Origin of the sequence: Paenibacillus xylanexedens, from assembly GCF_007676705.1 — a bacterium.
Lineage (GTDB): Bacteria > Bacillota > Bacilli > Paenibacillales > Paenibacillaceae > Paenibacillus > Paenibacillus xylanexedens_C.
This window is the reverse complement of the sequence record NZ_VEBF01000003.1, coordinates 634385-749727: the sequence shown is the minus strand read 5'-3', so window position 1 is coordinate 749727 and position 115343 is coordinate 634385. Positions and strand designations below refer to the sequence as shown.

General features: G+C 44.9%; 103 protein-coding genes and 1 tRNA gene (2 of these 104 running past the window's edge). 86 read left to right on the top strand and 18 right to left on the bottom strand.

What is annotated here, in order from left to right:
* The 8 genes from mnmE to FS628_RS21170 form a co-directional block, all read left to right on the top strand.
* Positions 1–577, top strand: partial view of a tRNA uridine-5-carboxymethylaminomethyl(34) synthesis GTPase MnmE gene (gene mnmE / locus FS628_RS21205; RefSeq protein WP_124118699.1) — the end only. It extends 800 nt beyond the left edge of the window; only the last 577 of its 1377 coding nucleotides appear in the window; its start codon lies beyond the left edge, outside the window; its stop codon occupies positions 575–577.
* Positions 578–803: 226 nt separating this feature from the next.
* Positions 804–2693, top strand: coding sequence for a tRNA uridine-5-carboxymethylaminomethyl(34) synthesis enzyme MnmG (mnmG, locus tag FS628_RS21200; RefSeq protein ID WP_145324983.1), 1890 nt, complete (start codon positions 804–806; stop codon positions 2691–2693).
* On the top strand, positions 2693–3415 hold the full coding sequence (gene rsmG, locus FS628_RS21195; RefSeq protein WP_145324982.1) for a 16S rRNA (guanine(527)-N(7))-methyltransferase RsmG: 723 nt from the start codon (positions 2693–2695) through the stop codon (positions 3413–3415). The genes mnmG and rsmG overlap by 1 nt, the downstream gene beginning before the upstream one ends.
* Positions 3416–3942: 527 nt before the next feature.
* Positions 3943–4761: a nucleoid occlusion protein gene (gene noc / locus FS628_RS21190; protein ID WP_062836524.1), complete on the top strand. Its 819-nt coding sequence runs from the start codon at positions 3943–3945 to the stop codon at positions 4759–4761.
* Between the two features lie 186 nt (positions 4762–4947).
* A complete protein-coding gene (locus FS628_RS21185) occupies positions 4948–5709 on the top strand; it encodes a ParA family protein (protein ID WP_024629525.1) in 762 nt (253 codons plus the stop codon).
* Complete coding sequence (locus FS628_RS21180) at positions 5702–6547, top strand: ParB/RepB/Spo0J family partition protein (RefSeq protein ID WP_145324981.1); 846 nt, start codon at positions 5702–5704, stop codon at positions 6545–6547. The genes FS628_RS21185 and FS628_RS21180 overlap by 8 nt, the downstream gene beginning before the upstream one ends.
* A 161-nt stretch (positions 6548–6708) precedes the next feature.
* Complete coding sequence (locus tag FS628_RS21175) at positions 6709–7866, top strand: aminotransferase class V-fold PLP-dependent enzyme (RefSeq protein WP_145324980.1); 1158 nt, start codon at positions 6709–6711, stop codon at positions 7864–7866.
* A gap of 133 nt (positions 7867–7999) precedes the next feature.
* Positions 8000–8500, top strand: coding sequence for a DUF4446 family protein (locus tag FS628_RS21170; RefSeq protein WP_145324979.1), 501 nt, complete (start codon positions 8000–8002; stop codon positions 8498–8500).
* Here the strand turns inward: FS628_RS21170 and yyaC are convergent.
* On the bottom strand, positions 8475–9080 hold the full coding sequence (gene yyaC, locus FS628_RS21165; RefSeq protein WP_145324978.1) for a spore protease YyaC: 606 nt from the start codon (positions 9078–9080) through the stop codon (positions 8475–8477). The genes FS628_RS21170 and yyaC overlap by 26 nt on opposite strands.
* Before the next feature lie 117 nt (positions 9081–9197).
* On the opposite strand from yyaC, the gene FS628_RS21160 reads away from it, so the two are divergent.
* The 4 genes from FS628_RS21160 (at position 9198) to FS628_RS21145 (ending at position 10807) form a co-directional block, all read left to right on the top strand.
* Positions 9198–9461, top strand: a complete 264-nt coding sequence (locus tag FS628_RS21160) for a DUF3343 domain-containing protein (protein WP_017691427.1) — start codon at positions 9198–9200, stop codon at positions 9459–9461.
* A gap of 14 nt (positions 9462–9475) precedes the next feature.
* Entirely contained in the window at positions 9476–10414 is a 939-nt protein-coding gene (locus FS628_RS21155; RefSeq protein WP_145324977.1) for a mechanosensitive ion channel family protein, read from the top strand.
* Complete coding sequence (locus FS628_RS21150; RefSeq protein WP_036611950.1) at positions 10404–10613, top strand: DUF951 domain-containing protein; 210 nt, start codon at positions 10404–10406, stop codon at positions 10611–10613. The genes FS628_RS21155 and FS628_RS21150 overlap by 11 nt, the downstream gene beginning before the upstream one ends.
* Before the next feature lie 103 nt (positions 10614–10716).
* A tRNA-Ser gene (locus FS628_RS21145) sits at positions 10717–10807 on the top strand.
* 379 nt (positions 10808–11186) lie between these two features.
* On the opposite strand, the gene FS628_RS21140 is transcribed toward FS628_RS21145, so the two are convergent.
* A complete protein-coding gene (locus FS628_RS21140; RefSeq protein WP_145324976.1) occupies positions 11187–11381 on the bottom strand; it encodes a YjzC family protein in 195 nt (64 codons plus the stop codon).
* Between the two features lie 202 nt (positions 11382–11583).
* On the opposite strand from FS628_RS21140, the gene rpsF reads away from it, so the two are divergent.
* The 28 genes from rpsF (at position 11584) to FS628_RS21000 (ending at position 44444) form a co-directional block, all read left to right on the top strand.
* On the top strand, positions 11584–11877 hold the full coding sequence (gene rpsF / locus FS628_RS21135) for a 30S ribosomal protein S6 (protein ID WP_036611944.1): 294 nt from the start codon (positions 11584–11586) through the stop codon (positions 11875–11877).
* Positions 11878–11925: 48 nt separating this feature from the next.
* Entirely contained in the window at positions 11926–12411 is a 486-nt protein-coding gene (gene ssb / locus FS628_RS21130; RefSeq protein ID WP_017691432.1) for a single-stranded DNA-binding protein, read from the top strand.
* 56 nt (positions 12412–12467) lie between these two features.
* Positions 12468–12740: a 30S ribosomal protein S18 gene (rpsR, locus tag FS628_RS21125; protein WP_017691433.1), complete on the top strand. Its 273-nt coding sequence runs from the start codon at positions 12468–12470 to the stop codon at positions 12738–12740.
* A 216-nt stretch (positions 12741–12956) separates the two neighbouring features.
* A complete protein-coding gene (locus FS628_RS21120) occupies positions 12957–13550 on the top strand; it encodes a M15 family metallopeptidase (RefSeq protein WP_145324975.1) in 594 nt (197 codons plus the stop codon).
* 730 nt (positions 13551–14280) lie between these two features.
* Entirely contained in the window at positions 14281–15279 is a 999-nt protein-coding gene (locus FS628_RS21115; RefSeq protein ID WP_145324974.1) for an ABC transporter ATP-binding protein, read from the top strand.
* 4 nt (positions 15280–15283) lie between these two features.
* A complete protein-coding gene (locus FS628_RS21110; RefSeq protein ID WP_145324973.1) occupies positions 15284–16216 on the top strand; it encodes an ABC transporter ATP-binding protein in 933 nt (310 codons plus the stop codon).
* 7 nt (positions 16217–16223) lie between these two features.
* Complete coding sequence (gene opp4B / locus FS628_RS21105) at positions 16224–17186, top strand: oligopeptide ABC transporter permease (RefSeq protein ID WP_145324972.1); 963 nt, start codon at positions 16224–16226, stop codon at positions 17184–17186.
* A 29-nt stretch (positions 17187–17215) separates the two neighbouring features.
* The gene (locus FS628_RS21100; protein WP_145324971.1) at positions 17216–18121 is read left to right on the top strand and encodes an ABC transporter permease; all 906 of its coding nucleotides are present in this window, start codon (positions 17216–17218) and stop codon (positions 18119–18121) included.
* 19 nt (positions 18122–18140) lie between these two features.
* A complete protein-coding gene (locus FS628_RS21095) occupies positions 18141–19967 on the top strand; it encodes an oligopeptide ABC transporter substrate-binding protein (protein WP_145324970.1) in 1827 nt (608 codons plus the stop codon).
* Between the two features lie 303 nt (positions 19968–20270).
* Positions 20271–21161 carry a D-alanyl-D-alanine carboxypeptidase family protein gene (locus FS628_RS21090; RefSeq protein ID WP_145324969.1) on the top strand — a complete coding sequence of 297 codons (891 nt, stop codon included), beginning with the start codon at positions 20271–20273 and terminating at the stop codon, positions 21159–21161.
* A 121-nt stretch (positions 21162–21282) separates the two neighbouring features.
* A complete protein-coding gene (locus tag FS628_RS21085; protein WP_145324968.1) occupies positions 21283–23700 on the top strand; it encodes a S9 family peptidase in 2418 nt (805 codons plus the stop codon).
* A gap of 230 nt (positions 23701–23930) precedes the next feature.
* Complete coding sequence (locus FS628_RS21080; protein ID WP_145324967.1) at positions 23931–25517, top strand: MFS transporter; 1587 nt, start codon at positions 23931–23933, stop codon at positions 25515–25517.
* Positions 25518–25760: 243 nt separating this feature from the next.
* Complete coding sequence (locus FS628_RS21075) at positions 25761–26795, top strand: LCP family protein (protein WP_145324966.1); 1035 nt, start codon at positions 25761–25763, stop codon at positions 26793–26795.
* Positions 26796–26969: 174 nt separating this feature from the next.
* The gene (locus tag FS628_RS21070) at positions 26970–27395 is read left to right on the top strand and encodes a CBS domain-containing protein (RefSeq protein ID WP_062836539.1); all 426 of its coding nucleotides are present in this window, start codon (positions 26970–26972) and stop codon (positions 27393–27395) included.
* Between the two features lie 264 nt (positions 27396–27659).
* A complete protein-coding gene (locus tag FS628_RS21065; protein ID WP_017691445.1) occupies positions 27660–27962 on the top strand; it encodes a MazG-like family protein in 303 nt (100 codons plus the stop codon).
* A gap of 5 nt (positions 27963–27967) precedes the next feature.
* Positions 27968–28879, top strand: a complete 912-nt coding sequence (locus FS628_RS21060; protein ID WP_145324965.1) for a DUF2232 domain-containing protein — start codon at positions 27968–27970, stop codon at positions 28877–28879.
* Positions 28880–28890: 11 nt separating this feature from the next.
* A complete protein-coding gene (locus tag FS628_RS21055) occupies positions 28891–30882 on the top strand; it encodes a DHH family phosphoesterase (protein ID WP_145324964.1) in 1992 nt (663 codons plus the stop codon).
* Positions 30879–31322: a 50S ribosomal protein L9 gene (gene rplI, locus FS628_RS21050; protein ID WP_062836541.1), complete on the top strand. Its 444-nt coding sequence runs from the start codon at positions 30879–30881 to the stop codon at positions 31320–31322. The genes FS628_RS21055 and rplI overlap by 4 nt, the downstream gene beginning before the upstream one ends.
* Position 31323: 1 nt before the next feature.
* On the top strand, positions 31324–32685 hold the full coding sequence (gene dnaB, locus FS628_RS21045; RefSeq protein WP_036611922.1) for a replicative DNA helicase: 1362 nt from the start codon (positions 31324–31326) through the stop codon (positions 32683–32685).
* 445 nt (positions 32686–33130) lie between these two features.
* A complete protein-coding gene (locus FS628_RS21040) occupies positions 33131–34417 on the top strand; it encodes an adenylosuccinate synthase (protein ID WP_145324963.1) in 1287 nt (428 codons plus the stop codon).
* Between the two features lie 225 nt (positions 34418–34642).
* Entirely contained in the window at positions 34643–35404 is a 762-nt protein-coding gene (locus tag FS628_RS21035) for a hypothetical protein (RefSeq protein WP_145324962.1), read from the top strand.
* 293 nt (positions 35405–35697) lie between these two features.
* The gene (locus FS628_RS21030; protein ID WP_145324961.1) at positions 35698–36507 is read left to right on the top strand and encodes a class I SAM-dependent methyltransferase; all 810 of its coding nucleotides are present in this window, start codon (positions 35698–35700) and stop codon (positions 36505–36507) included.
* A gap of 486 nt (positions 36508–36993) precedes the next feature.
* The gene (locus FS628_RS21025) at positions 36994–38526 is read left to right on the top strand and encodes a peptidoglycan DD-metalloendopeptidase family protein (RefSeq protein ID WP_145324960.1); all 1533 of its coding nucleotides are present in this window, start codon (positions 36994–36996) and stop codon (positions 38524–38526) included.
* A gap of 250 nt (positions 38527–38776) precedes the next feature.
* Positions 38777–39499, top strand: a complete 723-nt coding sequence (yycF, locus tag FS628_RS21020; protein ID WP_074092884.1) for a response regulator YycF — start codon at positions 38777–38779, stop codon at positions 39497–39499.
* On the top strand, positions 39499–41349 hold the full coding sequence (gene walK / locus FS628_RS21015; RefSeq protein ID WP_145324959.1) for a cell wall metabolism sensor histidine kinase WalK: 1851 nt from the start codon (positions 39499–39501) through the stop codon (positions 41347–41349). The genes yycF and walK overlap by 1 nt, the downstream gene beginning before the upstream one ends.
* Positions 41333–42613, top strand: a complete 1281-nt coding sequence (locus tag FS628_RS21010) for a YycH family regulatory protein (RefSeq protein ID WP_145324958.1) — start codon at positions 41333–41335, stop codon at positions 42611–42613. Before walK ends, FS628_RS21010 begins: the two co-directional genes overlap by 17 nt.
* A gap of 274 nt (positions 42614–42887) precedes the next feature.
* The gene (gene yycI / locus FS628_RS21005; RefSeq protein ID WP_145150815.1) at positions 42888–43631 is read left to right on the top strand and encodes a two-component system regulatory protein YycI; all 744 of its coding nucleotides are present in this window, start codon (positions 42888–42890) and stop codon (positions 43629–43631) included.
* A gap of 6 nt (positions 43632–43637) precedes the next feature.
* Complete coding sequence (locus tag FS628_RS21000; protein ID WP_145324957.1) at positions 43638–44444, top strand: MBL fold metallo-hydrolase; 807 nt, start codon at positions 43638–43640, stop codon at positions 44442–44444.
* On the opposite strand, the gene FS628_RS20995 is transcribed toward FS628_RS21000, so the two are convergent.
* Positions 44413–44625, bottom strand: coding sequence for a hypothetical protein (locus tag FS628_RS20995; protein WP_036611899.1), 213 nt, complete (start codon positions 44623–44625; stop codon positions 44413–44415). The two genes, FS628_RS21000 and FS628_RS20995, sit on opposite strands and share 32 nt — an antisense overlap.
* A 718-nt stretch (positions 44626–45343) precedes the next feature.
* Here FS628_RS20995 and FS628_RS20990 point away from each other — a divergent pair.
* From FS628_RS20990 to FS628_RS20970, 5 genes are all read left to right on the top strand, one after another.
* Positions 45344–46621, top strand: a complete 1278-nt coding sequence (locus tag FS628_RS20990; protein WP_145324956.1) for a S1C family serine protease — start codon at positions 45344–45346, stop codon at positions 46619–46621.
* A 391-nt stretch (positions 46622–47012) separates the two neighbouring features.
* On the top strand, positions 47013–47540 hold the full coding sequence (locus FS628_RS32750; RefSeq protein ID WP_260871129.1) for a hypothetical protein: 528 nt from the start codon (positions 47013–47015) through the stop codon (positions 47538–47540).
* Positions 47541–47777: 237 nt separating this feature from the next.
* Entirely contained in the window at positions 47778–47945 is a 168-nt protein-coding gene (locus tag FS628_RS20980; RefSeq protein ID WP_017691462.1) for a CxxH/CxxC protein, read from the top strand.
* Between the two features lie 531 nt (positions 47946–48476).
* Positions 48477–48956 (top strand): 23S rRNA (pseudouridine(1915)-N(3))-methyltransferase RlmH, encoded by a 480-nt coding sequence (rlmH, locus tag FS628_RS20975; RefSeq protein ID WP_145324955.1) that lies wholly within the window; start codon positions 48477–48479, stop codon positions 48954–48956.
* Positions 48957–49434: 478 nt separating this feature from the next.
* On the top strand, positions 49435–50238 hold the full coding sequence (locus FS628_RS20970) for a hypothetical protein (protein ID WP_145324954.1): 804 nt from the start codon (positions 49435–49437) through the stop codon (positions 50236–50238).
* 686 nt (positions 50239–50924) lie between these two features.
* Here FS628_RS20970 and FS628_RS20965 read toward each other — a convergent pair.
* Entirely contained in the window at positions 50925–51377 is a 453-nt protein-coding gene (locus tag FS628_RS20965; protein ID WP_145324953.1) for a HEAT repeat domain-containing protein, read from the bottom strand.
* 154 nt (positions 51378–51531) lie between these two features.
* On the bottom strand, positions 51532–52524 hold the full coding sequence (locus tag FS628_RS20960) for a YndJ family transporter (RefSeq protein WP_145324952.1): 993 nt from the start codon (positions 52522–52524) through the stop codon (positions 51532–51534).
* Positions 52525–52915: 391 nt separating this feature from the next.
* Between FS628_RS20960 and FS628_RS20955 the strand changes: the two genes are divergently transcribed.
* Positions 52916–53584, top strand: a complete 669-nt coding sequence (locus FS628_RS20955; protein ID WP_145324951.1) for a DNA alkylation repair protein — start codon at positions 52916–52918, stop codon at positions 53582–53584.
* Positions 53585–53678: 94 nt separating this feature from the next.
* On the opposite strand, the gene FS628_RS33055 is transcribed toward FS628_RS20955, so the two are convergent.
* Both FS628_RS33055 and FS628_RS20945 read right to left on the bottom strand, forming a co-directional pair.
* The gene (locus FS628_RS33055; RefSeq protein ID WP_313958623.1) at positions 53679–55625 is read right to left on the bottom strand and encodes a sensor histidine kinase; all 1947 of its coding nucleotides are present in this window, start codon (positions 55623–55625) and stop codon (positions 53679–53681) included.
* Positions 55618–56331 (bottom strand): response regulator transcription factor, encoded by a 714-nt coding sequence (locus FS628_RS20945; RefSeq protein WP_145324950.1) that lies wholly within the window; start codon positions 56329–56331, stop codon positions 55618–55620. Before FS628_RS20945 ends, FS628_RS33055 begins: the two co-directional genes overlap by 8 nt.
* Before the next feature lie 203 nt (positions 56332–56534).
* Between FS628_RS20945 and FS628_RS20940 the strand changes: the two genes are divergently transcribed.
* Positions 56535–57899, top strand: a complete 1365-nt coding sequence (locus FS628_RS20940; RefSeq protein WP_145324949.1) for an ABC transporter substrate-binding protein — start codon at positions 56535–56537, stop codon at positions 57897–57899.
* A 177-nt stretch (positions 57900–58076) separates the two neighbouring features.
* Here FS628_RS20940 and FS628_RS20935 read toward each other — a convergent pair whose 3' ends face one another.
* Entirely contained in the window at positions 58077–58700 is a 624-nt protein-coding gene (locus tag FS628_RS20935; protein WP_145324948.1) for a hypothetical protein, read from the bottom strand.
* A 515-nt stretch (positions 58701–59215) separates the two neighbouring features.
* On the opposite strand from FS628_RS20935, the gene FS628_RS20930 reads away from it, so the two are divergent.
* The 10 genes from FS628_RS20930 to FS628_RS20885 all read left to right on the top strand — a co-directional run bounded on the left by FS628_RS20930 (position 59216) and on the right by FS628_RS20885 (position 71848).
* A complete protein-coding gene (locus tag FS628_RS20930) occupies positions 59216–61339 on the top strand; it encodes a 5'-nucleotidase C-terminal domain-containing protein (protein WP_145324947.1) in 2124 nt (707 codons plus the stop codon).
* A 336-nt stretch (positions 61340–61675) separates the two neighbouring features.
* Complete coding sequence (locus tag FS628_RS20925) at positions 61676–62023, top strand: hypothetical protein (protein ID WP_260871128.1); 348 nt, start codon at positions 61676–61678, stop codon at positions 62021–62023.
* Between the two features lie 12 nt (positions 62024–62035).
* Positions 62036–62314 (top strand): hypothetical protein, encoded by a 279-nt coding sequence (locus FS628_RS20920; protein WP_145324946.1) that lies wholly within the window; start codon positions 62036–62038, stop codon positions 62312–62314.
* Between the two features lie 28 nt (positions 62315–62342).
* Positions 62343–62903, top strand: a complete 561-nt coding sequence (locus FS628_RS20915) for a DUF4303 domain-containing protein (RefSeq protein ID WP_145324945.1) — start codon at positions 62343–62345, stop codon at positions 62901–62903.
* Between the two features lie 288 nt (positions 62904–63191).
* The gene (locus FS628_RS20910; protein WP_145324944.1) at positions 63192–63665 is read left to right on the top strand and encodes a DinB family protein; all 474 of its coding nucleotides are present in this window, start codon (positions 63192–63194) and stop codon (positions 63663–63665) included.
* Positions 63666–63837: 172 nt separating this feature from the next.
* Positions 63838–64932, top strand: a complete 1095-nt coding sequence (locus tag FS628_RS20905; protein ID WP_145324943.1) for a bifunctional glycosyltransferase family 2/GtrA family protein — start codon at positions 63838–63840, stop codon at positions 64930–64932.
* On the top strand, positions 64932–67223 hold the full coding sequence (locus tag FS628_RS20900; RefSeq protein WP_186327904.1) for a glycosyltransferase family 2 protein: 2292 nt from the start codon (positions 64932–64934) through the stop codon (positions 67221–67223). Before FS628_RS20905 ends, FS628_RS20900 begins: the two co-directional genes overlap by 1 nt.
* A gap of 11 nt (positions 67224–67234) precedes the next feature.
* On the top strand, positions 67235–69088 hold the full coding sequence (locus FS628_RS20895; protein WP_145324941.1) for a hypothetical protein: 1854 nt from the start codon (positions 67235–67237) through the stop codon (positions 69086–69088).
* Between the two features lie 161 nt (positions 69089–69249).
* Positions 69250–70389 carry a 5-methyltetrahydropteroyltriglutamate--homocysteine S-methyltransferase gene (locus tag FS628_RS20890; protein ID WP_145324940.1) on the top strand — a complete coding sequence of 380 codons (1140 nt, stop codon included), beginning with the start codon at positions 69250–69252 and terminating at the stop codon, positions 70387–70389.
* Between the two features lie 244 nt (positions 70390–70633).
* Entirely contained in the window at positions 70634–71848 is a 1215-nt protein-coding gene (locus tag FS628_RS20885) for a sensor histidine kinase (RefSeq protein WP_145324939.1), read from the top strand.
* Positions 71849–71911: 63 nt separating this feature from the next.
* Here FS628_RS20885 and FS628_RS20880 read toward each other — a convergent pair whose 3' ends face one another.
* From FS628_RS20880 to FS628_RS20865, 4 genes are read right to left on the bottom strand one after another with little or no spacing between them, the layout of a single operon-like run.
* A complete protein-coding gene (locus FS628_RS20880; protein WP_145324938.1) occupies positions 71912–72712 on the bottom strand; it encodes an ABC transporter ATP-binding protein in 801 nt (266 codons plus the stop codon).
* A complete protein-coding gene (locus FS628_RS20875; RefSeq protein ID WP_145324937.1) occupies positions 72712–73743 on the bottom strand; it encodes a FecCD family ABC transporter permease in 1032 nt (343 codons plus the stop codon). The genes FS628_RS20880 and FS628_RS20875 overlap by 1 nt, the downstream gene beginning before the upstream one ends.
* Entirely contained in the window at positions 73740–74780 is a 1041-nt protein-coding gene (locus FS628_RS20870; RefSeq protein ID WP_145324936.1) for a FecCD family ABC transporter permease, read from the bottom strand. The genes FS628_RS20875 and FS628_RS20870 overlap by 4 nt, the downstream gene beginning before the upstream one ends.
* On the bottom strand, positions 74773–75855 hold the full coding sequence (locus FS628_RS20865; RefSeq protein WP_145324935.1) for an iron-siderophore ABC transporter substrate-binding protein: 1083 nt from the start codon (positions 75853–75855) through the stop codon (positions 74773–74775). The genes FS628_RS20870 and FS628_RS20865 overlap by 8 nt, the downstream gene beginning before the upstream one ends.
* Positions 75856–76215: 360 nt before the next feature.
* Here FS628_RS20865 and FS628_RS20860 point away from each other — a divergent pair, with 360 nt between their 5' ends.
* Positions 76216–76977 (top strand): leucine-rich repeat domain-containing protein, encoded by a 762-nt coding sequence (locus tag FS628_RS20860; RefSeq protein WP_145324934.1) that lies wholly within the window; start codon positions 76216–76218, stop codon positions 76975–76977.
* A 155-nt stretch (positions 76978–77132) separates the two neighbouring features.
* Here FS628_RS20860 and FS628_RS20855 read toward each other — a convergent pair whose 3' ends face one another.
* A complete protein-coding gene (locus FS628_RS20855) occupies positions 77133–78224 on the bottom strand; it encodes a GntR family transcriptional regulator (RefSeq protein ID WP_145325027.1) in 1092 nt (363 codons plus the stop codon).
* 433 nt (positions 78225–78657) lie between these two features.
* On the opposite strand from FS628_RS20855, the gene FS628_RS20850 reads away from it, so the two are divergent.
* From FS628_RS20850 to FS628_RS20830, 5 genes are all read left to right on the top strand, one after another.
* Positions 78658–80274: a xylulokinase gene (locus FS628_RS20850; protein WP_145324933.1), complete on the top strand. Its 1617-nt coding sequence runs from the start codon at positions 78658–78660 to the stop codon at positions 80272–80274.
* A gap of 1 nt (position 80275) precedes the next feature.
* On the top strand, positions 80276–80971 hold the full coding sequence (locus FS628_RS20845; RefSeq protein ID WP_036611813.1) for an L-ribulose-5-phosphate 4-epimerase: 696 nt from the start codon (positions 80276–80278) through the stop codon (positions 80969–80971).
* Between the two features lie 272 nt (positions 80972–81243).
* A complete protein-coding gene (araA, locus tag FS628_RS20840) occupies positions 81244–82668 on the top strand; it encodes an L-arabinose isomerase (RefSeq protein WP_145324932.1) in 1425 nt (474 codons plus the stop codon).
* A gap of 157 nt (positions 82669–82825) precedes the next feature.
* The gene (locus FS628_RS20835) at positions 82826–83596 is read left to right on the top strand and encodes an AAC(3) family N-acetyltransferase (RefSeq protein ID WP_145324931.1); all 771 of its coding nucleotides are present in this window, start codon (positions 82826–82828) and stop codon (positions 83594–83596) included.
* Positions 83597–83885: 289 nt separating this feature from the next.
* Entirely contained in the window at positions 83886–85580 is a 1695-nt protein-coding gene (locus tag FS628_RS20830; protein ID WP_145324930.1) for a histidine kinase N-terminal 7TM domain-containing diguanylate cyclase, read from the top strand.
* Positions 85581–85630: 50 nt separating this feature from the next.
* On the opposite strand, the gene FS628_RS20825 is transcribed toward FS628_RS20830, so the two are convergent.
* The 3 genes from FS628_RS20825 to FS628_RS32040 form a co-directional block, all read right to left on the bottom strand.
* A complete protein-coding gene (locus FS628_RS20825; RefSeq protein ID WP_145324929.1) occupies positions 85631–86299 on the bottom strand; it encodes a DUF1871 family protein in 669 nt (222 codons plus the stop codon).
* Between the two features lie 159 nt (positions 86300–86458).
* Positions 86459–86890, bottom strand: coding sequence for an SMI1/KNR4 family protein (locus FS628_RS20820; protein ID WP_145324928.1), 432 nt, complete (start codon positions 86888–86890; stop codon positions 86459–86461).
* Between the two features lie 285 nt (positions 86891–87175).
* The gene (locus tag FS628_RS32040; protein WP_222125267.1) at positions 87176–87430 is read right to left on the bottom strand and encodes a hypothetical protein; all 255 of its coding nucleotides are present in this window, start codon (positions 87428–87430) and stop codon (positions 87176–87178) included.
* 262 nt (positions 87431–87692) lie between these two features.
* Between FS628_RS32040 and FS628_RS20815 the strand changes: the two genes are divergently transcribed.
* On the top strand, positions 87693–88238 hold the full coding sequence (locus FS628_RS20815; RefSeq protein WP_145324927.1) for a hypothetical protein: 546 nt from the start codon (positions 87693–87695) through the stop codon (positions 88236–88238).
* Between the two features lie 306 nt (positions 88239–88544).
* Here FS628_RS20815 and FS628_RS20810 read toward each other — a convergent pair whose 3' ends face one another.
* Positions 88545–88760, bottom strand: coding sequence for a hypothetical protein (locus FS628_RS20810; protein ID WP_145324926.1), 216 nt, complete (start codon positions 88758–88760; stop codon positions 88545–88547).
* A gap of 370 nt (positions 88761–89130) precedes the next feature.
* Here FS628_RS20810 and FS628_RS20805 point away from each other — a divergent pair, with 370 nt between their 5' ends.
* From FS628_RS20805 to FS628_RS20710, 20 genes are all read left to right on the top strand, one after another.
* A complete protein-coding gene (locus FS628_RS20805; RefSeq protein ID WP_145324925.1) occupies positions 89131–89472 on the top strand; it encodes a DUF3221 domain-containing protein in 342 nt (113 codons plus the stop codon).
* Positions 89473–89877: 405 nt separating this feature from the next.
* On the top strand, positions 89878–91260 hold the full coding sequence (locus tag FS628_RS20800) for a WXG100 family type VII secretion target (RefSeq protein ID WP_145324924.1): 1383 nt from the start codon (positions 89878–89880) through the stop codon (positions 91258–91260).
* 16 nt (positions 91261–91276) lie between these two features.
* Complete coding sequence (locus FS628_RS20795) at positions 91277–91765, top strand: hypothetical protein (protein ID WP_186327903.1); 489 nt, start codon at positions 91277–91279, stop codon at positions 91763–91765.
* A 22-nt stretch (positions 91766–91787) separates the two neighbouring features.
* A complete protein-coding gene (locus FS628_RS20790; RefSeq protein WP_145324922.1) occupies positions 91788–92255 on the top strand; it encodes a hypothetical protein in 468 nt (155 codons plus the stop codon).
* Between the two features lie 476 nt (positions 92256–92731).
* On the top strand, positions 92732–93136 hold the full coding sequence (locus FS628_RS20785; RefSeq protein WP_145324921.1) for a hypothetical protein: 405 nt from the start codon (positions 92732–92734) through the stop codon (positions 93134–93136).
* Positions 93137–93254: 118 nt separating this feature from the next.
* Positions 93255–93749, top strand: coding sequence for a hypothetical protein (locus tag FS628_RS20780; RefSeq protein ID WP_145324920.1), 495 nt, complete (start codon positions 93255–93257; stop codon positions 93747–93749).
* Between the two features lie 33 nt (positions 93750–93782).
* Positions 93783–94175: a hypothetical protein gene (locus FS628_RS20775; protein ID WP_313958622.1), complete on the top strand. Its 393-nt coding sequence runs from the start codon at positions 93783–93785 to the stop codon at positions 94173–94175.
* A 61-nt stretch (positions 94176–94236) separates the two neighbouring features.
* Positions 94237–94638 carry an Imm7 family immunity protein gene (locus FS628_RS20770; protein WP_145324918.1) on the top strand — a complete coding sequence of 134 codons (402 nt, stop codon included), beginning with the start codon at positions 94237–94239 and terminating at the stop codon, positions 94636–94638.
* A complete protein-coding gene (locus FS628_RS20765; protein WP_145324917.1) occupies positions 94635–95231 on the top strand; it encodes a pentapeptide repeat-containing protein in 597 nt (198 codons plus the stop codon). Before FS628_RS20770 ends, FS628_RS20765 begins: the two co-directional genes overlap by 4 nt.
* A gap of 487 nt (positions 95232–95718) precedes the next feature.
* The gene (locus FS628_RS20760; RefSeq protein ID WP_145324916.1) at positions 95719–96207 is read left to right on the top strand and encodes a hypothetical protein; all 489 of its coding nucleotides are present in this window, start codon (positions 95719–95721) and stop codon (positions 96205–96207) included.
* 63 nt (positions 96208–96270) lie between these two features.
* Positions 96271–96597: a hypothetical protein gene (locus tag FS628_RS20755; RefSeq protein WP_145324915.1), complete on the top strand. Its 327-nt coding sequence runs from the start codon at positions 96271–96273 to the stop codon at positions 96595–96597.
* Between the two features lie 173 nt (positions 96598–96770).
* Positions 96771–97070 carry a hypothetical protein gene (locus tag FS628_RS20750; RefSeq protein WP_145324914.1) on the top strand — a complete coding sequence of 100 codons (300 nt, stop codon included), beginning with the start codon at positions 96771–96773 and terminating at the stop codon, positions 97068–97070.
* Positions 97071–97134: 64 nt separating this feature from the next.
* Positions 97135–97545 carry a hypothetical protein gene (locus tag FS628_RS20745; protein WP_145324913.1) on the top strand — a complete coding sequence of 137 codons (411 nt, stop codon included), beginning with the start codon at positions 97135–97137 and terminating at the stop codon, positions 97543–97545.
* A gap of 21 nt (positions 97546–97566) precedes the next feature.
* Positions 97567–98169, top strand: a complete 603-nt coding sequence (locus FS628_RS20740) for an SUKH-4 family immunity protein (protein WP_313958625.1) — start codon at positions 97567–97569, stop codon at positions 98167–98169.
* A gap of 236 nt (positions 98170–98405) precedes the next feature.
* Positions 98406–99956: a nickel ABC transporter substrate-binding protein gene (gene nikA / locus FS628_RS20735; protein ID WP_145324911.1), complete on the top strand. Its 1551-nt coding sequence runs from the start codon at positions 98406–98408 to the stop codon at positions 99954–99956.
* The gene (nikB, locus tag FS628_RS20730) at positions 99956–100903 is read left to right on the top strand and encodes a nickel ABC transporter permease (protein ID WP_062836581.1); all 948 of its coding nucleotides are present in this window, start codon (positions 99956–99958) and stop codon (positions 100901–100903) included. Before nikA ends, nikB begins: the two co-directional genes overlap by 1 nt.
* Positions 100900–101754 carry a nickel transporter permease gene (gene nikC / locus FS628_RS20725; RefSeq protein ID WP_186327902.1) on the top strand — a complete coding sequence of 285 codons (855 nt, stop codon included), beginning with the start codon at positions 100900–100902 and terminating at the stop codon, positions 101752–101754. Before nikB ends, nikC begins: the two co-directional genes overlap by 4 nt.
* A complete protein-coding gene (locus tag FS628_RS20720) occupies positions 101751–102551 on the top strand; it encodes an ABC transporter ATP-binding protein (RefSeq protein ID WP_145324910.1) in 801 nt (266 codons plus the stop codon). Before nikC ends, FS628_RS20720 begins: the two co-directional genes overlap by 4 nt.
* Positions 102548–103510, top strand: a complete 963-nt coding sequence (locus FS628_RS20715) for an ABC transporter ATP-binding protein (protein ID WP_145324909.1) — start codon at positions 102548–102550, stop codon at positions 103508–103510. Before FS628_RS20720 ends, FS628_RS20715 begins: the two co-directional genes overlap by 4 nt.
* A gap of 367 nt (positions 103511–103877) precedes the next feature.
* Positions 103878–105383 (top strand): malate:quinone oxidoreductase, encoded by a 1506-nt coding sequence (locus tag FS628_RS20710; RefSeq protein ID WP_076217108.1) that lies wholly within the window; start codon positions 103878–103880, stop codon positions 105381–105383.
* A 216-nt stretch (positions 105384–105599) separates the two neighbouring features.
* Here FS628_RS20710 and FS628_RS20705 read toward each other — a convergent pair whose 3' ends face one another.
* Entirely contained in the window at positions 105600–108689 is a 3090-nt protein-coding gene (locus FS628_RS20705) for a hybrid sensor histidine kinase/response regulator (protein WP_186327909.1), read from the bottom strand.
* A 178-nt stretch (positions 108690–108867) separates the two neighbouring features.
* On the opposite strand from FS628_RS20705, the gene FS628_RS20700 reads away from it, so the two are divergent.
* Both FS628_RS20700 and FS628_RS20695 read left to right on the top strand, forming a co-directional pair.
* On the top strand, positions 108868–110004 hold the full coding sequence (locus FS628_RS20700; protein WP_145324907.1) for a response regulator: 1137 nt from the start codon (positions 108868–108870) through the stop codon (positions 110002–110004).
* Positions 110005–110220: 216 nt separating this feature from the next.
* Positions 110221–115343, top strand: the 5' portion of a protein-coding gene (locus tag FS628_RS20695; RefSeq protein ID WP_145324906.1) for an S-layer homology domain-containing protein. It continues 232 nt past the right edge of the window; only the first 5123 of its 5355 coding nucleotides appear in the window; the start codon lies at positions 110221–110223; its stop codon lies off the right edge, out of view.

Sequence of the window (115343 nt, the reverse complement as noted above, 5' to 3'; positions counted from 1 at the left end):
TATCCCGCTGAAGTTGCTGGATACGGCAGGAATCCGGGAAACGATGGACGTTGTAGAGAAGATCGGGGTAGAACGCTCTCGTTCTGCGGTAAGTGAAGCCGATCTGATCCTGATGGTTGTGAATGCTGCGGAGCCACTTCATCCCGATGAGATTGAATTATTGGAACAAATCCGCGGTAGACAATCGATAATCATTATGAATAAAATGGACTTAACGCCACAGGTAGAACGTGACGTGCTGCTTCGTTACATTCCGGAAGAACGGCTTGTACCGATGTCAGTGAAAGATGATCTGGGTGTGGATCGACTGGAAGATGCCATCTCTACGCTATTCTTCAGTGGTAAACTGGAGTCCGCCGATCTGACCTATGTCAGTAATGTGCGTCATATTGCTTTGCTCAAGAAAGCGAAGCAGTCCCTGGTGGATGCCTATGAAGCGGCAGAGCAGTTCATTCCGATCGATATGATCCAGATTGATGTTCGTTTGGCGTGGGAGCATTTGGGTGAGATTGTTGGAGATACAGCACATGATGCATTAATTGATCAGATTTTCTCCCAGTTCTGTCTAGGAAAGTAAAAATAATATACTGCGGATTGACTTGAATCGTAGTGTATGATGGAGAGGTACAATTTCTGCCCGTTGTCAAAGGATGGAATGATGTTGTTGCCATTACGTGTTGGTTTCATATAGATAGGAATGCAAGTTCCGATGAACGGTTAGAAGTATTTCGTTTCATTATTGTAGTACATGATCCGACTGTGTGGCTTACACCAAATGCAGCGGAATAAGGAGGTAAACAGGTATGGCTTTTGATGGCGGCAGTTATGATGTAATCGTCGTTGGTGCAGGACATGCTGGTGTGGAATCCGCGCTGGCCGCAGCCCGTATGGGGTCCAAAACACTAATGATTACGATCAATCTGGATATGGTGGCCTTTATGCCTTGTAACCCATCGATTGGGGGACCGGCCAAAGGACATGTTGTGCGTGAGATTGATGCACTTGGTGGAGAAATGGGACGGAATATCGATAAAACCTTTATTCAGATGCGAATGCTCAACACGGGTAAAGGGCCTGCTGTTCATGCGCTTCGTGCTCAAGCAGATAAATTCTCCTACCAGCATAAAATGAAGGAAACGATGGAGAATGAACGTAATCTGACGATGCGTCAGGGTATGGTTGATCGACTGATCGTTGAAGACGGAAAATGCGTAGGCGTTGTGACTCAGACCGGAACTGAGTATCGGGCCAAAGCGGTCGTTCTGACCACAGGCACATACTTGCGCGGTAAAGTGATTATGGGTGAGTTGATGTATGAGAGTGGACCGAACAATCAACAACCATCTCTTAAATTGTCAGAGCACCTGCGTGAACTGGGCTTCGAACTGGTCCGTTTCAAAACAGGTACACCACCACGTGTACACAAGGATACGATTGATTTTAGCAAAACCGAAATTCAGCCTGGCGATGATGAGCCGAAGTTCTTTTCCTATGAAACAGAATCTTCTGATAATGAGCAGCTGCCTTGCTGGTTGACGTATACATCTGTGGAAACACATCAGATTATTAATGATAATTTGCATCGTGCACCGATGTTTTCAGGTGTAATCGAAGGGACTGGGCCTCGTTATTGCCCATCCATTGAAGATAAAATTGTCCGGTTTAGCGACAAACCGAAACATCAGATCTTCCTGGAGCCGGAAGGCAAAAACACATCCGAGTATTATGTGCAGGGACTATCTACGAGTCTGCCAGAAGACGTTCAGCTCGCGGTTCTGCGCTCCATTCCGGGTATGGAAAAAGTGGAAATGATGCGTAACGGTTATGCGATTGAATACGATGCGATGGTGCCTACACAATTGTGGCCATCACTTGAAACTAAACGTCTGCCAGGCCTGTTCACAGCGGGACAGATTAATGGTACTTCGGGTTATGAAGAAGCGGCCGGACAGGGTGTTATGGCCGGCATTAATGCTGCACGTAAAGTACAAGACAAAGAGCCGATTGTGCTTGATCGTTCGCAAGGTTATATTGGCGTGCTGATTGATGATCTGGTGACAAAGGGTACGAATGAACCGTATCGTCTGTTGACTTCACGTGCCGAGTATCGTCTGTTGCTTCGTCATGATAATGCTGATATGCGTTTGACGGAAATCGGACATGATATTGGACTGATCCCTGAAGATCGTTATGCCAAATTCCTGGATAAAAAGGCGAAAGTCGAGCAGGAAGTTGCACGTCTGAAAGTCGCCAAAGCTCGTCCGGTTGAAGTGAACGCGAAGCTGGAAGAATACGGGTCTACACCTATTCAGGATGGAAGTACGTTGCTTACCTTGCTGCGTCGCCCAGAGCTGGGATATGACCTGATTGAGCAACTCTCACCATCTGAGGTAGAACTGACAGCAGATATGAAGGAACAAGTTGAAATTCAAATCAAATATGCGGGTTATATTGAGAAACAATTGATCCACGTGGAACGTTTGCAAAAGATGGAGAAAAAGAAAATACCGGATACCATCATATATGATGAGATTCATGGTCTGGCTATGGAAGCCAAACAGAAGCTCACTAAGATTCGTCCAATCTCGATTGGGCAGGCGTCTCGTATTGCTGGAGTTACTCCTGCAGACATCTCCATTCTGCTGGTCTACCTGGAGCATTACAACCGTGTAACCGCAGCAAGGGGACAATAATGGACGATATTCAACAGCAACTGCAGCGGCGCTTAAAGAAACATGGATTAGAGCTGGGAGAACTTCAGCTGGAGCAGTTTGAACTATATTTTCAGGAGCTGGTAGCCTGGAATGAAAAGATGAATTTGACCGGTATTACGGATCGGGAGCAAGTATATACAAAGCATTTCTATGATTCGGTATCACTGGCGTTTTATACAGATATGACAAAGGTGAATAAGCTTGCTGATATTGGTTCAGGAGCAGGATTTCCTGGGTTACCCCTGAAAATCTGTTTCCCGCACATCAAGTTGACGATCATTGATTCGTTGAATAAACGTATTGGTTTTCTACAGCATGTAGTAGATATCCTTGGTCTGACTGATGTGGAGTTGGTACACGGCCGTGCTGAAGAGATTGGACGCAAAGAAGGGTATCGTGACAGTTACGATCTCGTTACGGCGCGTGCAGTAGCCAAGCTGGCTGTGCTTAACGAATTTTGTCTTCCCTTTGTTCGCAAAGGTGGAATGTTCGCTGCGATGAAGGGCGGAGACCCACGTGAGGAAATGAAGGAAGCGGAGTTCAGCTTCAATCAGTTGAAAGGACGGGTAAAAGCCGTTCATCCTTTCCAGCTGCCGGTTGAAGAATCAGAGCGTCATATCATCCTGATTCAGAAATTCGATAAGACACCTTATAAGTATCCGCGCAAACCAGGAACTCCAATGAAAACTCCGCTGGTATAGTGCGTGATGGTTATGAAGTCAGTCAAAACTAAAAACTAAACAAAATAGAATTTTAGACATGGATAAAGAGGATGTTTCACGTGAAACATCCTCTTTTTTGTGTCTGCTGAAATGAAGAAATGGATCAACATTACAGATACTCCATATCACATATCTAATTAAATCTTGAGTAATGATGAATTTAACGTACGGTAGCTCTTGAACACTTTCAGAAATTGAATGTGTACAAGTCGTTATATTTCTAATATTCACACAGAAAAAGCAGGAAAATTAGAGGAGTTTAAAGAATAGGTAAGCATAGGATTATGATAGAAAAGATGATAGAATAGAAGTATCCGATCCTGGGTTACAGCGATCATAGATTATATGTATAGATAGATGGATATGCGTTCAATGTTGCATGACAGGAAGCGTTATGAAAGGCAAAACTTATTCCAAGAACGATGCATGTGAAGGGTCGCTTATGGAATAAGAAGCACCTGCAAAGACTGTGGGAGCTATTACGAAACTAGGTGGTAATCTGCGGAATGAAAGAACAATTTTCGAAGTTGTTTGGTTTGGCGGAGCGCAATAACGGAGATGAGATCAAACAGATTCCGGTTAATGAAATTGTGAGCAGCCCATATCAACCCCGTACTATTTTTGATGATGATAAAATTGATGAGTTGTTGCAGACGATCAAAACACATGGCGTAATTCAGCCTATTGTCGTTCGCGTGCGAAATGGATCATATGAGATTATTGCCGGGGAACGTCGCTGGCGTGCAGTTCGAAAACTGGGTTTGGATACGATTCCGGCTATTGTACGTGAATTCAACGATTCTCAGGCCGCATCCATTGCACTGATTGAGAACTTGCAGCGTGAAGGATTGACTTCAATTGAAGAAGCCGTTGCTTATCAGAAGCTGATCGACTTGCATCAACTGACACAGGAGAGTCTTGCACAACGACTCGGCAAAAGCCAGTCAACCATCGCCAACAAAATTCGGTTGTTACAGCTCCCGGAAGGCATTAAGGCCGCATTGATGGAACGCAAAATTTCTGAACGGCATGCAAGAGCATTACTTTCTCTCGATACGGAAGAACTGCAGATGAAGTTGCTCGGTGAGATTATCGAAAAAGAATTGAATGTGAAACAGACTGAGGCGCGTGTTGCCTTCTACAAGGAATCTTCCAAGATCAAAAAGTCAAAACGGGTTTCCTTTACCAAGGACGTAAGACTGGCACTTAATACGATTCGCCAATCCATTGATATGGTAACTGGCTCTGGTCTGGATATCAAAACAAAAGAAGCAGACCATGAGGATCATTACGAGATCGTTATCCATATTCCAAAACGCAAATAATTGAAGCTTATGGCGGCAATGGGCCGCTTTTTATGTCTATAAAGCAAGATGGGTCTGAAATGTTTAGAGAACGGTATATGGATGGAACGGTAGTTGTTGTTTGTGTGGACGATAGCCACCTGCTTTTTGTTAACAATATCTCACAACCTACAAGAAAAGACTCCTATTTTATTTGAGGTGAAGTAATTGTCTAAGATTATGGCCGTAGCAAATCAAAAGGGCGGTGTGGGGAAAACGACGACATCTGTTAACTTGGGTGCAGGACTGGCTTCACTCGGGAAAAGAGTATTGCTTGTCGATATTGACCCTCAGGGGAATACAACTAGCGGAGTCGGAATCAATAAAGCAGATGTGGCTAATTGTATATATGATGTCATTATTAATGAGGTTCCTCCTCAAGAAGCGATTGTGGAGACTCAGATTGAAGGCCTTCATATCATACCTGCAACGATTCAGCTTGCCGGAGCCGAGATCGAATTGGTGTCCACGATATCACGGGAAGTTCGCCTGAAAAAATCACTCGCCATGGTGAAAAAAAACTATGATTACATACTGATCGATTGTCCACCATCCCTTGGTATGTTAACGATCAATTCGTTGACTGCTTCCGATTCGGTGATCATTCCGATTCAGTGTGAGTATTATGCACTTGAAGGATTAAGCCAATTGCTTAATACAGTTCGTCTGGTACAGAAGCATCTGAATACTTCCTTGCAGATTGAAGGAGTATTGCTGACGATGTTTGATGCACGGACCAATCTGGGGATCCAGGTTATTGAAGAAGTGAAAAAGTATTTTCAACAAAAAGTATATCAAACGATTATTCCGCGTAACGTACGGCTTAGCGAAGCACCATCTCATGGTCAATCCATTATCACGTATGACCCTCGGTCAAGAGGGGCGGAAGTGTATTTAGAGCTCGCAAAGGAAGTGATTTCTTATGAGTAAGCGGCTTGGAAAAGGTCTTGATGCCCTCATTCCTTCGCTTTCAATTAATGACGATGATAAAGTCGTAGAAATCCCGATTAGTCAACTGCGGGCTAACCCCTATCAACCACGTAAGGTATTTGATGAAGGCGCAATACATGAACTGGCTGAGTCTATCCGTCAGCATGGTGTCATACAACCTATTATTGTTCGTCCTGTATTACGAGGTTATGAGATTATTGCCGGAGAACGAAGGTTCAGAGCATCGCAATATTGTGGTAATGCCACCGTACCCGCTGTAGTTCGCAACTTCAGTGATCAGCAGGTAATGGAGATTGCGTTGATCGAGAATCTGCAACGGGAGAATCTGAATGCCATGGAAGTTGCAGTTGCTTATCAGGGGTTAATGGACCAATTCGCGTTGACTCAGGAAGAGTTGTCTGTAAAAGTAGGTAAATCACGTTCTCACATTGCTAACTTCTTGCGTCTGTTATCATTGCCCGAAGAAGTAAAAGACCATGTTTCACGTGGAACATTATCTATGGGACATGCACGCGCGATCGTGGGTGTTAAAGATGAGGTTGTGGTGAAGCAACTTGCCAAACAAACCATTGATCAGCAATGGAGTGTGCGTGAGTTGGAGGAAGCCGTTCAACAACTGGACCGATCCAAAACAGGTGAGGCTAAAGCCAAATCGAAGTTGAAAAAGAAAGATCCATTCATTGATACGGTGGAAGAATCGCTGCGTGAACGTTTCAAAACAACAGTGAAAATCAAGCACAATAAAGATAAAGGTAAAATTGAGCTCAACTACTACAGTCAACAGGATCTGGAACGGCTATTGGAATTGTTGCAATAATAGTCGGATCGATGATTCATTAACAACATGCGGGGCTTACTCATGTCATGACATATCGCCTCTGTACCATGGAGAAACGATATGTCATTCTTTGTTTACAGGGTGATCTATGCAATACGTACAGGTGAATAACTAACTTATGGGACAGAGGTGGTTGTGAGGTGGAGGGAATTATCTATCTGGATCATGCAGCAACATCTTGGCCCAAACCACCTGCTGTCGGTGAAGCAATGTTGAGTGCATTGGAGATTGCAGGGGCCAATCCCGGCAGAGGAAGTCACCGAATGGCTGTTCAGGCAAGTCGTGTACTCTTCGAGGCCAGAAAATCGATATCTGATATGTTTGGCATCAAGAATGCCAATGATGTTGCATTTGGATCAAATACGACAGAAGCTCTGAATCTGGCTATTCAAGGTTTGCTTAACGAAGGCGATCATGTCATTGCTACCATGGTTGAACATAATTCAGTCAGACGACCACTAGAGTATATGCGCAGATCGCGAAATGTAGAGATTGATTATGCACCTGTAAACAATGCAGGAGCCATCGATTTGGTGCAAATGGAACGTATGTTTCGTTCAAATACCAAGTTGGTGGTCTGTACACATAGTTCCAATCTGCTTGGCAGTATTCTTCCTATTGGGGAAATATCGCTCCTATGTCGTAAATATCAGGCGATATTACTAGTAGATGCAGCTCAGAGTGCTGGGGTTATGCCTGTGAATGTGCAACAATTGGGCATCGATATGCTGGCTTTTCCGGGACACAAGGGACTGCTTGGTCCTCAGGGAACAGGTGGCCTGTACATTGCGCCTGAGCTGGATGTGCAGCCTTTGCTTCATGGGGGAACAGGAAGCCAGTCAGAAGCACTGGAGCAGCCAAAGGTACGTCCTGATCGGTATGAGGCGGGAACACCCAATACTGTCGGGATCGCAGGGCTGAATGCGGGTGTGAAACATGTACTTGAGATGACACCGGCGTTCATCTACCAACACGAGTGGGAACTGACCCAACATATGATGGATGGGCTATCTTCCGTTAAAGGCATTCGAATGCTAGGTCCGGAGATAGGACAGCCCCGTACCGGGTTAGTATCTTTTACTGTGGAAGGGTATGATTCGGCACAACTTGCTTTCCGATTAGACCGGAATTATGGGATTGCAGTTCGCTCCGGTTTTCATTGTACACCGCTTGCTCACGAATCAGCTGGCACAACCGCTACCGGAGCGGTAAGAGCTAGTGTGGGATACAACTCGACAAGAGAACATGTCGATGTGTTCGTTAAGGCAGTATTGGAACTGACAGGGAGAATAGATTAGAGTTGTCATGACGTATTCATTTGACGCAGCACTGCATGATTAAGCTTATGAATATCGGGTTGATTTATAATGAATGGTAGTATTACAGACAGACGTAATCTGATCAAAAATATAGAGGGGTAGTTGCACTTACATGGCTGAATTAAACGAGCTGATTCTGGAACAGCTGTTATGGATTATTGGTGGAATGGCATTACTTACAGTGATCTTGCTGATTGTAAGTATTGCTCAAGGGGCAAAGTTACGAAAGTTTAAACGTAAATATGAAGCCATGATGGCTGGCAGTGGAGTGGAGGACCTTGAATCATTGCTGATTAATCTGAAAATTCAGATGGACAGCATTGAGGATGAACACAAACTGCAAACGAATCAGCTGCAAATTGTCATGCAAAAGCTGACCCGCATTCAAGGTAAAGTTGGCGTGAAAAGATACAATGCTTATGGAGAGCGTGGCAGTGATCTGAGTTTCTCGATGGCCATGATTAACGATAGCCAGGATGGGATGATCCTTACGGGGATATATAACCGTGACGGTTCTTATGTATATGCAAAACCTCTTAAAGGGGGAGAGTCCACGTACACTCTGTCCCCAGAGGAAAAGGAAGCTATTACTCTGGCACAGCAAGCAGAGTAGAACGTGTATGCCATTCCCGAATGGCCGAATACAGACTGCTGGATATAATCTCGGACATGCGCATGACGAGACTAAGCCGTGTGTTCTGTAAGACAAAGTATTCCATAAAGCCGCCGACGTTAACGATACCTGTTAGATGGATATCGCCGACCGGCGGTAATTCTTTATTTACCCCCGCACCGGGCTTGAGTGGGCCATTCACGACTTGAATGCATCCTACACTGGATGACTGACCAAGACAGGCATCAATCCCAATCACATAAGGGTTATGGTGTGTTTTCTGTATGTTGTGGAGTGTGTCCTGAAGGTTCATTGCATGAACTGGTTCATCTAAGGTACCGTACAAATGAAATAAAGGGCTGTCCCACTTGGAAAGTGCTGATCCGACCAGAGGACCAAGACAGTCGCCTGTTGAGCGATCTGTGCCGATGCAGACGATCACTACATTTTGCAGAGAATGGGCTTTATAGAGATGGAACATTAAACGATGGGTAATGGCAGAGTGAATGCCTGGATCGGTATGGGGGATTTTCAAACTGGTCAAGTCTTGTGATGAAAAGGAACGCGAAGTAGGATTCATAGGATCTATCCTTTCCCTTGGAATAGTAGTAACAGTATATGGAAAGGTAGAGCGTTTTATACTTCATGAGGACAAGCTTTTTCTCAAGGGTTGGACGTATGGTGAAAGGAGCGGGACATGGACGAATGGATTAACGATTGGATGCTGATTGCGTTTGATTCAACCCAGCAGGCACTACGTGCTGAAATGCTGCTGGAGTTTGCCGAGATAGAGATCGACTTGTTCCCTACGCCAAAAGAAATTACAGCAGGTTGTGCGCTATGTATCCAGTTTCCAAAAGAGGATCTGGAGCGGGTGCAGAAGATCATTCGTAACGAGTTCGTAGAGATCCGTGGCCTCTATTTCAAAACAGAAGACAGCTATGATAACATACCGATGTAGAGGAGAGATGAAGGATGTTGCCATTTCAGTTGGCTCAAGGGAATGGGACCGGTGCTACTGGTGCTGTGAATGAAGCCCTTCGTTGGACAGATAAAGTCTGGAACAAAATTGCAGATCCTGATATGTGGCTTAATATTATGTTTAGCTCAATCCGGATTATCATTATTTTCATTATCACCCGTATTGTTATTAAGGTCGTATATCGAATTATAGATCGTTCCATGGAACGCAAGCAGGAAGGTAAGATTCGCGTAAATCCGCGCAGATTCGTAACCGTAGGGGAACTGTTGAAAAATGCGACCTCCATAACATGTAATTTTATTATGATTCTGCTACTGTTATCAGAGATCAATATCCAAGTTGGACCGCTGCTGGCCAGTGCCGGTGTGCTCGGACTTGCCATTGGGTTCGGTGCACAGGGTCTGGTTAAGGATGTTATTACGGGTTTCTTCATTATATTAGAGGATCAATTCGCGGTGGGGGATGTTATTCAGACGGGGACCTACAAGGGAACGGTTGAAGTGATCGGGCTCAGAACAACCAAACTGGTCAGCTGGCAAGGTGAGGTGCATATTATCCCGAACGGGGCGATTGCAAGTGTAACGAACTACTCCATGTCCAATTCGCTAGCTGTAGTGGATATTCCGATGAAGGCGGATATGAGTCTGGATGAGTCTGTACACCTGGTGAAACAATCTTTGGTTGGGATCGAGGAACGTGATTTGAATATTGTGAAGGTCCCGGATGTACTCGGTATTCAGTCGATGTCTACATCAGAGTATGTGGTACGAATTGTGGCTGAATGTATGCCTAATTCTCGTGCTTCGGTGGAACGTCAGATTCAGGGCGATGTTAAAAAAACACTGGAGTATCATGAGATGAGCAATCAGGCAGCATTGGAACAGGCAGTAGCTCTGGAGAAAGATGAGGGGGATGGCACTGGTGGAGCGTAAAAGTTTCCAGCTTGGGGATATCGTGCAGATGAAGAAGCAACATCCCTGTGGCAGTAATGAAATGGAGATCATTCGAATGGGAATGGACATTCGAATCAAGTGTGTTGGATGTAAACACAGTGTGTTGATTCCAAGAGCGAAATTTGAAAAAAACATGAAAAAGGTATTGCGCTCAGCCGAAGATTCCACAGAATCCTGACGTTGCAATATTTCAGGATGTAATGCTCGTAATAACGTTTACATGTAGGCCCCGTATGGGTGTTGCGTTCTGTAAATGATCATGCTATAATCAATATTGCTGCGGAAAGGTACCCAAGAGGCCCAAGGGGGCTGACTCGAAATCAGTTAGGCGTGTCACAGCGTGCGTGGGTTCGAATCCCACCCTTTCCGCCACTTCAATTACAATTTACTCAATTCATGTTGAGTTTAATAAAAGATCGTTAAGAAGACCTTCCATTAGGAAGGTCTTTTTGTTTAACCTTGTATAAAAACAAAGAGCCCCGAAGGGCTCTCTGTCCGGCGGTGCATTTGTTTGTTAGGAAACAATCGGTCGTAACAATCAGAAACTTGGTATACTGCACGTAGCAATACGCGTGCTTCAGACGAAGGGCCTTACAACACACAACCACTTGCTTCTTAAATTACGTGATGAATCTCCAACAGCGAATGATCGGCTTCGTTGTCCAACGGAACCACACCTCTCTCGTGCACCGCCTGATTGTATTATGTGCTTTATTCCGGTTTATATACATGGAGCTGAAAAAAATGTTGATTAGTGGACACGGGCCTTGGTCAGTTTCTTCCACTTGCGATTATGATTGCTTGTTTCCGGGAAAGCTTCGCCCTTTTGTAGCGTTACTCGTTTTGGATTGTTAATCTCCGTGTGAAAACTGTTTTCGCCAATCTCGGTATACTCACCATCATTGGGGGCTTTGTCCCCTGGTTCGAACTCGGTTTGTTCACCCATGATAAAACCTCCTCTACAGATTATGTTTCAGTGTTGCTTCTCTAGTGTGCACCAGAGCTCGGGTGATCATGTGCCAATATGTACAGGGAACGTTTGCTTGCACTTTGGCTCGGTTTTTGTTATATTAATATAGTTCGAGTTTGTGCTCGTTCCTTGCTCTCAACCTAGATTGAGGGCCAGAGTCCATAAGGAGGTGAAAATTATGCGCAAATATGAAGTGATGTACATTATTCGTCCTGACATTGAGCAAGAAGTTGTTCAAGCTACAGTCGATAAATTCCAAGGCATCATCTCCAACGGCGGTGGTGAAGTTACAGCTCACGACGTTATGGGTAAACGCCGTCTTGCGTATGAGATCAAGAAATTCCGTGATGGTTTTTATGTTCTGGTACATTTCACTGCTGAACCAGCAGTTGTAACTGAACTTGAGCGTCTCATGAAGATTTCTGACGAAGTTATTCGTTATCTCATTACCAACGACGTTAAGTCTGCTTAAGACTACTCGTGATCAACGCACCAATACGCTCTGAAGGAGGGGATTACATTGTTGAACCGTGTCATTCTGATCGGCCGGTTAACCCGGGATCCTGAGTTGCGTTACACTCCAGCAGGAGTAGCAGTTACGCAATTTACTTTGGCAGTGGACAGACCGTTTACAAGCCAAGGGGGAGAAAAGGAAGCCGATTTCATTCCGGTCGTAACCTGGAGACAGCTTGCCGAGACCTGTGCGAACTACTTGCGCAAAGGACGCCTGGCTGCAGTCGAAGGACGCATTCAAGTACGGAACTACGAGAATAACGAAGGAAAACGTGTATACGTGACCGAAGTCATTGCCGATAATGTCCGTTTCTTGGAGTCAGCTAACCGTGATAATAGCGGTGGCGGCGGTGGGCAACCAATGCGTGAAGAGCCTTCTTATGGAGGCGGCGGACGCGCGAACAATAACAATAATTCGCGTAGCAACAATCAGGATCCTTTTTCCGATGACGGAAAACCGATTGATATATCGGATGATGATTTGCCATTTTAACATGAGCTGATACTCTTAGGAGATATGGGTTACATGATAGGAAAGGACTGAAAAGCATGGGCTTCAAGCAAAGAGAAGGCGGAGACAACGATAAAAGACCGGCACGTCGTGGCGGCCGTAATAAACGTCGTAAAGTGTGCTTCTTCACAGCTAACAAAATTACTCACATCGATTATAAAGATACGGACTTGCTTCGTAAATTTATCAGCGAACGTGGAAAAATTTTGCCACGCCGTGTAACAGGTACTAGCGCTAAATATCAACGCATGCTGACGATTGCAATCAAACGCTCCCGTCAAATCGCATTATTGCCATACACAACTGAGTAGTTTTTACTCAGCTTGCATACGAAGCAGTCGGCTTATAGCCGACTGCTTTTTTGTATGTATGAATAGAATTAACATGTCCACTCTAATATATGAAAGAATTCAATACTGTGGTGATGGAAGCATTTAAGGCTCAAATGAATTATAATAGAGTCTAATCGACTGAAAGATCCAGGCAGCAGGAATGGTTGTCATTCAGAATAAACATCAGGAGTGGACATGAATACTTCAAAACGTAAAGGCAAACAGAAAAAAAATAGAAGTTTGAAAACCTGGATCGTAGCTACACTAATACTTTCCATTATATATGTATGGTTACAGCAAAAAGGTGATATCGATAACATGTGGCCAGGGACACCGATCCAAGACGCTGCACCAATTACGGGTCTTCACCCTGTAGTGGCTGAGAATGAGGAATTATTGATACGCAAGACAGCCAGACGTGGAATAGAGATCGTTATAACCCACGGTTACCGAAGTTCCGATGAGCAAGATGCATTGTTTAACCAAGGACGCTCAAGTGCAGGCAATATTGTTACTAATGCACGTGGCGGTGAGTCATATCATAACTATGGATTAGCGATTGATTTTGCACTAAGGACGCCTGAAGGTGATGTGGTATGGGATATGGAACGGGATGATAACAAGAATGGCCAGGCTGACTGGATGGAAGTAGTGGAACTCGCGAAAGAGTTAGGTTTTACGTGGGGCGGTGACTGGGCTAACTTCCCAGATTATCCTCACTTACAGATGGATTTTGGTCTCAGTATCAATGAGTTAAAACGTGGTAAAAGACCTCCAGAAACGAAGTGAAGAGGTATTATATATACACTAATATGAATAAATATTAGAAAAGCTCTGCATTTTGCAGGGCTTTTTTCTTTCTTTTGTAAAATAAATGATAAAAGATTACAATTTGGTCTTTACATAAGCAAATAAATGAAACTATACTATAATAACTAGATTTTCTACTTTGGTGGCACTAATTATATCCAATGTAAGATTAAGGACTCCACATGAAAAGCGTTGAGCTATTGTTCTAGAATAGTTAACACTAAAACATATAACATTCACCTCACATTGATTTAGAGATTTCTACTACTCATTTCAACATATACTTATACATATGATGTAATTATTATGTTAGGTATACGTTGGAAGGATCAATTGATTATATATACCTCCCAGCTAAAAGTAGGATAAGATCTCTCAAACCCCTTGCCAAATGCCTTTATAACATTACTAACATCCAAATCTGTAGTATAGAAAACATTTATACCAAAAATCTCAAAATAAGCATTGACGTTAGCTAAAATTACACGTATGATTACATTAATTATTTTCCATTATAATTCCGCTAGGAATTATCAACATTAATTGACCAATGGTCTAAATAGACGTCTCTTAAACGTGATTCTCCTAAAGATTTGGTATTTTGTATAAGCTATTGTTCGTTATCTTCAAGAACTTGGAAATATGCAGAAGATGCATTCTTCTACACACGAACACAATCTACGGAAATTATGGGGTTAGGGTGATTGATTTGAATACAGAGCTATTGGAAGTCAGAAATCTAACAACATCATTCAGAATTGAAGATGACTATTACGCAGCAGTGGATCACGTTAACCTAACGGTGAAGAAAAATGAAGTGTTGGCCATTGTAGGCGAATCCGGGTCAGGTAAAAGTGCTTTTGCATTCTCTCTTATGGGTTTGCATAACAAAGCAAAAATTGAAGGCCAGATTCTCTATAAAGGCCAGGACATTGCCAACATCTCCCCAAACAAGTTGAATAAGCTACGCGGTAAAGAAATGGGCATGATTTTTCAGGACCCATTGTCCGCACTAAATCCTCTAATGATTATTGGTGAACAGATTGAAGAGATCCTCACACTTCATCAGTCCAAGCTTTCTTCCAGAGAGAAGAGAGAAAAGGTTATTCACTTATTGAATCAGGTAGGGATTCCACGTCCCGAACAAATATACAAGCAGTATCCCCACGAATTATCTGGTGGTATGAGACAGAGAATTGTCATCGCCATCGCGATTGCCAACAAACCGGAACTACTTATAGCCGATGAACCCACGACGGCGCTTGACGTTACGATTCAACTACAGATTCTGGAACTGATCCGTGATCTGAAGAATGAGATTAACGCAGGCATTATTCTGATTACACATGATCTGGGTGTTGTGGCTGAGATGGCAGATCGTGTGGCAGTTATGTATGCAGGTGAAATTGTTGAAATCGCAGATATCTTCACGTTGATGAATGATGCGAAGCATCCGTATACACGTTCACTGTTGAACTCTATCCCTACCCTATCTGAAGAAAGATCCAAATTGCATGTTATCCAAGGCATCGTGCCTTCACTCAAAAATCTTCCTCGCAAAGGGTGCCGATTCAAGGCCCGAATTCCATGGATTAGTGATTCGGCTCATGAAGAGAACCCACAGATGCATGAAATTGCACCAGGTCACTATGTACGTTGTACCTGTTACCAGCACTTTCATTTCCCTGACCAAGCTGAGGAGGAATAACATAATGGCATTACTCGAAGTAGAAGGACTCAAGATACACTTTCCGATTCGCGGTGGATTGCTCAAACGGGAAATTGGCAGTGTAAAGGCTGTTGATGATGTTAGCTTTTCCATTGAACAAGGACAGACCTATGGTTTGGTTGGTGAATCCGGTTCGGGCAAGACGACAACAGGCAGAGCCATTATTGGGCTAAATCATGTCACTGACGGAAAGATCCTGTTTAACGGTCAGAATCTGGCTACAGAGCGACGGAAGAACAGGCAGCTTCAGCGGGATGTACAAATGATCTTTCAAGATCCGTATTCATCACTGAATCCCAAGAAGCGGGTTATTGATATCATCGCTGAGCCATTTCGAAACTACGAGCGTCTGACGGCTACCGAGGAGAAAAGACAAGTAAGAGAATTACTTGAAAAGGTGGGCCTTAGTCCAGAATCAATCTACAAGTATCCGCATGAATTCTCAGGGGGACAACGTCAGCGGATTGGCATTGCACGGGCTATTGCACTAAAGCCGAAGCTAATTATCGCTGATGAACCTGTATCTGCACTGGATGTATCCGTACAGGCCCAGGTACTCAACTTCATGCAGGAAATTCAAAAAGAACTGAATCTGACATATCTGTTCATCAGTCACGATCTGGGCATCATCCGCCATATGTGTGATGAGATTGGAATTATGTATAAAGGTCGATATGTGGAACAGGGCACAACGAATGATATTTTTGAGAATCCGCAACACATCTATACCAAACGTCTTATTGCAGCCATTCCGGATATGGACCCAACCAAACGAGAGGAAATGGTAGCCTTCCGTCAACAGGTCAAATCCGAGTATGAACATTCATACCGAAATTTCTTTGATGAGGAAGGGCTTGCATACTCGCTCCAATCCATTTCCGATACTCACCGAGTAGCTCTACCTCAGAAAGGTTGAAGGCCATATGTGGAAAACGATAGTACGCAGAATTATCATAATGATCCCTCAGATCTTTTTACTTAGTCTTTTGGTCTTTCTGATGGCCAAGGCCATGCCGGGGGATGCTCTAACCGGACTGCTTGATCCAAGCGTTGATCCCAAAGCATTGGAAGCCCAGCGAGAGAGACTGGGATTGAATAATCCTTGGTACGTGCAATATTGGGACTGGATCAAAAATGCCATACAAGGTAATTTTGGACAATCCTTCCGTTTCAAAATGCCAGTTACTGACCTGATTGGTCAGCGTGTAGCAAACACATTCTGGCTTGCACTTGCGACACTTGTACTGACGTACCTGATCGCGATCCCACTGGGGATCATCAGTGGTCGTTACAACGATACCTGGTCTGACCGGTTGATCACAGGCTACACTTACCTGGGCTTTGCTGCACCATTGTTCATCTTCGCATTGGTGATGGTATGGATCTTCGGTTTTCACTTTGGTTGGTTCCCGACAGGCGGAAGTGTTGCACCTGGACTTACACCGGGCACCTTCAGCTACGTAATGAGTAAGTTCTATCATCTGTTATTACCGGCACTATCCATGGCATTGATTACAACGGTATCTACCGTTCAATATTTGCGTAGTGAAATCATTGATATCAAACATAAGGAATTCGTTATTACAGCGAGAGCTAAGGGTGCCTCGGAATCCCGGATCTATAACAGACATATCTTAAGAAACTCGCTACTACCTATCGCCGCATTCTTCGGATATGAGATTACAGGACTTATCGGAGGTACGGTATTTATCGAAAGCATATTCAGTTATCCAGGTATGGGGCAGTTGTTCCTGAGTTCCATCTCATTGCGTGATTTCAGCGTTGTGACTGCACTCGTATTGTTATATGGCGTAGCTTCCATACTCGGGGCATTGCTGTCTGACATAATTCTAGGAATTGTAGATCCACGTATACGGATCAAGTAAGAACTTGAAGATTTCGGGGTGAAAACAAGATGAGCAAGGCCAACGAGGTAGTTGTAACTTCACAAAAAGTTGATAAAAGCCCCTCCAGCTTGAGTATTGTATGGCGGGAGCTTGTCAGAGATAAGGTGGCACTAATCTCGCTCATTTTCTTGGGCTTGGTCATGTTACTGGTATATGGCACGTCGCTCATTCTGAATCAGGATGATATCGTACGCGTGGATCTGTTTGCCTTATATGAACCGCCTTCTGCGCAATATTGGCTTGGAACGGACTATGGAGGCCGAGATGTATTCGGCCAACTGGTCATCGGTACACGTAACTCGCTGACCATTGGGATTATCGTTACGTTAATGACTGGCTTCATAGGTATCTTAATTGGCCTTTTATCCGGTTATTTCGGTGGAATGATTGACAACCTCTTCATGCGTGTTGTTGATTTCTTCATGATCCTTCCGATGTTGATGATTGTTATCGCGTTTGTTACAGCAGTACCGAAATACAATATCATCTCGTTCTCTCTAATCATGACGGCATTTCTCTGGATGGGTATTGCCAGGTTGATTCGCTCCAAAGCATTACAGGAACGGGAACTGGACTATGTAAAAGCTTCAAAAACATTGGGCTCTTCTCATTTGAAGATTATGCTCTCACAGGTTCTTCCGAATCTGAGCTCCATCATCATCGTAACGATGACATTGAATCTCGCTGCCAACATTGGCCTCGAATCAGGGTTATCTTTCCTGGGATTTGGTTTTCCCGAAAGCACACCTAGTCTTGGAACACTCGTAAGCTATGCTCAAAATCCGCAAACCCTGGAATCTAGATGGTGGATATGGCTACCCGCATCGGTACTGATCCTGGTACTGATGTTGAGTATAAATAATGTCGGACAAGCCCTCAAGCGTGCGACTGATGCAAGACAAAGAAGAGGTTAAGAAAAGGGAGGAAAGGTTCATGAAAAAGGGATTATTTTCACGGGGACTATTTTTCACGATGATGCTGGTCTTTGTATTGGTGCTCGCAGCATGCTCGGAGAAAGAAGCAGCTACTCCAGCTCCAGCTACAAACACAGAAGAGGGAAAAACAGAGGAAAAACCTGCTAATGAAGAGGGCGTTTACTCCATTGAAGACTTCAACAATGTCAAAACGAATGAAGGAACTGCGATCGAGGGCGGATCGATTACATTCGGACTTGTATCGGATACTGCTTTTGAAGGTACACTGAACTACAATTTCTATTCCGGTAACCCGGATGTTCAGGTTCTTCAATGGTTTGATGAAGGCTTGCTAACTTGGGATAAAGACTATGTGTACACTAACGATGGTGCAGCAACATATGAGACATCTGAAGATGGCAAAACGTTCACACTGACCATTCGTGACAATGTGAACTGGCATGATGGCAAGCCGGTAACGGCTGAAGATCTGCAATTTGCTTATGAAGTAATCGGTAACAAAGCGTATGATGGTCCACGTTACGACTCCAACTTCACTAGTGTCGTAGGTATGGACGAGTATCATGCTGGAAAAGCAAAAACAATCTCTGGTATTAAAGTGCTGAGCGACAAACAAATCAGCATTACGTATAAAGAATCTACTCCGTCCCTTCTGACAGGTGGCGTATGGACGTATCCACTGGCTAAACATATCTTCGGAGATATGGATGTAGCCAAAATGTCTTCTTCCAAAGAAGTACGTGAAAAACCAATTGGTTTTGGTCCATTTAAAGTAGATGTTATCACTCCAGGTGAGTCTGTAACTTTTGTTAAAAACGATGACTACTGGCGTGGAGCTCCAAAACTGGATAGTGTAACTCTGAAAGTTATCAACCCGACAACGGTTGTTCAAGAACTGAAATCTGGCGGGGTAGATCTCGTAGATGCATTCCCGACAGATCAATACAAAGACAATGCTAACCTGTCCAACGTAGAATTCCTGGGCACAATCGATCGTGCTTATACGTACATCGGTTTCAAACTGGGTACGTGGGATGAAGAGAACGGAAAAGTTGTAAGTAATGCCGAAGCAAAAATGGGCGACAAAAACTTGCGTAAAGCAATGTGGATGGCTGTAGATAATGACCAAGTAGGTAAACGTTTCTATAATGGCCTGCGTTGGAATGCAACAACCCTGATTCCACCATCTCACCCAGAATTTCATGATTCCAGTAATCCTGGTGTAAAGTATGATCCAGAAGCAGCGAAAGCATTGCTTGAAGAAGCTGGTTACAAACTGGATGGTGAATTCCGTACCAATCCGGATGGAACACCACTGGAAATTAACTTTGTGTCTATGACTGGTGGCGACACTGCTGAACCATTGGCACGTTACTACGTTCAATCATGGGCAGCTATTGGTTTGAAAGTAAACCTTGAAATGGTTGAGTTCAACAGCTTCTATGACCGTGTAGGTAACACAGGTAAAGATGATCCGAACATTGATGTGTATCAAGCAGCATGGGGCGTTGGTATTGACGTAGATCCATCTGGTCTGTATGGCCGCGATGCACTCTACAACTTCTCCAGATTCTCCAGCGAAGAGAATGACAAATTGCTGGCACAAGGTATCTCTGCTGAGGCATTTGATGTAGACAAGCGTAAAGAAATCTACAATCAATGGCAGCAGTACATGGTAGATGAAGTTCCTGTATTCCCTACACTGTATCGTGCAGTGGTGGCACCGGTTAACAAACGTGTAATGAACTATGCGATTGGTGATGGAACAGGCGTTTACCTGAGCGACCTGCAAGTTAATGCAGACAAAGCAGTTGTAGCTGAGTAATCCTTCTAAGTTGGCATCTATCTCTAAGTGTCCAAATTGGAAGAAAAGGTTACCTGAAACAGCTTAACACCGATTAAGGATTGGGGTCCTTTAAGATGTCGGTTGCTAGATTATAGCAAAGAATTCTCTTGGGAGAATGAACAAACGTGTCTTTAAAAACATGGATTCTGTACACTCTGGCATAGGTGTATGGGGTCCATGTTTTTTTTGTAACCAAAAAATAAAAAAAATTTAACTTTTTTCAAAAAAGTGCAGACAAAATGCCTCTTCACTTCGTCTATATAGGTAAGAGGTGATCATCTTATGAAAAAATGGTGGAAACGTGCAGGTATGCTGCTGGCTCTACTGCTCATTATATATTTGGGTGTGAAACCGGACATGCTGGTAGGCAAACCGGGAATTAAAGCTGAATCTGCTGTATTAATGGATATGAACTCCGAACAGGTCTTAATGGATTTTAATGGCTCCCGAGAGATTGCTCCAGCAGGCGTCAGTAAGTTGATGACAGAACTACTTGTGATGGAAGCCGTGATTAATGGAGATATAAGGTGGGACGATCTTGTTAATGTGAGTCTATATGCCAGTTCCGTGGGTGGCAGTCAATTGACCTTGAAGCAAGGGGAGCAATTCACCGTTCAGGAGTTGTTCCAGGTCGTAGCTGTCTATTCAGCAAACGATGCAGCGGTTGCTCTTGCAGAACATATTAGTGGTACAGAGCAGAATTTTGTTCATCAGATGAATCGGAAGGCAACTCAGATCGGACTGTCTGAAGATACACAATTCACGAATTCAACGGGCCTCAGTGAAAAGCTGCTCGGTCCTAACCGTCCGACGGAAATACAAGGGCAGACCTTGATGACGGCTATTGATGCATGCAAGCTTGCGCGATATCTGTTGAATAACCATCCCGAGATCTTAAGAATCTCCAGTCAGATGCAAGTATCAATGCATCAAAAAGGAATGTACATGAGCAACACGAACTGGATGTTGTCCTCCATTGGTGGGCCGTATGCTTACGATGGGAATGACGGATTGAAGACCGGGTATGATGAAGATTCCGGATATCATTTTGTTGGGACAGCTGAACGTGATGGAAAAAGGCTGATTTCAGTTGTATTTGGAACGGAAACTCGTGAAGGTCGTTTTATCGAGACACGGAAGCTGTTCAATTATGGATTTTCCGGTTCAAAATAACGGGTGAACATGAATATCATCTAAGAGACTCTTCTCGCTGTTAACTTGTGGTTAATCATGGTAAAATGACTTACGTATAATTCCATATTATTCTGTAATTCACATTAAAGGAGGAAATTCTTTGAACGCAATTAGCAAAAAGGTATATGCACTTACCCTTACCATGGCTATGTCTATTGCTCTGATTCAACCAGCCGTGCAGGCTGCAGAAGCCGTGAAACCTACAGCTGCTGTCTCGGAAGCCATAGCTTCCAAGGCAACACAGACATTACAGCAACTGGGATACATAGATGAAATCACAGAATTAACGACTCCAATCACTCGTGCAGAGGCAGCGATCATTCTTCAACGTGTACTTCAATTGGATACGCCTACGTCACTTACAGGTTTTGCAGACGTTTTGCCCGAGAATGAAGCTGCGCCTGCGATCTACGCCCTGAAGCAAGGTGGGCTCATTCAAGGGAAGGCCAAAGGCTATGCTCCGGATGCTCCGCTTACACGTGCACAGATGGCATCGTTGTTCACGCGTGCATTCGAACTGAAGGATAATGGAATCCAGGTAGTATACAGTGATGCCGATCAGATTCCAGCTGTTCATGCAAATGACGCTGCACGGGTTAAACAGCATTTTATTATCGAAGGTAGCGCATTTAATGCCAAACAATCGGTGACTCATGGTGAATTCGCGGATGCGCTGTATCTCGCACTCGGGCTGGATGTGAAGTCAGAGGGCCTTACACCGCTGGAGGACTTCTTCAAACAGCCTGCACAGGCAGGGTTCCAGATGTCACCGGATGGTAAACACCTCGCTTACCTGGAGCCGTGGAATAACCGCATGAATATCGTAGTTACCGCAAACGGTCAGGATAAACCTGTACGCATTACGAACGAAACAGAACGCAATATCGCAGGATTTGCGTGGGCAACCAATGACAAGTTGCTCTATGTACAAGATAAGGCAGGGGATGAAAATTACCATATATATGTCACGGATATCGATGGTAAGAACAGCAAGGATCTGACGCCGTACCCTAACACAAGAGCCATTCTGGTAGACCCGCTTGAGAATATTCCGGATGAGATTCTGGTAGGCATGAATAAGCGTGATCCGAGAATCTTTGATGTGTACCGTATTAACATTAAGACGGGAGAGGCTGTGCTTGCGGCAGAGAATCCTGGCAATATTACGGGCTGGCTAACAGACCATGAGGGGAAAATTCGTGTGGCTGTGTCCAGTGATGGTAATGTGTCTTCGTTACTGTATCGGGAGTCAGAGGATCAGAAGTTCGAGCCACTGCTGACGACAAAACTCGGGGAAACTTTTGCTCCAGTGATGTTCACGTATGACAACAAAAGTATCTATGCGGTTTCCAACTTGGAGCGGGACAAAACGGCCATTGTAGAATACAGTCCAAGCAGCAAGAAGGTAACCAAAACAATCTATGAAAATAAAGATGTAGATGTCAGCAGCTTCATCCCTTCCAAAGATAAGGGGACCATTCTTGCTGCTGTATATGAGACAGATAAAGTGAATTATGAATTCTTTGATCAAGAGTTCAAAACGTTAATGCAGGATATCAAAGCGAAAGTGCCAGGTAAGGAAGTTAGTATCAGCAGCATAAGCGAGGAAGGCCAGGTACTGTTTGTAGCCTATAACGACAAATCGATGGGCACGTATTATTTCTATGATTCCAAAGCAGGCAAATTTGATAAACTGGCTGATGCCGCACCTTGGATTGATGAGAGCAAAATGTCGGACATGAAGCCCATTACGTATGAGTCACGCGATGGTCTAACTCTTCATGGTTATCTGACACTTCCTCAAGGAGCGGAAGCTTTCAATTTGCCGCTGGTTGTTGTTCCACATGGTGGCCCTTGGGCTCGTGATTCATGGGGCTTCAATCCTGAGGTTCAATTCCTTGCAAGCCGTGGCTATGCCGTACTACAGGTGAATTTCCGCGGTTCCACAGGATACGGCAAAGAATTCCTGGATGCAGGTAATAAAGAGTGGGGCAAAGCCATGCAGAATGACCTCACAGACGGCGTGAACTGGCTGGTTGAAGAGGGAACGGTTGATCCGAAGCGCGTAGCGATCTATGGTGGATCCTACGGCGGATATGCTGCTCTAGCGGGACTGGCATTCACACCGGATGTCTATGCTGCAGGAATTAGCTATGTGGGTCCTTCCAATATTTTCACCCTTTTGGACTCACTGCCACCTTACTGGGAGTCGGAGCGCAGCATGTTCTATGAACGTGTAGGAGATCCCGAGAAAGATAAAGAACTGTTAACGGCGATTTCACCACTATTCCATATCGATCAGATGAAGGCTCCATTATTCGTGGTTCAGGGCGCTAATGATCCACGTGTCAAACAAGCCGAGTCTGATCAGATCGTTGAAGCATTACGCAAACGTGGAGTCGATGTACCGTATATGTTAAAGACCAATGAAGGTCATGGCTTCGCAAACGTCGAGAATCAGCTTGATCTGTACCGTGCGATTGAGAAATTCCTGAATCGTCATCTGATGCAGCCATAGTACGTTAGACATGAGGGCTGTCCCGCAGGTTTTCCCGAACCTGCGGGCAGCTTTATTTTGTCGAATCAGAGGTAAAATGAACCAGATAATCATATTATTAAATTGACATATGGATTTCTTTTGTTTTAAAATGACCAGTGAGTCATTATTATTCAATTCGGTTTAATATATATGTACCAAAACCAACTGTACGATACTGAATTTAAGATCTGATCGGGAGGTAACATGTGATGCAAAAACAAATGAAATGGCCGTTGATCCTGTTTGCCATAGGGGTATTCATGGCGGCACTGGATAACGGGATCATCACCTCTTCACTGACCACCTTAAATGCATCGTTTGGTGTGTCGCCAACATGGGGGGCGTGGACAATTACGCTCTACACGCTTGGGCTTGCGGTGAGTGTTCCTATTGCAGGCAAGCTATCGGACCGTTATGGTCGTAAGAAACTGTTTTTAATAGAAGTGGCGTTGTTCGGGATCGGGTCGCTGCTGGTCGCGCTAAGCACATCGTTTACCTTCTTCCTGATTGCTCGTGTCATTCAAGCTTTGGGCGGTGGTGGGATATTTATCATTGCCAGCTCATACGTACTAAGCAAGTTCCCGGCAGAGCGTCAAGGTACCGCCTTGGGTCTGCTCGGAGGTATGAATGGTGTTGCCGCCATTTTGGGGCCCAATGTCGGTGCTTTCATATTGGACATTACGGGCAACTGGCATTGGTTATTTCTGATTAACGTGCCTATCGCCATTCTGCTTTTCATTGCAGGTATTCGATTTATTCATGAAGAGCAGGAACTGAACCGTGCAGCAGTGGACTGGAGCGGTATCGCTGTCCTAACCTTAGGTGTACTCAGTTTAATGTATAGCTTCAGCAACCTGGACGGTGTGAACATGCTTCAAAGTCTGGGGTCACCGATGTTCTATGGCTTCTTCTTGGCAGGTGTGATCATTCTGGTACTCTTTTACTTCATGGAAAAAAGGCTGGAGGGATCTGAACGTGAACCTGTTGTATCGACGCAACTTTTGGGTATCGCGTCCTTTCGCTGGACGTTGCTGATTGCCTTTTTCTCCGGAGCTATCCTTGCCTCGGTGATCTTTATTCCAGGTTTTGTTGAGCAATATCTCGGCGTATCTAATACAGCCTCCGGGTACTGGTTTACTCCGCTCGCACTGGCATCCGGAATCGGGGCCGGTGGTGGCGGCTACCTCGTTGACCGCAAAGGACCGATCTGGACGTTATCCGTTGCAGGCCTGTTATCTGCGATTGGATTCCTACTGTTCCCGCTATGGGTGGAGCATATCTGGCAATTTGTTATTGCGAGTACGCTCGTAGGTATCGGCTTCGGCATGATGCTCGGTGCGCCAGTGAATGTACTTGTCACGGAGCAAGCGGGAGAGAACAACAAAGGTATCGCGGTGGCGACCAGTTCGTTATTCCGCCAAATGGCTATGGCTATTGCGCCTACCATTTTTGCCGGATTCCTGGCACGTTCTTTTACTAATCTGGGATCCAACATTCAGACAGGGTTCGCTGATAAAGGAATTCAGGTGCCGCCGGAGATGCTGGAGCAATATGCCTCGGGCGGATCATCCGGGAGTGATGTATCCAGTCTGACAGAGGGCCTGTCCCAAATCCCTGATGAAGGTATCCGTGATGTATTGCTCCAGGCAGTGCATCACACGACAGGTCAGGGTTACAATGGACTTTTCTGGTCTGCGGTCGTATTCAGTGCGCTTACGCTGGTAGCTGCGCTGATAACGGGACGTCTACGAAAAAAAGAGAAGATCCGTCATGTGGAAAGTGTATCCACAAACTGATTCGATAGCGTGTGGAATGAAGAGAACAGTGTACCTTTTGTAACTAAAAAAGGAGTCACTGTTCTTTTCACTTTAACCGGATTGTAACTTTTCATCTTCCCGCAATGATTACAATAGAACGAGCGTAAGCGGTGTCTTGATTCCAGAGAGAGAAAACTTCAGAGAACACCGAGTCACAAGGCATCCCAGACGTTTAATTGGTATTATGGATTATCATTTTGATAGTGAAGAAGGAATCAATGGATGAAGAGCAGAACTAAAGATAAGAAGAAGAAAAGAAGAAAAGGCCTATATATAACGCTCGTTTCGCTTGTTGTTTTGTTGATCGGGGGTTATTTGTTCCGTCAACAGCTGGCTGTAGCGGCATTTGATCTGTTCCTCGCCAGTTCGGTAGAAGATCAGCTATCCCGCTCTTACGTACCGCAGGAAGGCAACAATACGCCTGATCCGACGGTATATCGCAAAGAACCTTTCTCTGTATTGCTGATGGGTTCGGACAAACGCGCCTATGAGAAGACGCGTGGACGTTCGGATACAGTGATCTACGCTGTAGTTCGTCCCAAGGAATCCCGTGTCCTTCTGGTATCCATTCCACGTGACACGTATGTGCAGATTGTGGGAAGGGATGCGAACAAAGACGGCGAAGATGATTATGATAAGCTGGCGCATGCCTATGCTTTCGGCGGGGAGAATATGTCCATCAATACCGTGGAGAAATTTCTTGATGCTGACGTAGGTTACTATGCAACGATCAACTTCGACGGAATCCAAAAAGTGGTTGATGCGCTTGGTGGTGTAAAACTGCCAATTGATGAGGACATTGTGAACAAGAACCCTAATCATGTGCAATTCACGATTGAAGGCGGTAAGCCGATCTATACTGGGCAGGAAGCACTGTATTATGTAAGATACCGTGAGGATAGCGATTTTAATCGTACTAAGCGGCAGCAGATTTTCCTGAACGCGATGGCGAATGAGATGCTGAATTTGAATCAAATCGCCAAAATTCCAGAATTGATTCAGATCATGGGAGACAGCTTCCAGACGGATATGCGAGCTTCTTTCATTATTGATCTGGCTAAACAGGTGCTTACTCAGGAGAAACCGCAGATTTCAAGCTTCACCATTCTGAGTGAGGGGATGAAAAAAGACGGTATCTATTATGGTCAGGCTGACGAGAAAGATGTCCAATATGCCAAAGAGCTGATTAACAACTGGATGGATCAATCGACCCCAGCCGGTGAAGTAATGATCCCTGACCGGCAAATGATTGAATAACCAATTCCATACCAATGGTTTGTTGTAGACCATAATCAGCAGTACGTTTATTTGCGGGCTGCTGTTTTTTTCTTTGTTGAGGTTGTTTTGGAACATCCTGCGTTCTGATCCGTATAATATAAGTTGAGCGAGATAAGTTGAACGAAGAAATTCACAAGGAGGATACGTAAGGGTATGAACATTGCATTTTTTTTGCTGCCCAAACAAGAGGTTACGTGCGTGACGTCGGATTCTACGCTGCGGCAAACGTTGGAACGGATGGAGTATCATCGGTTTACGGCGGTGCCCATTTTGAATAAGGAAGGCAAATATATTGGTACGGTTACCGAAGGCGACTTACTGTGGTATATGAAGAATGCCGAGGGAAAGATTTCATTTGAAAACGCTTCAAAGTTCTTGCTCAAAGACGTTCCGCTTCGCCTGGATATTAAGCCCGTATCCATTGACGCCAATATGGAAGACCTGATTAACTTGGCCAAAGTTCAAAACTTTGTTCCTGTGGTCGATGATATGGAGCGTTTCATTGGTATTGTCAGACGTAGTCAGATTATTGAGTACTGTGAGGGTATTGTGGCCAAAGAATCGATTAAAGCCAAGTAACCATAACGAATTCAAACAATTATTGTGACAGCAGGGATAATCACAGCCGTCCGGTATCATGTTAAACTTAAGAAGTCCTTAACCAAGTGCGTATTCGAAGGTTTTATACAAATATATATGTGGATTGGATGTACGGAGGACTCCGCATAAGTACCTGACATCAGTTTCGGAGAACTTCTCCGCTTTTTGGGGTAATTTTGCGGGCCCTCTTTTTATGCTATAATCGAGAATAAAGCTTTTTCGGGGGAGTGTGACTTTCGCCAAATGCCTAAAGAACTGGATGTAGCCAAACGCGCTAAAGTGATTGAATGGCTTAAAACCGAAGTACTTGATCAGGTATCCCGATTATTCAAGGCGTTATGGGAAGGCAGTACAACTCGAATCGGGGATAGTCTTGCCAGTTTAATCATGAGTAGTTACATATTGGGCCGCAGGCTCGGTATTCCTTTCAAGGATCTGGATGCACTGCTTGTGGAGAAGTTGAAAAAGCATAAACAGGAAGGTCACCAGCTTGAAGACTGGTACCAGGATATTTCCGCGCTAGAAGATCATATGCGTAAGAGGTGAATTTGTTGAAATTTAGCTTTAAATCAGCTGTTTGGAGTGCAGTCTATCTGCTCCTGCTACTTTCGCTGTTAACTCCTTTATCGGTACTTGCCATATTTTTTATGATGATTCCGGGAGTTATTTTGTATGCTTCATTATCTTTAAAATCATTTATGTGGCATCTCGTGCCCGTGGCCGTTATTTTGGTCATATTCCATCCTATTTATCTGTTACTATTGCTCATCTTTACCCTGCCTGCGATCGTTATGGGACACGCGTATAAAAAACGGAAATCAGCCCTGTTCACGCTTATGGCGGGAAGTGGCGCGATGCTGGCAGAATACTTATTGTTGCTCTTGGTCGGCAGTGTCATTTTCCAATTCGACCTGTCCAGCTATATTGAAGATGTGGTCAGACTGACTATTGAACCGTTAACGAATACATCCAACCAGATGATCAACGGGTTCGCATGGACGCCTGAGATGACAGCCGATGTTGCCAAACAAACGCAGCTTATGATTCCTTTTGCACTGGTTGTGACATCGATGGTAATGGCATTCATCACACATGTCATTGCCCGTCCGATTCTGAATGTTATGGGCATAGCTGTATCGAAGCTTCCACCAGCGAGAGAGTGGCGTATGCCGCGTGCACTGATCTGGTATTATTTCCTCGCACTGTTGATTGAGGTCATCTCCAGACAGAGTGATGGAACATACTGGACCATGATTGCCATGAATCTATCGCCTTTAATTAATCTGGGCTTCATGATTCAAGCGATCGGTTTCTTCTTCTTTCTCTCACATACAAAGAAATGGAATCCGGTTATACCGTATTTCCTGGCGGTTGCGGTCTTCTTCATTGGTCCGCTTCGAATTATCGGAATTATCGATCTGGCGTTCCCGCTTCGTGAGGCAATATCGAAATCAAAACGATAGGGTGATGAGTCATGCCTAAATTTCTGAAGAAACGCTGGCACGGCTACTATACCGTATGGGCGTTCATACTGCTGCTGTTGCTCGTTATGTTCGTTACCATCTATAACTGGACGCTTGGTTTGATTAGTCTGATACTGGCCTCGGCGCTGGGAATCGTCATGATTAAGGCGGAGCTCGCGTTCCGCCGTGAGCTCAATGACTACATTAATGGCCTGTCCATTCGGATTAAACGGATGGAGGGGGAAGCGGTCAGCATGCTTCCATTCGGAATTGTGCTGTACAGCGAAGATCGTACGGTAGAGTGGCATAACCGCTTTGTCGCGGAGATGTTCCAGGAGAAGACTTTGGTAGGCAATCCGCTACCTAATTTGTTTCCCAAACTTCCTCAACCTAAAGAGAAGAAGGATGGGACCAAGGAACATTCATCCAAGGAGTTTCATGACGAATTCCAGCTGGATGATCGGCATTATGGAGTTATTCATAACCCGCAGGAGCGGTATGTATATGTATACGAGATTACGGAGCTAGCCATTCTTCGTGATAAATATGAAAATGAACGCCTTGCATTGGGTATTCTCGTTCTGGATAATCTGGACGAGGCTGCCCAGGGCATGGACGACCAGCAGCGTACAGCGCTGATTGCCCGTGTGACCAGCGAGATTACGTCATGGGCCAAGCAGTACGAAGTGTACCTGCGCCGGCTGTCTTCTGATCGTTATCTGTTGATGCTGAATCATAAGTCTTTGCAGGAACTGGAGCAGAGCCGATTTGTCATTTTGGATGAAGTTCGGGAGATGACTGCTGACCTCAAAGTGCCGATGACACTCAGTGTAGGACTGGCGTTTGGTTCGGATAGCATCAGCGAGATGGGAGAACTGGCGCAGTCCAGTCTGGACATGGCACTTGGACGTGGTGGCGACCAGGCCGCCGTGAAATCGGGGCAAAGGCTGTCTTTCTATGGCGGCAAGTCCAATGCAGTGGAGAAACGGACGCGGGTAAGAGCACGTGTTATTGCGCACGCGCTGCGTGATCTGATGCAGGAGAGCGACCGGGTGCTCATCATGGGGCACAAAATCCCGGACATGGACGCAATCGGTGCATCCATCGGGGTATGGAAAGCGGCGAGTCTGTACAATGTGGAAGCAAGAATTGTACTGGATGGAGTTAATCCATCGATTGAACGCATGATGGAGCAAGTGAACAAGGACGAGAAGTTGTCCAAGGCATTTGTATCACCGGAACAAGCAACTCAGATGATGACAGAGCACACACTGCTGGTTGTGGTGGATACACATAAGGCCTCCATGACAATGGAGCCGAAACTGGTGCAGTCTGCAACCCGTGTTGTAGTTGTAGATCACCATCGTCGGGGTGAGGAGTTCATCAATGATGCTGTGTTGATCTATCTGGAGCCTTACGCGTCCTCAGCTGCGGAACTGGTAACAGAGCTCTTGCAATACATTCATGACAAGGTACAATTCACTCCACTCGAAGCTACGGCTCTACTAGCCGGAATTACGATGGATACAAAGCACTTTGCATTGCACACCGGGTCCAGAACGTTCGAAGCGGCAGGCTTCCTGCGTCGTAGCGGTGCGGATACCATTATGGTCCAGCGGTTGATGAAAGAGGATCTGTCAGAATATATTGCTAAGGCAGAAATCATAAAGCATGCTAAAATGGTATATGGAAACATTGCGCTGGCGGTCACGGACCCTGGCAGCAAGATTTCACAGATGATGATCGCCCAGGTGGCGGACACATTGCTGAACATGACTGACGTGGTCGCTTCATTTGTTATAAGCGAGCGTCCGGATGGACTGATTGGCATCAGTGCGAGATCGCTGGGGCGCATGAATGTTCAGGTTGTCATGGAACAACTGGGCGGTGGCGGACATTTGACGAATGCTGCCGTGCAGCTTGAAGGAACGCTTGGAGAGGCAGAAAAACGGCTGACGAACGTACTGGCTGAAATCGAAAAGGAAGAGGGGCTGTTCGAATGAAAGTCATTTTTATAAAAGATATGAAGGGTCAAGGCAAGAAAGGGCAAGTGAAAGAAGTATCTGAGGGGTACGCACAGAACTTCCTACTGCCACGGGGGATCGCACGTCCAGCAACGGATGGCAACATGAAGACACTGGACAACCAGAAGGCTGCTGAAGAAAGAATCAAACAGGAAGAGAAAGCAGAAGCGGAAGCACTCGCGAAGAAGCTGGAAGCAGAAGTGACTGAACTGAAAGCCAAGTCCGGCGAAGGTGGTCGTCTGTTCGGTGCAATTACCAGCAAACAAATCGCAGAAGCGTTGTCTAAAAAGGGTCTGAAAGTAGACAAACGCAAAATTGAGCTGGACGAGCCTATTCGTACACTCGGCGTAACACAAGTAACTGTCAAGGTTCACCCTGAAGTGAAGGCAACCTTGAAGGTACAGGTAACGGAAGAGTAAGATGGGCGGCGAAATGTTATTCGACCGGATTCCCCCGCAGAACCTGGAAGCCGAACAGGCTGTGCTGGGTGCAATCCTGTTGCAGGGTGAGGCCCTGATTACAGCGATGGAACGGGTGCAAACCGAGGATTTTTATGATAAGCCCCATCAATTAATTTTTGAAGCGATGATCCAGCTTGGTGAGGGAAATCAACCGATTGACCTCGTCACACTGACTTCACTTCTGAAGGATAAAGGCGAGCTGGAGGACATCGGCGGCGTTAGTTATCTGGCGAAGCTGGCCCATGGTGTACCTACAGCCGCGAACGTAGACTATTACGCTCAGATTATCGAAGAGAAGTCGATGCTGCGTCGCCTGATTCGTACGGCTACACAGATCGTGAGCGAAGGATATACAGGCGGCGAAGATGTTGCAGCTATGCTCGGAGAAGCTGAGCGTCGTATTCTGGAGATTTCCAACCGTCGTTCCAGTAGTGGTTTTATAGCCATTCAGGACGTACTGATGGAAGTATTCGATCGAGTGGAAACCCTGCATCAGAATAAGGGAACAACGACAGGAATTCCGTCCGGGTTCATCGATCTGGACAAAATGACTGCCGGATTCCAGCGCAGTGACTTGATTATTGTAGCAGCCCGTCCTTCCGTAGGTAAGACGGCCTTCGCCCTGAATATTGCTCAGAACGTGGCCATTCGGGCACAGGAGACGGTAGCCATCTTCAGTCTGGAGATGTCAGCTGCCCAGCTGGTGCAACGTATGATCTGTGCGGAAGCCAACCTGGATGCGAGTGTTATGCGTATGGGTGACTTCAAAGGTGACGAAGACTGGCAGAAGCTGACGATGGGTATTGCAGCGTTGTCGGAAGCCAACATCTTTATAGACGATACCCCAGGCATTACTGTAGCAGATATTCGTGCCAAATGCCGTCGTCTCAAGAAAGAGAAAGGCCTTGGCATGATCCTGATCGACTATCTTCAATTGATTAGTGGACGTGGTAAAGCAGGTGAGAACCGTCAACAAGAGGTATCCGAGATTTCACGTACACTGAAACAGATTGGCCGGGAACTGGAAGTTCCGGTTATTGCCTTGTCCCAGCTGAGCCGGGGTGTAGAGCAACGTCAGGATAAACGTCCGATGATGAGTGACTTGCGGGAATCGGGTTCGATCGAGCAAGATGCCGACATCGTAGCGTTCCTGTACCGGGATGACTACTACAACCAGGAGACCGAGAAGAAAAATATTATCGAGATTATTATCGCCAAACAGCGTAATGGTCCGGTAGGTACGGTGGAACTGGTCTTCCTGAAAAACTTTAATAAATTCGTCAATTACGAGAGGGCACACAATGACGCCTTCGCGATGTAACGGACAGGCGCTAACTGCTTCGATCAAGAAGCAAATCCGTCTGTCCCGAACATCAACCATTAGCATAACTGGACTCAAACCTGTGTTATAAATACCAGATATAGATTCGCGTTTGAAAAGGGTATCCTTGAACCGGTGATAGCAGTCAAGCAAGCTTGGACTGAGGTCTCCGGTTTTTTGTGTCGAAATAATGGGTTAATTCCGAACATTATGGTTGTACTATATCTAATTGTTCGCCATTTGATTTGACTTTGAAAAAGGGTACTGGTACACTAATACTGCTGCGTTAAAGCAGCGCAAACCTTCCCTTGAATGTAACGGAAGGAGATTTTTACTGTCCGTTAGCACGCTTCTCAGTCGGTTTATTGCGTAACATGCCTGCCGGGATAGAGGACGGACAGACCAATACAAAGGTGCGCAAGGCACCCACGGAGGAATGTTAACTATGTCAACGGTAGTTGTAGTGGGAACGCAATGGGGAGACGAAGGTAAAGGTAAAATCACGGATTATTTGGCGGAGAGCGCTGATGTGGTGGCTCGTTATCAAGGTGGTAACAATGCGGGTCATACGATTCTGATTGATAATAAAAAATATAAACTGACGATGATTCCATCAGGGATTTTCTACACGGATAAAGCGTGTGTTATTGGTAACGGAATGGTTATCAACCCGAAGGCACTCATCGAAGAAATTAACTATATTCATGACAATGATTTTACAACGAAGAACCTGTCCATCAGTGAGCGCGCACATATCATCTTGCCATATCACATGGTACTGGATGCACTCGAAGAAGAGAGCAAAGGCCCGAACAAAATCGGTACGACTGGTAAGGGTATTGGCCCATGTTATATGGACAAATCAGCTCGTATTGGTATTCGGATGGTTGACCTGCTGGATGCTGAAGAGTTTGAACTGAAATTGCGTCATCTGGTAAAAGAAAAGAACCGCATCATCGAGCAAGTCTACGGCGGTCAGCCTGTTGATGTGGAAGAGATTCTGACAGATTATCTTGGATATGCAGAAATTCTGCGTCCGTATGTACGTGATACATCCGTTGTTCTGAACGAATATATTGATGAGGACAAAAAAGTATTGTTTGAAGGTGCACAAGGCGTTATGTTGGACCTTGACCAAGGAACTTATCCATTTGTTACATCATCCAATCCGTCCGCAGGTGGCGTATGTATCGGTTCTGGCGTAGGCCCAGCTCGGATCCAGCAAGTGATTGGTGTAGCGAAAGCCTACACAACGCGTGTAGGAGATGGCCCATTCCCAACGGAATTGCATGATGCAATCGGTGACCAAATCCGCGAGACAGGACATGAGTACGGTACGGTAACTGGACGTCCACGTCGTGTGGGTTGGTTCGATAGTGTTGTCGTTCGTCACGCGCGTCGTGTCAGCGGAATTACAGGGCTGTCCCTGAACTCTCTGGACGTAATGACAGGTCTGGAAACCGTAAAAATCTGCACGGGATACAAATTCCGTGGCGAGATCATTACACACTACCCGGCAAGTCTCAAAATGCTGGCTGAATGTGAAGCGGTATACGAAGAGCTGCCAGGCTGGAGCGAAGATATCACTGGAGCGAAGAAACTTGAAGACCTGCCAGTGAACACACAGAATTATGTAAAACGTGTATCCGAACTGACAGGCATTCCAATTGCCATCTTCTCTGTTGGTCGTAACCGTGAGCAAACGAATCAAGTTCTTCCAATCTACGAATAATTCAACACTTAGAGTGATCATATTTCTTGGATTATAAAATAGGATAGACTGCCCACTCAGGCAGGTAAAGCCTTCAGTTGTTGCTTTTATAGCAATGACTGGAGGTTTTTTTGTATGTTTTTCGGATATAATCCCGAGATTTCCGTCAATACTGGTTAACAGTAGAGTCACAGACCCCGACATGCGCATGCTAGACGGGTGGGATAATCGGAGGGAGAGAACGGAATGAAGTTGCTTGTGTGGTTTGTCAAAATCATGCTAACGGTGTTGCTGGTCAGTTCACTGACACTGCTCACGACTGGATTAATTGTACAGTCATATGCGAAATCGCTACTCGCGAGTTTTAACATTCAGTGGGAAGGTCAACCTATGGGATTAACGGCTATGTTTCAGGGAGCCTTAGGTGGGAAAACCAACGAGGGGAATAAGCCGGGAAATGGAACGATAGATCAACCAGCAGGAACAGAAGAAGAACGTGTTCCGGAAGATGCCGTCTCGGTCATGGGTAACGGTTCGGAGAGCGGTGAATCTGGCGTAGATGCAGGCAACAGTGCATCCCAGGGGAGCGGCTCAGGCGAGGGTGAAGGAGAAGGCTCAGGTACAGATTCGGCTGGAGGATCTAACTCAGACACAAGTGCAGGCACAGGGACGGATACAGGCACAGGGAGCGGTTCAGGAACAGCAGAGGGTAGTGGCTCAGCTGCAGGAAACGGAACCGCAAGCGGTGGCGCTTCTTCAGGCAATGATGCCATTGTAGTATCACCAGATGACATCACAGGTGCGAAGGATAAGCTGCCCGTAGAGGAGAAAGAGAAGATCTTCAGTTTGCTCATGAATAAACTGCCGCAGAAAGAAATGCAGCAGATCTCTGGTGCGATGGAAGGTGGCTTAACGGAACAGGAACTTCGTGAGATTGAACAGGTGATCTCGAAGTATCTGACCAGTGAAGAGTACGACAACCTGATGGAAGTACTGCAGACAGAGTAAGATAAATAGGTAAAGCAGGCGTGCTCATAGACGGGTATCGCCTGATTCATATTGTAATGGACTTGTCGATGGCGATTGAATATAATTTATTTATATAAATACTGGAAATTGTATAGCCTATTCAGGAGGGAACATTGTATGAAGTATAAAGGTAAAGAACACGACATATAAAAACGGTTTTGCAATATTGCAGAAACCTCGAGTCCAATTCGTGGACCTCCGTTCATAGGGTGCATTCAAGAGATACGATGTATCTGGGTTTATGAATACACTAATTGGAGGTTTTATTGAACATGAACTTATATCATTCGAAGTCAGAATCGTCAGTAAAAAAGATTACCGAGGCAGCAAAAGAGAGATTCGAGCAAGGTCTGCAAGAGGCCGATCAGCCATTTAGCGGTTGGGATTTTAGCTATGTAACCGGGAGTGACCGACTCCAGAGCGGAATGTTGCCTTGGTCCTATGGAACGATGGCGCGCCGATTGTTGAATCAGACAGATCGAATGCTCGACATGGGAACTGGTGGAGGAGAAATGCTGTCCAGACTACTTCCGCTTCCTCCGTACACATGTGCGACTGAAGGATATCTCCCGAATATACCGATTGCAGAGGAACGTTTGCAGCCGCTCGGTGTGAAGGTATTTCCTGTGACGGATGATTCGCAACTGCCTTTCGAAGATGGGGAGTTCGATCTGATTCTTAATCGGCACGAATCGTATGATGAAAAGGAAGTTAGGCGGATTCTATCTGTAGGAGGACTGTTTCTAACCCAACAGGTAGGCTGGTCAGATTGCCGGGAGATCAATGATCGACTTGGCATACCTATGCCAGTGGACTACGCTGGATGGGAACTGGAACGTGCTTTTCTTCAGCTGGAACAGTGTGGATTCCGTATTATAGAGCAACGCGAAGCAGCCCCTACACAGCGGTTCTATGATATAGGCGCACTGGTATATTATCTGAAGACCATCCCGTGGCAAGTTCCTGATTTCAAGGTAGACCAGTTCCGAGAGCCATTGATGGATATTCATATCGAGATGGAGCAAAATGGATTCTGGGAAGTACAGCAAAAGCGATTTGTAATTCTTGCAGTTAAAGAGTAGAGACTTGAAAGTTAATTTCTTTTGAGGCATGAGATGAAATCGAGTTTAAGATAAACCACGAATAGATAGTTTACGTAATCCCTTATCAGAGTTGATCTGGTAGGGGATTTTATTTGTATTTTTATGAAAAATAAAGCATATTTCACTGGGTCTTAGAACCTAGTCTTAAATTGCGAATAAAAGCACATAGTACAGCCGATGTTGAGGCATAATGGGTGATGGACCAGTCGGGCCATCTTATGGATAATTCAGGGAAACCAAGCGGGGCGTGGCTTTGTGGTGTGACGTGTACAGTTGAAATGAGTGTAAAACCTGTGTTAAAGTATACGGGTGTGATAAAAGGTTAAAATTTTGACACTTTTACGAGCGCAGCTAAAGTCCTTATTTTGCGGACACCCAATACAATTATCAACGAGCATGGGACAGACACGATGGGTGATGTCTTGACAGAAATGCGAACTGAGAAGTGCTGAAAAGGAGAGAATCATGAAAGGTTTCAGAGGCATACGCCAACCGGGCAAAGACCGGGTACACGAACAATCCGGGGAACACCGGACGGCCGAAGACAAAAACAACATGAGCATGTCCACCTTCAGTGTGAATAAGAAGCGCGTTCTGGCCTCGCGCAAATGGATCATTACAGCAGCATGCGGTGTGTTCATCGCAGCATCGATCGGATTCGCAGGCAAACAATATGTTACTGCAAACACCGTGCCGTACTATAAAGTAATGGTCAAAGGTAGCGAGATTGGTACCATTGCAGATGAAGCACAACTACAACAACTGTTTACAGACAAAACTGAGGAATATCAACATAAATATCCGGATGCAGAGATGGTGCTGAACACGGATGGTATCACGACCGAAACGGTAAAAGCATACAAGCCTGAAGTGAACAGCGATGAAACGCTGGATAAACTGGGCGACATGCTGACTGCTTACGCCAAAGGTGTGGAGCTTAAGGTAGACGGTGAAGTCATTGGCATTGTGAAGGATCAGGCAACAGCGGATGCAATCCTAGAACAAGTGCAAAGCAAATACATATCGGCATCGGCTGTGCGAAGTTCGCTGAAGACGAAGTCGGTATCGGCTAATTCCTCGAAGAAAGACGAGGGACCGAGCACAACCCTGAAGTCAGTAGGTATCAAGGAAGATGTAGCGACGGATGTGGTGAAGGCTGATCCAAACAAAATATGGGATGTGTCCGAGGCGGTTAAAGCATTAACCGTTGGTAAAGACGCGCCTGTAACTTATGTGGTTCGTGAAGGAGATACGATCTCTTCGATCGCTACCAAGTATGAAATTACACAAAGCGAGATTCTCAAAAATAATCCGGGCATCAAGGAAACGTCACTGCAAATCGGAGACGAACTGACCCTGACCGTGCCTAAGCCAGCTGTTACCGTTAAATCGGTTGAACAAGTGGTTGAACAGATTGAGATTAAACCGCAAGTAGAGGTTCGAAAAAGTGCTGAACTGAAAGCAGGAACAACCAAAGTCGTGCGTCCTGGACAAAGTGGATTGAAAAGCATGCAATACCGTATCACAAAAGAAAATGGTGAAGTTGTTCAGGAGGAATGGCTTGGCCAGGAAGTGATCAAAGCCGCCGTAACTGAAGTCGTTCTAAGTGGAACAAAAGTCGTTGGTGAAGGCACGGGTGAATTTGCTTGGCCTGTATCGAATGCAACGATGAGTAGCAGCTTCGGACAGCGTTGGGGTCGTCAGCACAAAGGGGTCGATCTGGTAGGTAACCGGGATGTGAAGTCAGCCGATGAAGGCGTGGTTACTTTTGCAGGGCAGAAGAGTGGTTATGGCAATGTCATCATTATTAACCATCGTAATGGATACGAAACATTGTATGGTCATCTGGATAGTATCGGTGTGAAGGTTGGACAAGTGGTTGAAAAAGGGGAGAGCATCGGCGTTATGGGTAACACAGGTCGCTCGACCGGGACACATCTGCACTTCGAGATCCTGAAGAACGGCACAGCCGAGAATCCGATGACGTATTTGAACTAATATAGGGTAAAGTGAGAGCAAGGTTGGCTATGATGCCGGCCTTGTTTTTTGCTGCTGTAAAATATTTTCAGATGAAAGACCTTCCAAGCCCCGGATCGGGATGTGACGGTGCTTCAGGTATGTTAAACTAGAGAGTATAAACAACAAACTAGAAGAACCAATTAACGAGGCTTACTAAGAGCTAAACATACAAAGAGAGATATAGACACGCTAACGCCGATTAAGCGGGATATAGGGGTGAATTCAGCCGATGCAGGGGAAGATTTTGGTGGTGGACGATGAGCAGCCCATCGCGGACATTCTGAAATTTAATTTGGAAAAAGAGGGGTACGAGGTCATCTGTGCATTTGATGGCATTCGTGCAGTTGAATTGGCGTTATCCGAGAAACCGGATCTGATGCTGCTGGATCTGATGCTCCCGGGCAAGGATGGTATGGATGTCTGTCGTGAGGTGCGAGCTCATCTGGAGATGCCGATCATCATGCTTACCGCCAAAGATGGCGAGATCGACAAGGTGCTCGGGCTGGAACTGGGTGCGGATGATTACGTAACGAAGCCATTCAGTACGCGTGAGCTGCTGGCACGGGTGAAGGCACAGATGCGCAGACGGCAAAAGCTTGCGATTACGGCAGAAGCGCCGGAAGACGAGGAGAAGCAGGTCATGCGACTGTTTGATCTGGCTTTTGATATGGACATGTATACGGCTTACAAAGGCGGAGAACCCCTCGATCTGACCCACCGTGAATATGAACTTCTCTATTATATGGCGAAGCATTCCGGCAAGGTTATGACACGGGAACATCTACTGCAAGCGGTATGGGGATATGAATATTTCGGCGATGTACGTACCGTGGATGTCACGATCCGTCGTCTGCGTGAGAAGATTGAGGAGAATCCAAGCAAACCGGAAACGATTCTGACACGCCGCGGGCTCGGTTATCTCGTGCGCAGTGCCAAAAGCGTGGGGATATAATGGGCCGATTCGCGCGATTCTCGTTCTTCCGAACGATTCAGGCGAAATTGATAATTATCTATGTACTGCTGATTCTGATTGCGATGCAATTGATCGGCGTTTATTTTGTGAGCGCGATGAAGAACTCGCTGACGAGCAACTTTACGGAAGACTTGCAGGCGCGTGCGGAGATGCTGTCGGTTCTCGTGGGGGAGACGATGGCGGGTGGAGAAGCAGAGGCTGGCGAGGACAAAACGGAAAATCTGCGTGTGCTGGTGAATAATCTGTTCAACATTAACGGTGCGGAGATTCAGGTGCTGGATGCCAGCGGCAAGGTACTCACGACCTCGCTAAGTTCACATTCGGACTATGTGGGTCGCAAAAACACCCAGACCGTAGTCAGCCGTGCGCTGCAAGGCATTCGGGACAATGAGGAATATATCGTGGACGAGGATAATGTTCGCAAAAAGGTCGTCGCCAAGCCGGTGCTGTCCGGCGGCAAAATCATTGGCGCGGTCTACATCGCCGCATCCATGAACGAGCTATATTCCACGATGGAGGGAATCAACAAAATCTTTATTTCCGGCATTCTGATTGCCTTGGTGTTAACGGCGGTGCTTGGCGTGATCCTGTCCCATACGATTACGCAGCCGATTAAAGAAGTGACTCGGAGAGCGACAGCGGTCGCAGAAGGTAACTTTGATCAGCAGACACCTGTATATGGCACGGATGAGATTGGTCAGCTCAGTCGGGCTTTTAACTATATGACCAGCCGGCTTCGGGATGCACTTTCACTGAATGAAGAGGAGAAGGAGAAGTTGACCTCCATTCTGACGAATATGAGTGATGGTGTGGTGGCTACGGATGAGTACGGTAAAGTCATTCTCGTAAACCGTCGTGCCAGCAGCATTCTGGGTATGCATCCCGCGGATATTGAAGGAAGACATTTTGCCATATTACTCGGCATTGATCCAGAGGATGCGGAAGCCCTCGCCAGTGGTTTCACAGGTTCAACTTTGCTGCAGATTGCACCTGCAGGACAAGAAGAGCCTGTGGTCATTCGGATGACGTTCACACCGGTTCATCGACGTGAACGGGGGATCACGGGAACGATTGCCGTACTTCAGGATGTCACCGAGCAGGAAGAGCTTGAAGCATCCCGGCGTGAATTCGTGGCCAATGTATCCCATGAACTGCGTACACCACTGACTACGATCAAGAGTTACGCGGAAGCGCTGGATGACGGTGCACTGGAAGACCCGCAGCTTGCCGGTCGTTTCGTTGGTGTTATTCAGAACGAGACGGAGCGAATGATACGACTGGTTACGGATCTGCTACACTTGTCGCGGCTTGATTCCAAAGAGGCCATGCTACGTAAACAGCCAACTGACATTCTGGAAATGCTGGAGGAAGTGGCGGATCGATTCTCGTTCCAGATGCATCAGAAGGATATTCAGCCTGTGTTATCTGTGGAGAATGATATTCCGGCTGTTCCACTGGATCGGGACCAGATTGATCAGGTGCTGGATAATGTCGTGTCCAATGCGCTGAAATATACATTGGAAGGTGGCACCATTACGATTGCGGCTAGACGGAGTGATGAACACACACTTGCCATCTCGGTATCGGATACCGGAATGGGTATCCCACAGCGTGATCTGGATCGCATTTTTGAGCGGTTTTATCGGGTGGACAAGGCTCGTTCCCGCAGTATGGGAGGCACAGGGCTGGGACTGTCCATTGCCCGGGAAATTGTGAAGGCACATGATGGAAGCATCTCTCTGGAGTCTGAGGTAGACGTGGGCACGACAGTGACGTTCACGCTGCCGATGCGCGAGAAAGGGGGTGAGCACCGTGAAGGAACGGATTAAATCCTTGGTGCTTGCTGCCCTTGTTGTAGCTAGTCTGGTTCAGAGTTATTTTCTGATCTACCGTTTGCCCGGAGGCGGGGATTCCATTGTGACGTCAGAGACGAACTATGTGAAGACGGAAAATATGGGTCAGGAACGCAATATTGAAGAATTGATCTTCCCCGATCAGATGATTATTCATCTGGGCGAGGATAAACATACGGTGTTTTACCCTGGCAATACGTTCTATCAGTTGATCTATTCAAGGTTACAGGGGCGAGCGTTCGATGATTTTCAGCGCCGTAGTGTGCAATCGGTGAATTGGGATCAGATTCGCAAGGAGAATCCTGGTTTTGAGCTATCGTTCAAAGAAGGTATCCCCGTAGCATTGTTACAGCGGGTGATGAGACTGGGAACAGATTCCTTGTTCCAAGGGGAGACCATTAACCGAATCTCGATCTATACAGCTAAAAATGAGACGAAGGCCCATGCGCTGTTCTTCAGCGCCAAGGGAGATGTGGTATACGAAGCAACTCAGGCGGACTTGACGGTACAGGACGTGCAGCAGCATGTCGACTTCGGTACGAACTGGACGCCATATACACTGATGGACGGCGGGTATTATATCCCGGCGGAAGCTCTAGAGACGATTGAAGCAGATGTGCCGACAGGTCAGTTCACGGTTGAGCAGATGCAACGCAGTCTGTTCTTCGATCCAAGCATGACCCGGAACATACGGGAAAAAGACGGGTCGGAGATCTACACGGACAGTAAACGTAGTCTGCAGGTAAAACAGGAACAACGCTGGATCAGCTATACCGACCCAGCCGCACCGCCTGCGGGACAGATTGATCCCGCGAAGGATGCACTGTCTGCGGTTGATTTTGTGAACCAGCATGGCGGCTGGAAAGGCAGGTCGCGCATGATGCTGGAGACCGCTGACAGCAAGACACAGCTTGAATTCCAGCAGTACTACGGCAGCTATCCAATTATGGATTCCATGCAGTTCCGCTTCGGAACGATCAGCATGGAGATGCAGCAGGAGACGGTATCCAGCTACGAACGATCGCTGGAATACCTGAACGAAGGCGCAGAGACGAAGAAATCAGTCAAATTGCCAGGCGGGGAGAAGCTCCAGGCTCTGATCAAAAAGGTAGCAGGTGAGAATCGTCAGGTGGTGGACGTGTACCCGGCATATCGCCCTTCTACGATTGAGGACGGGCTGAAGCTGATTCCGGTCTGGGTGATCCGCTTTGGCAATGGTGAGGAGACTACCGTATCTTGATGGGTTATAGTCATTGAACCAAAGAGTAGCTGTACTTTATCACTACGCGTGCAGAATAACCTTCCGATCGCTGTTACCCCCAGATTTCTTGAACTCCCTTTAATAAGGGGGGAAATCTGTTGGTAAAGGCGAACGCTCCGCTTCTTCAGGTTATTTCTGCCCTCTCCGTTGTCGTATAGCTTTAAGTTCAAAGGCTAGTAAACGGCTAGTTCCGGTGGAAGGGTAGGCAATTTGAGAAAGTATTTCAGCCAGTTAACTGAAGGAGGTGGATGTTTTGGATTGGGGACGGGCGAAAAATGTGTTGATCTATGCCTTTCTGCTGCTCAATCTGGTGCTGGGATACCAGATCTGGATGGATGCGCGGGAGACAGCCGGAGCCAATCTGGACTTCACCTCACTGGCAGATAACACACAGCAGGCGATGGAAGAGAAGGGCATTCAGGTACTGGCTCCGATTCCGAATGAAACGCCGAAGCTGCCAAAGTTGTCTTATGAGTTCATTGAAGAGGACAAGGCTGGCGTTGATATGGAGTTGGAACAGCCTGTAGATAGCAAGTTGATCTTCTCGCAGAGCGAGCTGGAAGATGCGTTGCAGGGTGAGATTCCACAGATCGGGACATACCGGCTGGATCAGCTGATGGCCGAGGATGGAGCTTTTGTGCTTCACCCACTGGTGGATGGCAAATGGCCGCTCTTCAATGTGAGTCTGGAGCTATTCTACAGCGACCAGAAAATAACGGGTTACCGTCAAACTCCAGTGCGGATTACGACCGCAGAGGAGAGCGATCAGCAGGTACTTCCGGCGTCGAAGGCGCTGGGAACGCTGATCGAGAACTTTTTGCCAAATGATGCGATTGTCAAAGATATTCAGCTGGGCTATTACGGCCAGTTGTTCAATTCAGATATACAGGTAGCGATGCCGGCATGGCGGTTCGTGCTGGAAAGTGGCGAAGTGTTGTACGTGCAGGGCATCAGTGGGGATGTATTCAGTCCCAAGACAGACAAACCAGGGGAGTAATGCGTTATGGGGATATATTTTACCGTGTTATCCAGCGGTTCGACAGGCAATGCCACAGTCATACAGCATGGGGGCACTTCTCTCATGATTGACGCCGGCCTTAGTGCGAAGCGATTGGATGCACTGTTTCAGGAAAGGGAGATTTCTGGGGCAGAACTGGACGGAATTCTGGTTACACATGAACATTCTGATCACATTAAAGGACTAGGCGCGATGTCTCGGAAATATAATTTACCAATCTATGCGAATCTCAATACGTGGGCGGCACTGGAGAAGTCGGTTGGAGCGATTCCAGAGGAAAACCGGAGAGTATTTGAGACAGGTGAGAAGCATGATTTTGGGTCACTGCGCGTGGAATCCTTTGGGATCTCACATGATGCAGCTGAGCCGGTAGGTTATACGTTCGATGACGGCAGTGAGAAGCTGTCTGTTGCAACCGATCTTGGATACATGAGCGACAAGGTGCGCGATGCAATCGCAGATTCTGACGTACTGGTGCTGGAGGCGAATCATGATGTCGAATTGCTGCGTATGGGGCGTTATCCATGGAACACCAAGCGCCGGATTTTGAGCGACATCGGGCATTTGTCGAACGAAGCAGCAGGCGCAGCGCTTAGTGAACTGATGAACGGACGCATCAAGCGCACGTATCTGGCACATCTTAGCCGAGATCATAATATGATGGACTTGGCGAAAATGTCGGTGCGCGACGCGATGGAAAGCCGTGGATGCTTTTATCGGGATCATGAGTTCAAACTTTGTGATACGTATTACGACCGTCCTACGCCATGGGATAGGGTGGGTGAGCCATAAAGCTGTCGAGTTCGGCGGCTTTGCGCTCGACTTCCTCGCGGGTCAGAATGCCTTTATCGATAAGCAGTTCAATGATGGTACTGAGGGCAAGGGTATTACGATAGTGTTCTTCCTTGAGATCGGCCAGCTTGGCCGCCATATGAACTTCATCCATGGCTGTGAGTGTACGCGTGCGATCCATGTATACATCCTCCTCTATGAAGCTTCGAATTGTCTTTTACTATTATTGTAGTCAGGCTGGGTGGAAAACATTCCTCTTTTTGCCGCTATAATTTGCGTGATAAGGCGTGTATGCTGAACCTGTGACCATGCAGGGGTGAAAAAGTTCTTCAAAATGGCCAAAACGGCGCTTAGCGAACCTGATTTTGTGGTGATAGATACTATGGACCTTTATTGTTAAGCGCGTTATAGCGGAAATTTGCGTTAATTTTCATAATTATGCAACTTTTTGAGATTTGTCGTGTTTAGTATATGAGGAACATTGTGATTTTGGCTGTTTTGCGTGTGAAATGGCATGTCATAGAATGCGAGAGCATGATTGATAGAGTTACTGACAGAATGGAGTGTCCGTTCTGTTGTACATAGACGCTGTATCTTGATTTGATGCCGGGATGCGGCGATATGCAAGACCATTTTATAAAAGTGCAAAAAAGCATGGGAAACCGTTGGAGTCTTCACGTAACGAAGACGACAGAAGAAACCTGAAGAAACAGAGTGTTCGCCTTTAGGAACAAATTTTTACCTTGGAAGAGGGGATCAAAAAAATTTGTGAGTAACAGCGATCGGAAGGTTCGTCTGTTGGCGGAGTGGTGTATGTGAGAACTCCATCGTTGATCCATGCGACAACTTAGGCGGCAGTCAGGGTCTTGATGCGTGACAACGAAGGGGAGAGGATCACGATGGGATTGTTTGGAGACGATTTTTATTCAACCAAAGTATCAAGACGCGCCGAACCTGAACAGAAAGGCAAACTTCAGATCATCCGCCCTGGAGGCAGAGCACGTGGACGTGACCGCTGGAGCAATCCGCGTAGATCGCGTACGGGAATCAGTTCCACAGTGAAAGTTGCTGTGATCAGCTCGGTGATCAGCTCCATCGTGACCGTTACGCTGTTTAGCTTCATCACACAGCCCACATCGTTACCGCTGGCGAATGCTACAGGCAACGGTGGTGGAGGCAGTGCACAGGCGACACAGGCAGCTGATCCATACGACCGGATTATCCAGGCGGCAGCCCAAGTTCGTCCTTCCGTGGTGAGCATTGTGAACCATAAAACGGGTAGCAGTCTATCGATGGAAGATTCGGCGCTGGGCTCAGGGGTCATTTTCAAGAAGGAAGATGGCAAGGCTTATATCATGACCAACCACCACGTCGTGGAGGGCGCGAGTGATCTGGAGATTGTGACCGTAGATGGGGAGACACACAAAGCGAAGCTGGTTGGTAAAGACCGGGTAAGTGACATTGCTGTACTATCCGCAGAAGATAAAGGGCTGGGTGCAGTCGCGGAGATTGGCGATTCCAGCAAACTTCAGCGCGGTCAAACGGTGCTGGCGATCGGAAATCCGCTCGGTCTAGGCGGTACGCTGACATCCGGTATTGTCAGTTACACGGATCGTATTCTGCCGGTATCGATTAATCAGGACGGTGTGTACGACTGGGAGCAAAACGTGATCCAGACGGATGCGGCGATTAATGAAGGCAATAGTGGCGGTGCGTTAGTTGATTTGAACGGCAAAGTGGTCGGCATCAACACGATGAAGATCTCGGATACGGGCGTTGAAGGTCTCGGCTTCGCCATTCCGATGAACGAAGTGATGAGAACGGTCGATTCTCTGTTACTGAACGGCAAAGTATCTCGTCCTTACCTCGGCGTGTACACGGTGGATCTGAGCAACCCTTATGCACCACTGGATGACGAGCAGCGTAAGGATCTGAAGTTGCCATCTCACGTGGACAGCGGTGTGGTTGTGCTGGAAGCATCCGGTCCCGCGTCGGAAGCCGGCATGAAGCTGAATGATGTCATTACGGAATTTGACGGGCAAAAAATTACCTCCACGCTCGATCTGCGGAAATATCTGTACGATGAGAAGAAGATTGGAGATACGATTGAAGTGACCTTCTACCGGGACGGTAAAGCTGAGAAAGTATCGGTGAAGCTGACGGATAAGCCGGAATAAGGAAATTTCAAACGGAGCCTATGCTGTTGTTTGGAGTGTAATAGGGCAATGCTAGAGGAGTGATCAGATATCTGACCACTCTTTTTTAGTTGTTGGTTCAGCATTATGCATAATGTTTGGTTGTATAAGGTGGGGCAGGTCGTAATTACATAAGTCAGGACATCGAATTAACACTGGCTGTACTAGGGAGTGGACGTGTTCGTTCGACAGTAAATGAGCAGATCAACCATTTTTATCTTCCCATGATCAGTTAGACCCGGAGCCAAAGGAGCAGATACATAAGACTCGGGCTGTGGTAAACTGTTGTCAATATGTTGGAGACGGTCACAAATACAAATAACATCTGTTTGTCGATCACATTTTTTATTTCAGAATGGAAGGGGTATTTCTAATGAAACGATTAAGGAAAAAGGTGCTTGGGGGAACGAGCTTGGCGCTGTCCCTGTTTATGCTGTCTGCCTGTGGATCCGAGGTAGCTACAACAACAGGAGCATCTGTAGATACAAGTGCTTTGCAGGAGAAGATTGCTGGCCTGGAGAAGAAACTGGTGGAACAGGGAGCCAAGAGCAGTGAGCAGGAACAAAAGATCGCAGAGCTTGAGGCCAAGTTGAATGAGCTGAGTACAAATGTGATTGCCGTAGGTGAGGCCGGTGGTCAAACGCCTGCAGCCTCGGGAAACAACGGATCGGCCGGGAAAGGCGACGGGGTGCTGATTACATTTGCCCAGTATGAGAAGCTTGAGGTTGGTATGTCGGTGGAAGATGTCATCGAGATCCTTGGTGGCGAAGGTGAAGCGCTGAGTGAAGCGGAGAATATGGTGGTTTACAACTATAAAGGTACAGCTGGCAATGGTGCCAATGCGGTTATTGCTTTTCAAGGTGGCAAGCTGTTGACGAAAGCTCAGTCGGGATTGAATTAAAGAGCGTGGGTTAAGGAGCATTCTTTTCGTGGTACCGTGGAGGTATCCGGAAGGGATGTTTTTTTGTTGTTTATTTTTGCCGCATGGAGAGGTTTGGTGGAGGTTGGGCACGATAAATTAGGGCTGGGGGTTTCTTTTCGGTGGCAGGTGTGATAGAACTGAGAAGTGGCTATCCTGTAATGGGATACGCGGTTGTGAATCGGGAACATAGCTGGTTACAGAAAGGATGCTTAACGGATGTACGTTGTATGCAAAGAACACGTGGACATTGCCATCGACATGTTTGTCGATGAGTATGAGGACGCTCCAGATATCGTTGATCTGAAGGAGACGGAATTTGCCGACTGGGACCCGCCTGCGAAATGTGCCGAGTGCGAACAGCACGCGGAATTCCTCGTCGTTTAGCGTACTGTAGGATTTAGACGGCGGGAGGCGTGACTATAGGTGGCGCTCCTGGCTGACTTTCCATCCGGTATGAACATCACAGCAAGAAGCCAAGGAGAGCGTGATGAGCGCTCTTTTTGTGTTTGTGGGGGAATTGGTGGTTAGTAGGCAGCGTGGAGCTGGGCGAGGGAAAAGTGACGAAGAGTGACAGAGATCTGCGTAAGGATGCGGCGTTGTTGGGCCGGATAGCTCTAACGAACCTGAGACTCTTTATTCGGGGCAAATACTGCATAGTTGAAATCTAACGAATCGTAGACACGTTATAATAGGGAAATGACCTCAGAATCGGTGGGGAAATACCGTTTTGTGCGGGATAGCGTGTTTCAGATTCGTTAGATTTTAAAGGAGCCGAAAAGTGGCTGAATAAGGTGTGTGATTCGTTAGAATTGGAGAGAAGTGTAGTATAGGTATAATACAGTTGGAACGAGCGATGCTATGAAGCATCTTACTAATAGAATATCTCGCAAGACAATTTAGGAGGAATGGATTGTTATGTTTATTCAGATTATTGGCGTAGGCAAATTGAAGGAAAAATATCTGACGCTGGGCATTCAGGAATATGCCAAGCGGCTCGCCCCGTACATCAAGTTTCAGATGATCGAGGTCGCAGACGAAAAGGCGCCCGATACCCTGAGCGATGCTGAGGTTCGGGCGGTAAAAGAGCGCGAGGGCGAACGCATCCTCGCGCATGTGAAGAGTGAGGCGCATGTTGTCGCGCTCGCATTGGATGGCCAGCTCTGGAGTTCCGAGGAGCTGGCAATGGAGATCGACAAGCTCGGCACGTATGGGACGAGCCATGTCGTGTTTGTCATCGGAGGAAGCCATGGGCTCTCCGATGAGGTGTTGCGCCGCGCGAAGCAGCGCTTGAGCTTCGGGCGCATGACCCTGCCGCATCAGCTTATGCGGCTGGTGTTGGTGGAGCAGATTTATCGCGCGGTGAAGATCAATCGGAATGAACCGTACCACAAGTAACAGCGAAATTTAGTATTGTGCATAGAAAAGTTGTATACAAAGAAACCCTCTAAAACAAATGTAGAGGGTTCTTTTGTACTTATAACATTAGGTGCTTAAAGCGGGTAAGTTTTAAAAGCAAATAGTATGAATGCTATGCATAGGGTAAGGCAAAGGACAAAAACCAATTGATTTCCTTTTATTTCTTTTACAGAGTAAGCACCAAAAAGCAAAGCTAAGTTAATTAGCATGAGTGTGAAGTTACTGAAAACAGTGACAGATAAGATAAAGGTAATTAAAAACACTAGAAGGATAAATAAGAGCCACTTGGGATACATACTTAGATGAGCACGAATTGCACGCATTTTTGTCCACCTTCCTTAATGATACATAATTCGACAAAAAAATGATCGAATGGTACTATTTACTAATTAATTTATTAATATTAAAATTAATACTATTAAATTATACCATTATACGGGAAGAAAGGAAGGAATATATGTTTAAAAAGTTTATGGCGGTTATGTTAAGTGTTACATTATTAGGCAGTTCATCTGCATTCGCCGCAACTGATTCTACAGGAGGAAACACTGAGAAACAAAAGTGGCAGAATACTTCTGAGGTTGTACTTCAGGGAGAAGTAGTAGGTACTAAGATACAAGATGTATCTTATATTAGGGAAGTGGGGTCAGAGGGTGAGGTTAAGGTGACACTAACAACTAGCACTCATTATGATTTTCTTCCTATAGCAAGTTCTGAGCAAAGAGAGGTTCTTCAAGATAATACAAGAACTGATATAATTGAAGCAACTAAGGACGATGAACTATTGCTCAATGGAGAAGAGGTAAGAGATGAGAACAATTTAATTCCTAATTTATCTTCCAATTCAGTTGCTAGTCCTAGAGTCTTTGCAGCTGCCGCGAATGATAAAGGTGGAATTCCGTCTGTTTGCCATTATTATGGAAACTTTAAAAATTACAGTTACGGATGTTACAATGGAGTTTCATTGTTTGGAAATCCTAAGGGAAGTAATGTCCAAAAAACAAATATTCCTATTACTAATACGTATGCTACCAGAGCCCAGACAACAATTGATACGTTCCAAACAAACTACAACTCTATGACATCAAATTTAAAAGGTTTTGTTGGTGCAACAGGGTTAACAATTCTCGGTATTGAGTCTGTTATTGCTGCTATAGTAGCTGGAGGAGCAGCAGCAAAGGCAGCATCTGAATTACAAGTCAACTATAATGATGCCAACGATAACCTAAAGAAAGCTTATGGATATATAAGTAATATGTAATATCACTTATAAGCTACTCTTAATTGGAATCTGACTAGAGCTCAGTTCTAATTTATGATTTGCAATATCAAAAGAAACTGTACTTTTGCAAATGGTGGGATAACCTTCCTTCTGACAAAGAAGAGTTTCTTGACATTGATTTAACAAAGTTCTGAGTGTAGAAGGCACCCTTTTGGGTGCCTTTTAATTTTGCTCTATAAATAATACGGTGAATCTTATCATAAGTAGGGGCAAGTTTTTTGCGGAAAAACTCGCAGTAGCCTGTATTTACAGCATATCGACGATAGGGTTGCGAGAGGACGGTATAGCAACGGAATATGTAATGCCAGATGTAGAGGATATAGAAAGCTTAGCGAAACCATTCAAAGAGTAATCCAAGAAACAAAATTATATCTAGGACAAGTTATAGTAAATAAATTCTGAGAGATGGAACTTGAATTCATTCAGAGAAAATGTTACTGCATTCATACTTCAAAGTGCTAAAGAGTGAGATAAAATCTGGTGACAATCAAAATAATAAGAAATAAAGAAGCCACTCCATTTTTCTGGAGTGGCTTTGTACTTAGCTATTATACGGTGAACGCTATAATAGCGATCGTGATAAAGCAAAGGGTGGAGTTAAAGTTACAATGTTAAATCGGCCCGATGGAGACTATGCAAAGTCTGCATTGTAGCTTGAACGGCGGCTATTTTCTACCTAGTGTCTCCCAAATTCCATGGAGCCAGGAGTCGAACTCAGCATCTTTGTCGCCCTCGTAAGTATCATAAATATCCAGACGTGTCTTTTGCAGTTTTTCCTTAAATTGCTCAAATGTGTGACCTTCAGGAAGGCTTTTTTTAATCCGCAGCAAAATTTTGTTAGTACCTTTAAACAGCTCACCTTTGTTTTTGGCAGGCATTTGTACATCTTCATCCAACTGCTTGAGCTTGTGATATGCGGCTTCGCGCACTTGAAACACTTGATCATTTTTCAAAACATGCTGAAGCAACTTAATAGTAGGGGCTGTGTCCCAGTTCCCCAATTCGTTCACCGCATTCAGTCTTTCTCTCCAGCTTGACGTCCGGTTAGCGGCTCGTTTGAGCTCTTCAAAGTTCTCCGGTAGTTCGTTAACTGCTCCAATATCATGGTTGTTCGTCAAAATTCAATCTCCTTAATCATCGCCATCTCGGCAGAATGATGAATGTTATTTATGTGATCACTATTATAGCACGAACCTGACTAAACTACTCCTATGAAGCCGATTGACAGCCTAAACATCACATTCACCAATTCATGTTTTTGTATGTAATCACTCATAAAGATGTATCAACCTGTCTATTTTCCTGGACAATCTTTTTTTTAATGAAGTTTACCGTGTACACCCAACCAATCAGTCCACATAAAACAAAACCAAACGCATGCAGAGATCCGTAAATGGGAATAAAATCGAGTATAGTTAGGGAAAACATGTTTCTCAGTAACGGGTAGAAAATAGAAAGGACAACAACCGCGTAAAAGGCTAGGCAAGAAAGGCCTAAAAAGATGGTTGCTTTGTTGTGCAAGGAGTTTTTCCTCAAGTAAGCAAGGAGATAAGCGGTATAAACCACAATATTACAGGCGAACAAAGCGACACCAATGTATTCAGTTGGCTTGGAGAAAATCATACCAAAAGCAATCAAGATTGGTCCGATGATATCGATGGCAACGACCCAGGGATACCAGCTTTTCTTCGCCATGATGCGTCCCAGTTCACCAATAAAAATTGGAACGATCGCAGATGAGAAATGAAAGTGGAGCGAGCTTAACGCGTGCGTTGCAGGATTAGCTTGGAAGAGGTTCAATTGATATTGATATAAGGTAAACCAAATGCCCCCGATAAAAAAATAAACGAGCCCCGCACCAATCGCTATTTCCGCTGCTTTTCCTTTAGAGATCACAATAGTGGTCAAGCCATAGATGCCAAGCAGCAGTGTGAACAGTAGCCACCCAAGGGACAAAATCCCTGGGATTGCCGTACTTTCTAACCCCCACATTTTACTACTCATTACCGAGGCCAGGGTAAGAAGCGCAGCGGGAAATTGAAGCCATTTCATAGAAGCATAAATCATTCGTTGATGTTTATTCTTTTCGTCATGGTTCAATAGTAAAATGACAAGAGGTACAATGACAAAAGCCGCAAAAAGTAGAAATTTTTCAACAAGTTCGAATTGGAAGCAATCAAGGTAAAATATCAGAATGGTTATGATTCCACCGGGAAACACGGGTGCTAATAATGATTTCATTCGTTGCTTCAAGGAACTATTCATGGGGTTTCCTTTCTAACTACGTTTATCGTAATAGCTGCCTGCATCCAGTTATGTAGCATTCCTTAGTATAGATCGGCAATTCTTCTTTTAGTAGTCTAACACATTTATTTGTCAATATATGAAAATAAGCTTATCTTACTGCTAGAAGGATCGATATGGGAGAATATCAGTCAGATCAGTACTATGATTTCCCCAAAGAAAACGAAAGCTATGTTCACCGAATCGCTCGTACAAGGAAGAGCGGAAAATCGAGGACACAATCTCCTTCGCCTCGCCGACAGAGGACAGGTTGATGTAGTCATGGGAAAATAGCCCTTCCGCTCTTCAAAGGCGAGCCTTCTGGTATTATATATTATGAAACAGAGCTTTAATAAAGGAGCTGTGGTGTCAAATGAATAAGAATGAAAGTACAGAAATGAAACGTTCTTCAAAAGCAGAAAATATCCTATCACAGATCAATAGTAAAACTAAGCTAGGCGACTTACGAAAAATCGCGAAGGACATTAAAAAAGATCACGAACTAGCGATGGAACTTTGGTCAACCGAAGAGTTTTTACCCAGACTATTAGCAATCTTAATTATGGATAAAAAACTTCTCTCGCAAGAAGTGCTAAATAAGCTTGATAAGGATATGCAGGCTCACACTTTTGATGAGCGAAATAACTTAATGGATTGGTTAATGGCTAATCAGCTCACCAAAGACAAGAAGACCATTGCATTGATGGAGTCATGGGAAAATAGCCCTTCTGCTCTTCAAAGGCAAGCTTTTTGGTATTATCAAGCGCGATTGAGATGGACTGGACAAACACCGCCTGATAACACCGAAGACTTACTATCTGCAATTGAAGCTAATATTACCCAGGAAGAACCGGAAGTTCAATGGGCTATGAATTTCATTGCAGGCTGGATAGGCATTTATGATCAAAAGTATCGTGCACGTTGTATTAAACTTGGTGAGAATACAGGTCTTTATAAAGACGAAATGGTATCAAAGGGGTGTACTCCTAATTATTTGCCAGAGTTCATTGCGATTGAAGTTAATAAACGAAATAAAAATTAGTTACCCCTGAAAAGTTCATTAAAGTTCTCTGCCCAATTATTTTAAAGCTGATGTGAAACGTCTAAAGTGTAATACTTCTTACATGAATACCAGGTTAGGTTGAATCCTGCAAGGGCGCGCTTTGGCCGTTGGCTTTTCGTTCATAATTTTTCTTCACAGGAATTTCGAAGCTCCAGTCTCCGGTGAGCAGATCCTGCTGATCCGGATCATTGGACAGAACTAACTGATTTACGTTTACCTTCAGTAGGAACTGGTCTGGAGGCGGCGAATTCTCGATAAAATAAAAATGGAGGGTGCCATTTTTGGCAAACACTACTCCTGAATCTGTGGCGATGCCCGGAACTATCTTTATCGTTGAAGGGTCCAACATAAAAGTCGGTTTGACCGATTGTTTCGCCCACTGCGTCTCCGATATCTGGTTAGAATGTTTCATGGAGTATTGGATAATTAGGTCATGTCCGTCGTAACGGTAGTTATGAATGAGCAATGTATAGTCTTTGTCTGTTTTACCGGTGATTAGAACCAATTCGTCCTTCCCGGTTGTTGGCATCAGCGTTGAATCTTCATTTTCAGAGAAGATGGAAGGTAACTTCACCACGAGATTAGAGGTAAATGAATTCTTCATACTGAATAGTACCACCGCGCAGACGAGCAACAAGATCATGGGTACAGCAGCTATCCTGGAGAGAGACAGGTGTCGAAGCCAAGGAAATATTCTTTGTTTTGGTACAAGGTCTTGTTCCGGAAGCACGGTCGGTATCCGATTGATTTCGTTTTGAACTTCTTCCGTAACAGCCACTTGCGTCTGATTGGGTCCGAACATCGATAACCGCGTTTCAAACCAGGTTGCCCTTTTGCTGCTGTGCGCAGTGATGCCTCCTCCGTGTACCTCGACAATACTTTTTGTTATGGCGAGACCGAGACCTGTACCTCCGGTCTGCTTCGACCTGGAGCTGTCTACCCGGTAGAAACGATCGAAAATAAAAGGTAAATCCCGCTCGGGAATAGGGACTCCATAGTTTTGAATCCGTACAACTAGCATATCTCCATCTTGTGCAATATCGATATCGATATATTTGCCTGTACGCCCGTACTGGATGGCATTGGCGAGTATATTCTCGTATGCCCGTACCAACAATGCTCCGTCCGCTTGAATTTTGAAGTCTCCTTCTTGAACATTCAGCCTGATTTGCATGCCTGCACTCTCGGTAATCGGCACGAATTCTTCGGCAAGCTGGCCAATTAACCCGGTCATATTAAGCTCGCTGAGTTCCAGAGGCATGCCATTGTTGACCCGTGTGTATTCGAATAGTTCGTCGATCAATCGCCGAAGCGCCAAAGATTTCTCATATGCAATGTTGACGTAATAGCGCATCTCCACCTCATCCTGATACCGATCCTTCTCGATGACTTCGAGAAAACCGAGAATCGAGGTCAGTGGAGTTCGCAGGTCATGAGATACACCGGTAATCAGATCATTTTTGGTCTTTTCCGCCTTGCGTTCCTCCGCAATTGATTGCTTCAACTGCATGCTCATCCGGTTGATGCTGCGCGCTACCTCTCCCAGTTGATGATCGGCAATTTCCGGGATTTGATGGTCGAACTGCCCGCTCGCAATCTCCCCCAGACCACGTGTGATTTCTGCAAGATAATGATCCCATTCGCTGCTCAATTGATTCATACTCTCCGCGATTACGCTTAACTCATCCTTACCCTTAACCCTTACAACTTGCCCGAACCGCCCTGCCGATATTTCCTGCAATCCAGTGTTAATTTCACGTAAATCCCGAACTAAACGGAGGCTGGCAAGGAAGAAAGTGATGGGGAATAGAACGATACCGGTTATGATCATCACGCGAACGGACCCAGCATACTCAATGAGCCAATTGATCGGAACAGCTACGTATTCAATGTTCTGCAGCGCTCCCGCCATGACATACCCCAAAAAAATAGCTGTGCCTGTCAAAACCAGGCTTGCAACCATGATCAGCATTAATCTCCACCGAATCGTATACAGCCACTGTGGTTGGATCCTACTCACCCCTTGCTTTTAAATCGCTTTCGATTTTGTATCCGATCCCCCACACGGTTTTAATGATCCGTGGTTCACGTGGATTGGATTCTATCTTCTCACGGAGCTTGCGGATATGAACCATGACGCTATTCTTCGACTCCATAAAAGGCTCATTCCAGACTTCTTCGTAGATGCGGTCCATACTCAGCACCATCCCTCTATTGACAGCCAGCATGTGAAGGAGCGCGAACTCGCGGGGAGTCAATTTGATTTCCTGCTGATCGACCGTTACCGTGTGGGATGCATTATTAATCACGACGTTTTCGATATGTATTTCGTTCGCATTGCCCAAAACGGAGTTGAATTGGTTCATTCTTCGAAGCTGCGACTTGATCCGTGCGATCAGCTCGAGCGGGTTGAACGGTTTGGTTACATAGTCGTCAGCGCCGATACTGAGGCCTGATATTTTATCGATATCTTGGCTTTTAGCGGACAGCATAATGATGGGGATCGGATTCGTCTCTCGTATTTTCATACACGCTTGCAAACCGTCCATCTTGGGCATCATTAGATCCAGTACAATTAGATCCACTTGCTTGGTCTGCAGAATCTTCAGCGCCTCCATTCCATTCGATGCTTGCAGCAGCTTGTAACCTTCGTTATTGAAATAAATACTCATTAATTGGATAATTTCCGCTTCATCATCCACCATTAAAATTGTGCTTTCCGCCATAGATCCTCCCTATTCCAGCATCTTCCTTCAATAGAAGAGCATCACGATAATTATAAGCGATATTTCTTATGCATTGAATAACGTCAGGACGATTTAAGGAAATGATAAGAAGTTCGGTAGTTAGATGATAAGCTTTCACTTCTATACTGAGTACAACACAAGCGAATAATCGTTTGAACAATACATGAGTGGAGGTTTTATTTTTGAAGCATAAGGTATTACAGAAGGCCATGCTTGTTAGCCTAAGTGTTATGTTAATCGGTATTTCAACAGTTTTTAGCACAGGCAAGCAAGTTTCGGCAAATTCGGATAACGAGGCAGATTCGGCACGTACTTTAAAAGTATTGTACTGGAACGAAGATGATTTCAAAATGACGTATGGAGATCTGTTTAGTCAGAAGTACCCGAATGTAAATATTGAAGTAGTTACACCTGGAGGTATGGAAGCGATTAAGGATTACAACGGGGCAATCAATAAGTATTCACCCGATCTTGTGATGCTACCCCCTTACCAATACCAACAAATGTCTAAAGATAAAAAGCTGGTCGATTTAGAACCTTTAATTAAGCGAGATACGTATGACACGACAACGTTATACCCCGGCTTGCTTGATGAATTGAAGAAACAAGGCGGTGGCAAACTTTATGGGTTAAGCCCAAAAGCGGATTCCTACGCTCTTCTGTATAATGCTGATTTATTTAAAAAGTACAATGTTAAAACACCAACAGATGGGATGACATGGGAAGAGATATTGAATCTTGCTAAGAAATTCCCTACTAAGGGAGATAAGAACTCCCGAATTTGGGGCCTAAGCTCCACAGGATCAAGCAATTTGGTAATGGATATCGCCAGAACAGAAGGATTAACGTACATGAATCCAAATACGCTAAAGGCTACTGCAAATACAACTGCGTGGAAAAATGCCTATCGTCTGTCGAGCGAGGCAACGAAGTCCGGGGTACTTGACGAGATGATCAGTCTATCCGGCAAAAGTTACTTGGAAAGCAGCTCGTTCATTATGGGACGATCAGCTATGAAAGTAGCCTCTATTAGTCAGTTACAGTCCCTGCAAGCAGCAAAAAAAGGTGTGAAGAATTATAAACCTTTCACGCTTGGTATTGCTGCCGGCCCTGCCGCTAAGGACCGAAAGTCAACAGGGAACGTGTATATTAATGAGATATTCGCGATTCCAGCAGGCGCAGCTCATGTTGATGCCGCTTGGGATTTCATCAAATATTTCAATGGAGATGACTACGCTAATGAGTACTATAAACCCAAGAACTCGAACAATAGTATCGGTGCTCCTCTTTCTCGCATGATTAAGGAGTACTCAGGGTACAAGTTGGATGCATTCTATAAATTAAGACCTAATCTGGATTCATCGATAACAAGTTATGTTCTCATGAACAAGTCACCAAATTTTGAATTGAGATTTCGGTCAATTGTATTGAAAGAATTGACACAGGTAGTAAATGGGAAGAAAACATTAGACAAAGCAACTGCTGCTATCCAATCCAACACTCAAGCCGTTGCTGATAAATTGAAGAAAGCTCAGACGGCAAAGTAATAGAATCTTTAGAGTTATGATATTTCCCCGAAATATAGAGATCGGGATAGTCCATACGACATTATGTATAGAGGTCAGCCGTTTTTACTGGTTGACCTCTTTTTGTTAAGTGATGACTCTATCAGCTTCACTGGATAAACAAAAAAGAGCCGCACAGCATGCGGCTCTCCATCTATTTTAGCGTCCACCGGTATTAGAAGCCCAGACAGGAATCCAACTATTCGGATAATTGCTGTTAGTCAGGGTTGTGTTATAGAGAACTAAATTCCCATCACTTTGCATGACCAGTGTGTCACCTGTTGTGTTAGCCGGCAAGCTGCTTCCGTGATGGCCTGGAATCCATGAGGCGGTATTGGCAGACCATACGCCTTGCAGTATAGAAGTATCAATCACCCAAACTTTATCATACCCCCAACCCGTGTAATATTCGAATTTACCTGTGGCAGGGTTGAATCCATAGCGATAACCATATTGGTATACATCTTTATATGATCCGCCATACGAATAGATTACTGGCTTTCCTACGGATTCAAACTTGAACGCAACAGCCCCACTTTTACTAGTACCGCTACTCCAAAGAGAAGAACCGTTTTGATAGATAACGAAGTTCCCGTCATTCTGCCAAATGGCTGAAAATCTACCATCTTGGGAGGTGAGATAATCACCCTTCGCCATGCTTTGGCCGATTGTGAGCTTATCTCCAAGATAGCCGGCAGAAGCCGTCGCTGGTACGGCAAATGCTAAAATTAACAAGCAAGCCAAAAGAACTCGAAAAGATTTGGGGAAAAGTCGTTTATTCATTGGACACACTCCTACATTTCATATAATGGATTTACATAGATAAGTATATTATTTATGTTGTTATGTGATACATTGTTACATTCAGTTAGGCGTGGTGAAGGATAGGTCAACACTTCCCCTATCGGTGGAAAAGAGGAATTACGAGCCTCAATGGTCTCAGGACCACCTCCTTAAATGGATAGTGTGATGCTTTGAATGATGTAGTGAGTATTATGCTTTTGGGGAGTTGTAACGTCAGAATGATGCCTGTTAGTGATAGTTAGTTCACTGTACTCTACCGTTTACATACTTTATTTACCATTATAGCAACTTAAAAGATAAAAGCCATATATTTCTATGTAAAATCTCTAAGAATAACCCAATTGAGATATATATAAATCTTTTTACAGTCCGTCCGTTTTTTTTCTATAAAACTCAGAAATTTTTACATTGGTTTCATATTTTTTACGATATTTAAGAATAGATTCATGCTAAAATATTACAGGATCTGAAATTGGAGAGGGGTTTTGTAATTCATGTCTTGGAAAAAATTTGTGAGTAAAAGTACAGTTGGGGTGGCTACTACTGCACTACTACTCACCCAACTATTGGGCGCAGCGGGTTCTGTCTCTGCTGCAGGCAGCGATGTAGAAGTACACTTGATTGGAATTAATGACTTCCACGGCCAGTTGGACACCACATCAATCGTGAGTGATAAAAAGGCAGGTTCTGCTCCAATTCTAGCAACCTATCTCAAAGAAGCTCAAGCCAAATATGAACATTCCCTACTCTTCCATAATGGAGACTCTGTTGGTGCGTCTGCGCCAGCCTCATCTCTTGATCGTGACGAGCCTACCATGGAATGGATGAATATGATGGGATTTGATGTAGGCTCCCTGGGAAATCATGAATTCGACCAAGGTGTCGCTGCTTTGAAGGCACAGATCTTTGGTGGCCTTGATCCAAAAGAAGGTAAGGTAACGCATGCTGGTGCAAAATTTGATTACGTGAATGCAAACGTCATTGAAACGGCTACTGGCAAAACATTGATTCAGCCCTATGTGATCAAAGAAGTGGGCGGAGTCAAAATCGGATTCATCGGATTAGTGACGAAATCTACACCTGCCAAAGTATCTCCATCGGGTACCGCTGGTGTGCGCTTCTTAAGTCCAGAAGAAGAAGTGGAAGCTGTTAATAAATATGCAAAAGAGTTACAAGATAAAGGTGTAGAAACGATCATTGTCTTGGCACATGATCCAGCAACCACCAAGGAAGGCGTAACCACTGGAGAAGCGGCTGACTTGGCAAAAGCTTTACCGGCAGATTCCCCTGTAGACGTTATCGTTGCGGGTGACAATCATGCTTTGGCTAACGGTGAAGTGAATGGAAAGTTGATCGTGCAAGCCTACTCATATGGTACGGCGTTTGAAGATATCAAGCTGATGATTGACCCTGCCACCGGGGATGTAACTGAAAAATCAGCGACTGTTACAACGACTTTTCAAGAGGGTGTAAAAGAAGACCCTGAATCTTTAGCTATTATTAAAAAATCATTAGACAAGCATCCTGAGCTGACGAAGCCAGTAGGTACAACGGATGGTTCTGTTACCCGTACAGATGCTTATAATAACGAAGCCCCTCTAGGCAACCTCATTGCAGATTCAATGCGTGAAGCAGACTTTGGGGATAAGGCAAGTGCTGCTGACTTTGCATTTATGAATCCAGGTGGTATTCGTGCGGATCTGCCACAAGGCGATGTGACCTTTGCTGATCTTGCCAAAATCCAACCGTTTGGTAATACTCTAGTAAAACTTGAGCTGACTGGCGAACAGGTTAAAACCTTGTTGCAGCAGCAATGGGGTACCAATGCTGACGGTACACCTAATACCAAAACACTCCAAATCTCTGGTTTGAAATACACTGCAGATTTCAATAAGCCGGTCGCAGAACGTGTTACTGGTCTTAGTCTGGAAGATGGAACAACGATTGATCCTGCAAAAACATATACGGCTGTAGTTAACAACTTTATGGCTGCAGGTGGAGACAACTATAAAGTGCTGCTGGATGCTAAATCATCCCTGGCAGGTCCTATCGATCTGGATGTATTCTACCAATACATCGTAGACACGTATAAAGGCGGTAGCATCGAAGCTACAAATGAAGGACGTATCACAAACCTGGCTGCATCTACCGAGCCAACAGAAACACCTGTAACAACAGAAGTCATTTCTCGTGCTGAATTTGTAAGTGCTCTGGTTGACATGTTGAAATTAAACGAAGTCGCTACAGCACCTGCATTCAAGGATGTTGCGGCTAATGCTGCATATGCAGATGCGATTGCTGAAGCTACACATGCTGGATTCATTCAAGGTTATGGTGGAAACTTCTATCCTGATCGGGATATCACGCGTGAAGAAGCTGCTACCATTCTTGCTAAATTGGTGAACGATCAAGCTACGGATAAAAATGCAGCTGCGATCATTGCTGGTTTCGAAGATGGTAAATCCGTGTCTGCCTACGCCATTAAGCCTATGGCAAAACTGATTGACAAAGGTATTCTTGGTGCAACAGACAAAAACTCGCTCCAACCTAAACAAAGCCTTACTAATAATGATGCAAAAGCATTAATTGAAAAAGCTGTTGCAGCCAAAGCTTCATAATGTAGAACTTATTCAAACTTTATATTAAAACAGGAAAACACATCCTATTGGATGAATGAGCGTTCTTCTTAATCTAGGAGTATGCTATATTCCAATGTAGGATGTGTTTTTTTCATGCTCACAAAATCAGGTGTAAAGTAGGTAGACCCAGAGAAAGTAAACACTATAATGGAAATAAGATACATAAATAGAACGAATACTGCTGTACGAGAAACGCTTAGATCACGATCAGTTTTGGAAATCCCATGAGGTAGGTGATCAAAAAGAAATGACATTCATCCCTTCTTTGTTTACTCGATTTCTATTACATCGGATCAAGAAAGTTCAGGATTTTTTGTGAGAAATGAAGGTGTTCCTTTTCCATATCACGGACAGTGGGCAGAGGATGAACTGCCGTGTATCTTGCTTTCATTTCCGAAAGGCTTTCAAATTGATATGCAAGATGAACAAGGGAAGTATTATATCTATGAGGATATCCGGGACCATAAGCCGCTAACCTATGCGTTTTTCGATGAAATGAAGGGCTCTATTAAAAAAATAACAAAGCCGCTTCGCTTCTCGGCACATGATGCAGATGCGATGAAGGAACAGAAGCCGTCTGTGCGTATAAGCCATGATGCAATGAACGACTTGAGCGAATCGTGGATCTTCATTAAATATGGACTAGTGATCCATGGCAAATAGGAGGGGGCCGAAATGATGTTCGCCTTAAATATTATCTGTACCTGGGTAGTGCTGGCTGCCTCATGTTCAGCAGTATGGTGGAGCTTCAGAACAGAAAGGCTTATAACCATCTCGTGGCTGGCGTTTCTGCTACCTGCTGTCTTGCAGTTCGCGGTCGCTTTCCGGATCGGTCCAAGCCAAGTGAAATCACTCATCGTGTTCGGTTGTATCAATCTGGTGTTCGCTGCCCTGGTGGGTGCGGGTGTCTGGTATCTAATCCAAATAGCCAACTCATATCGAAGTGGCCGATGATCGACGAATGGAAAGGAGAACTCTAATCATGAAGCCAATGCAAGATATAGAGATACTGGCCACAGAGATCGCCGCTGCTGCCAGAACGTCTTTTTGCACACTATTTGAAAATGGAGAACGTTATTATTACTGTACGCTATATACTACTGGCGAGGGACATGCGCCAAGCATCTCCGCCTGGTCGTGGGAAGCTTTGGAGTTAGAGTCGGCTAGGCAAGCAGAGGAAAGTGACACGCCTGTATCAACAATTGCGGAACTCATTAAATGGTCGTATGCTGATTCGCCCTATTGTTGTTTTGGCGATGATAACTTTGACCATATTAAGGAGCAATTTAACGAGCGTCCTTCTATTGCGGATCTGGAGAATGATGATTGGAATCAAGAGTTGGATGTGAGGCTGAAAGCCATGGAGCTGGCGATGAAAATGCTCGATGATGAAGGTATATTTGCCTTAAATCAACCGCGAGAGTCTGTATGTGTCCTTGTTGAGATTATGCCGCCAGACCCGATCAACACCGAGATTGCCTTACGTTTGAATCGTGCCGAATCTCCGGCTATTCAAGTATGGTTGGCGGAAGCAGCGGAGTAGGGGTATCCGGAGCGTTACTACTACTGCTCGCAGGGCTTACATACTACTTAATCTCTAGAAAAATTTGATCCATAATTCTCGAACCAACTTTGTACATTAAAAGGTGGTTCTTTTTCGCGTTTAAGTCACGACATTTCAAACTACTCTGCTATCCTGCCCTCCAACTACCGGACAAACGTACTTTTTTCTTCTTGTCCACATTTATACCTTACCAAAGTCTTGTTTGATCGGAACGTATGTTCTATAATTGTGTTATTATGGATTTTCATAGAAAAGAGGGGTGTCAGAATGAACGTATATTGTAAAGGAATCTTTAATCAGATGGATATGGCTGTACAATCGGTTATTAACCTGATGAATACACTGAGTGAGGAAGACCTGAGCATCAGACCAACGGCGGAGAAAATGTCAATTGGCGAGCTGCTCGCGCATATGTCCGTACTCTGCCAAGCCGACTTTCTGATCGGGGGAGGAGCATCTGAGGAAGAGTTGGATCAATTCTATGAGGAGTCCGAGCCAAAGGCGAATCTACATGCGATATCCGATGCTTTACTGAAGCATTATACTTTTTTAAAAGAAGGCATAGCTGCTTTAACGGAAGATGAACTATTACGAGAAACGACTGCATTTTGGGGAGGCGTTCATTCACGCTTCGAGTGGCTTCTCGACACACAAGCGCACTTCTATCACCACCGAGGACAACTGCATGCCATGCTTGTACATGTGCTGAAAAGAGAACCGAGTGTGCAGTTATTTGAGTAGTGCTAGACTAATGCTTTACTAGTATTTTTCACCTATATATGAATACATATAATGATACAACTTTTTTACCAGTAGGTTACAAATTTGCTCGTTTACTGACCACCCTTTCGGTGTTATACTCACAATATTCCAAAAGATTTTGCAAAAATATGTCGAATTGAGGCTTATTAGGATGATTATGGGTAAACAAAACGGCGAAACGATCATCCTCATTCCATCTCTTGAACCGGATGAGAGACTTCCAGCCTACGTACGGCAATTGCGAGAGTATGGCTTGACGAATATTGTTATTGTGGACGACGGATCTGGTGAGGCCTATCAGTCGATTTTCGAGGAGCTTCGTGAGAATGGTTGTGCTCTGCTGACACATATGGAGAATCAAGGGAAGGGTGCGGCGCTCAAGACCGGCTTTCAGTATATTGGACAACAATATGATGCATCTTCCTTCGTTGTAACTGCTGATTCAGATGGACAGCACGCAGCAGAGGATGTATATCGAATTGCCCAAGAAGCGAGACTTCATCCGGACTCGTTAGTTCTCGGGGTAAGGAACTTCAGTGAAGGCAACATACCGCCAAAGTCTCTGTTAGGCAATCGGATGACCTCCTTTATTTTTGCCATGTTATATGGAAAGAAACTATCAGATACCCAGACCGGGCTTCGTGCTTTTGGTCCCGGGCTACTTGCGTTTATGCAGGATGTTCGCGGCACTAGGTTTGAATATGAGTTGCAGATGCTCATCTCGTGCATTCAGTCCGGCATACCGATCCATACCATGCCAATTCAAGTTATCTATGAAAATGGTAATGCGGGAACTCATTTTAAAGCGATCCAGGATAGTGCTCGGGTCATGGGGGTATTGTTCTCCAATTTCCTGCGTTTCATATCATCGTCTGTGGCAAGTTCTGTTGTGGATTTGGGCATTGCCTGGTTTTTGATCGACGCTTTGCGGCCTGTGTTGGGTGAACAGCACTATCTAAGAATTTTGCTCGCAACCGTGATTGCGAGAATTATTTCTATTGTGGTCAACTATGTACTGAATAGACATTTTGTATTCCGTAAGGAAGATAGCCAGGGAAGTCTATGGCGCTATTTGACGTTATGCGGAGTGGTCATCTTGCTTTCCAGTACCGGCGTATATATATTTCATACCGTTCTCTTCGTAGATGAGAAATTGGCGAAATTGGTCTGTGATGCCTTGCTGTTCCTGCTCAGTTTCCAATTGCAGCGAAGATGGGTATTTGCAGCAAGGAGGAAGCAGCTGTAGTGCAAAACGAGAAAAGGCAAAATATCTTTTTTATCATCACCATGATTCTGATGTCGATTTATTTGCTATGGCGCACATTCTTTACACTGCCATGGGGCGAAGGCGTTCTGAACGTGATTTTCGGTATCTTACTGATTGTGGCTGAGACCGTAACGGTACTGACAACCTTTGAATTATTCTTTCAAAAGATGCAAAAAGAACGTACACAGCTCGACTTTCCAACCGTCCCGCCGGAGTATTATCCAGATGTGGATGTATTTATTGCTACGCATAATGAGCCTGTTGATCTCTTGTATAAAACGGTCAATGCCTGTACGTTCATGGATTATCCGGACAAGCAGAAGGTTCATATATATATCTGTGATGATGGAGCAAGGCCTGAGGTAGAGGAGCTTGCTAGACAGTTCGGCGTGGGTTATCTGGGTTTCCCGGGGAACAAGGATGCCAAGTCGGGCAACCTGAATAATGCACTGAGCAAAAGCTCTTCTCCGCTGATTGCAACGTTCGACGCAGATATGATTCCGCAGCACACCTTCCTGATGAAAACGGTCCCCTATTTCATGCTCTCCACGTTTATTAAGGAGAATGAGGAATGGCGTCTTCGCCGCGAGGATGAAATGGACCCTAAGTTCAAGCTTGGTCTGGTACAGACCCCGCAAAGCTTCTACAATCCGGATCTATTCCAGTTTAATCTATATGCAGAGCAAGGCATTCCGAATGAACAGGATTTCTTCTCCAGAGAAGTGAACATCCTGCGTAACGCCTCCAATGCGGTCGCCTACACAGGAAGTAATACGATTATTTCCCGGCAAGGCATGGAAGACATCGGAGGCTTTCCACTCAATACGATCACGGAGGACTTTGAGACAAGCATTCGCTTGCAGCAGGAAGGTTATATTACCTATGCGACTCAAGAGGTTCAAGCCGCCGGGCAGACAACGACAACCGTGAAGAGCATGATTAAGCAGCGGATTCGCTGGGCAAGGGGTATTATTCAGAGTCTGCAGAATACGCGCGCTCCGTTATCCGAGAAGCTTCCCTTCTGGACAAGAGTGACCTATTTGAGCAGTTTCTTATACTGGTGGTCCTTCTTTAACCGGTTGATTTTCATTTTGGCGCCTATTTTGTTTGCGTTATTTGACTTCCAGATTGTGAACACAACCTTCTGGCAGATCTTAGTATTCTGGCTTCCGTCCTATTTCTTCTACAGTGTCTCGATGCGTTATCTATCCAGCAATATTCGGAACCAGCGATGGAGTCAGGTGATTGATACGATATTTATGCCTTATCTGATCTGGCCGGTTCTTCTGGAAACGCTGGGCATCCGCGAGAAAAAATTCAAGGTTACGAACAAAAGCAGAGCGAGTGGTCGACAATGGATGTCTGCTCTGTTATATGCACTTCCGCATATTTTCCTGCTGTTGCTTTCCATTGCAGCTGTAATTCGATATGTAAATGGCAAGTACGGTATCGCGCTGTTCTTCAGCAGTATCATTATTTTCTGGTTGATTCATAACATGATCGCGCTATGTTACGCCCTGTTCTTCATGATCGGCCGCCGTGCGTATCGTGAGACAGAGCGGATTCGGGCACAGGAGGATGTCACGATCTATGATCAGGACACGAATCTACGCTACGAGGCTAAGACCGTTGATGTATCCGAGCAAGGGATTGCCTTTTATGTCCCATATCCCATATATCTACCTGAACAGAAGACGATCTCACTGGTCGTAAAATCCGAGCGGTATGAGGCCAATCTTGATGCAGTTATTGTCTATGTTAAACAGGATGGAGAGGGTTGGCGCTATTCCGCAACGGTTCAGCCGATTGATGAGAATGATAACCGCCAATACATGCAAATCATCTATGATCGTAAACATTCGTTGCCAGAGCAAATGAACCTGTGGGATACGGCTTATGACGATATGCTTCGCAATGTGAAAAAACGTATCGTGCAACCTAGATCGGATCAGCGGAAAATGCCACGGCTTTCCCTGCAGCTTCCGGTCAATTTCACCAATAATGCTGGCTGTACGCTGCGCAGCTTCAACTATCGTTTCTTTTCCGCGACAGGTCTCCATGGTGACATTACCTCAGGAGCGCTCGTTACCTTTTATACGAAGAGTAACATTGAAGTCCTATTACAACATACGGGCAAAACAACAGCCAATCATCGCGAAGTGCTCCTCTCCGTTGAGAATATCGATGATATTGTGGAGCGTGGCCTGATTAGTCAATTATTGAATGATTTGACCCATCCGCATAGCGAGAGTTTCACCAGAGAGGGTTAGGAGAGATAGAGATGCTCATTGTGCTTCAACTAGTGATGGGAGTTTTATTGATATTCTCCTTTCTTGGCTATATGCAGTTTGTACGGAAGGCACTTTCCCTACGTTGGGAGTTCATCCCTGTATTTGTGTGTTCCTCGGTTGCGTGTCTTATTTTTCTTAGTGGTTTGGCAGGGCAGCTCTTTACGGGCAGCCTTGTCATTCTGATTGTAGGTGTGCTTTTGTATGGAGGAATGTTGCTTCTCGGATTACGCAGAGGAACTTCCTTTCGCTTGTCTTTTTCCTTATTCCAGTTTTCATTTCTAGCAGGGACGTTTGTTTTCTTGCTGGTACTCTTTCAGAACCAGTTAACACACTACGATAATTTTTCCCACTGGGCTATCGTATTGAAGCAGATGTTGAGCACAGATGCTTTTCCGACGCCAGACTCCAGCCTAATTGATTTTAAAAACTATCCGCTGGGGACTTCGTCATTTATTTATTATGTCTGTCGCTTCATGGGGCATTCCCAGTCCGTGATGCTTTTGGCACAAGGTCTGCTTATCTTTTCCTGCTTTTATGCCATGTTTGGCATCGTTTCGGAGAAGAAACGCTTTCTTCTGTACGCTTTTCTCGGACTTGGGTTATCTACACTTTCATTTTTCAACCTTACGATTCGGATCACCAACTTACTTGTAGACTTCTTGCTTCCGATCTACGCGCTTGCCATCCTGGCAGTCGTATACCAGTATCGTAATGAGATAAAAAAAGCATGTATTGTTGTTCTCCCGCTTGCAGGATTGCTGACCATTATCAAAAGCATAGGGGTTATTTTCGCAGCCATCGGTCTTATCTTCCTGGTATATACGTGGCTAAAGCAGGGGCAAAAGTTCAGTTGGAAAACGGCGCTCGCTGTGGTAGGCACGATCTGTGGAGCACTGATTCCTTACTTCGGCTGGAGCTGGCGAATGGCGACGGTATTCCAAGGGATTGATAACAAGTTCGATGTAGCTACCACGGGGATTCAGGCCGGCAAGACGTCAGAGCAGATGCGTGAGATTCTATGGCTTTTCTTGAAGTCCAGTACAGATCTGACGACGCGCCCAGTGATCGGAATTGTTCTTTTCCAGCTTATCGCGATCGCAGCTTCGGTATTTGCCGTTGTTGTGCTTAAGAAGAAGTGGAACCTGTGGAAAGCATTGATTGCACTGGATGTTGTACTGTTACTGTACTATGCAGGCATCCTGGCATTGTATCTCTTCTCCATGCCACTGGATGAGGCGATTGTCCTGGCTGGGTTCGAGCGTTATGCATCAAGTATCGTGGTGCTGTTCGCCGGTGGGCTGGTGTTGTGTGCTGCAATCGATCTGGAGCGTTCATTCCACTATAGGATTGGTGAAGTCCCTGATTATCAAGCCTTTAAGACGGTTGAGTCAAAGGGTCACTATCAAAAGGGGATTATCGGTTGTATGGCGGTTGCTGCCACGATTCTTTTGTCTGAATACAATGGTATCGTCTCCATAGCCCAAAGCTATGATACAACGCTCCCTTACAAGATTCATGCGGTTACTGGTGATCGGTGGTACCAGGGAGGGCAGGAGGATACTAACAGATATCTCTTCTATGCTTCAGATAGGGACCAGCAGGTCACGAACTATTACATGCAATATGTAGGAAAGTATTTCTTGTATGCTCCACATGTGGACGGGATCGTGTTGTTCTATGAGGACAATATGGACAACCTGTTGAGCGGCTACGATTATCTGGTGGTCGTCGAGACGGATCTTAACGCCAAGTGGTTGCTGAAAAAGCATTATGGCATCGACATGCAAGAGGGTATCTACAAAATCACCCGCTCCGGGGATAAGATCGTTCTTACTTTGACGTGAGATCGTAGGGGTTGAAGTTCTGTTAAGGTCAACATAGAGTCTCCTTAAATGTAGCCCGTTATAGCTAAAACCTATAACGGGCTATAGCTCTTTCGTAGAACGGTAAATCCGATCGGATATGTTATATTTAATTCTATAATGATAAACGGGGAGATTAACTTATGAGCATACAAACCGAACCTAAACAACGAACCGTCACTCCATTTCGATATGATATTGTTGGCAGTTTCTTGCGCCCAAGTGCGCTGAAAGATGCCAGATTAAAATACCAGAACGGCGAAATCACCACGGAACAGTTGAAAGAAGTAGAGAACGCCGAGATTGTGAAACTCGTACAAAAACAAAAAGAGGTTGGCCTTCAAGCTGTAACTGATGGCGAATTCCGCCGCTCTTGGTGGCATCTGGACTTCTTCTGGGGACTGGATGGCGTAGAGCGGACAATCATTGATGAAGGCTATCGATTCAACGGTGCAACATCCAGACCGGAGACAGCTCGTCTGACTGGCAAAATTGGCTACAGCAATCACCCATTTGTAGCACATTATGCTTTCTTGAAAGATACGGCAGGCAATGACGTTGTTGCCCGTCAATCCATCCCAGCGGCCGCACAGTTCCTGTTCGAATTGGACCGGGCCGATAATAAGGAAAGTACACAGGCCGTCTATCCGAATCGCTCAGAGCTTCTTTCGGACATTGCTAAGGCATACAAAGCATCTATCCTGGCCTTCTATGAAGCCGGCTGCCGCAGCATCCAGATTGATGATTGCACATGGGGCGCACTATGTGACCAACAGTTCATCACAGTGATGGAGCAGATTGGCGTCAATGTGGAAGAGTATGCAAACGAACTTGCAAAACTGAACGAAGAAGTGGTATCCGGCCTGCCGGAAGATCTCGTGGTAACGACCCATGTCTGCCGCGGTAACTATGTATCGACATTTGCAGGTGTTGGTGGCGGTTATGAGCCGATTGCGCAGACACTTCTGAGCATCGATAACTACTCTGGTTTCTACCTGGAGTTCGATACAGAACGGGCTGGTGACTTCAAGCCACTTCGTTTCCTGAAGGATAATCAGCAGGTCGTACTCGGACTCTTCTCTTCCAAATTCGGAGAGCTGGAGAACAAGGAAGATATCCTGAAACGGATCGAGGAAGCCAAACAATATGTTGATTTGGATCGAATCTGCCTGAGCCCACAATGCGGTTTCGCTTCCACGGAAGAAGGCAACCATCTGACCGAGGAACAACAATGGCGCAAGCTTGCGTTCATTAAGGAAATTGCCGAAGAGCTCTGGAAGTAAGGAAGTAAGGAAATAACATTCGCATCTTCGATTGTCAGTAATCATATGTTATGCATGAACAAAAACAACTCTAAATAGCCGTACGGACATCATCCGTATGGCTTTTCATTGTAATCTTTTTTCGAAGTGAACGTTAATATATACTATCATCATACGCGTAACATTTTGCTCAGAGCCGATAGTATGCAGGTCGTCAAATAAGATACAATGATACTGTAGAAATCCATTTAAAAGTGGTGAATTCATGAAAGAATTGCACAGTCAGATGAATCGGAAAACGTATTATATTTCAATGCTAGCGATTATTGCTCTGATGTTATCCGGATTAATCCTGTCCACGACAGAATTGAGCGGGATTACCGTGGGTTATATGATCCACTGCCTATGCGTATCCGTTCTCGCCGTAGGTTTATTGATATACCCCAAGTTTGAGACGTTTCCCTTCAGATTGAGCATCATTCTGATCGGATTTGCATACTTCTATACGCTTGCTATTTTATATCCCCAGTCTTGGACAACCTACATTCTCATATGTCTACTTCCAGCCCTCGCCATCCTGTTCTATGATCTGAAATTATTTTATTTCTCGTTAATTCTCAATGGAATATTGCTCCTCATTACGTTTGGTTACAATCTTCTGTATAACCAAGGGAATGATTATGCATATATACATACAGATGTGGTAGGCAATTTTATCAATATTATGGGGAGTCAGGTCATTATATTTCTTATTTTTCATCTGACCTTTACTCGAATGAAAAAGCAGGAACTTTATTTTGAGCAACTACAACAATCAGAGCGTTTGAAGATGATCGCTCATCTAACAGCTGCTGTTGCCCATGAGATTCGTAATCCAGTGACCGTGGTGCGAGGTTTTTTGCAGCTATATCGAGAAGATCACTCATTTGAGCAGCGGGTGAGGAATAAGTTTGCCTTAATGATTGATGAATTGAATACCGTAGAGCAGGTGACCTCGCAATTTCTGACCCTTGCCAAACCCAATAAAGAACTGAGACCGGAGAAGCTCGATGTGAGGGAGGTCCTTGAAGGTGTGACGGGTCTGCTCAGCTCCTATGCGATGTTGTCGGACAAACATATGGATGTGCAGGTGGATGAGGATTGCATAATTCTCATTAATACAATTGAGTTCAAGCAGTTGCTGATCAATCTTATCAAAAATGCACTTGAAGCTTCGGATGCGGGTACAACCGTCCAAGTAACAGCGAAGCGAGTGAAGCAATGGGTAGAGATAAGAATCTCGGATCAGGGAAGCGGCATGACAGAGGAAGAGGTGAAGTCACTGGGGACTCCGTTTTATTCATTGAAAACAAATGGGACGGGGCTTGGATTAATGATCTGCTATAATATCGTGGAAAAGTATGAGGGAACGATCGAATATCACAGCGCAAAAGGTCAGGGGACCTCGGTGACGATTCGCTTTGTAGCTAGAACGGATTAGGCATAAAAATAAGATAGCGACAGTTAGGACAAAAGGATCTTTGTCGCAACTGCCGCTATTCGTCTATCTCGCATGATATCGCCCTTTGGGCACCACCATCGGTGATCCTGAAACGGGATCTTCAATGACCGTACATTCCAATCCAAAAATGTCTTTCACTTGTGGTGCAGTTATTACCTCTGCAGGTTTACCCTCAGCCACAAGCTTTCCGGTATGAAGCGCAAAGATATGATCCGCATATCGCGCCGATAAGTTGATATCGTGCAGTACCATCACAATGGTCGTTCCGTGTTTGCGATTCAGTTCGGTAAGCAGGTCCAGAATCTCAACTTGATACGTGATATCCAAGAAGGTCGTAGGCTCATCGAGAAAAAGGATATCTGTCTGTTGCGCCAGCGCCATGGCAATCCACACACGCTGTCGTTGGCCGCCTGAAAGTTCATCAATATTGTGATTGGCAAACTCGGTGATGTTCATGATGGTCATGGCTTCAGCGACAGCCTCATAATCCTTCTTGGTCCAGCCACTGAACAAGGATTGGTGTGGGAACCTTCCACGACCCACCAGATCCGCTACCGAAATACCTTCTGGAACAATGGGAGACTGCGGAAGTAACCCGATTACACGAGCCAATTGCTTGGGCGGGATTTTGCCAATGGCTTTGCCGTCCAGCGTAATGCTGCCGGATGTAGGTTTAATGAGTCTGGCCATCGTTTTCAAAAGGGTAGACTTACCGCAGCCGTTAGAGCCAATAATGACGCTAATTTTATTACTTGGTATAACAATGTCCACACCGTGGATAATCGTTTTATTTTCATATCCCGCAACGAGTTGTTTCGCTTCAAATACATGTGTCGGTTTCATTATAACTCCCCCTTACGATTCATTCGGATTAACAGGAAGATCAGATACGGTGCTCCGAGTAATCCGGTAATGACGCCTACGGGGAATCTGTACTCAAAAGCAAACTGTCCGATGAGGTCGGAGGCCAGAACCAGATTAACGCCAACCAAACCTGCCGGGATGATGTTCGAGGAGCCAACACCTACGAGCCTCTTTGCGATAGGTCCCGCAAGGAAGGAGACAAAGGCGATCGGACCTGTAGTCGCGGTAGCAATGGCAACCATGCAGACGGAACTCACAATAAGTGCAATTCTGGTTTTGTCCGTATCCACACCTAGTGAGAATGCCGATTGTTCTCCGAGTTCCAATATACTGAGGTGTTTGCCCAACATCATGATGATAGGTGTGCAGATCAGTACGGTAATCACGAGAGGTGGTAGTGCACTCATCTGAGAACCGTTCAGACTGCCTGTGAGCCATCGGATTGCAGCTGGAATATCCTTTTCAGAACTAACCAGTAGGAGATAGGAGATTACTGCATCAAGCATAGCTTGAATACCAATCCCGATAAGTATTAACCGTCCGATGGAGAACACTTTTCCTCTGGAAAGTACATATATGAACAATACCGTAGCCAGACCTGCAATCACTGAAGCCAAGGAAACAATGGCTCCGCTTGCATGAAGTACAACAATACAGAACACAGCCGCAGCGCTTGAACCTGACGTAATCCCGATGACATTAGGATTGGCCAGCGGGTTCCGCAACATGGTTTGGAAGGTATAACCTGCAATACCGAAGGCAAATCCGGCAAAGAGACCTGTGAGCATTCTTGGTAGACGTATCGTATTCACGGCAAAAGACACACCTTTGATCTTCTCTCCCGCAAGGGAGCTGATGACATCTTTAACCGGATAGATTGTGTTGCCGAGTAAAAGCATGGCGCAGCAAAGAGCACATGCAAGTATGGCAAGGAGACTGGTGACAAGTATCCAGCGGCGACGTCGATGACGTCTGCCCGCCATAATAAATTCAATCGATTGATCTCTCATAATGAACGCACTTTCGATCGCATCGCGAGGATGATTAGTATTGGAGCCCCTATAAAGGCAGTAACGACACCGACTTCAAGCTCCCCAGGGTTGCTGATGAGTCTGCCACCGACATCAGATATCGTTAGAATGATCGCTCCAGCTACCGCTGACATGGGTATGACAAAACGTAAGTCAGGACCCAGTATAAGGCGTATGACGTGTGTAGATAACAATCCGATGAAACCAATAGGCCCAGCAAGTGCAGTAGCTGCACCACACAACAAAACCCCTGCAAGAGCCGCAATGAATCGAAGTGTACCTGTGCGAACACCGAGTCCTGTCGCAACATCGTCACCCAGGGCCAGCGCGTTCAGGGCAGGCGCTGTCAGAAACGCGATGAGGACGCCGATGACCAGGAAGGGGATGAACGTACTGATTCCACTCCAGGTTGCCGAGCCTACGCTGCCCACTTGCCAGAACCTGAACTGGTCCATGACATAGGAGCGAGGGATCATAATGGCGGTGACGAGTGAGGAGAGCGCGGCACTGATGGCCGCTCCGGCCAAAACAAGCTTAATGGGCGTGGCTCCGCCACGCCCCATTGAGCCAATTCCGAATACGAACACAGCTGTTATTGCAGCTCCAGCTAGTGCCAGCCAGATATATTGATTGGCGCTGCTGATGTTCAGGAATGCAATACCCATCACCACAAACAGGGATGCCCCTGTATTGACGCCCAATATGCTTGGGTCGGCAAGCGGGTTCCGGGTAACGGCTTGCATAAGTGCTCCTGACACGCCGAGTGCTACTCCGCATAACAAACTGAAGACCGTTCGGGAGATCCGTTTGCGCACGATGTTTGCCCCATATGAGTCTACCTCTGGGTGAAATAATCCGTCGATTAACTCATGAAACCTCACGGGTCTAGAACCAAAGACCAGTGAGGCAATCATAGTTGCAGCGAGCAGAATAAAACAAATGACTAACACCAAGATGAAGTTCTTGGGGACATGTGCTCGTATTCGATTATCATTCGAAAGCGATGTACTATTCATTGATCTTGTCGATGGCTCCACTAATCAATTTCAGGTAATCATCGATAGTATAAGAGATGGAAAGTGGGTTTGGCGTTCCAGCAGCAACCAAAGGTGTGTCTGCTTCAATGAATGCTACGGAACCACGTTTAACCGCAGGGATTTTACCTAGCAGCGGATCAGCCTGAATGGCTTTCAACAACTCGGCATTACCATATCCAACAATAATATCTGCATCATTAAGGGCTTCAGCATTCTCTGCACTTAAGCTCAGGGAGTAGCTGTTAGGGTCTGTAATTTGGCTAGTGATACTCTCTGGAACAACCAACCCTAGCTCACCAAGGAAGGCCACGCGTGAATCTACAGGTGTATAGATATGAAGTTTGGACATGTCTTCAGCGGAGAAGTTAACCCAAACCACTTTTTTGTCTTTGATCTGAGGATATGCGGCTAATTTTTCGTTGACCATAGCCTCCGTATCTTTGATCAATTGCTCACCTTCTGCTTCCATACCCATACCCTTCGCATTGAAAGTAACCTGCTCACGCCATGTTGTTGCCCATGGAGCCGTTGGATAGGCTACAACTGGAGCAATTTCACTAAGAAGATCGTAGTCTTCCTGCGTGATACCGGAGTATGCTGCAAGAATAACATCCGGATTGGAATCGGAAATCGCTTCAAAATCAAGTCCGTCTGTATCTTGGAAAACGTTCGGGTCTGTTACACCGAGTTCATCGAGTTTCTTAGCTGTCCAAGGCAACAGTCCGCTGTCGTCCTGAACACCGAAGTTAGCTGCCGAAAAGCCTACAGGAACTTGTCCAAGCGCGAGAACGACATCTTGGTTCGCCCATTGTACAGTAGCTACACGCTCAGGCTTTTTCTCAATAACCGTTTCACCCAAAGCATGCTTGATTGTAATTGGATATCCGGCATTCTCATCTGTAGCGGCTGGTGTTTCTGTAGCTGGAGTTGCCGAATCACTTGCAGCAGGAGTTGCTGCTGGCTCAGCTGTTTGGTTGCCACAACCTACCAATGCCAAGATGAAGACCAGTGATAGAAGTAATGTTGTTAAGGAAAGCTTTCTCTTTGTGTTCATGTGTTTCCCCTTCCTGAATCTTAAAATATATTTGGTGGTGCTGAATATCCGAATTGATCCATTACATCCATGGGGATGTGAACAAGTAGGTATATAAAACGTTTTATATACCTGATAATGATTATCAACATCAATAAATATATCTTTTTATCAAAGAGAGTGTCAATGAAAAAATTGTAAAGGCTCATATCATATTAGGGTTATATTTCTTGGGGGGAAGTATTCCATTATCCGTTTTAAATGAAAAGTTGTAGGGTGAGAGTAGTAGGGACTCTATTAAATAGGGATAAACATATTATCAATGTATTACATTCCAGATCATGGTATATTTCTAGTATTAAATAATTAAGGAGATTCTATATGCATAATCAATTCATAAAAAAGTTGATCGTACTTTGTTTGGTTTTTGTACTATTACCGTCCACTATTATCTCGGCTGCATCGCTTATCAAAGACCCGGTCCTGGCCAAAGTTATTCGAACAGATTTGAAGCTGTCGGCTAAGAAGGAAATAAAGGCTGGCGATTTGAAAAAATTAAAATCCATATATGCTATGGAAACGAAAAATAAGATTTCTAACCTGCAAGGTCTTGAACATGCCATTAATTTGCAGGATTTATTCTTACCTGGGCAAGGTATAAAAAATATTAAACCACTCCACAAGTTAAAGAAATTGACGTTCTTAGCTGTTGAAGGCAATCAGATTACAGATATCTCGCCACTTTCAGGTCTGACTAATCTGCAAAATCTGGTTATGGACGATAACAAAATCAAAAGCCTGGCTCCATTAAAAAATATGCATAAGCTGACTAGTCTGCTCGCCAGCGGTAATCAGGTGACCGATCTAAGTCCTCTTCAGAAATTAAAGCTGAAATGGATCATTATGAATGAAAATAAAATTCAGGATCTGACACCTTTAAAAAATCATCCCACCTTGGAGTACCTTTATGTAGAAGATAACCTCATTGAGGATATTGCAGTGCTCGAAACCATTCCACATCTAACAGAGGTATATTTGGCCAACAATCCGTTGAATGAGCATGCAGAGCAGGTTGTGAAAAACTTGGAGAAGAAAGGCGTCGTTGTAAGTTTGGTAAGTGAAGAAGCGGAACAGACGAAGTGAACTCTATTAGAGAAGATGTATATGTAAGAAAAAGTGTAATTCCTCATTATCTTGAACAAGAATAAAGAAGGCCGCAGATGATTCTGACGGCCTTCTTCATGCATGCTGGACAGAAACGCTCGGAAACACCTTGATCGCTCCGTTCCAAACCAATGTTATTCCACTTCGATCTCCTTCACTGTCTCTCCCTCAACCAGCACCGGCTGATAGTAGGTGTTCGTGGGCAGATCCTTTTTGCCTTGCAGATTCTTGATCACCCAGTCGGCAGCATCGCGGCCCATTTGCTCTTGGGGATGGGTTAGCGTTGTTAGCCTTATGTTGGCGTTCTTAGCGATGTACGAATTGTCCTGTCCAATGATGGATAGCTCATCCGGGATCGAAATGCCCAGTTGCCTACAGGCGTGCACGACCTCTAATCCTACCTCATCGTTATAACAGACGATAGCGGTGAGCGAATCCCTGTTTTCGTCCAGATACGCTGCTACATTGGAGGATAACTCTGGTTTTGATGCGGTATCAAAGGAGAGTACTTGCTCAGGATGGAACCGTAACTTCGCTTCACCGAGTGCCTTGATATACCCCTTCATCCGGTACTTACCTTGCAAATCATCCATTTTCGCAATAATGCCGATCTGGGTATGGCCTTTGCCGATTAATTCCCGAGTGGCAAGATAACTGGATTGCACGTCATCCAGACAGAAGAACGGAACCTCTAGCTCCTCATAGAACGCATTAATCATCGTAAACGGCACATCCTGCTCCTTGAACGACAGGTAGTATGCAATATTGGGATTATACAGATTACTTTTGGTTGGTTCGACGATCAGTCCATCCACGCCGTAGGAGAGCATCATTTCGAGGGCTTTTTTCTCCTGCGCTACATCATTATTGGTGCTGGCCAGCAGTAACGAGTAGTTGTCCTCATTCAGACGACTCTCGATGCCGCGAATAATGGAAGGGAAGATGTAATCCGAGATGTATGTCGTGATCACACCGATCGTTTTCTTCGACGTATGGCCGCCTGATCGTGATCGGTACTGGTTACTAACGTAAGTTCCTGACCCCTTTTCGCTTCGTAAAAACCCTTCGTTTGATAACTCCAAAATGGCTTTCCGCACCGTTTGGCGACTTACTTTGTAGCTGTCCTGTAATGCCGACTCCGTAGGAATCTGTTCACCTATGCTATATGTCCCCGAGAGGATATGACTCTTTATATCATCAATGATGACCTGGTATTTTGGCTTCACGTAGTCCACTTCTTTCATCGTTACTCATCTATATCAACGTTGTTGTTCAAATAGTTGTACGTACATATTTTAGCATGATTCAGATGGGATGAAAATAATACCGAACATTTTTCGAAATAAACCGTACATATTCGGACTTTTTGCATAGATGTGTACCTTACAGCATAGCCATTTTATAGCCATATAAGTCCTTTTAATGATCAAATAGAGCACAATATGTGTCATTTGTAAGCATAAATATTATATATTATTGACAAATGTACGTACAAAAAATATACTAAGGCTGTCAGAAAAGGAAAGCGCATTCTTTGAAAACACAACAGGAAGCATTTATACAAAATTCATGATTAGCTATCGCCATAAGTAAGAGCTTCACCTTATATATGCATCCTTTGGGATGTGAAATCGTGACCGGAGAGGGGAACACGTGATTATGAGTCAATTGGACTTGAAAGAAGCCATTACCAAGGGTGCTACTTCACTTGGAATTGAATTTGGTTCAACGCGGATTAAGGCGGTATTGATTGATGAGCGTTTTGAAACCATCGCGTCAGGCAGTTATGAGTGGGAGAACCTTCTGAAAGATGGATATTGGACGTACAACCAGGAGGATATCATCACTGGTTTGCAAGCGGCTTATCGTGAGATGAAGCAAGATGTGGAACAGAAATACGGTATTACGCTGCGAACGGTTGGTTCTATCGGATTCTCGGCCATGATGCACGGATATATTGCGTTGGATAGCGCTGGCGAACTGCTGGTACCTTTCCGCACCTGGCGTAATGCTACTACAGGAGCAGCTGCAAGAGAGCTAACGGATCTTCTGCAATTCAATATTCCTGAACGCTGGAGCATCGCCCACTTGTACCAAGCGATTTTGAACGAAGAGGCGCATGTGCCACAGATCGATCACCTGACAACCTTGGCTGGATACATCCACTGGTTGCTGACGGGCAATAAGGCGATTGGGATCGGCGATGCTTCTGGCATTTTCCCAATTGACGAGTCTACGCATAATTACCACCCATCCATGATCCAACAGTTCGACGAACAGATTGCAGGCAAAGGTTATCCGTGGAAAGTCGAGGATCTTCTTCCCAAGGTATATCTTGCTGGTGAGAATGCAGGTGAGTTAACGGAAGCGGGAGCCAAGTTGCTCGACCCTTCACAAGATCTGCAAGCAGGCATTCCGCTTTGCCCGCCAGAAGGCGATGCCGGAACGGGTATGGTGGCAACGAATAGCGTGAGAAAACGTACGGGGAACATCTCCGTCGGCACATCCGTATTTGCGATGATCGTACTGGAGAAGGAATTATCCAAAGTGTATCCCGAGATCGATATGGTCACCACGCCGGATGGTAGCCCAGTAGGGATGGTGCATGCCAACAACTGTTCCAGTGATATCAACGCATGGGTTGGGTTGTTCCGTGAATTCTCTCAAGCGATGGGATATGAAGTGGATAACGGCAAGTTGTTTAGCGTGTTGTTTAACAAGGCTTTGGAGGCAGACCCTGATGGTGGCGGCTTGCTCAGCTACGGTTACTACTCAGGTGAGAACGTTACGGGACTTGAGAAAGGCCGTCCATTGTTCGTCCGCTCCCCGGAAAGCAATTTCAATCTGGCAAACTTCATGCGGACACATCTGTTCAGTGCCTTCGGTGCACTCAAGCTGGGTATGGACATTTTGACGGAAGAAGAGAATGTAGCCATTGACAGCATTTTGGCTCACGGTGGCCTGTTCAAGACCCCTGTCGTTGGACAACGGATTGTAGCCGCTGCGATGAACGTGCCGGTGTCGGTGATGTCTACCGCTGGTGAAGGCGGCGCATGGGGAATGGCACTTCTGGCTTCGTACATGATCAACAAGGATCAAGAGGAGAGCCTGGATGTGTTCCTGGAGCAGAAAGTCTTTAACGATGTTGAGGGAGTCGAAGTGGCACCGGATGCATCGGATGTGAAAGGGTTTGAAGCATTTATCGAACGCTACCGGAGTGGGCTCACAATTGAGCAGGCAGCTGTAGATCATCTGGTAGAGAACGGGAGGGAATAACATGTTAGAACAACTGAAAGAAGAAGTATTCCAGGCGAATCTGGAACTGCCAAAGCACGGACTTGTAAAATTCACATGGGGTAATGTCAGTGCAATCGATCGGGAAAGCGGTCTGTTCGTGATCAAACCAAGTGGCGTCAGTTACGATACGATGAAAGCAAGCGACATGGTTGTGGTCGATCTGGACGGTAACGTCGTAGAAGGTGAGATGAGACCTTCCTCGGATACCGCAACACATGCCGTACTATATAAGCATTACTCGGAGATTGGTGGCATCGTGCACACACACTCCACGTGGGCGACCATCTGGGCGCAAGCCGGACTGGATGTACCTGTGATGGGAACAACACATGCGGACACGTTCTACGGGGCGGTGCCTTGTGCACGTTTCCTGAACCAGGACGAGGTTGATCGCGGATACGAAGCGGAGACAGGGCGCGTCATTATTGAAACGTTTGAACAGCGTGGAATTGATGTTATGGCTGTTCCAGCAGTATTGCTCCATGGTCATGCACCGTTTACGTGGGGGAAAGATGCCAAGTCTGCGGTGGTGAACAGTGTCGTACTGGAGGAAGTGTGCAAAATGAACCTGTACGCGCGGCAATTAAATAACTTCGCGAAAGAACTGCCACAAGGCATTTTGGATAAACACTATCTGCGAAAACACGGAAAAGACGCGTATTACGGACAGAAGTAATTAAGTTATAACAGTGACTGGAAGCATGTTTTGGCTTCCAAGTGGTTTAGTGTGGAAATGATTTGTTCAACTATACTTTTTACACGATAACGGAGAAGACAGAAGAAAGCTGGAGAAGCGGAGCGTTCGCGTTTATCACAGGATTTTCCCTATAAAAAAGGGAATCAAAAAAATCCGGGGATAACCAGCGATCGAAAGATTATTCTGGCTGCGCAGTGTGCCAGTGTAAACCCATTTGTTCAACTATAAAATAATGAAATGAGGATGATTATATGTCAGCAACAGCAGCAAAAGAATTCTGGTTTGTGGTCGGTTCACAGCACTTGTACGGAGAAGAAGCACTGGGCGAAGTAAAAGCCAATGCACAGAAAATCACGGATGCCCTTAATGCAAGTGGTGTACTGCCGTACCCACTCGTATTGCAGGATCTGGCGGTAAGCGCAGATAAAATCACGAGCACGATGAAGGAAGTCAATTATCGCGACGAAGTAGCAGGTGTCATCACATGGATGCATACATTCTCCCCAGCGAAAATGTGGATTCGTGGTACGAAATTGCTGCAAAAACCTTTGCTTCACTTGGCAACCCAATTCAATGAAAGCATTCCTTGGGCAACCATCGATATGGATTTCATGAACCTGAACCAAGCGGCGCATGGTGACCGCGAATATGGTTTCATTAATGCTCGTCTGAGAAAACAAAATAAAATCGTTGTTGGCTACTGGGAGCGCCCAGAAGTGCAACAGCAGGTTGCAGACTGGATGGACGTAGCGGTAGCTTATAATGAGAGCTTTAACATCAAAGTTGCTCGCTTCGGTGATAACATGCGCAACGTGGGCGTAACCGAAGGCGATAAAGTGGAAGCACAGATCCAATTCGGATGGACGGTTGATTACTTCGGCATTGGCGACCTCGTGCAATACGTGAACGCTGTAACAGAGCAGGAAATCGATGATTTGATTGCTCAGTATGGAGACCTCTACGAATTCGATTATGGCACGAACAGCAAGGAAGCTTGGGAAGCCAGCGTACGTGTGCAAGCGAGCTATGAAATTGCGATTAAGCGTTTTCTGGACGAAGGTGGTTACAGTGCCTTCACTACGAACTTCGAAGATCTGCATGGTATGAAGCAGCTTCCGGGTCTGGCCGTGCAGCGCCTGATGGCTCAAGGCTACGGATTTGCTGGTGAGGGTGACTGGAAAACAGCTGCGCTGGATCGCTTGCTAAAAATCATGGCCCATAACGAGAACACGGGCTTCATGGAAGACTACACATACGAGATGGCTGCTGGACAGGAGGCTATCCTGCAATCTCACATGCTTGAAGTAGATCCTACACTCGCTAGCACGAAACCGAGAATCATCGTGTCCCCACTGGGTATTGGCGATCGTGAAGATCCGGCACGTCTTGTATTCGACGGCAAAGCAGGCGAAGGTGTCGTGGTATCTATGGCAGACTTCGGTACCCACTACAAACTGCTGATCAATGAAGTATCTGCATTTGAGCCAACCGTTCCAGCGCCTAACCTGCCGGTAGCGCGTGTATTGTGGAGCGTGAAGCCGAACTTCCAGGACGGGGTAAAAGCATGGATCGAAAATGGTGGCGGTCACCATACGGTTGTATCCTTGAACCTGACGACAGATCAGATCGTAACGTATGCGAAGCTTGTGAATCTGGAGTACGTTATTATTAAGTAAAAGTGGATTGGCAGCTACTGCCTGAACTCATACAAATTCTTTCTCTGCGGCCGGGGGTTAACCCTCGGCCCTTTGTTTGTTATGCTATGAAGCATGATGTGCGCTGAATAGGAGTTTTTTTTCATCGACAAGGGATAAGAAATGGAGGACGACAGACATGTACACAAAAGAAAGTTTAATTCAGCAACTAGAGCAGCTCGGTTTGGATGGGCAAGGCACGTTGCTTATTCACTCTTCAATGAAGAGTTTAGGGGAGGTTGAAGGTGGAGCGGACACGGTGTTGGATGCCTTTAGCGACTATATGAAAGAGGGATTGCTGGTGCTTCCCACCCATACATGGTCTACCATTAATGCGGATAACCCATTGTTCCACGTGGAAAATTCTACCTGTTGCGTGGGCATTCTGCCTGAACTTTTTCGTCAACGTCCGGGCGTAGTTCGTTCGTGGCATCCGACGCACTCGGTAGCGGCACTGGGACGGGACGCAGAGACGTTTACGAAGGACGATCATCTCTTCGATACACCGTGTGCGAGAGGTTCGGCATGGGGGAAACTGCTTGATCGGAAAGCGACAATATTGTTAGTAGGCGTTGACTTGAAGCGGAATACGTTTATCCATGGGGTCGAAGAGTGGGTGGACATCCCTGGTAGAATGACGGACGAGCATGAGAAGCTTTATACGGTTTTACCAGATGGAACCCAGATTTCAGTACCGTCCCGCAGACATTGTGGGTTGCCATGGTCGGAGCATTTCTGGAAAGTAGATGAGGTACTGGTTCGCGAAGGTGCGATGCGTAAAGGCAAGCTCGGTGATGCGGTCGTAAGAGTATGTGATGCGGCTAAGACAACAGAGGTAATTACGGAGATGCTCAAGGATAACCCCGATCTATTTACGGATAATCTCCCTCTGGATGAAGTAAACGAATGATGTAAGAGCCGTCCGATAGCCGGATGGCTCAATATGAATCACATGGTAATGTCCCAATATCTCCCGAGCAGATGACCTTCCTCTCCTGTTTGTACTCTAAACCTTCAAAAGCATTATAAATAATCAGAAATAGATCAGCATTTCAATCAGAGGTTGGTCGGACTTCCAGTGTATGGGCTACTCACCCTCATAGTGGTGTGATAAGATATGGTTAAATTAACCAATAAAGTATCACATAGAATCATGAACAACCACGTTGTCATTGTAGCATCTAAGAAGGAGAAGATTCGTGAACCCTTTAGTATGGTATGATCTCTTTTTATTTGTCCTATTGTTTGGTGTAGGTGTATATGTGTTTGCTACGGTTAGGATTACGAACTTACATAAGGTGTACTTTTTATTTCACGGGTTGATGATGCTCTGGCCTTTCTGTCAATTTGCGAGTACGCTCACGGATGATTCTGGTCTGCAGTTGTTCTACGTTACGTTATCTTTCGTCGCGGTCTCTCTGCTTGGGAGCGGGTGGCTTCTACTGACGATCTTTATTACCGGTTATTCAGAGCGTCTGAGTACAAAAGGGACCTTCTTGCTATTTGTCCCTGCGGTGATCGGGGCTATAGGTGTGGTTGCTAATCCATGGAACGAGTTCGTCATTCCACTGGAGGGCGGGTACATCGAGCGGGATTACGGCCTTTGGTTCTGGGTTGTGATGACTATTCTGGTGAGCTATTTCTTGACTTCTCTCGTGGTTCTATTCCGGGCGGTGTATTCTTCGCAGACGTCTGCCATGATCAAAAAACAGGTGCGGATCACCCTGTGGGGCATCTTGGTCTTGGCTGTCTTTGCAACAATTGATGCGATTCTGAATGTCGTTCTAGCCCGCTGGTTGCCGATCATTCCTGGCATGACTTCGCTGGGAATCTTTCTGTCTGACCTCTTCTTCGTCTATGTGATCAAAAGATACAATGTGTTCGATCTGGTCTCCATCGCCCATGAGGATGTAATCAATACCATTCCATATGGCATCCTGGTACTGGATGAGAATGAGGTCATTGTTGAAGCGAACAAAGCCTCTCGATCCTTTATGGATCTGCATGTGGGGGATTCTTTTGATATGGAGGCATTTCTGGAATCTGTTCATGTTGTGGGCAGCTGCCGGGAGTTCGTGAATCACTATAAGAAAAAAGAAAATACCCTCTCTCACATTGAAGTGATCGTGGAGCGGGACAACAATATCCGGCACTATATCCTGCAATCTTCTCCGATTGTGGATTCGGCTCTTGTGCCGATCGGTCATATTCTCACGTTCCAGGATGTCTCGCAGGAGCGTTTCTATGTGAAAGAGATGAATCGCCAGAACGTAACGCTTCAGGAGCGCAATCAGGCGCTAGACTTGATCCGTCAGGAGTTATCCGAGGCCAATCGCAAACTGGAAGAACTCGCCCTGACAGACAGTTTAACCAACTGTTACAACCGTCGATATCTGACCCAACATCTGAATCATGAGGTCATTACCAATATTCAGTACAAAACACCATTTTCACTCCTACTGCTCGATATCGACTACTTCAAAGCCATCAATGATCGCTACGGACATGTCATCGGGGATGAAGTGCTCGTTCGCACGGCGGAGGCCGTCAAACAATCGATTCGCAGTACCGATATTCTGACACGTTATGGCGGGGAAGAGTTCATGATCTACCTTCCGCATACGGAGCATGATCTGGCGAATCAGATCGCGGAGCGCGTAAGAACAGCTGTGGAGTCCAACCACATTGTGGTGGATCACGAGATTATGAAGGTGTCCATTACGATTAGTATTGGGATTCTATCCTTTGAGGACTTTGAGGTTGAGCATGTGCCGGACAATCCAGAAGGGTATTTGATTCAGCTGTTCGCTGCGGTGGATAAGGCATTGTATCAGGCGAAGCAGAATGGGCGTAATCGGATTGAATTTGCGGAGTTTGAGCGGGGAGTTGTTTGAAAGGGAAATAAAAAGAGTGGGGGCATTGCTCCACTCTTTTTGGACGCAGTTTATATTTTACCCGAGTCACAGTCAGGAAAGATCGGCTTTTTATTTTCTAAATTAAACCAATCTTCAATATGATCACTTAAAGATGGAATGTCGTTGATCCCTTTTTCGCATATTTCGTTATACTTATCGCCTAAAATTCTTTTTAGATTATAATTTTTCTTATATTCGTCCGTTAATCTTGCCTGATATACTTCATATGGTTCCAAGCTGTAATTTTGGTTGCGAGTCTCAAGACCAAGATACAACTTCCATTGTAACTCGCCCTGGAAAGCATCTATACATGTAGCTAATTCGTTGTACACCTTCCCTGGATTGAAAAATCTGAAATAAAATCCAGGCGTGTGATGATAAAGATCCTCTCTTGCAAACATATTATATCTGACCCATTCGTAGGTACGAAGCTTAGATAATGTATAGCCTATGAAGTGAGGCAGTTCCAGAATTTTATTCGCAATATTTGTACATGACTCTAAACTCTCAGTGAATATATCGCTCCCAAATTTTCCCCTGAACATCGTGTATATTTCTTTAGCTAAGTTATGTTTATCCAAGCTGGCGTTACGAGTACATTCTTCAATTTGTTTTACCTCTTCCTCATATTCATCCTCAGGAGCGTAGGGGAATAGATCAATGGGGTCCCATTCGTCTATTATTTTTTTAACTAACATATGTAACACCTCTTTTAAAATCCTTTATAGATCCGGCGGGGCCAGTCATTACACAAATATTTTCCCGAATCAGAAGCTTTTATCGGTTATCATGAGAGCATCCTTTCAAGATTCTAATTCTAGTATAGACTCCATCCTTACTGGATGAAGTCAGATTGTTTAATTAAATTGTTGGATAAACGCTGTAAAGTCTGTGGCGGCCACATGACCACCCAAGCGGTTGTAAGAATTTATCGTTTCAATATAGATAATATTAGGCTGAGAATTGTGGCTGTAATTAAAACAAAACAGGTTACCCTCTACATCTATAGCAAAAGGAAAATGATTAGGAGGAAGGTTGTTCTTTTGCTCATTATATACATCCAATATATCAAGCTCATCAAATGCGATGAAGGTTAAGAAGGAAGAAAACATCACTTTTTTTCCACTGATGTTCAACGTCCGTTGGGCAGGTTCTGCACCGTGATATTTTTCTATGAAATGAATGTACTCAGAGGGGAATTGTATACCCCAAGTCTTTTCCACTGTCTTTACGGTATGAATATCAACAGGAGAATACTCCGTGCTCCATGCATTATTATTATCCACCATCTGATCTACTCCCTAGAGATAATCATTTTGGCTACTTCGGTTTTTGATCCACTAATTTCAAGGAATATTGTAATAACGGCCCTCTTAGTATGAGTCATTCATCTTCGGGGAAAATCGGCATTTTATTCTCTAAATTAAACCAATCCTCTATATGATCGTTCAAGGCCTGTATATCCTCAATACCTAACTCACAAATTTCATTATATCTTTCTCTCAAAATACGCTTTAAGTCATAATGTTCTTTAAATTCATCTGTTGATCTTGCTAAGAATACTTCATATGGCTCTAGCTATAATTTTTATTGCGGCTCTCATAGCTGAGATATAGTTTCCATTGCAGTTCCCCTTTTTGAAAAGAAGCTACACATTCGGCCAATTGGTTATATACATCACCAGGGTTATGAAATCGGAAATATAATCCAGGCGTGCTGTGGTAAATGTCCTCTCTTGCAAACATATTAAATCTGACCCACTCGTAAGTACAAAGCTTAGATAATGTATAGCCTATGAGGTGGGTCAGTTGAACGTCTTTTTTATCCATGGTGTATATATTCATAACTTCACCTTTTCTTCTGATTGTTCAACAGATAGTTATATTTTACCGTTACTTTGTTCTTGTATCGCTTTTAGATAACTATACTATATTTTAATCCATGTTAGATGCTGTTTGTGAGGACCTATAGTTCTATTTGTTTGTACCCATTCTCCTGGAATTCTCAAACGGAGGTGTATTGTTTTTGACTAATTCCGTATAGTACACATATATATAAAATTATTATTTTAATAGATTAGGGTGTTCAAATATGTTCACTATTTCATTTAAAGCAATTGATAACTTTGATGAAATTAAACAAATGTCTGCAAAGCAGTTTGATCTAACGAAACAAGATATCGAGGGAATTATTGAATTGGACTTTAACGGAAGTAAGTATGGTATGTTCTTTGATGATTGTCCATTTGGTAATGAAAGACTTATTAGATGGTTTGTTGACTTACTGACTATAGTCCAGAAGATTAGAACACACCAATATGTTGCTTATCGAATTCCTGATAGCGCTAATTTTTGGCTGGAGTTTAAACAGCAGGGAGTGGAACTACAAGTTAGTTTAGTAGAAGATATTAATCGGGAAGTTATTCTGGACTTATTTATTACTGAACCACTTGAGGAATTTAGATACTCAACTTGGAAGGATGTTATTGTAGGTTCGGCTTCCTTTACAGATGAAATTATGAAAAATACGCATCAGTTTCTGGATTTTGTTACTGAATTGAATCCTGACATACTGCAGAGTACGAGTATTCAAATACTTCAGGAAAAGTTAACCGATGTAAAGCGACTGACCTCATAGAGAACCTACTTTGGCTGAAAATGTTGATTACGAAGTATAATTTCATATCGAAATTTTCAGCATGTAGTCACTTTGAATACAGAACATAAGAATACTCTTATTCTATGGCATCATAAAGTTCCGACATTCGGTCAGCCAATTCCAACTGTGGCTGCATTCGCTGATAATTTATATCGGTAGGTGTCATGTACAGCACTTCTTTTCTCTGCTCAAACATCGTGACATGGTACAAAACCCCTGTAGCATCCTCTTGGTCCGGATCAAGTACGATTTCTAAATCGCGTACCTTTTCAATCCATTCCTGAATTAGTACCTTATCTGTGGTTGTTTTTTAGTACCATCACCACCACTCATCATTTCAATAGAATCAACCTGTGTAATATCGCCAGGATAGAAGGTGTGTAATTCCTTCAGTACTTTACTTACTCCAGATTGATCGGCCTTATTAGAACTTTGGCAGCCGCTAAGAATCAGGATCATAACTGTAGCAATCATTAAGACGATAAATGAATATCTTCTCATCGTACTCCCCCTCTTTAGTCCCTAAACGAATTTTGTATTTGAAATGTTCCGGATAAAATCTATTTTGTTTAATCCTTAAAGTACATCGAGGTTACTGGTCACATATGCTGGAAGACTACGAAACTGGGTTATAACTCTTCGAGAAATCCTGCACGGTTCTACCTGTAAACAATTCCGGATCGTAAAGGAAATACCAGCTAATAAAGCTCTCAGCGGAGGACCGGTTTATTACAGCACAATCCTAAAGGGTGTAAATAAAGGTTATATAGGTACTGATGGAGTATATTCACACATAAGTAATGTGTTAAGTAAACTTGATGTGGAACCAATTCTAAATTAATTTAAATAAATTAATTGGAGGTGTGTCCGTATGAAATTTATGAAGGTGTTGTTAATATGTTCACTGTTATTTATATTGAGTGCATGTACCATTTTTAATTCAAATGATCAACGGGTTCAAGGATATGTAAAAGAGATTGATCAATCGAACAAAAGAATTCTTGTAATAAGTGAGTTGGTACCAGAGGATCTTCAGGAAGATACTAATAAATTAATACAATCAAACCAATATAGTGAAGTATATTGGGTTAGTGGTATAAACCTGTCTAAGTTTAATGTTGGGGACGAGATAGAAATAACCTATGATACTTTAGAGACATCGTATCCCGGGATCCTCACTGCTAAGAAATATACTAAGTTAGCAAATGAGTAAAACAAGATAACTTGAATCGATTTGAATTATGAAGAGTGTTGTCTATGCTAATTTAGTGCAACGCTCTTCTTTCTTTTTGCTTAGAAATCTGTATGTGATTTAGTTCACTCCAGAATTTGAAATAGTTTGCACTTCAAACTTCACTTTTGAATCATTGCGGGAAGAGGCGACAGGGGAGCAGATTGGGCGGTATCGGGTGATGTTGGAGAGGATGAAGTAGGAAAGGCATTTACTGAAACTGGTAGGATATGCCTTGAAGTGGGTATATGCATATAGGACCATAGCACCGATGAGGGGCACAGCTTGTGTTTTTACCATGGTGAAATCAGGATGTTAGCCGGATAGTTTACATATTACACTTCTGCTAACATAGGATAATCCTATTTCTAATGAGCGGAGAAACGTATGAGTACAATTAAAGTTACCCCTGAACAACTACGTCACGTATCAAATCAGGTGGATCAAGCCAGACAACAGTTAGAGAGTATACGAAGTGATCTGACGAGACAGATCATGTTCGTTCAGATGATGTGGATGGGTGCGACGCAGGAGCGATTTTACTATGAGTTCGAGCAGTCACGACCTATACTGGATAAAGCGTTGGAGAGTATGGTGAACACATCCAAAGAATTGAAGGATATCGCCACGCGTTTCCAAGATGCAGATGCTCAGAAGGGAAGTCTGGGTGGTGCAATTGGAGCTGTCGGTGCCGCAGCTATGATGACCAAATCAACAGGTGATTCAGATTCGGGTGATAAGGGCTATCGGATGGCGCAAGTCAATATGTTTGGTAAGTGGGTATGGATGCCTGTCAACGAGAATGGTGTTGCGGATCAGGCTGCTCTTCAGGCTTATCAGAGGGATCAGGAAAATCTGGACTTTAATCGCATGCAAGCTGTGAACGTTGAACCGCCTGGAGAAGATATTTTTGCGTTACAGATCAAGGCGTTTGAGATGGGGATTCATCCTACGACGGGAGAGCCTGTTTCAGATAAGTATGCTCAAATGATGGTGACCTCTCTGAAGTTTAGTCAGATATTCATGGCGATTCAGATGGTTCGTGGGAGTATGCCGGGCGGTAAAGGGCCTTATCGATTGCCAGCTTCTAATCCTGCTGTGGCGAAGATTAAACAGCATATTGAGGCTGCTAAGGCGAAGAAAGGGAATGGGCAAAAGCAGGCTAAAGATGCCGAAGGGGCACAATCGGGGAAATATATAACTGATCCAATAAAAATGAGACCACACATAATACCTCCAGAAGACGGATTTCAAGCTTTTGTTGAGAGAAAGTATATTGATATAAGAAAAATCGGTTTAGATGATGTACAAACGGTTTCTAAAAACACTGGACTGGCGGAAGCAGAAGTTGCCGCGATGAAAAAACATTTATTTCTTAATGTTCATGATCTATCTGTGGAGGGTAGATCTTATCAAAAGTTATACATGCAAGGAGATCAAGATATTGCTTACGGTTGGCAACAGGCACAGCTAAGAGAACTGACTAAAGCAGAAAAAGACTGGTTTCGGCAAACTGCAAATCACGAATTGAAAGAAAGCGATATAATGAAAAATGGAGTTAAGAATGATAAAGGAGAGGTTATTTCTGAACCCTTACCATTAAGAGATCAAAATACATGGGACTCTGCCAAGAAGACATTTAATGTAGATACTACAAAAAATGCACATGATAAAGCAGATGTAACGGATCCTAATCCTCCCCCATTCCCAGGATACAATCCTGTAGATGATGTCAGAAAATACGTTTTTGACGATCCAGATAAATATTGAAATTGAGGTGGCTATAGTGAATTTGCAAGCAGCAGTAGGAAGAATTAACAAGATAAATTGGGAACAAGTAGGAAGCCGATCTTCAGAAGTAGAAGCAGATTTGGCACGTGAGTACTTAAGAAGATTAGCTTATTTTTTTAAGGAGAGTTCTATACGACCGCTACCTCCTTTTATTGCTAACATTGCAACTGTATTGGGAGATAATGAAGAAGTAGAAATTTCTGATTATTGTAATATAACTGCAATGAGCGAATATGGTACTAATGTGTATGTGTATAAAGTATTCGAATATTATTTACAATTAGCAAAGCTTGCTGATAAGAATCAATCATATGTAGAATATCTAAGCGTGTATGAACCATTTATAAAAATCTTTGAACGACAGGGATTAGTTGTACTTAAACCAAGAGAGCTGAATGTAGTAGGGTGTGCACATATTCCACTAAATAGTTGGTACGATAAATTTCTTGAGATGAAACCATTAGATATGAATAGTTTGGAATAATAGGTCTGGGGCTGATTGAAGTATGGATTTAGCGCTGTACCTATTCTATAAAAAAGACACGAAACAATTAGCAGATTTATTGTTGAGTTCACTACAAGATTTTTCTCAGGAGACTCACATGAAATCGAGGGATGGTTATTACACGATTACCAATCCTAACTTCTCATTTATCGTACAAGACGATGATGAGTTAGTAAGTTTTACGAGAGAAGAGTTAAATTTAAATATCAATTACTGTATCAATATTTCCGTTTTTTCACGTTCACCCAAAGAGGGATTACAAGTTATATTCCAAGCGATTAATACTCTAACGGACAGATTAGAAGAGGATATTGCATTGACAGATAGTGAATCTGGCGTGATCTTTCTGCGGTCCGACGGTCAGCTTGTCATTAACTCGTATTGCAGAGAGAACCCTGATATCTATGATTGGCCTTATGATTTACTGGATGGAAACTTTATTGAGAAGGATATGGCAGGGTTGATTTAAGAAGCTGGGAGCTCACTTTCAAAAGGAGATCTTCACAATTCGAACGGGCTGATGTATAGAATCGGTCAGAGTACATTTTTTATTAAACCGTTTTCTGAGGGAGATTAGTCTTTAAAGTTGGCAAGAAATTGATAGTAAGTCATATACTACGAGGTAATTTAATGGCTAAAACACAACATAGTAAATGGCTGAGGTTAGTAGGTAAGGACGAAAATAAATATGAACTAAATTGCCCTAATTGTGGCCATTCCAATATACACTTTCAGTATGTCGGAGATACACGGTCAAGAATAGGGTTTTTAGATATATGGTGTGATTCTTGTATTCATGGGATTCATATCTCCCGGACCAAGATCCCTGAACGTGTAGATATGATCTCGTTTGAAGAGGAAGATGAGTATAATAAGCGAGTAACTAAGTTCATAATAGTAGAGCGAGGGTAATCCTCTTTATGAGCGTTGGAGAGTTGATGAACTATGAAAGAAGATAAAGTTAATGACTTTTATTATGTTGGTTACGAGGGGCAACCGGAAATATTAATTGTATTTGAAAACTCTACGGAGAAAAATATCCTAAAGATGTGGAATGGATATTTGGAGACATTATTGGATCTTATGTGTCATTACGAGTCTACTGACAATGGTATTCTACAAGAATATTATGCCCATGAAGGTTGGTATGAGGAAAGTCCATGGGAAATACAGGACCTGGATTCAGCTATTCATTTATTTAAATCCTTCAATGTGAGTAAAGTAACTGGTAAGCAAATAGAGAATGTTAAGAATATTGTCCCTACTCTCCCAGAAGCAGCAAATCAGATATCAACATTTTTAGAATTAGCCAAAACGAACGGTTGCAGCGTGTATATTGAATACGACTGATTGGGAGCATGGAACATACTTTCAAACGATAACGCAGTAGCTAGGGCTGCGTTATTTAGTCGTTACCTTTGAAGTAACTCTAAATAGGTTTAATAGTCGATCAAGAGGAGAGCAACGCATGGGGCAGCTACTAACCAAAGCTATTGAACGTTTATCGTCTATTTCATTTGAGGATACAGAAGATAGCTCACTAGAATCTTCTCATGTTCTGATTAAAGAATATCTGAGACGCGTTAATCAATTACTAAATGAGATGGATGCTTCAATAGATCAATATCCCCTATTTAGTTTTGCTAAAATTCTTGGAAAAGCTATAGATGAAAAAGTATATCGAGCTTGTTCAAAACTGGACACGCTAGGAAATCCTTATGTGAAGGTAATTTGCTACGGTTATTTAGAAGTCTCCGAATTAGCAGATCAAGGAGTGGATGAAGCAATTCAATACATCGACCTCTACGAACCGATGATAAAGTTCTTTGAACAAGGCGGGAGTTTTACCATAAGACAAGGCGAAATGGTTGTAGGGGGTTCAGCTTATCCTCTTAAGTATTGGAGACATTTAAATATTTCAGTACAAGATATTAGCGACATTGAATTAAATCATATTGAGTAAACTGAGGGGATGACTTTGGAACAAATAAAACAGATGAATAAAGAAATATTCAAAGAAAATTTATTAAAGACAATTCAAGAAATCTCAAATGAAATTGGGTTAACATCTAATGAATATAGATTCATTATCGAGCCTGTGAGGGAAAAGGATAAGCCATTGAATAGTGCAGATAATATGATGCGATTGAATATTTTGAGTGAGGATAATATAGGAGGAAAGCAGTTACCGTTAATCAATACGGTGAATGTTCTTTGCGGTTTAGAGCCAATGGTGCCTATATGGATTAATGTAATCTTTATAGGTTTGGATGAAGCTACAGCGATTTTTAAGTTACAGTGCAGTCTAAGGTTTAGAAAACCTACTTTGCTGAGAAATGTTGAAACGGGACATGCTCCCTTTAAAGCGATTATTGAAAGAACAGATTAAAGATAATGGCTTTATAGTCAACTAGCCCACATAGATACGGATGAGGGGTTGTGAAGAGATTATGTACGAATATCATGGATGGGCAACCATTAGAGAGAGTACCTCGTTTGAAGAAGATGAGTATCAATATGGTTTAGTTATCCAACATCTGCGGGAATATGTATATGAGCTAAATTGGCCTACAGGTGTTTTGGACTTGAGAGCAGTTAATGGTGACTTTCAACTATGGATAGCCGGCCTAGATAATCACAAACATGTATCAAAATATGATCCGATCAAAGTGTTTAGAAAAGTAGGTGAAATAGCTCCAGGTTCCTATGGAATTCTTTATGTAAGAGATAGTGATGATTCGGAATCCTTCAATCAGTTTAAGGTCTACACTTTAATTCGAGGTAAAGTAATGGAGAATGATGATCCGTTTCTCTCCCCATTCATACCTAACATAGAGGATGAAAAGCCATGAAACAAGAGTTAGATCTTAAATTTGAGCTTCACAAAAAGTGGGTAGAGACTAGTGGTCAAGAAGGTGAGAAGCTACGATTAAAGGAAGTTGATTTTCAACATTATGAGTTAACTGGTGTGTGTTTGGAACAATCGTATATGACTAGCTGTAATTTTGATAATCTTAGTCTGAACAACATGGATTTCCATGCCTCAGTTTTAAGTTCGTCAACTTACAACGACGCAGAATTAGTGGATTGTGATTTTTATAAGTCGGACCTATCTTATACTGAATTTTCTAATGCAGCTTTGAATAATGTAAGATTTGCTAGAGGTGATTTTTGGGAGGCTGATTTTAAAAGGGCTACGATTATAGATTGTAATTTTTCGGCAAGTAGCTTCTCTTTAACTGACTTTAGTAACGCTTCATTAATAAATATAGATATAAGCGAATCGAGGTTTGAAGGAGTTTCATTCTATGGAGCAACTTTGAAAAATATTAAAGGAATAACTGAAGCGAATTTCCATAGCATTAATGTCGGCACTCCTGACAACCCAACAGTCCTTCTAGGCCAAGATGCAGCAAAATGGTTAGAAGCTACCGTGGGAGAATGAATTTTAAATTATATCTAAAAGACAAGTGCTGAATTGAATTTATATTAACGGAGTTGGCATGCTGAGTAAATATATGGACCTAGATTCTTTTAAGGAATACTTATTAAAAACTGTAGATGAATTATCTTCCTATCATAACGAAGTACTGGGTGAGAACAGTAAATTCATAATCACTCCGATTGAGGAGTTGGGTAAATCTTTAAATTCTACAGACGAATATCTTTACCGGGGAATGTTAAATTCGAATAATTTAGACGGACGCGAGTTCGATATTGATTCTGTTACAAAGATATTGGGTTGTAGAGTACCATTGTGCCCCCTTTGGATAAAAGTATCGCTAAAAGGAATCTCGGCGGACGCACCTGTAATTGAATTACAGACGAGTTTAAGATTTCGCAAACCAAGTTTGTTACAACACCAAGAAACGGGGCATCCTCCGTTCATAGCAGTTCTACAGTCCTTAAACTAATAAAGAAGAGGATAACTAATGGGAACCAATGCTTTTTTCCTGATAGAGCGTGAGAAGTATACGCCAGAAAAGTTTTTGTCTGACACTATGATTGCAGCGTTTAACTCCGACAACCGGATTATTTTTGATAATCATAAAAACCTTGAAAATGGAAAATTCTCTTCTACACATTTGAATATACTGGCTCATTCCTACAATAGCGACGAGAATAATCATCAATTCATTATGTATGTGAAGGCAAAGGAAAATAAGAGTGTAATATTCAGTGACTATGAAGATCTTGATTTGGATCCTAATCACGAACTCATTCGAGTGGGTACAATAGAAGAAGTGTTTGGAGCAGAAGGGGTCATTCTTCGTTTTGTTTATGAATACCTGAATCTTAATAGATCCGACTATTTTTGGGTGTCTGATTACGACTGGGTCTTCACCTGGGAAGATATACAAAAGATAAACTCAATGACTTATGACTCTGATTGGTGTTATAAAGATCCGAAAATGATTTGAAAAATTGTAACCTAGACTCTAGATACTTACTACATTTTTTATATGGTTCCCGGAGGGAATAGTATGGATTTAGCATTGTACCTAATCTATAAAAAAGATACTCAACAATTAGCGGAACTATTGTTGAGTTCACTACAAGATTTTTCTCAGGAGACTCACATGAAATCGAGGGATGGTTATTACACAATTACCAATCCTAACTTCTCACTTATCGTACAAGACGATGATGAGTTAGTGAGTTTTACGAGAGAAGAGTTGAATTTAAATATTAATTATTGTATCAATATTTCCGTTTTCTCACGCTCACCCGAAGAGGGATTACAAGTTATATTCCAAGCGATTAATACTCTAACAGATAGATTAGATGAGGATATGGCAGGATTGATTTGAGAAGCCGTGGGGTTACATTACCAAGATCTCTGAACGTGTAATTATAATCTCTTTTGAAATGGTAGATGGGATAAAGAGCGATTCCCTAATTTCACTCTGATAGTACAATGATACGAAGATCTTATGCGCTTTGCGTGGTGGGCAGAATGTTCTAAAAATGGAGGTCACTATAAATGATCGAAGAGTCTAGAGAAGTGATACGAAAAAGAGCGGCTCTTCATATGAACGATCCTGCAATCGAGCAATACAGAGATGAACTAATTAATATACTAAGCCAAAATGAAGATGAGACGATTCAATTCCTCAAGAACTGTAGTAAGGACGAACTTATTTGGGTTAGTGAGGTGTTTGAAGAAATAGCTTGTAATCTCCAAAGTACAGAATATATCAACACCCTCAAGGAATGTGATAAAAAATATCCTGAATTAAAATTAACGAATATTATCAAGACGGCCATTTCTTACATGGATTAATCTTACCGGTATCCAGAAAGTAGGATCAAACTGGGAGACGACTAGATAGAGGTTAATGTTTAATATGTACAAACAATTAGATAATCTTTTATCAGCTGTGACAACAGTTGATTCCTGGTATGATGACGGTTGTATTATAGCAGCAGAAATATTGGAGGATTTCGGACAAAGTGATTGGGATCAGTTAACCATTGAGGTGTTGAATAAGCCACTGTACTGGAAGAAAAAGCTGGCTTACTGTCTAGATAGTACACAGCACACACAAGAATTTGAAATCCTACTTTCGATACTTTCTGTTGAAGACAGCGAGTTATTTGAAATATGTATAGATACATTAAGAAGCTACACATCTACTGAACATAAGCAACGAATTATAGATCACCCTATGATATTAGATCGTGTGCATAATGCAATTTCAGGAGCAGGAACTGCTAGCCAAAAAATATTAGAGGAATTTCTTAAGGGGTTAAAATAGGCGAAATTAGTATAATAAAAAATTCACCATCAAACGATAACGCAGTTATTAGGGCTGCGTTATTTAGTAATTACCATTTACGTAACTCTTAGGAGTGAGAGCATAGATTTTGATATCGTAGAGATAAAGGACTACTATGACACGGAAATAATTAATTATGACTTTACTAATCTAAAAGATTGGGGCATAAGTGAAGAGAATGCTCATTTTTTAATCGACATAGGAGTTCCAGAACAATATGATGATTTTTCCTTTTATGAATCTGAAGCTTTCCAAGTGAGAGTTATTGAAGGAGAGGAATATATTCAGATTGGTCACTTCGCAAGTTATGGTATGCGTGACTCATATGGTCTCTATCTAAAACAAGGGAGCGATATGTTTTTCACGACATCATCATTGGATAAGTCCAACGTATATATGCTCAACAAGAATTTGGGAACCTTCTTTTTATTTCATCTAATTAGAAATGAACTGGCAACTAAAGTGAGACTGGAAGGTTCATATACCTCAGATGAGTATGCCAGAGCACTTCGTGGCAATTTTGAGAAGATTGATCCGATAGCAATGAAGAACATCGAAGGTTACTGGTCACATTTGCTGGAAGACTACGAAACTGGATTGTAACTCTTCGAGAAATCTTGCATGGTTCTACCTGTAAACAATTCCGGATCGCAAAGGAAATGCCTACTAATCAAGCACTCATATGTAACAAAAAACATGAAGAATCCGCTCTCATCCGAGAGACGGATTCTTTCTCGTTCTAACACCAATATAACTCTTGTCAAAACGTAATCATTACGATATGATAGTACTCATTGTTTAGATCATAATGATTACGATTAAGAGAGAGGGGCATTACCTTGAATAAAAAGACGCCACTGCTAGCGTTGGTCTCCTTGGCCTTGAGCGCTGGACTGTTGAGCGCCTGCGGATCATCTGAGTCCAGTCCCGCTGCGCAACCATCCACCGATAATAAAAATGTTCACTTCCTATATAACTTCTCCACCAGTTCGCTAGATCCACATGTGGATTCCAGCTATGTGCCGCTGCGCGCGGGCATTACGGAAACGCTGGTTCGTCTCGATGAAGAGAATCTAACAGTTGCTCCATGGCTCGCCGAGAGCTGGGAGAGCGAAGACGGTCAGCATTGGACGATCGACCTGCGAGATGACGTGACCTTCCAGAACGGCAAGCCGATGACTGGCGAATCGGTTAAAGCGTCCCTTGAGCGGGCGCTGGAAGAGAATGTAGCGATTCAGAACGCACTGAAGATCGATACGATAGAAGCCGAGGGCGACAAGCTGGAGATCACTACAACTCAACCGTTCCCGGAGTTCGCTTCAGAACTGGTGAACCCCAACACGGCGATTATCGACGTGAGTGAGCCGGACGTTGTGAACAAGCCCATTGGTACGGGCCCGTTCAAACTAACTTCTTTTACACCAGGCAGCAAGCTGGATCTGGATCGCTATGATGAATATTGGGATGGAGCATCTCCACTGGATTCCATCACATTCTCATTCAATGAAGATGCCAATGCCCGCACACTAGCGCTCAAATCTGGACAGGTAGATATCGTATACCGTCCAGAGGTCGAGAGCCTCGAATCGCTCAAAGCAATGGATGGCATGACTGTGGAGTCCACGTCGACGTTCCGCGTGCATCAGATGACGACGAATATGCAGCGGGAGAGTATGAAGGACATTAACGTCCGTCGTGCGGTGGATGCGTTGATCGACCGTCAGGGCATCGTGGACACGATCCTTCTCGGATACGGAGAAGCAGCCATCGGTCCGTTCCTGCCATCGCTGCCGTTCGCGCCGAATTATGCAGAGACTGCTAAGCAATCCGGGCCTGACGCCGCAGTGAACTATCTTAAGGAAGCTGGATACGAGCTGCAAAATGGCGTGATGACGAAAGATGGCAAGCCGCTGCAATTGACGCTGCTGACGTATTCAGCTCGTGCCGATCTGCCACTGATTGCTCAAGTGTTCCAGTCTGATGCGAAGAAGATCGGTATCGACGTGCAGATCCGCCAGATTGACACCCCGGAAGATTATATGGCGTCCAACCGCGACTGGGATATTGCGACGTATAGTAATTTGACAGCTCCGCGTGGGGATGCTGGTTATTACCTGAATGCGACGTACCATCCGAAGGGTGCTCTTAACTTCAGTGGATCTGAAGATCCGGAACTTACCAAGATCATCGACGAACTGAATCTCACAGTTGCACCGGAGAAGCGCGCAGAGCTTGCCGAGAAGGCAGCCAACTACGTGCATGACAACGTGCTGAATTCATTCGTGTTGCATCCTGGTACGATCGTTGCCTATAACGGTAAGAAGATTAAGAACTGGGTTACCACCCGCAGTGAATATTACATGATTACGAATAAGCTGGATGTGATGTAATGTTTCGCATTTTGCTTCGAAAGTTCCTTGAGGTATTTATCTTTCTGCTGTTCATTATGTTTGTAAGCTTCCTGTTCATTCGTCTGGCTCCTGGTGATCCCGTGCTGACGATATTGAACGTAGACGAACTGTCCGTCAGTCAGGAGCAGGTCGAAGCTGTACGCGAGGAGATGGGCTTCAACGATTCGCTTCCTGTCCAGTTCGGCAATTGGTTACTCGATTTCGTTCGACTCGACTTCGGTGTATCGTATTCGACAGGCCAGCCCGTCATGCAGACCTTGATGCGTGCGCTGCCAGCTACGGCTGAACTGACGATAGGCGCACTGCTGGTCATGCTCGTCATAGCGATCCCGCTCGGCTCGCTGTCAGCGCTCCATCGTGGAAGTTGGATTGACCGCGGCAGCCGGATGCTCTCCATTGTGGGTGCGGCGGTGCCGAGCTTCTGGCTGGGTCTAATCCTGATCGACATGTTCGGCGTACGCTTCGGCAATCTGCCGACCATGGGCCGGGATGGATTCACATCGCTTATTCTTCCATCTCTGACGCTGGGACTTGCCATCTCCAGCGTCTATGTGCGTCTTTTGCGTTCCAGCCTGCTAGATTCACTAAGTCAGGAGTTCGTTCGATCCGCCCGGGCAAGAGGATTATCCGAAGGTCGGATCTTCATGCTTCATGCGTTTCGGCATAGTCTGCCGCCTGTCATTACGGTATTCGGCGTCAGCCTCGGCAGCCTGATTGGCGGAGTCGTCGTGATTGAAGTGTTGTTCGCTTATCCGGGTATCGGCAAACTTGTCGTCGACGCCATCCGCCAGCGTGATTATCCACTGATCCAGGGTTACATCCTGATCATGGCGATCGTGGTATTCCTCGTGAATACGGCGGTTGATCTATCTTATCGTTATTTGAATCCTGAAATGAAACTCAAGGAAAAGGAGGCCCACCGATGAAAACCATGCCCCTGCCCATTTCAACGACAAAATCTAAAAAACATAGCTGGCAGGCGATCGTTGGTTTGCTATTTGCACTTCTAGTCATCGCGGCCTCCTTGTATGCCTTTTTAGTTCTAAAACATGATCATACCTTAACTGATCTGCGCGGACGATTGCAGGGCGCAAGTGCTCTCCATCCGTTCGGCACCGATCATCTGGGCCGCGATGTACTGACACGTCTGCTGCTGGGTGGCGGCCAAACACTGGGTTATAGCCTGCTGGCACTCGGTGCTGCACTGCTGATCGGTATTCCATTTGGACTGATCGCAGGATACAAACGTGGTTGGGTCGATAAGCTGTTCATGCGGATCGCTGATGCCTTTCTTGCATTCCCTGATACCATCGTGGCGATTGTGCTCAGTGGCCTGCTTGGCGCGGGAATCGGTAATTTGGTATTGGCGATCGTAATCGTAAAGTGGGTCAGTTATGCGCGTCTCGTTCGAAGTACAGTCTTGTCCGAGTCACAAAAGGATTACATTCGGATTGCCCGGACCAACGGACTATCGGACGGTCGAATCATGAGAAAGCATCTGCTTCCACATATCGCAGGGCATGTGCTCGTGTTAGCCAGTCTCGATCTGGGCAAAATCATCCTGCTCATCTCTTCGTTGTCCTACATCGGCCTTGGCGCACAGCCGCCAACACCTGAATGGGGTGCGATGCTGAACGACTCACGACCTTACTTCCAGTCTCGGCCAGAGCTGATGATCTATCCGGGCCTTGCCATTGTCTCGGTAGTCCTGCTCGCCAACATGCTGGGTGACTATCTGCGAGACCGGTTTGACGTGAAGAAGGAGGTGCAGCCATGATTCTCTCCATTGAGGAACTGAGCATCTCCAGTCGAGATCGCACTATTGTAGATCAAGTCTCTCTGGCTGTTCGCGAAGGTGAGTTCATGGCATTGGTTGGACAGAGCGGTAGCGGCAAAAGCTTGCTCTCGCAAGCGATTGGTCGTCTGCTGCCGCCCAACCTGCATGCGTCAGGACGAGTGATGTTCGAAGGCAGTAACCTGCTCGAACGGAAGCCGAAGGAGATGCGTGCCCTGCGGGGAAGCCGCATCTCATATATTTTTCAAGACTATCAGGGAGCGTTTACGCCATTTCGCAGCATTGGCGGACACTTTGATGAATACCAGAAGGTACATGGGGAAAAGTCTTCTGCCCTCCGCAAGAAAAGGGCTGAAGAAGCGCTGGAATCGGTTGGCCTTAGCGCTGAATTGCTGCGTCGCTATCCGTTCCAGTTGAGCGGTGGACAGCTTCAGCGGGCTTCAATTGCTACGTCACTGATGTTGTCTCCTCGCTTGTTGATTGCTGACGAAGCAACAACGGCACTGGACAGTGTGTCCGGGCATCGCGTGTTGGAGCTGCTGGCACGCAAGCAAGCGGAGACGGGCTGTGCGATTCTGTTTATTACACACGATTGGCGTCATGTACGCCGCTATGCCAGCCGTTTGGCTGTGATGAAGGAAGGGCAGATCGTCGAATCTGGCGGAAAGCATCGCATTCTCGATCATCCTCAGCATGAATATACTCGCCAGCTGATCGAGGCGGCTCCCGTTCTGAGTCGCTCGCTGAAGTCGGGATTGAAGGAGGCAGGAACGGAATGAAGACGACCGCAAATGATGAACGCCGTGGACTCGTGAAGTCCGAAGAATCTGGTGTGCGAAGCCACGATTTTGCTAACGACGTAAACCATGCAGACACAGACAATGCAGTCATAGATACTACAGATACAGATCATGCAGATACTGATATAGATATCGCCGGTGCAGAGACTGTTTCATCGTTCAGCATCTCCGGCGATCCTGTGCTTCACGTGGAACATCTCAGCCGAACGTATGCAGGTGCAGACCGGCCGGCTGTGAATGATATTTCCTTCTTCCTGAACCGCGGTGAGTGTCTTGGCCTCGTTGGTGAGAGCGGCTGCGGTAAGAGTACGCTTGCCCGCTGTCTACTTCGGATAGAAGATGCGGATAAGGGCTCGATTACACTGGGCGGCCAGGATATCGCGCGACTGAGCGGCCGACGGTTACGACTTCATCGCCGGAAGATCCAGATTGTATTCCAGAACCCGATGGCGGCACTGAATCCGAAGCTCAAGATTGCTGATTCGCTGATCGATCCGTATGAACAACTTGGACGGAACGCCGAGCTGTCCCACTTTACCTACACGTCGAAGGATGCTTACGTCCAAAAGCTGCTTGAAGCTGTCGAGCTTCCAAGCGATATGGCTGGACGATATCCGCATGAGCTAAGTGGTGGACAGCGTCAGCGCGTCACGATCGCGCGTGCTATTGGCATTGAGCCTGACGTTGTCGTTCTGGATGAACCGACGGCCAGCCTGGACGTGATCTCACAGGGAGCCGTTCTGCAGTTACTTACGGATCTACGGACATCGCTGGGTCTGTCATACTTGTTCATCTCGCATGATCTGGCTGCTGTACATCGCATGAGCCAGCGCATCATCGTCATGCGGGAAGGTCAGATCGTTGACCGCTTTGGCGCGGATGCGTTGTTCGCTGAAGAACGCCATCCGTATACAAAAGAGCTGATTTCGATCTTCTGAGTACTCCCGGAAACGCCGGGGGTGTTAATAGGTTAATTTATATATGAAGCCGCCTTACGAAGAGATTCGAGAGCGGCTTTTGGCGCATCCATTTTACGGCTAAACCGGTTTCCTTTCTTTGTTTTGAACAAATATATCTTTCAGGCCTATAACCGGGCTAACGTTCCGATGTAAACTAGCGTATACTGATGGAATAGCAAATATCTTGAAATTGCATATTTAAATTGCTCTATATTATTGATACACTAGATCAAGGTTATATTCATTCAGAGAAGGTGCGATCCCGTTCAAGAATGGGCTTGCTGCAAATGCCAAATCGATAACGCTTACATCCTTTTGGCAAATATAGGATATAAGGACGGTAGACATGAGCCAGGGACAAACGAGTACAGATGTTATCTTGATTGGTGCCGGAATTATGAGTGCAACTTTGGGAACTTTGCTAAAAGAATTGGCACCAGACTGGAATATTAAGGTTTTTGAAAAGCTAGCCACTGCAGGAGAGGAAAGCTCCAACGAATGGAATAATGCCGGAACTGGGCATGCTGCATTGTGCGAACTTAACTATACCGTTGAACGACCAGACGGAACCGTAGATATTAGCAAAGCGATTAAAGTGAATGAACAATTTCAGATCTCAAAGCAATTTTGGTCCTATCTCGTCAATAGCCGTCTGATTCGTAATCCGCGGGACTTCATTATGCCGATTCCTCATTTGAGTTATGTGCATGGAGAGAGCAATGTCCAGTTTTTGAAAAGACGGTATGACTCTTTATCGAATCACCCGCTATTCGCAGGCATGGAATTCTCAGATGACAAGAAAGAGCTGGCGAAATGGATGCCGCTGATGATGAAAGATCGTACCAGTAATGAACCTGTTGCAGCGACCAAAATTGACTCCGGTACGGACGTTAACTTTGGTGCTTTAACGCGTATGCTGATCAAACATTTGAAGGAACAACACGTGGGCATCCACTACCAACATAGCGTGAAGAATATGAAACGCACCAGCGATGGACAATGGGAATTATCCGTGAAAAACCTGAAGAGTGGTGCAGTCGAACGCCATAAGGCGAAATTCGTCTTCATTGGTGCGGGCGGTGGAAGTCTGCATTTGCTCCAGAAGACGGGCATTCCGGAAGGGAAACATATCGGCGGATTCCCGGTCAGTGGGATTTTTATGGTGTGCAAAAATCAAAAAGTCGTGGAACAGCATCACGCCAAAGTATATGGCAAGGCTTCGGTAGGGGCTCCGCCGATGTCCGTTCCGCATCTGGATACCCGTTTTATCGACAATAAGAAGTCGCTGCTATTCGGGCCGTTTGCCGGCTTCTCGCCGAAGTTCCTGAAGACGGGTTCCAATGCCGACTTAATCACGTCTGTTAAGATGCATAATCTGCTTACGATGCTCGCAGCAGGTGTCAAAGAAATTTCTTTGACCAAATATCTGATCCAGCAACTGATGTTATCCAAAGAACAACGTATGGCAGAATTGCGTGACTTTGTTCCGGGTGCGAAGAGCGAGGATTGGGATATGGTTCTGGCGGGTCAGCGTGTGCAGGTGATCAAGGATACCGTCCAAGGTGGCAAGGGAACGTTGCAATTTGGTACAGAAGTGGTCACGTCTGCAGATGGAACGATTGCGGCTTTGCTAGGTGCATCACCAGGTGCATCCACCGCAGTTCAGGTCATGCTTGAGATTCTCCAGCGGTGCTTCCCGCAGCATATGGAGGCATGGGAGCCGAAGATCAAGGAAATGATCCCTTCCTACGGCATATCCCTTGTGGAGAACTTGGATCTTCTCAAAGAGGTTCATTCTTCAACAGCCAAGGCGCTGGGGTTATCGGATGAAAAACATGTCCTGCACGTATAACGATTAATCTAATCGTGTTAAATAAGGATCAAGACCCAAAAAGAGAGCTAAGTCGGGATGAAACCCGTGCTTAGCTCTCTTTTTGTATATTTGGTATGTCTGATCTTGAAGCTGAACCTGTCCTTCACCATCGCATTCACGTTAGACCTTACACAAAACATACGGACAGGGACTGTACGGAATGCCAGTTGTAGAGTTACAGAACTGTCGTATCGCTTAGACTCCTGTGTTGCGGTCCAAAGGGATGACAAAGGATACTTTCGTACCTTGACCCGGCGAGCTGACGATGGTCAAACCTTGTCCGTACATCTGGGTCAACCGGCGATGCGTATTGGTTAATCCAATACCTCCGGTCCCCCCTGGTCCCTTCTTGGGCCATGCCAATGCCCGTTCGATCAGTTCCGGTTGCATCCCTACACCATCATCCTCAATCTCAATCAAGGTGGACGCTGTTTGGTTGATGATTCGGATATGCACGGTTCCACCCTCAACTTTGCTGAGAATACCATGTCGAACAGCATTCTCAATGAGCGGTTGAATGGTGAGTGGTGGCAGGGAAAGATCGAGATCCTCTGGAATATCCCAGATAACATTTAGCCGGTCCATGAAACGTTCTTTCTCAATGTAGAGATAGGCACGTGACAGATCCAACTCATGAGTGACCTCCACCATTTTCTCCGAATTGACAAAATGAAAGCTGGTCTGAAGATACTCGATAAAAGCATCGCCGAGCTTCTGCATTCGCTCTGTATCCATCTCACTAAGAACCATGATTGAATTGAGCGTATTAAAAAGGAAATGGGGCTGAATCTGTGCTTGTAAGTAAGCAGCCTCCATGCGCAGTCGCTCATCAATGGATTGTTTCAGTACGATCAGAGACCCGATGCGATGCCTTAATTCAACGGCATCCACGGGCTTGGTGACATAGTCCGTAGCACCGGCCATGAATCCGGCGTATACATCAGCTGGTTCGTTACGGGCCGTCAGCAACAGGATGGGAAGCTCCGAGACCGAATAACGTTTGCGTACGTTCTCGGTCAGTTCATAGCCGGACATATGAGGCATCATGACATCGGCAATCAGTAAGTCCCAAGGCTCCTTATCCAATAATTCGAGTGCCTCAAGCGCCGAGGCCGCGGGTTGAATATGATACGGTTCATTCGCAAGCATGGAGATCAGTACTCGCAGGTTTACAGGATCATCATCGACGGCAAGAATTCTTGCGGCAGTCTGATCATGGGATATAGTCTGCTGCTCCGGTTCTGCAATCGCAACTTCATCGAAGCTGTGAGCGTCCCATCGCTGCTCAGTCTGGTCAGAGAGCGCTTCGGTATCTTCCCGTGGAAGTGAGATCTGGAAGGTCGATCCTTGCCCGGGTACAGATTGAACCGTGAGCTGTCCGCCATGCAGTTCAGTGAGCTGCCTGCTAATATTTAGACCCAGGCCGATTCCTCCACTCATGCGAGCTTCCGGAGTCCCCTGTTCATACGCCTCGAATATTCGCTGTTGTATCTCCTCACTCATGCCAACGCCTGTATCTGAAACTTGAATCAAGACGTGCTCTCCATGTTCCCGAACAGATACGGTAATGGTACCCTCATCAGTAAATTTGAGCGCATTATGCAACAGGTTGTAGAGTACCTGAACAAGTCTTCTCTCATCGGCCTGAATCAACGGCAGTGATTCTGGAATATCTACCTTCATGTGGACAGGCCTTCCCTCTGCCATAAATCGGAACATACCGATCACACCTGGGATGACAGATGCAAGGGAAAGTGGTTTCTTTTGAAGTTTAATACGTTTCTCCTTCAGACGAATGACATCAAGCAGGTCATCAACGAGTTGAGACATGCGTCGACCGATGGTAACTAACAGTTTCATGTCTTCTGCCTGCTGCCCACCTGATTTACGCCGTTCACGGACTGCAATGCTCTCAGCAATGTTGATGATGCCATGCAGCGGTGTACGCAGCTCATGAGCCGTATTCACAAGAAACTGATCCTTCTGCCGATCCTCCTCTTTGAGCTGTTCGTACAACTGCTCAATCTCACTTGAATTGCGGAAGTATTTCCTGAACCAATAGGCGGAGAAGCCGAATATGGCCGCGATCACATCAATCGGATAATACACGTTGGTGATCTCGCTACGCGAGTTCACAATTCCCCATAACACGCTTGATAGGCTGCTAGTTGCCGCAAAGAGCAAAAAGCTGGCGTCACTTCGTTTCTCGGCTGCCATTCGGAAGAACAGGTATACAGACCAGCCAATGGCAAACAGATAAAGGAAGTCAGATAGTCCAATCTCAAGTACATGGTAGATCAGGGTCACCGGAGCGATTAGCAAAAATACACAGTACACACCAAGCACGCTGGCGTAGATACGAAACAGTTTACGCCCTTGTAGACTATGGGAGAAACTTCTGGCCATCTGTAGAAGAAAGAATGCGAACAGTGGATAGGACAATGCTTTGGCCTTAACAATCCAAGTGAAGTTGAGTGGCATCCAACTCAATAACAGATTGTCATGATCGGAGGCGACCGTTAGGGCAGCTACCAGTGTTAGCATCGAGAACGTCAGCAGAGCTCGTTCCTTCCGGATAAACAGAAACATGATAAAAGCGTATAAACTGTGCAAAATCAGTATGGCGAACGTGATCTTTTGCAGATCGATAGACAATCCTCGTTCACTTCCAATGGCTTCTGGAGAACCAAAATAGAGGGAGCGTGTGATCCCGCCGCTATAAGGGTCATCAAAGTTAGCTGTCTGCACCAGAAGATTGATTTCGGTGGAACCGTCAAGCGCATAGGAAGTCGTAAATGCAGTCCTCTCCGGTCGATAGGCTTCAGCGTGGGTGGCAGGTTGACCAAATTCGGAAACAATGGTCCCATTCATCTCGATGATCGATGAGGTCTGGATTTTCTGACCCCAGAGAGAGACTTTCTTCACGGATGGATCTAAAAGTATGCGAAGATGATACGTTCCATATCCGAATGACGATGAGGATTGTGGTAATGCATTCCGCCAGTCACCGGGAACTTGAATCCGTGTGGATGGGTTGTCCACTATTTTTACGTCACGATTAGAGATTAACGCCTGGGGGTAAAATTCCCATTCTCCATCTAGGGATATGGGTGAAGCGTTGGCGAGGTCCCAGCCTCGAAGGTCCAACACGCCTTTAGCGGGTTCAGGATGTGCGGGTATAGTGAAAGTCTCGGACCATATCCAGCGAAAGCCAAGCAAAATAGTCAGGAATAGAATCGACAGCACTACATATCGGGGTATCTTTTTATAGGTTATTGGTTTCATGGCAGACTTTAGTTTTCGACAGTTTCCTCCAAATTCCTGCATGCTCTTTGAAAGTGAAGAACATTTTTTTTGAATACCGGAACATAGATTCTATATTCAAATGATAGCGGTCCCACGTCAGGATTTATGGTAAAATTATAGATTAAAGGGTGATCAGAGAGCCAGAGGAGTTGTGCATATGAGAGTGATTTTGGTAGATGATGAATATCTCGCTCTGAGCAGGTTGAACAAACTGTTGCTAGAGAGAGAGGATTGCGAAGTTATCGGCTCTTTTCTGACGGCACAGGAAGCCATAGATCAGATCGAAATTCATCTGCCGGAAATCGTCTTCATGGACGTTCAAATGCCGGGGATGAACGGGATCGAGGCGACCGAGCGTATCCATGAGGTTTCTCCTGGGACAGAAGTTATTTTCACAACCGCATATAACGAACATGCACTGACGGCCTATGGGCTTGAAGTGCTCGACTATATTATGAAGCCTGTAACACGTGACCGTTTGGAAAAAACGATGAAGATGTATCACCGCCGAACTTTGCCAGCAAGTCTGAATATAGCAGAAGGACCATCCCTGTTAATCCGCTGTCTGGGAATGCTTCAGGTTCAACTGCATCCGAATGAGCCACCAAAACACATGAAGTTCAGAACAACCAAGATTAGAGAGTTATTCGCCTATTTGCTTCACCACCGGAACAAACCGATTAAACGGGATACGTTACTTGAGCTGTTGTGGCCAGAGTTAGAAGAGCGGAGAGGTATATCCAATCTGCATAGTGGTATCCATCGCTTACGCAGTATGATGAACGAATTCATGGGCGAGGAAAAGATGGTTATTCGTTATCAACAGTTTGGATATCTATTGGAAACAGGAGAGTTCAGGGTTGATGTGGAAGAATGGGAAAGTCGTCTTAACCGATTATCTCCATTATCGTCGACTACAATGATCGAGCATCGGCAGACCTCAGATCAATATGAAGGCCAATATTATGGTGAGGACGATTACGTATGGGCTGAGCTGGAGCGTCAGCGCTTGCATGCACTATGGCGTAATCATGCCATGCAACTTGCACAATATTACATTGATCTAGGACAGAATACGGAAGCACTTACGCTATATCACCGGATACAGCAATTCGAGCCATCATTGGAGGAAGTCGGACTGGCGTTAATGAAGACCTACGATCGATTAGGTAATAAAGATCCCGTGATCGCTCAATATAATCAGTTGGTTACAACGTTAGAACAAGAGGCGGGCATCCGCCCTGGCTTGGAAATTGAGTTATGGTACCAACAATGGAAAAATTCAAATATTTGATTGAAAATACACAACCTCGCAGCTTCATTTGCGAGGCTGTTTTTTTGTCGTATTTGTTAGCGAGGAGTTTGGTAAGAGTTTGGTAAGAGGCTATGTGTAGAATAAGCAAGATGAGGGTCAGATAGCCACTGGGGCTTAGAAGAAGCTGAGTTTTGCGTTAGGGCTTGTCCCAGTAAATGACCAAAACATTCGAATCACATAGGAGGTTAAGTTAATTTGAAAGTATTTAAGGCAATGAAAATATCGTTTTTGGCTTTTGTGGTCCTATTGTCATCAATATCGTCGCTGTTTGCTCCGATAGCAAGCGCGGCCGATGGAAATATCTACGTATCATCGACGGGAAGTGATATCGTTGGCACGGGTACGTCAGAGGCGCCAGTGGCAACAATAGAAAAGGCACTTGAAATGGTCGATGCTACAGGAACTATAATCCTGCAAAGTAACATTATCCAGGAGTCCACCTTGGTTATCTCTTCTACTGGGAAGAATATTACGATAACCTCTACAGAGGGGCATACATACTCCATTATACGTGGTGAGAGTTTTATTAATGGAAACTTGATTCAGATCAGTGGTGGGAGTAGAACGAATAGTGTAACTTTTGAGAAAATCATTATAGATGGCAATCATGTAAGTACAAACGGCCAGATATATGGGATTAGTAATTCGGGCGGTACAGTGAATTTTAAAGAGGCTGAAATCAGAAATCACATCTTGAAAGCGAGCGCTAGTCAGCCTGCAACCGTTATATCCACTAGCGGAGGTAATTCAATGGTTGTCATACAAGAGGGCACCATAATTCATGATAACAAGGTTTCAGGAAATGTAACAGAGAACCCTCCTTCGATACTAAGTGCTGGTTCGGGAGGCTCCTTGGACATTCAGAATGGTTTGATTACAGATAATGAAATTTCAGGAGGAAATGGAGTCATTATTGGGGTGGGACTATATCAAAGTCCTAACTTCAGGATGACCGGAGGAAAGATAACAGGCAACAAGCTGTTGGGAACCGAACTAAGTGAAGGTGAAACAATAGGGAATGTAGCTGTTTTTATGCGTGGGGATGCGAGCCAAGCTCGATTCGATTTTGGAGGCACAGCCTATGTCTACGATAATTTTAATGCCGATGGGGACCAACGTAATGTGTACCTGAAGAATACGACAGCTACCGGTAGTGCTTATCTGACTTTGGTTGGTCCTATGCAATCGGGGTCGAAGGTTGGAGTATATGCCAAGATTATGCCTGATGAAGTTACGAATCCGGTTGTCGATATTGCTATAGGTAGAGCCCCATATCAAGCAGTGCAAGAAGACCAGACATTCTTTGTATCTGATATCAATACGACGGCAGCGGTTGCGTATGATAATCAAGCCAATAAGGTTGTTTTAACATACCGAATGCCAGTCAATCTGGAACTGGATACTCCCCTGGATCTTTCTACTGTGGGTGTCAAACCTACTTTGAAAGGTTCAGTTACACCTGGGGCCGTCGTAACTATTACAATGGTAAACAAATCCGACCCAGCTAAAAATATAGTCGGGGAAGCTACTGTCAATCCAGACGGGACATGGGAATTCACACCTTCCTCTGTGTTGCCACCTGGAGAATATACATTGAGGGTTACAGCAATGAATAACGGAATCTCTGCTGAACCCGTACGCAGGGATATTATTGTAGTAGATAAGTCAGTTCTGCAAGGCAAATATGACGAAATTACAGGTGAGAACCTGGAAGAGTCAAGATATACATCAGACAGTTGGACTGCACTTCATGATGCGATGAACGTAGCAGAACAAGTGATACGTGAACCAAATGTAACACAAGAGCAAGTAAACAAGGCACTTCAGGAACTAACAATTGCATGGACAGGGCTTACCTTGGTGAATGGTGGAAGCACAGCTGGCCCGGGTGGAGTTGGTGCCCCTGCACTGTGGCTACGATCAGATTTGGGCATGGGAGTTGCCAGCGGCCAAAAGGTGAGTAAATGGGAAGATCAAGGCAGTAAAATAAACAACGCAACGCAAGGTGAGGTCAATAACCAACCAACTTATTGGGATGATAAGAGTCATAATATTAATTTCAATCCGGTATTGGAGTATAACGGCACAAGTAGTTTTATGAATCTGGATGTAAGTAAGCTTCCTCAAGGGAAGAGCCCCAGATCGATCATTACCGTTAGTAAAACCAATAAAACTGGAGGCCTCAATTATATCATTTCATGGGGAGTCCAAACGAGTGGTTATACGGGTATGGGGATGCTTCAAAATGCTACAAGAGGTGGCTTGACCACATTTAACAGTGACAGGAACCAAACATTATACACCCCCGAAGGATTCTTGGGAACGACATTCCCGAACGAGCAATTTGTTACTTGGACAGGCGGGGACACTGAATCTAACATAGCTAGATTGTACAGTAAAATGAAGCAGGTACAGCAACTAAATGACTGGGGAAAAGATAATGTGAAGCTATGGGATACTGGTAACTCTGGCGGAGCAGTAGTCGGTAAGCTGATCCCAGCAGCTACGGGCATTGAACATTGGCAGGGTACCATTGAAGAAATTATCGTATATGATCATGCTCTGACGGACGCAGAACGCCAAAAAGTCAGCACATATTTGGCTATCAAATATGGCTACACGCTGGATCAGACGACAGCAAATTCATATTTCGATTCAAACATGGCTACGATCTGGGATGCAGATGTGAACGCAGTCTATACCCATCGCATTACAAGCATCGGTCGAGATGATCAGAGCGGATTGATGCAGAAACAAGCTAAAGCGCAGGAACTGGGGTCCATAATGACGATTGCACTGGGCAACAGTATCGAGAATACCAATTCTGCTAATGAAAATGAATTCTCAAACGATTCTTCTTTCTTTACGTTTGGTGATAATGGTGCAAGTACTGAATTCAAAACACCGATTACGAAAGATGAGAAAAAATTGCTTGGGATGGAGCGTATCTACAAGATACAGAAGGCAAACTGGGCTGAATCACAGATTACACTTCAGGTAGACGTATCGGGAGGTAACCCGGCGTTGCCTCAATATGTTGTGATCAGCGATGATACTCAATTTGGTAATCCAAACTCATTACATTTAATTGAGAACGGCCAAGTAACCCTTAATACCTCAAATTTTGGTCCAAATTCGTACTTTACCATTGCAACTGCTGCCACTCCTTTGTCGGCGCCAGACATCACACTGACCGACGATGAGTTGAAATGGGAAGCAGTTGAGCATGCGGATAAATATGAAGTAACAATTGAACTGGAAGACGGCACAAAGCGGACAGTGGAGGTGCCTGGAACGGTACTTAACCTTTCGCAATTGGAACCGCCGCTGGAAGCAGGAGCCTACACGGTGACAGTAACAGCGAAGACGAACAATCCAGCATATGCAGATTCAAAAGGGTCGAATTCGGAACAATATGTTGTTATTGATAAAACGAAGTTGAAAGCCAAAGCCGATGAGATTAAAGATAAGATCGATACTGGTGAACTGGACGAAGAGCAATACACGCCAGCGAGCTGGACAGCACTGGATAATGCGATGAACGAAGCAAATCGAGTGTTGAATGATCTGACAGCGACTCAAGCTCAGGTAGACAAGGCACTTCAGGATCTGACTGATGCAAGAACGGGCCTAATCCCTACAACATCTGTACCAGTTGTAGATAAATCAGCTTTGCAAGCGAAAGTAACTGAAATTACAGGTGAAAGCCTGGAAGAGTCAGCCTATACGCCAGCGAGCTGGACAGCACTGGATAATGCGATGAACGAAGCAGAGCGAGTGTTGAATGATCTGACAGCGACTCAAGCGCAGGTAGACAAGGCACTTCAGGACCTGACTAACGCTAGAACGGGACTTACTAAAGTAATTGGTACAGATGCATCTACGTTGCAGACACTGATCCCATCCACAGGAAGCTTGTCTCCGGCCTTTGATCCGGCTAAAGACACATACACAATTTCTGTGCCAAATAGCGTATATCAATTCCAGTTAACACCTACAGCACTTGATCCACTTGCCAAGATTGAAATAGCTGTTGGAGATGGAGAATGGAACGAGATTCCAAGTGGTACTGTAAGTGAGAATCTACCGCTCCAAGTTGGTGGAAATAAGATCGTTGTTAGAGTAACAGATTCACTTGGAAATGTTACGGAGTATAAAATCAACGTGACCAGAGCATCCAGTGACAATGGTAACAATGGTGGGGGCAATAACGGCGGCGGTGGAAATACGGGAGGTAACGGTGGAGGTACATCTACACCTGCTCCAGTACCAACCCCAACACCAACTCCGGCACCAGTGAAGGATAATTTGGAAACAACTCGGGATGGTAGCCATCAACCATTTGCTACATCCAAACCATCTGATAACAAAGAAACATTGGTTCAAGTTGATCCAGCCAAGCTGAATGTTGCCATGTCACAAGGCACAGGTCAGCAGTTCGCCATTCATTCACCGAATGATGGTGATATGAAGGTGGACGGTTTAACCCTCGAAACACTGAAACAATTAGTGGATCAAGGTTCCAAACTAAACATTAGCAATCCGCTGGCAATCTATCCGGTACCTGGCGGTAAAATGGACGTGAATGGTGTGTCCAGACAGCTTGGTAATGCAGCGTTGAACGATATCGATGTCCATATCAACATCGCACGTTCATCGGATACGTTGATTGACAGCGCCGAAACAAGAGCCGCTTCCCAAGGGTACGAGCTACTCGTCACACCGGTTGATCTGGATCTCACCTTTACGAAAGATGGACAAACGGTTCGATCCGGGCAACTAAACGGTTATGCACCGAAGTATATTGCGCTTCCGGAAGGCATCGACCCGAACCGGATTACAACAGGCGTGATTATCAACCCGGACGGTAGCATTTTCCATGTACCAACGGTTGTCACTAAGATCAATAGTCGTTACTACGCGCTCATTAATGACTTGCGTAGCAGCGGAAGCTACTCGGTCATCTGGAATCCACAGGATTTCGAAGATGCAAGATCACATTGGGGTAAAACCGATGTGAACAATATCGCTGCGAGATTAGATCTGAAAGGTAACGGAGATAACACATTCTCACCGAACCGTCAGGTTACTCGTTCCGAGTTTGCCGAGATTGTTGTGCTTGGACTGGGCTTAATGCGTCAGGATGGACCACAGAATCTATTCCCGGACATCAGCGATTCCGCATGGTTCCGCTCTGCGGTAGCCCTTGCGAATGAATTCGGTATCGTTCGCGGTTACGATAATGGGAACTTCTACGGTAATCAGGAGATCACACGTGAGCAAGGATTTGCCATGGTGGCTCGTGCGTATCGTCTGAT

Coding starts and splice junctions, on each gene's coding strand:
- FS628_RS20860 (WP_145324934.1), top strand. CDS start 76,216: ATGCATAATCAATTCATAAAAAAGTTGATCGTACTTTGTTTGGTTTTT.
- FS628_RS20995 (WP_036611899.1), bottom strand. CDS start 44,625: ATGGATCGCACGCGTACACTCACAGCCATGGATGAAGTTCATATGGCG.
- FS628_RS20770 (WP_145324918.1), top strand. CDS start 94,237: ATGTACGAATATCATGGATGGGCAACCATTAGAGAGAGTACCTCGTTT.
- FS628_RS20700 (WP_145324907.1), top strand. CDS start 108,868: ATGAGAGTGATTTTGGTAGATGATGAATATCTCGCTCTGAGCAGGTTG.
- FS628_RS21090 (WP_145324969.1), top strand. CDS start 20,271: ATGAAAAAATGGTGGAAACGTGCAGGTATGCTGCTGGCTCTACTGCTC.
- FS628_RS21070 (WP_062836539.1), top strand. CDS start 26,970: ATGAACATTGCATTTTTTTTGCTGCCCAAACAAGAGGTTACGTGCGTG.
- FS628_RS21040 (WP_145324963.1), top strand. CDS start 33,131: ATGTCAACGGTAGTTGTAGTGGGAACGCAATGGGGAGACGAAGGTAAA.
- FS628_RS21065 (WP_017691445.1), top strand. CDS start 27,660: ATGCCTAAAGAACTGGATGTAGCCAAACGCGCTAAAGTGATTGAATGG.
- FS628_RS20895 (WP_145324941.1), top strand. CDS start 67,235: ATGCTCATTGTGCTTCAACTAGTGATGGGAGTTTTATTGATATTCTCC.
- FS628_RS21075 (WP_145324966.1), top strand. CDS start 25,761: ATGAAGAGCAGAACTAAAGATAAGAAGAAGAAAAGAAGAAAAGGCCTA.
- FS628_RS20885 (WP_145324939.1), top strand. CDS start 70,634: ATGAAAGAATTGCACAGTCAGATGAATCGGAAAACGTATTATATTTCA.
- FS628_RS20970 (WP_145324954.1), top strand. CDS start 49,435: ATGTTTAAAAAGTTTATGGCGGTTATGTTAAGTGTTACATTATTAGGC.
- opp4B (WP_145324972.1), top strand. CDS start 16,224: ATGTGGAAAACGATAGTACGCAGAATTATCATAATGATCCCTCAGATC.
- nikB (WP_062836581.1), top strand. CDS start 99,956: ATGTTTCGCATTTTGCTTCGAAAGTTCCTTGAGGTATTTATCTTTCTG.
- walK (WP_145324959.1), top strand. CDS start 39,499: ATGGGCCGATTCGCGCGATTCTCGTTCTTCCGAACGATTCAGGCGAAA.
- FS628_RS32040 (WP_222125267.1), bottom strand. CDS start 87,430: ATGGATAAAAAAGACGTTCAACTGACCCACCTCATAGGCTATACATTA.
- FS628_RS20715 (WP_145324909.1), top strand. CDS start 102,548: ATGAAGACGACCGCAAATGATGAACGCCGTGGACTCGTGAAGTCCGAA.
- rpsF (WP_036611944.1), top strand. CDS start 11,584: ATGCGCAAATATGAAGTGATGTACATTATTCGTCCTGACATTGAGCAA.
- FS628_RS20755 (WP_145324915.1), top strand. CDS start 96,271: ATGGATTTAGCATTGTACCTAATCTATAAAAAAGATACTCAACAATTA.
- FS628_RS20960 (WP_145324952.1), bottom strand. CDS start 52,524: ATGAATAGTTCCTTGAAGCAACGAATGAAATCATTATTAGCACCCGTG.
- FS628_RS20750 (WP_145324914.1), top strand. CDS start 96,771: ATGATCGAAGAGTCTAGAGAAGTGATACGAAAAAGAGCGGCTCTTCAT.
- noc (WP_062836524.1), top strand. CDS start 3,943: ATGAAAGAACAATTTTCGAAGTTGTTTGGTTTGGCGGAGCGCAATAAC.
- rsmG (WP_145324982.1), top strand. CDS start 2,693: ATGGACGATATTCAACAGCAACTGCAGCGGCGCTTAAAGAAACATGGA.
- FS628_RS20810 (WP_145324926.1), bottom strand. CDS start 88,760: ATGAGAAGATATTCATTTATCGTCTTAATGATTGCTACAGTTATGATC.
- FS628_RS20825 (WP_145324929.1), bottom strand. CDS start 86,299: ATGTTAGTTAAAAAAATAATAGACGAATGGGACCCCATTGATCTATTC.
- FS628_RS20980 (WP_017691462.1), top strand. CDS start 47,778: ATGTACGTTGTATGCAAAGAACACGTGGACATTGCCATCGACATGTTT.
- FS628_RS21120 (WP_145324975.1), top strand. CDS start 12,957: ATGAATACTTCAAAACGTAAAGGCAAACAGAAAAAAAATAGAAGTTTG.
- FS628_RS21025 (WP_145324960.1), top strand. CDS start 36,994: ATGAAAGGTTTCAGAGGCATACGCCAACCGGGCAAAGACCGGGTACAC.
- FS628_RS21155 (WP_145324977.1), top strand. CDS start 9,476: ATGTTGCCATTTCAGTTGGCTCAAGGGAATGGGACCGGTGCTACTGGT.
- FS628_RS20850 (WP_145324933.1), top strand. CDS start 78,658: ATGAGTCAATTGGACTTGAAAGAAGCCATTACCAAGGGTGCTACTTCA.
- FS628_RS20870 (WP_145324936.1), bottom strand. CDS start 74,780: ATGAATAGTACATCGCTTTCGAATGATAATCGAATACGAGCACATGTC.
- FS628_RS20880 (WP_145324938.1), bottom strand. CDS start 72,712: ATGAAACCGACACATGTATTTGAAGCGAAACAACTCGTTGCGGGATAT.
- yycF (WP_074092884.1), top strand. CDS start 38,777: ATGCAGGGGAAGATTTTGGTGGTGGACGATGAGCAGCCCATCGCGGAC.
- FS628_RS20955 (WP_145324951.1), top strand. CDS start 52,916: ATGAATAAGAATGAAAGTACAGAAATGAAACGTTCTTCAAAAGCAGAA.
- FS628_RS20765 (WP_145324917.1), top strand. CDS start 94,635: ATGAAACAAGAGTTAGATCTTAAATTTGAGCTTCACAAAAAGTGGGTA.
- FS628_RS21055 (WP_145324964.1), top strand. CDS start 28,891: ATGCCTAAATTTCTGAAGAAACGCTGGCACGGCTACTATACCGTATGG.
- FS628_RS20915 (WP_145324945.1), top strand. CDS start 62,343: ATGAAGCCAATGCAAGATATAGAGATACTGGCCACAGAGATCGCCGCT.
- FS628_RS20990 (WP_145324956.1), top strand. CDS start 45,344: ATGGGATTGTTTGGAGACGATTTTTATTCAACCAAAGTATCAAGACGC.
- FS628_RS20745 (WP_145324913.1), top strand. CDS start 97,135: ATGTACAAACAATTAGATAATCTTTTATCAGCTGTGACAACAGTTGAT.
- nikC (WP_186327902.1), top strand. CDS start 100,900: ATGAAAACCATGCCCCTGCCCATTTCAACGACAAAATCTAAAAAACAT.
- FS628_RS21100 (WP_145324971.1), top strand. CDS start 17,216: ATGAGCAAGGCCAACGAGGTAGTTGTAACTTCACAAAAAGTTGATAAA.
- FS628_RS21030 (WP_145324961.1), top strand. CDS start 35,698: ATGAACTTATATCATTCGAAGTCAGAATCGTCAGTAAAAAAGATTACC.
- FS628_RS20760 (WP_145324916.1), top strand. CDS start 95,719: ATGGGAACCAATGCTTTTTTCCTGATAGAGCGTGAGAAGTATACGCCA.
- mnmG (WP_145324983.1), top strand. CDS start 804: ATGGCTTTTGATGGCGGCAGTTATGATGTAATCGTCGTTGGTGCAGGA.
- FS628_RS21170 (WP_145324979.1), top strand. CDS start 8,000: ATGGCTGAATTAAACGAGCTGATTCTGGAACAGCTGTTATGGATTATT.
- FS628_RS20865 (WP_145324935.1), bottom strand. CDS start 75,855: ATGAACACAAAGAGAAAGCTTTCCTTAACAACATTACTTCTATCACTG.
- FS628_RS21180 (WP_145324981.1), top strand. CDS start 5,702: ATGAGTAAGCGGCTTGGAAAAGGTCTTGATGCCCTCATTCCTTCGCTT.
- FS628_RS21000 (WP_145324957.1), top strand. CDS start 43,638: ATGGGGATATATTTTACCGTGTTATCCAGCGGTTCGACAGGCAATGCC.
- FS628_RS21110 (WP_145324973.1), top strand. CDS start 15,284: ATGGCATTACTCGAAGTAGAAGGACTCAAGATACACTTTCCGATTCGC.
- FS628_RS21080 (WP_145324967.1), top strand. CDS start 23,931: ATGCAAAAACAAATGAAATGGCCGTTGATCCTGTTTGCCATAGGGGTA.
- FS628_RS20845 (WP_036611813.1), top strand. CDS start 80,276: ATGTTAGAACAACTGAAAGAAGAAGTATTCCAGGCGAATCTGGAACTG.
- FS628_RS20815 (WP_145324927.1), top strand. CDS start 87,693: ATGTTCACTATTTCATTTAAAGCAATTGATAACTTTGATGAAATTAAA.
- yyaC (WP_145324978.1), bottom strand. CDS start 9,080: ATGAATCCTACTTCGCGTTCCTTTTCATCACAAGACTTGACCAGTTTG.
- FS628_RS21140 (WP_145324976.1), bottom strand. CDS start 11,381: ATGGGTGAACAAACCGAGTTCGAACCAGGGGACAAAGCCCCCAATGAT.
- rpsR (WP_017691433.1), top strand. CDS start 12,468: ATGGGCTTCAAGCAAAGAGAAGGCGGAGACAACGATAAAAGACCGGCA.
- FS628_RS20800 (WP_145324924.1), top strand. CDS start 89,878: ATGAGTACAATTAAAGTTACCCCTGAACAACTACGTCACGTATCAAAT.
- FS628_RS20920 (WP_145324946.1), top strand. CDS start 62,036: ATGATGTTCGCCTTAAATATTATCTGTACCTGGGTAGTGCTGGCTGCC.
- araA (WP_145324932.1), top strand. CDS start 81,244: ATGTCAGCAACAGCAGCAAAAGAATTCTGGTTTGTGGTCGGTTCACAG.
- rplI (WP_062836541.1), top strand. CDS start 30,879: ATGAAAGTCATTTTTATAAAAGATATGAAGGGTCAAGGCAAGAAAGGG.
- FS628_RS20875 (WP_145324937.1), bottom strand. CDS start 73,743: ATGAGAGATCAATCGATTGAATTTATTATGGCGGGCAGACGTCATCGA.
- rlmH (WP_145324955.1), top strand. CDS start 48,477: ATGTTTATTCAGATTATTGGCGTAGGCAAATTGAAGGAAAAATATCTG.
- FS628_RS20775 (WP_313958622.1), top strand. CDS start 93,783: ATGAATAAAGAAATATTCAAAGAAAATTTATTAAAGACAATTCAAGAA.
- FS628_RS20705 (WP_186327909.1), bottom strand. CDS start 108,689: ATGAAACCAATAACCTATAAAAAGATACCCCGATATGTAGTGCTGTCG.
- FS628_RS20890 (WP_145324940.1), top strand. CDS start 69,250: ATGAGCATACAAACCGAACCTAAACAACGAACCGTCACTCCATTTCGA.
- FS628_RS20780 (WP_145324920.1), top strand. CDS start 93,255: ATGGGGCAGCTACTAACCAAAGCTATTGAACGTTTATCGTCTATTTCA.
- FS628_RS20720 (WP_145324910.1), top strand. CDS start 101,751: ATGATTCTCTCCATTGAGGAACTGAGCATCTCCAGTCGAGATCGCACT.
- FS628_RS21095 (WP_145324970.1), top strand. CDS start 18,141: ATGAAAAAGGGATTATTTTCACGGGGACTATTTTTCACGATGATGCTG.
- FS628_RS20910 (WP_145324944.1), top strand. CDS start 63,192: ATGAACGTATATTGTAAAGGAATCTTTAATCAGATGGATATGGCTGTA.
- FS628_RS20930 (WP_145324947.1), top strand. CDS start 59,216: ATGTCTTGGAAAAAATTTGTGAGTAAAAGTACAGTTGGGGTGGCTACT.
- FS628_RS20905 (WP_145324943.1), top strand. CDS start 63,838: ATGATTATGGGTAAACAAAACGGCGAAACGATCATCCTCATTCCATCT.
- FS628_RS20945 (WP_145324950.1), bottom strand. CDS start 56,331: ATGGCGGAAAGCACAATTTTAATGGTGGATGATGAAGCGGAAATTATC.
- FS628_RS20785 (WP_145324921.1), top strand. CDS start 92,732: ATGAAAGAAGATAAAGTTAATGACTTTTATTATGTTGGTTACGAGGGG.
- FS628_RS20710 (WP_076217108.1), top strand. CDS start 103,878: ATGAGCCAGGGACAAACGAGTACAGATGTTATCTTGATTGGTGCCGGA.
- FS628_RS20935 (WP_145324948.1), bottom strand. CDS start 58,700: ATGAATAAACGACTTTTCCCCAAATCTTTTCGAGTTCTTTTGGCTTGC.
- FS628_RS20835 (WP_145324931.1), top strand. CDS start 82,826: ATGTACACAAAAGAAAGTTTAATTCAGCAACTAGAGCAGCTCGGTTTG.
- FS628_RS32750 (WP_260871129.1), top strand. CDS start 47,013: ATGAAACGATTAAGGAAAAAGGTGCTTGGGGGAACGAGCTTGGCGCTG.
- FS628_RS21160 (WP_017691427.1), top strand. CDS start 9,198: ATGGACGAATGGATTAACGATTGGATGCTGATTGCGTTTGATTCAACC.
- FS628_RS20820 (WP_145324928.1), bottom strand. CDS start 86,890: ATGGTGGATAATAATAATGCATGGAGCACGGAGTATTCTCCTGTTGAT.
- FS628_RS21035 (WP_145324962.1), top strand. CDS start 34,643: ATGAAGTTGCTTGTGTGGTTTGTCAAAATCATGCTAACGGTGTTGCTG.
- dnaB (WP_036611922.1), top strand. CDS start 31,324: ATGGGCGGCGAAATGTTATTCGACCGGATTCCCCCGCAGAACCTGGAA.
- FS628_RS20790 (WP_145324922.1), top strand. CDS start 91,788: ATGGATTTAGCGCTGTACCTATTCTATAAAAAAGACACGAAACAATTA.
- FS628_RS20805 (WP_145324925.1), top strand. CDS start 89,131: ATGAAATTTATGAAGGTGTTGTTAATATGTTCACTGTTATTTATATTG.